The following is a 110,884-nucleotide window of genomic DNA, read 5'->3' as shown; positions in this document are numbered from 1 at the left end:
GTCAGCTTTAGGGTGGTCGCATGAACGATCGCATGGTGTGGATCGACTGCGAGATGACCGGCCTCTCGCTGTCCGACGACGCTCTCATCGAGGTGGCCGCCCTCGTCACCGACTCCGAGCTGAACGTACTCGGCGAAGGGGTGGACATCGTCATCCGTCCGCCGGACGCGGCGCTGGAGACGATGCCGGAGGTGGTGCGTCAGATGCACACCTCGTCCGGGCTGCTGGACGAGCTGGCCGGCGGCACCACGCTGGCCGACGCCGAGGAGCAGGTCCTCGCGTACGTCCGCGAGCACGTGAAGGAGCCCGGCAAGGCCCCGCTGTGCGGCAACTCCGTCGGCACGGACCGGGGCTTCCTGCTGCGGGACATGCCGACCCTGGAGGACTACCTCCACTACCGGATCGTGGACGTCTCCAGCGTCAAGGAGCTGGCCCGGCGCTGGTACCCGCGGGCCTACTTCAACAGCCCGGAGAAGAACGGCAACCACCGGGCCCTCGCCGACATCCGCGAGTCGATCGCCGAACTGCGCTACTACCGCGAGGCCATCTTCGTCCCCCAGCCCGGCCCGGACTCCGACACGGCGCGGACCATCGCGGCCCGGCACGTCCTGCCCGCCCAGTAGACCCCCCGGGGTCCGCTCGGAGGCTCGCCCGGAAAACGGGTGCGCGAGCACCCCTTCGGACCCTGTAGACTTCTTCTCGGCCGGTCGGGGAAACGACCAAGTGAACCACCGGTCATGGTGGGTGTAGCTCAGCTGGTAGAGCACCTGGTTGTGGTCCAGGATGCCGCGGGTTCGAGTCCCGTCACTCACCCTGGGTGATCAGCCGGTGACTCCGTCGCGAGACGGGTCACCGGCTGATTCGTTTTCCGGCGCCGCCCCGGCCCCCGGCCGGAGCGGCCTCTCCCCTTATACGGGCCCCTCGTACGGGCTCATGTGGGGGACGTCACGAGGACGCCCGCGCCACCAGTTCCGTCGGCAGCACCGCGTGCCGCCGCTCCAGACCGCGGGTCGCGGCCGGCCGCCGGTCGGCGATCTCCGAGAGCAGCAGGTCGATCATCGCCCGGCCCATCTCCTCGATGGGCTGGCGGACGCTGGTCAGCGGCGGGTCCATGTGCCGGGCGATGGCCGAGTCGTCGTAGCCGACCAGCGCCACGTCGTCGGGGATGCGGCGGCCCGCCTCGCGCAGCACCTGCCGGGCGCCCGCCGCCGTCACGTCCGAGCCGGCGAAGACCGCGTCCACGTCCGGGTACCGCTCCAGCAGCGTGGCCATCGCCCGGCGGCCCCCCTCCTCGGTGAAGTCACCGGGCACGATGAGCCGTTCGTCCGCCGCGTGGCCGGCCTCGCGCAGCGCCTCGCGGTAGCCGTCGACCCGGCGCTGGGCGCCGTAGACGTCGAGGCGGCCGGTGATGTGGGCGATCCGTCTGCGGCCCCGGGAGACCAGGTGCTCCACGGCCGAGCGGGCGCCGCCGAAGTTGTCCGAGTCGACCGAGGTCAGCGTCTCCGCGGCCGAGCGCGGGCCGCTGATCACCGCCGGGATCTCCAGCTGCGCGACCAGGTCGGGGAGCGGGTCGTCGGCGTGCACCGAGACCAGCAGGACCCCGTCCACGCGGTGCGCCGCCAGGTACTGCGCGAGGCGCTCCCGCTCCCGGTCGCTGCCCGCGAAGATCAGCAGCAACTGCATCTCGGTCTCGCCGAGTTCCGCGCCGACACCGCGCAGCATGTCCGAGAAGTACGGTTCCGCGAAGAACCGGGTCTCCGGTTCGGGCACGACCAGCGCGATGGCGTCGGTGCGGTTGGCCGCGAGGGCGCGGGCCGCGGTGTTCGGGACGTAACCGAGTTCGGCGACGGCCGCCTCCACCGCCGCGCGGGTCGCGTCGCTCACCCGCGGCGAGCCGTTGATCACCCGTGAGACCGTGCCCCGGCCGACCCCCGCCCGGGCGGCAACCTCCTCGAGCGTGGGCCGTCCCCCGCCCCGGCCCCGCGCTCCGTGGCCTGCCATGGGCTCCGCCTCCCTTGCACCGACATCCCCGTTGGCTGGAATCTAACAGCCCTGGCCAGACGGTGGACTGCCACCGTGGGCCCCGAGGAGGCCAGTTAACACTCAGATAACCGAACGCACCCCGCCGCGTCCGGTCCCTTGACACCCCGCCCCGAACCGGCGACCCTTCAACACATCACTGGTGGGAGCGCTCCCACAGCACCTGACACATACACATCCCGCACGTTCCCCGCCCGAGCCGCAGCGACAATGAACGGGCCCAATTCCTTGCAGTTGGCCGGGGGGTCGGCACGTCAGGCAACAGGAGGACGCAATGCGCACGAGCATCCGACGGTCTCAGCGACTGATGGCCTTCACGGCTGTCGCCGCGTTGACCACGGGGTTGCTGGCCGGCTGCGCCAACGACTCGGACGACGGCTCGTCGAACAACTCGGATGGCGGCAACGGCAACGGCAAGGGCAACATCACGCTGACCATCGGGACCTTCGGCGTCTTCGGCTACAAGCAGGCCGGCCTCTACGACGAGTACATGAAGCTCCATCCCGACATCAACATCAAGGAGAACGTCACCACCCGGACCGACGTCTACTGGCCGAAGGTGCTCACCCGCCTCCAGGCCGGCTCCGGCACCGACGACATCCAGGCCATCGAGGTCGGCAACATCACCGAGGCCGTCCAGACCCAGGCCGACAAGTTCGTCGACCTCGGCAAGGAGGTCGACAAGTCCCAGTGGCTGGACTGGAAGCTCGCGCAGGCCACCACCAAGGACGGCAAGACGATCGGCCTCGGCACGGACATCGGCCCGATGGCGATCTGCTACCGCAAGGACCTGTTCAAGAAGGCCGGCCTGGAGACGGACCGCACCAAGCTCGCCGAGCAGTGGAAGGGCGACTGGGCCAAGTACGTCGACGTGGGCAAGCAGTACATGAAGAAGGCGCCCAAGGGCACCAAGTTCGTGGACTCGGCCTCCTCGGTCTACAACGCGTCCCTGGGCGGCGCCGACCAGCGCTACTACGACAAGGACGGCAACGTCATCTGGGACAAGTCCTCCGGGGTGAAGTCGTCCTGGGACGTCGCGATGAGCGTGGCGACCAGCAACATGTCGGCGAAGCTCAAGCAGTTCGACAAGCCGTGGGACCAGGGCTTCGCCAACGGCACCTTCGCCACCGTGGCCTGTCCCGCCTGGATGGTCGGCTACATCGAGCAGAAGTCGGGTGACTCCGGCAAGGGCAACTGGGACGTGGCGGCGGCGCCGACCGCGGCCAACTGGGGCGGTTCCTTCATCGGTGTGCCGACCGCGGGCAAGCACCAGAAGGAGGCCATAGCCCTGGCCAAGTGGCTGACCGCGCCCGAACAGCAGGCCAAGGTCTTCGCCAAGCAGGCCAGCTTCCCGTCGACCCCGTCGGCGTACGCGAACCTGAAGCCGGCCTCGGACACCACGGCCTACTTCTCGAACGCGCCGATCACCCAGATCTTCTCCGACTCGGCGAAGACGATCCCGACGCAGTACTTCGGCACCAAGGACCAGCCGATCGGCACCGCGATCACGGACGTCGGCATCCTCCAGGTCGAGCAGAAGGGCAAGTCGCCCGCTCAGGGCTGGGACGCGGCCAAGAACGAGATCAAGGACGTGCTCGGCCAGTGACCAGCTCCAAGCAGGCTCTCGCGCATCCCGCGTCGAGCGCCGAGGCCGCGCCCGGCACCCCGCCGGGCGCGGCCCGGGGCGCTCACGGTGGCGGTGCGCCGGCGGGCGCCGACTCCTGGCGCAGCCGGCTGTACCGCTGGGACATGAAGGCGTCGCCGTACGCGTTCGTCGCCCCCTTCTTCGTCCTTTTCGGTGCCTTCTCCCTGGTCCCGCTGCTCTACACCGCCTGGTACTCGCTGCACAACGTGCAGCTGTCCGCCCTTGACCACCAGACCTGGGCGGGCCTGGACAACTACAAGAACCTGTTCTCCTCGGAGTTCTTCTGGAACGCGCTGGAGAACACCTTCACCATCGGTCTGCTGTCGACGGTGCCGCAGCTGCTGGCCGCCCTCTGGCTGGCGCACCTGCTCAACTACAAGCTGCGCGGCTCGACCATGTGGCGCGTGGTGATGCTGACCCCGTACGCCACCTCGGTGGCGGCGGCCACGCTGGTCTTCACGCTGCTGTACTCGTGGGACGGCGGCATGGTCAACTGGGTGCTGCACTTCTTCGGCGTGGACGCCATCAACTGGCGCGAGTCGGACTGGGGTTCCCAGTTCGCGGTGTCCACCATCGTGATCTGGCGCTGGACCGGCTACAACGCGCTGATCTACCTGGCGGCCATGCAGGCGATCCCGATCGACCTGTACGAGTCGGCGGCGCTCGACGGCGCCAGCCGCTGGCAGCAGTTCCGCCATGTGACGATCCCGCAGCTCAGGCCCACGATCCTGTTCACGGTGGTCGTCTCCACCATCGGCGCGACCCAGCTCTTCGGTGAGGTCCTGCTGTTCGGCGGGGTCAGCGGCTCCAAGGGCGGCTCCGAGCACCAGTACCAGACGCTCGGCCTGTACATGTACGACCAGGGCTGGATCATCGGCAACCTCGGCAAGGCGTCCGCGATCGCCTGGTCGATGTTCCTGATCCTGCTGATCGTCGCCGCGGTCAACCTGCTGCTCACCCGACGGCTGAGGAAGTCCCAATGACCACCAGTGAACTGACCCTGCCGCCGACGGCCGAGGTCAAGCGGGAGCGGCGCCGGGTGATGGGCGCGGGCAAGCAGATGCACGCGGGCCCGCTGACGTACGTGGTGCTGGTCCTCTTCGCGCTGGTCTCGCTGGCCCCGCTGGTGTGGACGGCGGTAGCCGCCTCGCGCACCGACCGCCGGCTGGCCGAGACCCCGCCGCCGCTGTGGTTCGGCGGCAACCTCTTCAAGAACCTCCAGGCCGCCTGGGACCAGGCCGGGCTCGGCACCGCCATGCTCAACTCGCTGATCGTCGCGGGCACGATCACGGTGAGCACGGTGCTGTTCGCCACGCTGGCCGGCTTCGCCTTCGCCAAGCTGCGGTTCCGGTTCTCCGGTCTGCTGCTGCTGCTGACCATCGGCACGATGATGATCCCGCCGCAGCTCGCCGTGGTGCCGCTGTACCTGTGGATGTCGGACTTCGGCTGGTCCAACCAGCTCCAGACGGTGATCCTGCCGAGTCTGGTGACCGCGTTCGGCACGTTCTTCATGCGGCAGTACCTGGTGCAGGCGCTGCCCACCGAGCTGATCGAGGCCGCCCGGATGGACGGGGCGAGCAGCCTGCGGGTCGTGTGGCACGTGGTCTTCCCGGCGGCGCGTCCCGCGATGGCGGTGCTCGGCCTGCTGACGTTCGTGTTCGCCTGGAACGACTTCCTGTGGCCGATCATCGCCCTGAACCAGCAGAACCCCACCGTGCAGGTGGCCCTGAACTCGCTCGGTACCGGCTACGTCCCGGACCAGGCGGTGATCATGGCCGGTGCGCTGCTCGGCACGCTGCCGCTGCTGGTCGCCTTCCTGCTGTTCGGCAAGCAGATCGTGGGCGGGATCATGCAGGGCGCGATCAAGGGCTGACCGCCCTCCTCCCAGGGGCCGGGCCACCGCCGCTCCGGCCCCTCCCCCTCCCCCGCTCTTGTCCTCTTACTTCCGCCGGTCTTCACGACCTCCTTGGGAGCGCTTCCATGCCTGATTCCGTATCCTCTGTGACCTTTCCTCCCGCCTTCCTCTGGGGCGCGGCCACATCCGCGTACCAGATCGAGGGGGCGGTGCGGGAGGACGGCCGCACCCCCTCGATCTGGGACACCTTCAGCCATACGCCCGGCAGGACCATCGGTGGTGACACCGGTGACATCGCTGTCGACCACTACCACCGCTACCGCGACGACGTGGCGCTGATGGCGGACCTGGGCCTGAACGCCTACCGCTTCTCCGTCTCCTGGTCCCGGGTGCAGCCGACCGGCCGGGGCCCGGCGGTCCAGGTGGGCCTGGACTTCTACCGCCGCCTGGTGGACGAGCTGCTCGAACGCGGCATCAAGCCGGCGGTCACCCTCTACCACTGGGACCTTCCGCAGGAGCTGGAGGACGCGGGCGGCTGGCCCGAGCGGGACACCGCCTACCGCTTCGCCGAGTACGCGCGGCTGGTCGGCGAGGCGCTGGGCGACCGGGTGGAGAACTGGATCACCCTGAACGAGCCCTGGTGCAGCGCCTTCCTGGGCTACGGCTCCGGTGTGCACGCCCCCGGCCGCACCGACCCGGCGGCCTCCCTGCGCGCGGCCCACCACCTCAACCTGGCGCACGGTCTGGGCGCGGCCGCGCTGCGCTCGGCGACGCCGGCCCGCAGCCAGATCGCCATCAGCCTGAACTCCAGTGTCGTACGGCCCGTCTCGCAGGACCCGGCCGACCTGGACGCGGCCCGGCGGATCGACGACCTGGCCAACGGGGTCTTCCACGGCCCGCTGCTGCACGGCGCCTACCCCGAGACCCTGTTCGCCTCGACGGCGTCGGTCACCGACTGGTCGTACGTCCTCGACGGCGACCTGCGCACGATCAAGGCGCCGCTGGACGCGCTCGGCCTGAACTACTACACCCCGTCGCTGGTGTCGGCGGGCGCCGGGAAGGCCGAGGGCCCGCGGGCGGACGGTCACGGCGCCAGCGAGCACTCCTCCTGGCCGGCCGCGGAGGACGTGCTCTTCCACCAGACCCCGGGCGAGCGCACGGAGATGGGCTGGACGATCGACCCGACCGGGCTGCACGAGCTGATCATGCGTTACACGCGGGAGGCGCCCGGCCTGCCCCTCTACATCACCGAGAACGGCGCCGCCTACGACGACAAGCCGGACGCGGACGGCCGGGTGCACGACCCGGAGCGCATCGCCTACCTGCACGGCCATCTCGCGGCGGTCCGCCGTGCCATCACCGACGGCGCCGACGTGCGCGGGTACTACCTGTGGTCGCTGATGGACAACTTCGAGTGGGCGTACGGCTACAGCAAGCGGTTCGGCGCGGTCTACGTGGACTACCAGACGCTGGAGCGCACCCCGAAGTCGAGCGCGCGCTGGTACAGCGAGGCGGCGCGGACGGGCGTGCTGCCCGGGGTGGGTACCGCCGTGTGACACCGGTCCCGGCGGCCCGAGGGTGAGGGAACAGGGTGCGGCCCCCCCCCGTGGGTGCCGCACCCTGATGCCGTTCCGCGGTCCGGTTCCGTGACTCGGTTCCGTGCTTCCCGTTACGCGCTTCGGTTCCGCGCGGGTCAGTTGAAGGCGCCGAAGGCCTTCGAGAACGCGAACCTGTCCTGGGCGACGGAGCTGCAGGTCGCGTCGGCGGTGGGCTTGGTGCCGCCGTCGCACTGCTTGTCACGGGTGGCGGACCACATGGAGAGCCCGCCGAGGCCCTTGGACTTGGCGAAGTTCACGAGCTGCGTGGCGTCGTCGACCTTGAAGACCTCGGAGGAGACGTCGTTGACGCCGATCATCGGGGTGACCGCGACCGTCTTCCAGGCGGCGGAGTCGGACAGCGCGAGCACGCTCTTGACCTGGGCCTGGGTGGCGGTCGCCGCCTGCTCGGCGTAGGTGCCCATGTCGCCGTTGTAGGAGGCGCCGTAGTCCATCGCCATGATGTTGACGGTGTTGACCTGCACGCCGTTGGACTTGGCGTTGGACAGGAGGTTCACGCCGTCCTGGGTCAGGCCCTCGGGCATCACCGGGAGGGTGAAGGAGACGTCCAGGCCCGGGTGCTGGGCCTGGAGCTTGGCTATGGCCTGCGCCCGGCGGGTGTTGGCGGCCGTGTTGGGCAGCGCGCCCCCCTCGACGTCGAAGTCGACCTTGGTCAGCTTGAAGGCGTCGACGGCCTTGCCGTACGCCGCCGCCAGCGCGTCCGCGGAGGAGCAGGTGGTGGCCAGCTCCGAGCCGGAGGCGCCGCCGAAGGAGACCCGGACGTCCCCGCCCTTGGCGCGCAGGGCGCCGATCTGCGCGGCCACGCCGTCGCTGGTCAGGTCGGTGACACCGCCCCACTTGGGGGTGCAGCCGCCGCCGTCGGTGACGAAGGCGAGGGTGTAGTTCTTCACGCCGGTCGCGTCGGCCGAGGCCAGCAGGTCGAAGGCCGGGTAGAGGGAGGTGTCGACGTACGGGGCGAAGCCCGCCGAGGCGGTGCTGCCGGTGCCGGTGCCGCCGGTGGGGGTGGGGGTGGCGCTCTGCGTGGGGGTGGGGGTCGTGGTCTTGGTGGGGGTGGGGGTGGCGGTCTTCGTGGGGGTCGCGGACGGCGACTGGGTCTGGGTCGGGCGGCCGCTGGGCTCGGGGGTGGCGCCGCCGTCGGCGGAGCACTGCGTGCCGTCGATCCGGCAGCCCGTCGGGTCGCCGCTGCCGCTGACCACGAAGCCGACGGTGACCGACTTGCCCGGCGCGAGGCCGTCGGTGTCCCACTTCGCGGACTTCACGGTGACGTGCTGACCGCTGACGGCCGAGTCGCCGTTCCACAGTGAGCCGAGCTTGGCGCCGGCCGGGAGGTCGAACTCCAGCGTCCAGGTCTTCTCCGTCTGGCCGCTGTTGTTGGTGACGACGTACTGCGCGGTGTAGCCGGTCGACCAGTCGCTGGTCTTGGTGTAGGCCGCGTTCACACCGGCCGCGTTCGCCGTACCGGTCAGCAGGAGCGCGCCGCCACCGACCACGGCCGCCGCCACCAGGCCGCCGATCGCCTTGTTCCTGCCACTGATCCTGCGCCGGTGGGTGCTCATGCGCGTGCCTGCTTTCGCTGTTCACGGGGGTGGGGTGCGGCAGCACGCTAGCGAGCGGGAATGCGACAAACGGCTTGATAGGGACAGCGGCCGAGGATCTTAGGGTGCGCTTAAGGAAGGGATCGGGGACGGTTAAAGGTCGAGACCACTGGGCGGGATCGCGGGCGCGCCCATGGGGTCAGCGGACCCTCGCCGGGCGCCTGCGCCGGCGCACGCTCCCCCGGTGTCCCCGGCCGGCCGGCTTCCGGCCGTCGAGCTGGAACCAGATCCGCACCTCGGTGCCGCCCAGAACCGAAGAGCCGATGCGGACGTCGCCGCCGGTGGACTCGGCGAGCCGGCGCACGATGTCGAGGCCGAGTCCGGTCGAGCCGGCGCTGCCGGAGCCGCGGCCGCGAGCCATCGCCGCCACCGGGTCGGCTATGCCGCGGCCCGCGTCGGAGACCAGCACGATCACCGCGTCCTCGCCGTTGTGCACGTCGACGGCGAAGGCGGTGCCCTCGGCGGTGTGCCGGAACACGTTGCCGAGCAGCGCGTCGAGGGCGGCGGCCAGGTCGGCGCGGGCCACGGGTATGCGCACCGGCCGCTCCACGCCGGCCACCCGCCACTTGCGGCCCTCGTCCTCGGCGAGCGCGGACCAGAACTCCATGCGTTCGCGCACCACCGCCGCCGCGTCGCACCCGGCGCCGGGGCCGGCCGCCGCGGTCTGCGGTTTGGCCTCCCGGGCCGTGCGGATGATGGTGTCGACCTCCCGTTCCAGCTGGGCGACGGCGGTCCGGGTCTGCTCGGCGGCGGGCCCGGCGCCCAGGGACGCCGCGTTGAGCCGCAGCACGGTCAGCGGGGTGCGCAGCCGGTGCGACAGGTCGGCCGCCAGTTCCCGCTCGTTGGCGAGGAGTTGCACCACCTGGTCGGCCATGGAGTTGAACGCGACCGCCGCGAGCCGCAGTTCGTTCGGCCCGTCCTCCGGCACCCGGGCGCCGAGCCGGCCCTCGCCCAGTTCGTGGGCGCCCTCGACCAGCCGCTGCGCGGGCCGCACCATGCGCACCCCGAGCCGGTCGGCCACCGCGACCGAGCCGATGATCAGGGCGAGTCCGACGGCGGCCAGCACCGCCCAGGCCGTGCCGACGCCGTTGCTCACCTCGGACTCGGGGACGTACACCTCGACGACCGCGATCGCGCCGGAGCCGAGCGCGACCGGCTGCAGCAGCGTGGAGCCGCCGGTGACCGAGCTGGTGGAGGCGCGGCCGAGCTTGCGCACGGCCTCGATGTCCCGCTCGGCGGCGCGCCGCCGGCCGAGGTCGAGCGCGGGCCGGCCGTCGGCGGCGGGCAGGTGCACGGCCAGGCCGGAGTCCGCGCCTGCGGAGGCCACCACCCGCTCCAGCTCGTCCCGTTCGGTGGTGATGGAGAGCGCGGGCGCGACCGCGGCCGCCTCCCGCTCGGCGTTGGAGAAGGCGCGGTCGCGGGCCATCTCCTTGACGACGAGGCCGAGCGGGACGGCGAAGGCGACCACGACCATCGTGGTGACCGCCAGGCACACCTTGACCAGGGCCCATCTCATCTCGGCGGCTCCCCTCCCCCGTCGGTGGGCACGGGCGGTTCGAGCTTCACGCCGACCCCCCGGAGCGTGTGCAGATAGCGCGGCCGGGCGGCCGTCTCGCCGAGCTTCCGGCGCAGCCAGGACAGATGGACGTCGATGGTCTGGTCGTCGCCGTAGGACTGCTGCCAGACCTCGGCGAGCAGTTCCCTGCGCGGGACGACGACACCGGGACGGCCGGCGAGGAAGGCGAGCAGGTCGAACTCGCGGCGCGTCAGGTCGAGCCGCACGCCGTCCAGTTCGGCCTGCCGGCGCAGCGGGTCCACGGTCAGTCCGCCGACACGGATGACGGGCGTGGGCGGAGCCTCGCCGCCGGCCGAGCGGGCCCGGCGCAGCACGGCCGCGATCCGCGCCGAGAGGTGCTCGACGGAGAACGGCTTGGTCAGGTAGTCGTCCGCCCCTGCGTTGAGCAGCCGGACGATCTCCGCCTCGTCGTCCCGCGCGGTGGCGATGATGACCGGCACGTCCGTGATGCCGCGGAGCATCTTCAGCGCCTCGGAGCCGTCCAGGTCGGGCAGTCCGAGGTCCAGGATGACCACGTCGAACCGGAAGTGGGCGGCCTCGCGCAGCGCCTCCAGGGCGGTGCCGACGCTGCGCACGGTGTGCGAGGCGTCGGTCAGATGCCGGATGAGCGCCGAGCGTACGAACTGGTCGTCCTCGACCACGAGCACACTTGCCATGCGCCGCACCGTACGCCATGCGGCGGGGCCGGTCCGGCGCCTGTGGACAACTCGGGTCGCGTGCGAACGGCGGTCCCCCTGAGGCAGTATGGCCCGCGATGCGCAGAGGACTCGTACACGTACTGGCTTGGCTGCTCGCGACGGGCGCGGCGGTCACGCTGTCGTGGTGGGGCGTGCACACGGTGATGGCCGGGACGGCGTACGACCCGCCGCGCGCCCTGCCGATCACGGCGGCCGGTGCGGCCACGCAGCGCTCCGGGCCGCTCCGGTCGCCGTCGGCCCGGCCGGCACCGTCGAGGAGCCCGTCGAGCAGGCCCCCGGCGCCGGCGCCCTCGCGCACCACGGCCCGCTCCGCCGGCCCGTCGCCGTCCGCCGGCGCCACCACCACGTCGGGCCGGATCAAGCCCTACGACACCGACGGCGGCCGGGCCGTCTTCGACCTGGGCCCGGCGAGCGCCACGCTCGTCTCCGCCACCCCCGGGACCGGCTGGTCGATGCAGGTGTGGAAGACGGAGACGTGGATCCGGGTGGAGTTCAGCCGGGGCGCGGACCGGGTGTCGGTGTTCTGCACCTGGCACGACGGGCCGCCGCACGTGGACGTCGGGACGTACTGACCGGTCCCCGGGGCGCGGTCAGCGGAAGACCGAGGGCGGCGGGGCCGGCGAGGCCACGGCCGCCGCGTCCGTCACGGGTGCGGCGCCACCGGTGAAGTCGGTGAGCCGCCTGCCGTGTTCGACCCGGGCCGGGTGCGGGTCGGAGGCGGCGCGGCGGGTGAGTTCGGCCAGCGGGAGCGGGAGGTCGCGGGCGACGAGGACGGCGTTGCCGAAGCGTTTGCCGCGCAGCACGGCCGGGTCCGCGATCAGGGCCAGTTCCGGGAAGCGGGCGGCGGCGGTGGCGATCTGGCCGCGCAGGTGGGCGAGCGGCGGGCCGTCGGCGAGGTTGGCCGCGTAGACGCCGGAGGGCTTCAGGGCCCGGCGGACCTCGTCGAGGAACTCGGTGGAGGTGAGGTGGGCGGGGGTCCGGGCGCCGCTGAAGACGTCGGCGATGACCAGGTCGGCCCAGCCGTCCGGCACCTTGGCCAGTCCGTCGCGGGCGTCGGCCGACCGCACCCGTATCCGCGCGTTCGCATCGAGCGGCAGTGCGCGGCGGACCAGTTGGACGAGGGCGGCGTCCCGCTCGACGACCTGCTGGGTGGAGCGCGGCCGGGTGGCGGCGACGTACCGGGCCAGGGTGAGGGCGCCGCCGCCGAGGTGCACCGCGTGCACCGGCTTGCCGGGCGGGGCGACGAGGTCGATGACGTGACCGAGGCGGCGCTGGTACTCGAAGGACAGGTATCCCGGGTCGTCGAGGTCGACGTGCGACTGGGGCGCCCCGTCGATCAGCAGCGTCCAGGCCCGGGGGCGGTCCGGGTCGGATATGAGCTGCGCCAGCCCGCCGTCGACCGGTTCCACCACGGCCTCGACGGCGGCCGGCCCGCGCCGGGTGTTCCTCGACCTTCCCATCCGTCCATTTTCGCAGCCCGTCCGGGCGGGTGCGTCACCGGCAGTTGTCGGCCGCCTCGATCAGCCGGGCCGCCTCCCCGAGGGCCCGGCGCAGCACCACCGGGTCGGTCGCCAGATCGGCCTCGCCGGGCGGCAGCAGCCAGCCCGAGTCCTCCGCCGCCGCCTCCGGGTGCAGCCGCAGCCCGCGCCCGTTCGTCTCGGTGCAGATGCTGCCCGGCACGTCCCAGCAGGCGGCGGTGCCGGCCGGCACCACGAAGCCGAGGGTGTCGCACCCGCCGTCGTGCAGCACGGGCCCGACCGTCTCCCCCGCCCCGCGGCGCAGGATGTCGACGGCCTCCAGTCCCTGCCGGGCCGGCACCGTCACGAGGTCGCACGCGTCGTTCCGGGCCGTCGGCGACAGCACCGTACCCAACGTCTCCGTAGTACAGGGATCGTTGCTCTGGCTGGTCTCCATGCCGGCCTCCACCACGCCTGTTGCAGTCCACACGCTTCAACGCGTGAGCGCGTCAACGGCTACGGCGCATGTGCGCCGCAAAGGATGGCAGTTCATGGCAGATCGTGGATGAGATATCCGGTTTGTAGCCAAACACTGCGTGGCGGGTCCGACACAGCCGGTACGTTCTTGCTCGCCGGAACCAGGGTGTCACAGGACAACTCAGCCCGAATCCACCCCGGATCCGGCATGGTTCGACGGTTCGCACGAGAGGACCGGCCATGGCGTCGTCAACCGAGACCTCGTCACAGCCCGAACGGCCATCCCGGCCGAACCTCGCCTTCCGGCAGCTGCGCGGCCGGCGCTCACCGGCCGAGTTCGCCGCGCTGGTGCGGCGGGCCGCGCGGGAGATCGGTGAGCGGGTGAGCTGTGACGCACGCTACGTCGGCAGGGTCGAGGCGGGTGAGATCCGTTGCCCCAACTACGCGTACGAGCGGGTGTTCCTGCACATGTTCCCCGGCCGCACGCTCACCGACCTCGGCTTCGCGCCGCGCTCGTCCGTCCGCGGACGCTCGGCGCGCACGGCCGCGGACCCGCCCGGGGCGTTCGGCACCACTGAGACGCGAGGGGCGCACGAGCCGTATGACACGGAGGACCACCGGCACCACCCGCAGGACCCGTACCACCCGCATGACCCTGACGAACCGTACGAACCGTACGAGAACGACCCCCTGAACCACGAGGAGAGCGACGTGCTGCGTCGCGCATTCATGACCGGCGGAGGCGCCACGGTGGCCGCCGCCACGCTGAGCCCGCTGGGGCTCGCCACCGGCGCCGCGGCGGCGGTCCGGCCGGCCCGCCGCGCCGGAAGCTCCGAGGCGACCGCCCTGGAGGAGGCCGTCCGCCGCATCCGGCTGCTCGACGACCGGCACGGCGCCGACGGCCTCTACCGCCGCGCGGCGGCGCCGCTGCGCGCCGCCTACGCGCTGCTGGACGCAGGCGCGACCCGGCTGGCGACCGCCGACCGGCTCCACTCCGGCGCCGGTGAACTCGCCATCTCCGTGGGCTGGCTGGCCCATGACTCCGGCCGCTTCGACGACGCGCGCTCGCACTACGCGGAGGCGCTCGCGACCGCCCGGATGACCGGCGACCCGGGTCTGGAGGCCCACGCCTTCTGCAACACCGCGTTCCTGGCCCGGGACACCGGCCGCCCCCGTGAGGCGGTGCGCGCCGCGCAGGCCGCCCAGCGCGCCGGCCGCCCGCTGGGCTCCGCCCGTCTGATGTCCCTGCTCGCGCTGCGGGAGGCCGGCGGCTGGGCGGGGCTCGCCGACCGCGCGGGCTGCGAACAGGCGCTGGCCCGTGCCCAGGCCCTCTTCGAGCGGGGCCACTCGGACGCCGACCCCGAGTGGATGAGCTTCTACGGAGAGGCCGAGCTGGAGGGTCTGGAGGCGCAGTGCTGGTCGACGCTGGGCGACTGGCGGCGCGCGTCCCGGCACGCCCGCCGCGCGGCCGACCTCCAGGACCCCCACTTCACCCGCAACATCGCCCTCTACACCGCCGAACTCGCCGACGACCTGGCCCGTGAGGGACGCCCCGACGAGGCGGCGCAGGCGGCGCTGCGCGTGCTCGGCCTGCTGGACCAGGTCCAGTCCTCCCGGATCCAGACGATGCTGGCCGGGACGGCACGGGTGCTGCTGCCGCACCGGCGGGCGTCCGGGGTGTCGGAGTTCCTCGACCGGCACGCCTCCCTGCCGAGGACCGGGCGGGCGTAGCGGACCGGGGCGCGGGCGGCCGCGCGCGGCCCGTCAGGCCGCCAGGTGCCCCAGGTCGTTCCAGCTCTCGATCGCCGGCTCCCCGTAGGCCCAGCCGAGCACGGACAGCGAGGTCGGGTTCAGCCGGACGCGGGCCGCGAAGTCCAGCGGCAGGCCGAGCCACCGCGCGCCGATGGACCGCAGGATGTGCCCGTGGGCGAAGACCAGCACGTCACGGTCGGCCGAGCGGGCCCATGCCACGACCTCGTCCGCGCGCGCGGTGACGTCGGCGAGGCTCTCGCCGCCGGGGACGCCGTCCCGCCAGATCAGCCAGCCCGGCCGCACCGCCTGTATCTCGGCCGGTGTCATGCCCTCGTAGGAGCCGTAGTCCCACTCCATGAGCGTGTCCCAGGTCGCGGCACGCTCACCGAACCCGGCCAGTTCGCACGTCTCACGCGCGCGGACCAGCGGACTGGTGCGCACCTCCACCCCGGGCAGCCCCTCGAACGGCGCCCGGTGCAGCCGTTCGCCGAGCAGCTTGGCCCCGCGACGACCCTCCTCCAGGAGCGGTACGTCGGTCCTGCCGGTGTGCTTGCCGGACAGCGACCATTCCGTCTGTCCATGCCGGGCCAGCAGGATGCGCGGTGCCATGGGAGACCTTTCCGGAGCCGGACGCCGGGCGGCGCCGGGGAACTAGAGGCGGGATACCTCCATCATCGCTCACCCCGGACACGGGCAACCCGCCGGGCGGTGTCCGCGTCTTTGAGTGCTGAAGCGGCCGCACGGCCGGGATGTGGACACCGTAAGGTGGCACGGTCGCCCGCCGGGGCGCACAGCAGAAGGGGGAGGGCGATCGGATGGCGCAGACCGAGACACCGGGCACCGAGGTGGCCCCGCGGACCCGGCTGCGCTGGTGGACCGAGCTGCCCCTGATCCTGCTGGTCTACGGCTGCTACACGGCCGGCCGTCTCCTGGCCCGCGGCGACGTCTCCTCCGCCGTCGACCACGGACTGGCGATCCTGCGGTTCGAGAAGGCCCTGCACCTCAACGCCGAGCACCCGCTCAACCGGCTGTTCACGCGCGAGCCGTGGCTCGGCGTGCCGGCGGACTTCTGGTACGCCTCGCTGCACTACGTGGTCACGCCCGCCGTGCTGATCTGGCTGTTCCGGGCCCGGGCCGAGCACTACCGAGCGGCCCGCACCTGGCTGATGACGTCCACGTTCTTCGGCCTGATCGGCTTCACCCTGCTGCCCACCTGCCCGCCGCGGCTGCTGTCGGCCGGGCACGGCTTCGTGGACACGATGGCCCACTACAGCTCGTACGGCTGGTGGGGCGGTGAGGCCAGCGCGCCGCGCGGTATGGGCGGCATGACCAACCAGTACGCGGCGATGCCGAGCCTGCACGTCGGCTGGGCGCTGTGGTGCGGGATCATGCTGTGGCGCTTCGGCGGCACGCGCCTGACCAAGGTGTGCGCCGTGGCCTACCCGCTGCTGACCGCCCTGGTGGTCATGGGCACCGCCAACCACTACTTCCTGGACGCGGTGGCGGGCGTGGCCGTGATGGGCGTGGGCCTGCTGCTCGCGCCGCGCGTGATGCGTGCGGCGGATCTGCTGCGGGCCCGCCTGGTCACCGCGGCCGCACCGGCCCCGGCGGACGCGGGTTCCCCGATTGTCAGTGACGGATGCCAGACTTCCGCGGGTGAGCGAATTCCACGGCAGCGCGAGTCGCGGCTCGCATCCGCGGCCGAACCGGACGCCGTCCCCCGAGACGCGGGGGACGGGACTCCGGCAGCGGCTCGCTGAGCTGCGCGGTCCCGACGTAGCGGCCAAGGCCCTGGACGCGCGTGCCCTCGCGGCGCTCGCCGCCAACCCCGGGTGCCGCAGACGGGCGATCCTGGACGGCGCCGGGGTGGACAAGGCGGCCCTGGCGAGCGCGCTGGGCGCGCCGTCGGGCTTCGGGCAGTCGCAGTTCGCGCTGACCCGGGGCAACGCGTTCGAGGCCAAGGTGAAGGCCGACGGCGGCGCGGAGCTGCTGCGGCTGGTGCACTCCCGCCTCGACCCGGGTGCCGAGCCGCCCGCGGGCGCGGCGGTCCCCGACCTGTCCGCGCCCGGCCCCGAGGGCCGCACGGCCCGGACGGCGCTGGCGCTGCGCGAGGCCGTGCGGGCGGGCGGCTGGACGCTGCTCGACCACCCGATGCTGGCGCTGGACGTGGCGGGCTCGCTCGCGTTCCTGGAGCCGGACGCGGTGGTGGTGCACCCGGACGGCGGCTGGACGGTCGTGGAGATCAAGTCCTTCCCGATGCTCGACGGCTCTGCCGACCCCGCGAAGGTGGGCGCGGCCGCCCGGCAGGCGGCGGTGTACGTGCTGGCCCTCGAGGAGGTCGCGGCCCGTCTCGACCCCGCCCCCGCGGTGCGCCACCGGGTGCTGCTGGTGTGCCCGAAGGACTTCTCCAACCTGCCCACCGCCTCCGCCGTCGACGTGCGCAAGCAGCGTGCGGTCACCGCCCGCCAGTTGGCCCGGCTCACCCGCGTGGAGGAGATCGCCGCCGCCCTGCCCGAGGGCACCTGCTTCGCGCCGGACCGCTCCGCCGAGGAGCTGACGGCGGCCGTCGAGGCGGTCCCGGCGTCGTACGCGCCCGACTGCCTGGCCGCCTGCGAACTGGCCTTCCACTGCCGGGAGCGCTCCCGGCAGGCCGGCGCGGTGACCCCGCTCGGCCGTCCGCTCCGTGCCGAACTGGGCGGACTGGCCACGGTCGAGGACGTGCTCGCCGCGGCCCGCGGCGAGAGCGGCGACCCCGACGACCCGGCGGTGGCGGCCCTGCGCCGGGCGGCCGCCCTGCGCGCGCAGGCCCTGGCGCACGCCCGGGAGGTGGCCCCTTGTCCCTGATCGCCACCCTCGCCCGGCTCGAGGCCGTCAGCACCGGCCGGGCCCAGCCCGCCGCGACCGTCCGCCACCGGCACCTGTCGGGCGGCCCCCTGGTGTTCGTGCCGCTCACCACCGCCGGTGAGGCCGGCGCCCCGCTCGGCGCGCTGGTGGGCACCGACCGGGACGCGCCGCGGCTGCTGGTCGTGCCGCAGCCCCGCGACCGCGACCTGCGGTTCGCGTTCCTCGCCGAACTGGCCGACGTGGTGCTGCCGTACGTCGACTCCTACGCGGGAAACGTCGAGGCGGCCGAGCGCACCGAGACCGATCCGGAGACCGGCAAGCGGGTCAAGGTCGAGGTCGAGCTGTGCGCGGACGCGCCCCAGCTGATCGTGCCGAGCCGCGCGGGCCTGGACTTCGTGCGGCTGCTCGGCCGCTCCATGCGCTTTCGCCGGACGGCCGAGCAGGACCCGGAGGCGCCGCACCCGGCGCCGCCCCATGTGCCGCTGCTCGGCCGCTGGCTGACCCACTACGGCGAGCGGGCCCGGGTGCCGGGCTCCTCCCTGCTGGTGGCCCTCACCGACCTGTTGTCCCGGCACTGGGCGACCGGCCAGTCCGGCCTGGAGGACCAGCACCTGGGCGCGCTGCTCGCCTGGATCGACACCCCGCCGGCGGCGGCCGTCCCCGGGCAGCGGGACCCGGGCGGCGCCGGACGGGGCACCGGGGCCGAGGCGGCCCGCCGGGCCGAGCTCGCGCGGGACGCCGAGGGCCAGCTCCTGTGCCCGCCGGCCGGACCGGCCACCGACCCGGCGTTCGACAACAAGCTCCTGGCCCCGGCCATCGAGCGCTACGACCGTGCCCGCACCGCGCTGGCCTCGGCCGAGGACGCCCTGGAGGCGGACGACCGGCTGGCCGCGCTCACCGACGCCGAGCAGCGGATCCGCGATCTGGTCGCGAGCCGGACGCGGCCCACCTGGGACGCGGTGTGGCGGGGCCTGGACCTGCTGCGGGAGCTGCCGGAGGGCGGGCACGTCGAGGAGCGCTGGACGCGGGACCGCTGGTCGTTCACCGGCCACCGCGACCGGGTGCTGGCGGGCGAGCCTCCGCAGCCGCGCCGCGACGACGCGGTGACGGCGGCGAACAAGCTGGCCACGCGCGAGCGCGAGCAGGCCCGCCTCGAGGCGCAGGAGGCGCTGGACGACCCGCTGGTGATGGCGGAGCGGCGGCTGGCCGGCGAGGCGTTCGCGGGCGAGGTCATCGACGTCGTCATGGCGTACAGCGAGGGGAGGCGGCCCAGCCCGCGCCCGCTGGTGACGGTCCGCACGGACGACCGGCCGCATCTGGCGGAGCGCGCGAAGGTGTACCGCTCGCTGGGCGGCAGACCCCAGGCGGCGGAGTTCGCCGGTCACGCGGGCGATCCGGAGGACGGCCTGCTGGTGCTGCGGATCGTGGACAAGATGGGCCGGGGCAAGGAGCCCGAGGCCGGCTCGGTGCCGGAGAAGGGCGACGCGGTCTGCTTCACGCTCTTCGAGCACGAGCAGCGCGGCGGCGCGAAGCTGCCCGATCCGGAGGAGACGCCGTGGACGCACGGCGGCCCGCCGGGCGAGGCGGTGCCGGAGGCACCCGACCGAGTGACCGGGGAGGACGTCCTGTGACGACGGTCGGATTCGACCCAGCGGAGGCGGCGGCACGCGCCACGGACGCCATCCTCGGCGACACCCTGCACGGCACCGAGCGGGGTGTGGTCGTGGACTCTCCGCCCGGGGCCGGCAAGTCCACGCTGGTGGTCCGCGCGGCGCTGGAGCTGGCCGGTGCGGGCCGGCCGCTGATGGTGGTGGCGCAGACCAACGCCCAGGTCGACGACCTGGTGCTGCGGCTCGCCGACAAGGCGCCCGACCTGCCCGTCGGCCGGCTGCACAGCAGCGACGCGGACGCGTACGACAAGGCGCTGGACGAGCGGCCCGCCGTGCGTACGTCGGCGAAGGCGGCCGATCTGGCCGGCCTGCCGGTGGTGCTGTCCACCGCGGCGAAGTGGGCGCACGTCAAGGTGGACGAACCGTGGCGGCACGCGATCGTCGACGAGGCGTACCAGATGCGCTCGGACTCGCTGCTGGCCGTCGCCGGCCTGTTCGAGCGGGCGCTGTTCGTGGGCGACCCGGGTCAGCTCGACCCGTTCGCGATCGTGGGCAGCGAGCAGTGGGCGGGCCTGTCGTACGACCCCTCGGCCTCCGCCGTCACCACCCTGCTGGCCCACAACCCGCAGCTCCCGCAGCACCGGCTGCCGGTCTCCTGGCGGCTGCCCGCGTCAGCGGCCCCGCTGGTCTCGGACGCCTTCTACCCGTACACCCCGTTCCGCAGCGGCACCGGCCACGGCGACCGCCGGCTGGCCTTCGCCGTGCCCTCCGACGGTTCGGGCCCCGACCGGGTGATCGACGAGGCGGCGGAGTCCGGCTGGGGCCTGCTGGAGCTGCCCGCCCGGCACACCCCGCGCACGGACCCGGAGGCGGTGCGGGCGGTGGCGGCGGTCGTGCGCCGGCTGCTGGACCGGGGCGGCGCGGCGGTCTCCGAGCGCTCGCCGGACCCCGCCCCGCTCACGGCCGACCGCGTCGCGGTGGGCACGGCCCACCGCGACCAGGCGGCGGCGGTCCGGGCGGCCCTGGCCGACCTGGGCGTGTCCGACGTGACGGTCGACACCGCCAACCGCCTCCAGGGACGGGAGTACGACGTCACGGTGGTCCTGCACCCGCTGTCCGGGCGCCCCGACGCCACCGCCTTCCACCTGGAGACCGGCCGGCTGTGCGTCCTGGCCTCGCGCCACCGGCACGCCTGCATCGTGGTCTGCCGCGCGGGGGTGGGCGACCTGCTGGACGACTACCCGTCCACGGAACCGGTCCAGCTCGGCACGCTGGTGAAGTTCCCGGACGGGTGGGAGGCCAACCACGCGGTGCTGGCGCATCTCGCGGAGCACCGGGTCGGCTGGCGGCCCTGACGTCCCCTTGCGCCCGCGCGAGAGAATGGACGGTGGCCCGCCGCGAGGCGGCGCACACGGAACCGTACGAGGAGGAGATGAAGACATGGCGGAGCCCACGCCGCGTCGGCACGAACCGCGGCGACGCCCCGCGCCCCTGCTCTTCGAGCCCGCGGAGGCGGCCGGCGACGCGGAGCACTTCTTCGACCTGGAGTCGATCGACGACCCTCGGGCGCTGCTGACCCGGGCCACGGAGCTGACCCAGGCGTTCCGTGCGGCGGCCGACCGGGCGGTGGAGTTCCAGGCCATCGCCGCGGCCCAGCTCGCCGACCCGCGCCGGTTCGACCGGCTGACCGCGGCGGACATCGCCGAGCGGGCGGAGTGGACCGAGGACTACGCGAAGAAGATGGTGGAGTTCGGCAGGGACCTGATGCGGGGGGTCGACACGGAGGGCCGGACGCCCGTCGATCCGGTCTGACCCTCCCGTCTGGCATATGCCAGGCGGGCAAGATACTCCTCCCTTCTCCCTCCTGTCCCGAATTTCCGCAACACAGGAGAACCGGCCGCTCACTGCCGGTAGATGTAGTCGGCATGAGCAGCACTCCGCACATCACCCGCGCCACCTCCGAAGGGGCCGCCTGGCTCGCCTCGGCAGGAACGTATCCGCGAAGCACGCTCGCCCTGTGGCGGGAGCGCCCGGACGCGCCGCTGGTCCTGCCCTGCGGCACCGCCTTCGACGTGATCAGCGCCCCGGCGGTCTTCGGGCGCCGCATGCTGGACCGGTTGTGGGACGACGGGCCCGGTTCGGGCCCGGTCGCGGTGGTCCGGGGCCGCACGCTCCTGTTCGCCGCCCCCGGCACGGCCCAGCGGCTGCCCTCGCTGATGGCCTGGGAGGAGTGGGGGTCCCAGCGGGCGGACGCGGTGCCGGCCCTGCTCTGCCACGGCACGGGGGACGCGGTGACCGTCCCGGCGCTCGACGGCGGCGAGTCCCCCGGCTCCGGCGGCTGCCGCTGGCTGGTCGCCCCCGACACCCGTCACCCCTGGCTGCCCGGGCCCGAGGTCATGCTGTGGGCGACCGTACGGGCAGCCCGCGCGGCCGTACGGATTTCGATTTTTCCTCCCGCCGACCATGATGCTAAGGTCTACGACGTCAGCAGGCGCCGCTAGCTCAGTTGGTTAGAGCAGCTGACTCTTAATCAGCGGGTCCGGGGTTCGAGTCCCTGGCGGCGCACGATGACGATGGCGAGACGTGTTCGCGGAAGCGCGAACCTGTCTCGCCATCTCTGTTTTTGTGCGGCTTCGCCGCGCTTCGTGGGGGCTTCGCCACCCACACCCCCGTCTATGTGGGGCGGGCCTTCTCTTCTGGAGGGCTCCGGGGGGCGGGCACCCTCTCCCGGGAGGGTCAGCCGGTGAGGGCCGGGGTGATCTTGACCGTCCAGGCTCCTGATGTGGTGCGGTTCTCCACCTCGATCTTCACCCGGCTTCCCGGGACCGTGAAGCTCTCGCCCAGGGCGACCGGGGCGTCGGCCAGCGGCGGGTAGACCGAGTTCTCCCAGCACGCCTCCGTCCGCGGATGCGCGTCGACCACCTGGACCGGGCCGCCTCCGGACTCCGCGCCGCCCTTCACCCGGTACACCAGGACACCCTGCCGGCAGGCCGCACGGTCGTTGCCCGCCGAGCCGCGCGCCTCGAAGGCCAGGGCGCTGTCGGGGCCCGTGCGCACGACCGCCAGCTTGACACCGTGCCCGAGACCGAAGGCCGGGGCGCCGGCCGTGCCCTGCACCGGGACGCCCGGGCCGGCGGCCAGCGGCTCCAGGGTCAGCCGGGTCGGACCCGCCCCGCGCACACACACCACCTGGCGCGGATCCAGCCATCCCAGCTTCCACTTGTGCCAGGCGAACAGATCCGGGGAAAGTCCGAACTGGCTGCCCATCAGGTCCCAGTCGCCGACATAGGTGTCCCAGTCGCCCTTGCCGTCGACCGGGCGGTGATACAGGTCGGGGAGGTCGAAGACATGGCCGGTCTCATGAGCCAGCACCAGACGGTCGGGCGGATGTTTCTCGAACACCGTGACGACCCGCCGTACGTCCGTGTCGTCCACGCGCACAGGGGTGTCGAGGTTGACGACCTTCGTCGCGTCCGAGTCGACACCGGGCGCGTCCGGGTCGGCCACGAAGTAGACGACCGGGTAGCGGGAGAAGTCCACCTCCCGGTCGGCCGCGGCGAAGGCGTCCCGCAGGTAGGCGGCGCGGTCGTCCGCGCCCCAGTCGCGCCTTATGGCGTACGCGGTCGACGGGCGCGGCATGCGCAGCCAGTGCCGCAGCGGATGCGGGCGCAGGGTGAACCTGCCGTAGGAGGCCTGTGCGAAGTAGCGGCTGGTGGCCGGGAAGTGGTCGGCCGCCAGCTCGGCCGGGGTGGTGCGGGGCGTGGCGTCCGGGAACGACAGGAAGATCATGACGGCGTCGAGTATGCCGGCCGGGCGGGTGTAGCCGGCGTTCCAGGTGTCCACACCCTCGGAGTGGTGGGCCTCGGTGCGGTGCAGGGCGCACGGGACCGTCGAGAAGGGCTCGGCGACCGACGGGCCGGTGAGGATCGAGGTCGCGGCGAGCGCCGACATCGTGGTGGCCACGGCGGCGGTGCTGCGCAGCTTGGGCACGGAAGGACCTCCGGATGCGGTTCGCGGGACACCGCATCCAGACTGTGCGACTTCGTTGGCATTCGTCCTGTTTGCCTGAACCAGAAGGGTGAGTGCGCCCGTTTGCGCGCCGGCGTACGTCGGCCATCGACACCCCGAAACACTCACGGAACGTCACAACTGGTCGGGGGGCTGAAGAACCCGTCCAGGTGCGGGCAGAAACGATCTGTCAGAACCTGTGGTCTGTCCGGGACACTGGCGAGTGGCTGGAAGGCCCCGGGGCCAGCCTCTATGATCGGCACACTTTCCGGCACGGACCGAGATCGAGTGCACTGCGGGAGCGAGCGGTGAGCGGAACGTCCGAAGGGCCGACGCCCGCGGCAGACCTCGACCGGTCAGCCGTCACAGACAGTGACCAATACACCTACCATCGTGTCTTCGCGGCCGCCCCGCTCTCCATGGCCGTCGTCGACGGCGAGGGCCTCGTCGTCAGCGCCAACGCCGCTTTCGGCGAGCTCCTCGGCGCCGACCCGGACGCGCTGGCCGGGCGGCCCGCCGCCGACCTGGTGGACCTGGCCTCCGACACCCGGACCTGGCACGCCTACCGCGAGGTGCTGAGCGGCCGCGAGGCCACGCTGCGCTGCACCCGCCGGCTGAAGCACCCCGAGGGGCACTCGGTGTGGGCGCAGATCACGGTCGCCCCGCTGGCGGGCGGTGGCCCCGGCGTCCTGCTGTCGGTCGCCGACGTCAGTGCGCACCGCGAACTCCAGGCGCGGCTGCGGCACTTGCAGATGCACGACCCGGTGACCCGGCTGCCCAACCGCACCCTGTTCTTCGAGCGTCTTTCGGCCGCGCTGGAGGCGGAGTCGTACGAGCAGAGCGGCACCGGCCGGATCGGGCTGTGCTACCTGGACGTGGACGGCTTCAAGGCGGTCAACGACACCCTCGGCCACCGCGTCGGCGACCGGCTGCTCGCGGCCGTCGCCGAGCGGCTGACCCGGGTCGCCGACGAGGCCGGGTACGCGCGCGCCGGCACCCCGCTGGTGGCCCGGCTCGGCGGCGACGAGTTCGCCCTGCTGGTCGAGGACTCCACGGGCACCGAGCAGGTCGCCGACCTCGCCGAGTCCGCGCTGAAGGCGCTGGAGGAACCCTTCGACCTGGCCGGGCAGCGGCTGTCGCTCACCGCCTCCATCGGTGTCGTGGAACGGCACGCGGCCGGCACCACCGCCACCGGCCTGATGCAGGCGGCGGATACGACGCTGTACTGGGCGAAGGCGGACGGCAAGGGCCGCTGGACGCTGTTCGACCCGGAGCGCAACGCGCACCGGATCACCCGTCAGGCGCTCTCCTCCACCCTGCGCCTCGCCATCGAGCGCGGCGAATTCGCCCTGGAGTACCAGCCGTTGGTCGGCATGGAGGACGGACGGCTCAGCGGGGTCGAGGCGTTGGTCCGCTGGAATCATCCTCAGTTCGGCACACTGACGCCGAATCGGTTCATCGGACTGGCCGAGGAGGACGGTTCGATCGTCCAGCTCGGCCGCTGGGCGCTCGCGACCGCCTGCCGGCAGGCCCGCCGCTGGCAGCTCGACCGGCCCGGCGAAGCGCCGATCTTCGTCAGCGTCAACGTCGCCGTGCGCCAGGTCTGGGACTCGGACCTGGTCGCGGACGTGGCCGAGACGCTCGCCGAGACCGGGCTCGCCCCGCATCTGCTCCAGCTGGAGCTGACCGAGTCGGCCGTGATGGGCTCGGCGGGCCGTCCGCTCCAGGCCCTGCAGGCCCTCAGCGACATGGGCGTGCGCATCGCGATCGACGACTTCGGCACCGGCTACTCGAACCTGGCCTATCTGAGCCGGCTGCCGGTGAAGGTCCTGAAGCTCGACGGCTCCTTCGTGCGCGGCTTCCAGTACGAGGAGGCGGCCAAGGGCGTGCCGCCGAACCCGGCCGACGAGGTGATCGTGGAGGCGATGATCCAGCTCGCCCACCGGCTCGGGCTGACGGTGACCGCGGAGTGCGTGGAGACCTCGGCGCAGGCCACGCGGCTGCGCCGGATCGGCTGCGACACCGGGCAGGGCTGGCTGTACTCCCGGCCGGTGCCGCCGGATCGTATCTCCGAGCTGCTGGGCGACCGGACCTACGCGGTGGGCAAGCCGTAGGCGTCGGCGATCAGTTCGTAGGAGCGCAGCCGCTGCTCGCCGCGGTGGGCGTGCGAGGTGAGCATCAGCTCGTCGGCGCCGGTGCGCTCACGCAGGGCGTCGAGGCCGGAGCGCACCTCCTCGGCGGTGCCGTGCACGATGTTGCCGGTCCAGGAGGCCACGAAGTCCTCCTCCATCGGGCTGAACTCGTACTTCTCGGCCTCGTCCGGGTCGGGGAAGAGACCCGGGCGGCCGGTGCGCAGCCGGAGCATGTTCAGCGCGGCGGCCTTCACCTGGCGCCGGGCCTCCCGCTCGTCGTCCATGGCGAGGGCGGAGACGCCGATGAGGGCGTAGGGCGCGTCCAGCACCTCGGAGGGCCGGAAGGTCTGCCGGTACAGGTCGAGGGCCGGGACGGTGTTCTGCGCGGAGAAGTGGTGCGCGAAGGCGAAGGGCAGTCCGAGCAGGCCGGCCAGCCGGGCGCTGAAGCCGGAGGAGCCGAGCAGCCAGACCGGCGGGCGGTGCGGGGACTGGAGCCCGCCGGGGGTGCTGCCCTGCACCGGGCCGGGGATCGCGTGAATGCGCCGGTAGGGGTGCCCGTCGGGGAAGTCGTCGTCGAGGAAGCGGGTGAGTTCGGCGAGCTGCTGCGGGAAGTCGTCGGCGCCCTCGTCGAGGGTGTCGGTGCGGCGCAGCGCGGCGGCCGTGGCGCCGTCGGTGCCGGGCGCCCTTCCGAGGCCGAGGTCGATCCGCCCGGGGGCCATCGCCTCCAGCGTGCCGAACTGCTCGGCGATGACCAGCGGGGCGTGGTTGGGCAGCATGACGCCGCCCGAGCCGAGCCGGATGCGGTCGGTGTGCGCGGCGAGGTGGGCGAGGATCACGGCGGGCGAGGAGGAGGCGACGCCGGGCATGGAGTGGTGCTCGGCCACCCAGTACCGGTGGAAGCCGCGCGACTCGGCGAGCCGGGACAGCGCCACGCTGGTGCGCAGGGCGTCGGTTGCGGTGCTGCCCGCGCCGACGGTCACCAGGTCCAGTACGGAGAGGGGGACGGGGGCGGTCCCGTGCGTCGTGCCCCTGATCTCGTCTGCCGACACGGTAGGTGCCTCCTGTTGTGGCCGTGGACGGTCGTGCGCTGTCGTACGGCCTGCTAACAGGAGGCTGTCTCCGTTTATTCCCGGGGCCGGCTCAGGCCTGGACCAGGGGCTCCCTGGTGAACAGCGTGCCGAGCGTCGGCGCGTTCACCCGCCGGTCGGCGAGCCGCAGCCCCTCCCAGACCGACACCTGGTTCGCGGTGAGCACCGGTTTCGACAGCGACTTCTCCAGCAGGGACAGGTGGGCGGCCGTGTGCAGCGCGGTGTCCGGCAGCAGCACCGCCTCCGCGTCCGGGCCGTCCGCGGACCGGGCCAGCGTCAGCACCTCCTCCTCGCCCCAGGTCCCGACCTCCGCCGCGGTGACGACCCCGGACGAGCGCGTGGCGACCACCTCGACACCGCCCGCCCGCAGGAAGTCCGCGAACAGAGCGGCCACGTCCTCGGGATAGGTCGCGCCCACGGCGACCCGGCGGACGCCCAGCTCCCGGGCCGCGTGCACGAAGGCGAAGGACGTCGAGGAGGCGGGCATCCCGCCCAGCCGGGCCAGGGTCCGCACCTGCTCCTGGGCGCCCTCCCAGCCGTACACGAAGCTGCCGCTGGTGCAGGCCCACACCACCGTGTCGGCCCCGGACAGCCGCAGCCCCTCCATGCCCTCGGCGAGCCGCTCGGCCGAGCCCATCTCGCGCAGCGCGTCCACCCGGTGCGCGTCCTCTCCGATGTCGGTGTGCACCACGTCCAGGCGGATGTCGCTGCCCAGGAGCTGCTCGATGCGCGGATAGTCGTCCTCGCCGGAGTGGCCCGGGTAGAGGAAGCCCAGTGCAGTCATGTCAGCCCTTCTCCGTGTTCCTTCGTTCTCTGCGTGTTCTGCGGGTTCTGCGGGTTCTGCGGGTCTTGCCGGTTCTGCGGGTCGTGCGCTCCTTCCGGCAGTGAGGGCCAGTCACGCGCGGCTTCGTCCAGCAGCGCCTGATAGGGCCCCACGGCTCGGGTACCCAGTCGGCGCAGCGCCGCCCACATCGTGACCTGGTTGGCCGAGAGCACCGGTATGCGAAGCTCCGCCTCCAGTTGGGGGATGACGTCGTACGTCGCCAGGTTGGTGCAGGAGATGAACAGGGCTTCGGCCGAGCCGGGGCGGACCGCGCGCCGGGCCATGGCGACCACCTCTCGGTAGGGAACCCGCCAGATGTGCCGGGTGAGCCCCATGAAGGCGCGGCCGGTGACCCGCACCCCGGCCTCGGCGACGTACTGCTCCAGGGCCCGGGTGACGGACACCGTGTAGGGGGTGACGAGGGCCACCCTGCGCACCCGCAGCTCGGCCAGCGCCTCCAGCAGCGCGCCGGAGGTGGTCACCGAGGGCAGCGCGCCGGCCGCGGTCATCGCCGCGCACATGGCCCGCTCGCCCGCGATCCCGTCGACGAAGCTGCCGGAGGCGCACGCGTAGGCGACGACCTCGGGCGCGACGGCGCTCAGGGCCCGCACCGCCTCGCCGAGCGTCCGGTGCTCGCTGACCAGCCGGGCCAGGTCCAGGCTCACCTCGACCGGCACGAACGGGGTCCGGGTCAGGTGCAGGGACACCTCGTCCGGGACCCAGCGCCACAGCTCGCGGTCTAGGGCGAAGTCGAAGGGGGCCACGACACCGACACCCCGCTGGGGGCGGGGACCGCCGAGGAAGGAGACGTCCATGGCAAGGCACCGGCCTCACGCTGGGAGACGAGGGAAGGGTCGTCGTACGCCCGTGTTGACGAAGGTAGGTTCGGGTGCGAGCGTGGTCAATCCGCGCATGTCAGACGCCCGGAGCCGCCCGCATGACGCCGACCCTGCCCACCCTCCTGGTTTTGGACGCCGACCCGCCGCCCCGCCTCGGGCGCCTCACCGGCCGGGCGCGGATCGAGCACACCGACGCGGCCGGCCTCGCCGAGCGGCTGCCGGCGGCGGACGTGCTGCTGGTGTGGGACTTCGCCTCGCACGCGGTCCGGCGGGCCTGGCCCGGGACGGGCCCGCGGCCGCGCTGGGTGCACACGGCGAGCGCGGGCGTGGACCACCTGATGTGTCCGGAACTCGCCGTCTCCGACACGGTGGTGACCAACGCGCGCGGCATCTTCGACCAGCCGATCGCCGAGTACGTGGCCGCCCTGGTGCTGGCGGTGGCCAAAGACCTGCCGCGCACGCTGGAGCTCCAGCGGGAGCGGACCTGGCGGCACCGGGAGACCCGCAGGGTGGCCGGCACCCGCGCGTGCGTGATCGGCTCGGGGCCGATCGGCCGGGCGATCGCCCGCACCCTGAAGGCGCTGGACGTGACGACGGCGCTGGTCGGGCGGGTGCCGCGGACCGGCATCCACGGACCGGGCGACCTGGACCGGCTGATCTCCCGCGCCGACTGGGTGATCTCCGCCGCGCCGCTGACGGAGCAGACGTACGGCATGTTCGACACCCGCCGGTTCGGCGTGATGCAGCCCTCGGCGGTCTTCGTGAACGTCGGCCGCGGCGGGCTCGTCGACGAGGACGCCCTGGCCGAGGCGCTGCGCCGGCACTGGATCGCGGGTGCGGCCCTCGACGTGTTCGCCGCCGAACCCCTCGGCGAGGAGAGCCCGTTGTGGGGGCTGCCGGGGCTGATCGTCTCCCCGCACATGAGCGGTGACACGGTCGGCTGGCGCGATGAACTGGGCTCCCAGTTCGTGGAGTTGTACGAGCGCTGGGCGGCCGGCCGGCCGCTGCGGAACGTGGTCGACAAGAAACGCGGATACGTGCCCGGTCACTGACACGCCGTCACTGACACCCCGGGAGGGTGTATGCAGCTCACCGAACTGACCGCCGTCCAGCTTCTCGACGGTTACCGCAAGGGCGAGTTCAGCCCGGTGGAGGCGACCGAGCAGGCCCTGCTCCGGGCGCGGCGGATCCAGCCGGAGGTCAACGCGTTCGCGCGGCTCACCGAGGAGGACGCGCTCGCGCGGGCGCGGGAGTCGGCCGAGCGGTGGCGGCGCGGGGAGCCGGCCGGGCTGCTCGACGGTGTGCCGGTGACGGTGAAGGACCTCCTGCTGCTGCGCGGCCACCCGACGCTGCGCGGCTCGAAGACCATCGCCGAGCAGGGGCGCTGGGAGGAGGACGCGCCGTCCGTCGCCCGGCTGCGGGAGCACGGCGCGGTGTTCCTGGGCAAGACCACGACACCCGAGTACGGCTGGAAGGGGGTCACCGACTCCGCGCTGTCCGGGGTGACCCGCAACCCGTACGACCCCTCGCGCACCGCGGGCGGCTCCAGCGGCGGCAGCGCCGCGGCCGTCGCGCTGGGCGCGGGCCCGCTGTCGCTGGGCACGGACGGCGGCGGCAGCATCCGCATCCCGGCCGCGTTCTGCGGGATCTTCGGGCTGAAGCCGACGTACGGCAGGGTGCCGCTGTATCCGGCGAGCGCGTTCGGCACGCTCTCGCACGTCGGCCCGATGACCCGGGACGCGGCCGACGCGGCGCTGCTGCTCGACGTCATCGGCGTACCGGACCCGCGCGACTGGTCGGCGCTGCCCCCGCCGCCTGAGTCGTTCACGGCGGCGCTGGACGAGGGCGTGCACGGGCTGCGGGTCGCCTACTCGCCGACCCTCGGCGGGCAGGTGGCCGTCCGCCCGGGGGTCGCCGCGGCCGTGCGCCGGGCGGTGGCCGGCCTCGCCGACCTCGGCGCGTACGTCGAGGAGGCCGACCCGGACTTCAGCGACCCGGTGGACGCCTTCCACACCCTGTGGTTCAGCGGCGCGGCCCGGCTCACCCAGAGCTTCTCGCCGAACCGGCGGCGGCTGCTCGACCCCGGTCTGCGCGAGATCTGCGCGCAGGGCGCGCGGCTCGGCGCGCTGGACTACCTGGCCGCGGTGGACGTCCGCATGGACCTCGGCCGCCGGATGGGCCGCTTCCACGAGCGCTACGACCTGCTGGTCACGCCCACCCTGCCGGTCACGGCGTTCGAGGCGGGCCGGGAGGTCCCCGTGGGCTCCGGGCTGCGCCGCTGGACCGGGTGGACCCCGTTCACCTACCCGTTCAACATGACGCAGCAGCCGGCGGCGACGGTCCCGGTCGGCGTGGACGACGACGGGCTGCCCGTGGGGCTCCAGGTCGTCGCCGCCCGGCACCGCGACGACCTGGTGCTGCGCGCCTCGCACGCCCTGTACGGGGCGGACCTCACGCTCTCCGGAAGCTGAGCGTCTCCCCCGCAGCCCCGGTGCGCCACAGGTCGTTGCAGGCCTCGGCCATCGCCTCCAGACCGGACACGACCTGGCCCCAGACGATCCCGGGCACCCAGCCCACGTCGCCGTTGAGCAGCAGGTTGTTGCGCTCGTAGAACAGGGCCAGGTCGACCACGGTGGTGCCCGGCCCGACCTCCCGGTCGTAGCCGTAGGCCCGCGTGCCCAGTTCGGCGCCGGCGAAGGAGAAGTAACAGAGATCGCCGGGGATCGGGGTGACCGTCGGGTTCTCCAGTGGGGGTTCGGTGGAGGCCAGGGGCGGGAAGAGGGCGTAGATCTCGTTGCGCGCGTACTTCGCGTGGTACACGTCGCCCCCGAGCGGCAGTGCCTCCCACACTGCCGCGCAGGTCAGGGGCGCGAGGTCGTCCAGCAGTCGTGCCGTGCAGTGCACGTCACGGCTGTCGAGCGAGACGGTGACGAATCGATCGGCCATGGAACCAAGGGTGCATAGGACGGGAGCGCTTGGGTAGCCGCGCCGCCATGGCTCCACCACTTGGGAACGACGTGCACACGATCCGGTCGGAACACAGACACAGCAGGCGCTCGGTGCTCGCCGGTGCCGCGGCGCTCGGCGCCCTGGGCGCGCTGGGCGCCACGGGCTGCGCACGGGTGGCGTCGGCGTCGGACGAGAACGGCGGCGACCTGCTCGACCGGTTGCGCGCACAGGGTGTCGTACGGCTCGGGATAGCCGGCGAGATCCCCTTCGGGTACATCGACAAGGACGGCCGTCTGACCGGTGAGGCGCCGGAGCTGGCGAAGGCGGTCTTCAAGCGGCTCGGGGTGGCCCGGGTGCAGCCGGTGCCGACGGAGTTCGGTTCGCTCATCCCGGGGCTGAACTCCCAGCAGTTCGACGTCGTGGCCGCCGGGATGTACGTCAACGCCGAGCGCTGCGAGCAGGTGATCTTCGCCGATCCGGACTACCAGATGCTGGACGCGTTCATCGTCCGCAAGGGGAACCCGAAGGGGTTGCACTCCTACCGGGACGTCGTGGCGAAGAAGGCGAAGTTCGCCACCGGCACCGGGTACGCGGAGATCCAGTACGCGGTGGAGGCCGGGTACAAGGAGAGCGACATCCTGATCGTCCCCGACCAGGTGGCCGGGCTGAACGCCGTCGAGGCCGGGCGCGTCGACGTCTTCGCCGGTACGGCGCTGACCGTCCGCGAGGTGGTGAAGAAGTCGGGCAAGGCGGAGGCCACCAAGCCGTTCGCCCCGCTGGTCAAGGGCAAACCGCACGTCGACGGCGGGGCGTTCGCGTTCCGGCCCACCGAGACGCGGCTGCGGGACGCCTTCAACGTCGAGCTGCGCAAGCTGAAGAAGAGCGGGGAGCTGTTCCGGATCCTTCGGCCCTTCGGCTTCACCGAGGCCGAGATGACGGACATGACCGCGAAGGAGCTCTGCCGCGGATGACCTCAGGGCTCTGGGACCTGGTACTCAAGGGCGTCTGGACCACCGTCCAACTGCTGGTGTTCAGCGCGCTGCTGGCAGCCGTGGTGTCCTTCGTCGTCGGTGTCGCGCGCACCCACCGGCTGTGGATCGTGCGCTTCCTCGCCGGCTTCTACGCCGAGGTGTTCCGTGGCACCTCGGCACTGGTGGTGATCTTCTGGGTGTTCTTCGTGCTGCCGGTCGCCTTCGGCTGGCAGCTGGTGCCGTTGTGGGCGGGCACGCTGGCGCTCGGGCTGACGTACGGCGCGTACGGCTCGGAGATCGTGCGCGGCGCGCTGAACGCGGTCGACCCGGCGCAGAAGGAGGGCGGCGTCGCGCTCAGCTTCACCCCGGCCCAGCGGCTGCGGTTGATCCTGCTGCCGCAGGCGGTGCCGGAGATGATCCCGCCGTTCTCCAACCTGCTGATCGAGCTGCTCAAGGGCACCGCGCTGGTGTCGGTCATGGGCATGGGCGATCTGACGTTCAGCGCCAACCTGGTGCGGCTGGCCCTGCAGCAGAGCGCGGAGATCTACACGTACGTCCTGCTGATCTACTTCGCGATCGCCTTCGTGCTGACCCGGCTGATGCGCGGTCTGGAGAAGCGGCTGAAGCCCGGGGTCGGCAAGGAACCCGCGCCGCGATCCGCGGCGCATGAGCTGAAGCGGGCCGAGACGACCGGAGTGGGGGGTGGAGTCGCATGAAGTGGGACTGGAACGCCGTGAGCGACTTCATGCCGGACTTCTGGGACGGGCTGCTGGTCACCCTGCAGGTGCTGGCCCTCGGTTCGCTGCTGTCCTTCACCCTGGGCCTGGTGTGGACGCTGCTGATGCGCACGCCCAGCCGGTGGGTGCGCTGGCCGGTCGGGGTGGTCACCGAGTTCGTCCGCAACACCCCGCTGCTGGTGCAGCTGTTCTTCCTCTTCTACGTGCTGCCGGAGTGGGGCCTCACCTTCTCCGCGCTGGCCACCGGGGTCTTCGCGATCGGTCTGCACTACTCGACGTACACGATGCAGGTCTACCGGGCCGGCATCGAGGCCGTCCCGGTCGGCCAGTGGGAGGCGGCGACGGCGCTGAACCTGCCCCGGCGGCGGACCTGGACCGCGGTGATCCTGCCGCAGGCGATCCGCCGGGTGGTGCCCGCCCTCGGCAACTACGTGATCTCCATGCTCAAGGACACGCCGATGCTGATGGTGATCACCGTGCTGGAGATGCTCGGCCACGCCCGGCTCTTCTCCCAGCAGCACTTCCAGTTCACCGAGCCCCTGACCGTGATCGGGGTGGCCTTCATCCTCATCTCCTACCTGGCCTCCCTTCTCCTGCGAGCCCTGGAGCGACGCCTTGTCCGTTGAGACCCGAACCAAGTCGTCGGTCACCGACGCCCCGCCCACCGACGTGATCCGTCTGGAGGGGGTCACCAAGCGCTTCGGGGCGAACACCGTCCTGGACGACCTGAACTTCTCCGTCGCCCCCGGCAAGCACGTGACCCTGATCGGGCCGTCCGGCTCGGGCAAGACCACGATCCTGCGGCTGCTGATGACCCTCACCAAGCCGGACGAGGGCACGATCACCGTCGACGGGGAGCGGCTGTTCCCGGCGCCGGAGAAGCAGGTCCGGGAGGTGCGCAAGAAGATCGGGATGGTGTTCCAGCAGTTCAACCTGTTCCCGAACATGTCGGTGCTGCGGAACATCACCGAGGCGCCGGTGCGGGTCCTCGGCCTGTCCCGGGACGAGGCCGAGGCCCGGGCGCGCGAGCTGCTGGAGCTGGTGGGGCTGGCCGACAAGTGCGACGCCCGGCCCACCCGGCTGTCCGGCGGCCAGCAGCAGCGGGTGGCGATCGCCCGGGCGCTGGCGATGCGGCCCCAGGTGCTGCTGCTGGACGAGGTGACCTCGGCGCTCGACCCGGAGCTGGTCGCGGGAGTGCTGGATCTGCTCAGGGACATCGCCCGCAGCACCGACATCACGATGCTGTGCGTGACCCACGAGATGGGTTTCGCCCGGGACATCTCCGACCAGGTACTGATGTTCGACTCCGGTCGGGTGATCGAGTCGGGTTCGCCGGAGAAGATCTTCAGCGATCCGGAGCGCGACCGAACCCGGGAATTCCTCAGCGCGGTCCTCTGACTACGAGGGGTGAGGGCCGAACAGTCGAGGTCCGGACGCTGGGTGATGACGCTGGCATATGCCAGAGGGTCTGCTGCCCAGTTGGGAGGGGGACGGCGAGTGACACAATCTCGCCAACCCCCTCTCCCCGACCGCCCTTTGCCCGTTATCGTGGTAGCGATCCGCCGACCGGATCTCGCGGCCACAGACAGGCGAGCGCAGGGGGAAACCGTGGCGCTGATGCACGAGCCGACCACCCCGAACCACTCCGCCCAGGACGCCCTGCGCGTCCTGGAGACCGTGGCCCGTCACCCCGCCGGCGTCACCGACACCGAGCTGGGCCGCCGCACCCGTCTGGAACCCGAACGGCTGACCACCCTGTTGCGCATGCTGCGCCGCGAGGGCTACGTCGAGCAGATCGCGGACGGGGCCTACCTCACCGGTGAGACCCTGCGCCGTCTGACCTCGGCGCACGACCGCGAGCGCGCCCTGCGCGAGAAGCTCCAGCACACCCTGGACCGGCTGCGGGACTCCGTCGGCGCGGCCGTCTACATGAGCCGGTACGTGGACGGCGAGGTCAGGGTCACCCAGTACGCCGCCGGGCCCGGCACCCCTGCGGTCAACGAGTGGGTCGACTTCCGCTGCTCCGCGCACGCCACGGCGGTCGGCAAGAGCCTGCTGACCCAGCTCGACCACAACGGGCGGCGCGACCACCTCTCCCGGTACAAGATGGCCCGTCTGACCTCGCGCACCATCACCAGCGACAAGCTGCTGCTCTCCCGGCTCGAGTCCCAGCCGCCGACCGTCCCGGTGCTCGACCTCCAGGAGTACGCGATCGGCACCGTCTGCGCCGCCGTCCCGATCACCGCGGGCTCGTCCGTCGGCTGCCTGGCACTGTCCCTCCCGGTCGAGCACGCCCACCGCCTGCGCCAGGCGGCGGACGCGCTGAACCGGAGCGCGGCGCCGGTGCTCCTCTCGCTCACGCTCTGAGTGGCCGGCGAGTGGTCACGAGCACCCTCGCGGACCAGGTACTATTTTCTTCGTCGCCGGCCGCGAGAAGCGGAAGGCGAGAGTCATGCGCCGCTAGCTCAGTTGGTTAGAGCAGCTGACTCTTAATCAGCGGGTCCGGGGTTCGAGTCCCTGGCGGCGCACGATGTCGAAGGGCTCCTCGCGAAGGCGAGGGGCCCTTCGGCGTCTTCCGTGTCTTCCGTGGTCAACAACCGGTAGACGTCCTCCCCCGGCGGCCGCCACCACACCGGGTCGGCGCACCGGAACCCCTCCCGGCGCAGGACCGCCCGGTGGATCTTGTTCGTCGCGGTCACCGGCATCCGCTCCAGCACCCGCACGAACCGGGGCGCCATCTTCGTCCCGAGGTCGGGCTGGGCCCGCAGGAACTCCGCGAAGCCGGCCGGCTCGAACCGCCCGGCCACCGCCGCCATCACCTGGTCCCCGGTCACCGGGTCCGGCACCCCGTACACGGCGACCGCGTCCGCCCCCTCGTACCGGGCCACGATGTTCTCGATCACCGCGGCGGCCAGGTTCTCCCCGTCGACCCGGATGCGGTCGTCGCCGCGCCCGGCGAAGTACAGGTACCCCCGGGCGTCCCGGTAGAAGAGGTCGCCGGTCCAGTACCCGTCCGCGCGCCGCCGCTCCGCCTCCGCCTCCGGGTTGCGCCAGTACCCCTCGAAGGGGCTGGGCCCCCGGTTCACCAGCTCGCCGATGGCCTCGTCCCCGTTGACCAGCCGCCCGCCGGTGCCGAAGACGGCCGCCGGGCACTCCCGCCCCGTGGCCGGGTCGAGCACCACCAGGCCCGGCCGCGCCGGTCCCACCGCGCCCGCCGGGGTGCCGGGCGCCCACTGGATCGCCGCCCCGCCCTCCGACGAGCCGTACCCCTCCACCAGCCGCACCCCGAACCGCCGCTGGAAGGCCGCCGCGTCGGCCGCCCCGGCCTCCGTGCCGAAGCCCGTGCGCAGCGGATGGTCCCGGTCGTCGGGCCGGGCGGGCGTGGCGAGCAGGTACTGGACGGCCCGCCCGACGTAGGTGAAGTACGTGGCCCGGTGCCGGCGCACGTCCGCGAGGAACCCGGAGGCCGAGAACCGCCGGCGCAGCGCCACCCCGGCCCCGGCGGCCAGCGCGGGCGCCCAGTCGGCGATCACCGCGTTGCCGTGGAACATCGGCATGCAGACGTAGTGCACGTCGTCCGCGCCCACCGCGAACTGCCGCACCAGGGCCTGCCCGGCCGCCGCCAGCCTGCCCTGGGAGCAGATCGCGGCCTTGGGCGCGCCGGTGGAACCCGAGGTGAAGTACAGCAGCAGCCGGTCGGCGGGGGTGGCCCCGGACGGGTCGGGCACCGCTCCCGCGTAGCCGGCGAGGAGGGCGCCGTACTCCTCGCCGTCCGCCACGAGGACCCGTACGCCCGGCAGCTCCAGGTCCGCCAGCAGCGGCAGCCGGGCCCGCTCGGTGACCAGGACCGGGCACTCGGTGTGCAGGATGTCCCGGGCCAGTTCGGCGCCCCGGCGGGTGGGGTTGACGCCGGCGACGGCGGCCCCGGCGAGGGCGGCGGCGCCCAGCCAGAGCGGGAACTCCTCGGTGTTGTCGAGCAACACCCCCAGGTGCGGTGGGGCGCCCGACGGCAGCAGGTCGGCCAGCAGCGCGGCCCGGGCGGCCGCGCCCGCCGCCACCTGGTGGTGGGTGAGCACCCGGTCCTCGCACCACATCCCCGGCCGGTGGTCGCCCCACCGCGCCGCCACCAGCTCGGCGACCGTGCCCGTCGTGGACGTCATGACCGGGCACGGTAACTGACATGGCGTCAGAAGTGGAGGCTCACGGCATCAGTCCGCCGGCCTCCGCGAACATCGCGTGCGCGACGGCCATGAACCCCAGGCAGAAGACGATGATCACGCCGAGGAAGGCCAGCAGGCAGCCCGACTCGGTGGCGAGCCTGCCGCGGGACGGCGGGATCGCGGTGGCCAGCCGGGGCTGCTCCGGGAGGTACCGCACGGTGACGAAGTCGCCCTCCAGGACGGTGGCGGGACCGCCCACCTCCTCGAACCGGACCTGGGAACCCTCACGGGTGGTGTACTCGTAGACGCGGTGCACGCTCGTGTGCACGGACGTGTCCCCGCCGCCCCCGCTGGTCGTGGTGTACATCCGCAGGCAGCGCGCCTCGGCCGTCAGCCCGTGCGCCCACGTGCGGCTGATCCGCCGGGCGCGGTGGACCAGCCGGAACGCGAAGTAGCCGGCACCCGCGATCATGAGGGTGGGCACGAGGTAGAAGAACAGTTCGAACATGAGGTTCCCCCGAGGTCGGTACGCCGCTCCGGAAGACCGGCGTGGCCCGGAATGTATCCGGCGGGGCGCACGGCCGCCCTCAAGGGAACCTCAGTTTCCGAGCTGTGACGCGCCGCTCGGAAGGGTCAGAAGGTGACGTCCGAGCAGGCGTAGAACGCGTTGCCCGTGTCGGCGATCGTCCACACCGCGACGATGACGTGGTGACCGCTCAGGCCGGACGGCAGGGTGCCGCTGTGGCTGAGGGTGGCCGGCGGCCGCTGTCCGTTGTACGGCACCGTCAGGAACGGGGTGAGGTTGATGTCCGAGCGGGACAGTGCGTGGTTCTGGTTCCAGCCCGGCTTGGTGACGTAGTACTTGAAGTCCGTCGTGGCGTGCATGGCCGTGAACTGCCAGCGGAAGGTGTACGACTGGCCGCCGGTCACCCGGGTGGTGGGCCAGGCCGCGCCGGACGGCGTCTTCGGCGAGCTGAGCTGGGCGAACCGGCTGACACCGCCGTTGCAGATCTGGCCGTCGGCGGGACCGGCGGCCGGGAAGCCCTTGGGGCCCTCGACGCTCTGCGGCTCCCACTGGATGTCGCCGCAGTTCGCCACGGTGCCGTTCTGGCAGAGCTTCTGTCTGCTGATGGGGAGGTCGGTGTAGCCGTGCCCGCTGGCGCCGCCGGAGGAGAGCACGAAGGCTCCGGCGGTCGCCAGGCCCAGCACGGCCGCGGACAACTTGGTCTTGGTGCGCATGCTGCCGCTCCTGGAGAACGTGGGGGATGTTCACTGGGCTGTGCGGTGCGGTGCGGTGCCGTCCCCCGCCGCGAACGAGGCGGGGCACTAGGTCTAGACCAAGTTCCAATGTATGGGCGTTAGTTGAGCGTGTCCACAACGCGGACGGGGCGATCCCCGGCGCCCCTCAGGTCGGCTCCCTGCGGCCCGAGCAGAACGCCACCGTCAGGTCCCGCACCAGCACCTTGCGCTCGTAGTCGTCCAGTTCGACGAGCCCGCGCATGGTCAGCCGGGTCACCGTGTCCTCCACCGAGTCCACGACCGAGTTGAGCATGCCGGACCGCTCCCGGGCGTCCAGCGCGGCGATCTGCCGGCGGTGCATCGAGGCGGCGACCTCGGGCGCGTACTCCACCCGGAGCGGACGCACCGAGAACACCTCCAGGCCGATCGGCCCCGCCTCCGCCGCCACCAGCCGGGTCAGCGCCTCACCGGCCGCCGCCACTCCGCCCCGCGGGCCGCCCGGCGGGTCCACCGCCACCCGGGCCAGCGCGGCCTCGACGCATTCCCGCAGATACGTCTCGTGGTCGTCGATGCCGAGCACGGCACGGGCGGTGTCCCGCACCCGCCACACGACCAGCACCACCACTCGCAGCGCCACCCCGTTGCCGTCCGTCGCCGGCATCGCCTCGCTGCGCCAGTGCCGCAGCCGCACGTCGACCCGGTGGCGGGCCACCAGCGGGTTCATCCACAGCAGGCCGGTGCGCCGGACCGTCCCCCGGTAGCGGCCGAACAGCCCGAGCAGCCGGGCCTGCCCGGTCCGTCCCCGGGCGAGCCCGCCGAAGCCGAGCGCGCCGAGCGCCCCCGCTCCCGCGTACGCCGCCCACTGCGCCGGGCCGAGCCCCGCGCCGCCGTACCCCGGCAGGCGCAGCGCGTCCACCGCGAAGGGCGGCAGCACCCCCGCCCACCACGACGTCGCCAGGCACCCGGCGACGCCGCCCACGCCGGCCAGCACCCCGGCGAGACCGGGCAGCACCCGCGCCGGACGCTCCACCAGTCCGGGGTCGACGCATGGGGCCGGCCGGCCGGCGACCGGGGCCGGGCGCCCGAGGCGCGGCTGCTCACCGGTGCCCCGTCTGCGGGCCACCACGGCGGGCTTCAGCGGCACCGACACCGGCTCGGGGTCGTCGCGGAACAACAGGTGGACGGGGATCTCGGTGGTCGCCTCGTTGTGGATCAGCCGGGCCGGACGGATGGCCGTGCCGCCCGCGCAGGCCGCGCCCTCCGGTTGTTCCTCGAACCCGGCCGTGTGTGACGTGGTCGTACTCATGCGTGCTCCAGCCTCCGCGCCAGACGCGTCATGACGGTCAAAGAGAGATGAAGAGAGAGGAGAAGACAGAGGAGAAGAAGAGAAGAAGAGAGGGGAGTGGGGAGAAGGCGACTGGAGGCGCGGCTAGGCGAACAGCCGGCGCCAGGTCTCCGGGCCCGGATAGCCGTCCGCCGCCCCGCCGCGCCAGCCCAGGCTGCGCTGGAACGCCTCGACGGCCCGCCGGTCGGCGTCGCCCCAGCGCGGCCCCGGCCCGGTGGCGTAGAACCTGCCGAACCCTTTCTTCACGAGCTGCTGCCCCAGCCGGGTGACGTAGTCGTTCTCCGCGCCCGGACGGAAGTACGTCCGGCCGGGGAAGCCGGGCACGCCGTGCGAGGCGGGCGAGCCGGGCGTGGTGGTGCTGCCCGGGATGCTCCTGCCCCGGCCGGTGACGAGCAGGTTCCAGGTGCCCGGGCCGGGCCGCCCGTCGGCGTCGGCGCCCGTCCAGCCCTGGGCCCGCTGGAAGGCCTGGGTGGCCCGGCGGTCCGCCTCGCCCCAGACCGGGCCGGGGCCGCTGGTGTAGAAGGAACCGGCGCCCCGTGCCACCAGCATTCGGCCCAGCTCGGTGACGTGCTTGTTGTTCGCGCCGGGGCCGAAGTAGGCGGTGCCCGGGAACGGCGTGGCCGACTTCCCGCCGGCGGCCTGCCCGCCCGCGCTCCCGGTGGTCAGGCCCTTGTACCGGTAGGGCACGTACTTGCTGCCGTTGCTCCAGTACGGGTACGGGGTGGGCCGGCTGCGGGCGTGCGGGGGCGTCTGCTCGTAGACCGTGTACTCGTTGTGCGTGTGGTCCGTCCAGCCGCCGAAGATCACGACATGGGAGCCGGCCTCGGGGTTGTCCGGGTTGTGGAAGAGCAGGATGTCGCCGGGCTGCAGTTCGCCCTTGGTGATCTTCACGCCGAACTGGGCGAGGCTGCCGGTCCACTCGTTGGAGGTCAGCCCCCAGGCCATGGACACGTAGCCGGAGCAGTCCTGACGGTAGCCGTCGGACCAGTACGCGCTCATGCTGTACGGCACCTTCGCGGTCACCCAGACCTTGGCCCGCTTGATGATCTCGTCCCGGGTGGTGGCCGGGGTCGGGGTGGCCGCGGGCTGGGCGGGTTTGCCGGCCGGGCCGTGCAGCGGGGACCGGGCGCCCTGCGGGGTCTGCGGCGTGGCGTCGGACGCGCCGGCGGTGCCGGGCGCGGGTGGGGTGGGGGCGGTGGCGCCGAGGGCGGCGGCCTGCGGGATCGCGCCGAGGGCGGCGGCCGAGGCCGCGGCCACCGTCACGATCCCCCGGGTCGCCGGACGGCCGCCGAAACGGCCGGACGGCGGACGAGCGCTCGTCCGCCGCCCGTGGACGCAGCCGGGGCAGTCGCAGCCGTTCACGGGGTCGACTTCCTCGAACAGCGGAGCGGTCATGCGATCTGCCTCACATACGGGGTGGATGTGTCCGCGGGTGTGCACATTGATCAGTTTCACAACCGGCGTCCGGGCACGCATGTTGACGGTCCGAATGATGTACCGCGCGTGCTCCGGATCGGGGACCCCGGCACGCGTGGTCCGGAGCACCCCTCCAGCTCATGTAGAGTTTTCCCGTCAGCAGGCGCCGCTAGCTCAGTTGGTTAGAGCAGCTGACTCTTAATCAGCGGGTCCGGGGTTCGAGTCCCTGGCGGCGCACGATGACGATGGCGAGCCACGTCCGCGGAACACGCGGTCCTGGCTCGCCATCTCTGTTTCCGCCCGCCGCGCCGCACCCATTGCCTGTTTGGCCGGATACCCTCTGGCCATGGCAGCCCGGGACCTTCAAGAGCGGATCAAGAAGCTCATCGTCGACCGACGGCTGCCCTCGGGCGCCCCGCTGCCGACCGAGCCCGAGCTGATGGAGTTCCTCGGGGCGAGCCGGAACTCGGTGCGGGAGGCCCTGAAGGCGCTGCAGGCGATGGGCATCGTGGAGATCAGGCACGGGTTCGGGACCTACGTCGGCTCGATGTCGTTCGCACCCATGATCGAGGGGCTCGCGTTCCGCACGGTCGCCGGGCACTACCGGGGCGAGGACTCCCTGCTCCAGTTGCTGGAGCTGCGCGAGGCGGTCGAGACGGGACTGGTCTCGCGGCTGGCCGGGCGGCTGCCCGAGGCGGACCTCGTTGAACTGGACGCCCTCGTGAGCCGTATGGAACGGGAGGCCGCCGAGGGGCGCGGCCTCGCCGAGACCGACCGCGCGTTTCACGCCACCCTCTACCGGGGGCTGGACAACGTGCTGCTGAGCGAGGTGCTGGAGGCGTTCTGGGACGCCTTCCACCGCGTCCAGCGGGACCTGGTGGAGGTGCCGCAGGACCCGCGGGTCACCTGCCGCCAGCACCGCGAGATCCTGGACGCCGTCCGGTCCGGCGACTCGGTGCGGGCGGAGGAGGCCATAAGGGACCACTTCGGCAACATCCGTGCCCGCCTCGCCCCCACCGGCACGCCGGGGACCCCCGAGCACCACCCGCGCCACGATGAACGGGTCTGACGGGATCGATGCCGAGGGGAGCATCGTGCAACCGGAAGAGCAAGATCCCATGTCTATAGAGTGTGCAAAGACGTGGTGACCCTGACCCACCACTGATCCGCCCGTGACGGCCGAGGGGACCCCCGGAACGGGCGAGAAGACCGACGAACACGCGGTGACTCGCGTGTGGGGGGAATGACTCATGACGTCGACGCCGACGGGCGCCCGGCAGAGCCACGAACAGCCCGACGACCCGTCCCGGACCACCCAGCTCCGAGCGGTGACGCAGCAGACGGGGCAGCTCCGCCGGATCAGGAAGAGCCTGCCGAGATACGACTACGAGCACTACAGCCGGCTCGCGGGTCCCCTCACCCAGCCCGCCCCGGACAAGCCGTACCAGGTGCAGTACCGGTCGCTCCTCTCGCAGGAGCCGCACCGGATACGGGCCGCCCTCATGCTGGGCGCCGCCCCCGTGCTGTCCCTCGTGCTGCTCTTCTGGCTGCTCCAGCCGGAGCACTGGACCGAACGCGACTACCCCGCCTACGACTTCCTGCCCGCGCTGGACGTCGTCATGCTGGTCGCCATCGGCCTGATCGAGTTCTTCCGCTGCCTGAACGTGCTGTCGAACGCGCACGCCACCCTGGTCGCCCGCGACCCGGTCCCGGTGGTGCCGGAGACCGGCACCCGGGTCGCCTTCCTCACCTCCTTCGTGCCCGGCAAGGAGCCGCTGGAGATGGTGACGAAGACCCTGGAGGCGGCGGTCAGGCTGCGCCACCGCGGCCTGATGCACGTGTGGCTGCTGGACGAGGGCGACGATCCGGCCGTCAAGGAGGTCTGCGCCCGGCTCGGCGTCCACCACTTCTCCCGCAAAGGGGTCGCCAGGTGGAACCAGGCCAAGGGCCCGCACCGCGCCAAGACCAAGCACGGCAACTACAACGCCTGGCTGGAGGCGCACGGCGACGGCTACGACTTCTTCGCCTCCGTCGACACCGACCACGTGCCGCTGCCCAACTACCTGGAGCGGATGCTCGGTTTCTTCCGCGACCCCGACGTCGGCTTCGTCATCGGCCCGCAGGTGTACGGCAATTACGACAACTTCGTCACCAAGGCGGCCGAGTCGCAGCAGTTCCTGTTCCACGCCCTCATCCAGCGGGCCGGCAACCGCTACGGCAGCCCGATGTTCGTCGGCACCTCGAACGCCGTGCGGATCAAGGCACTCAAGCAGATCGGCGGCCTGTACGACTCGATCACCGAGGACATGGCGACCGGGTTCGAGATGCACCGGGCGAAGAACCCGGCCACCGGCCGCAAGTGGAAGTCGGTCTACACCCCCGACGTGCTCGCGGTAGGCGAGGGCCCCGCCGCCTGGACGGACTTCTTCACCCAGCAGATGCGCTGGTCGCGGGGCACCTACGAGACGATCCTCAAGCAGTACTGGAAGGGCTGGTACTCGCTGCCGCCGGCGAAGCTCTTCAACTACACCATGATGATCATCTTCTACCCGATGTCCGCCCTCAACTGGATCCTGGCGGCGCTGAGTTGCGCGCTGTTCCTGGGCCTGGGCGCCTCGGGTGTGAACATCGACCCGACCGTGTGGCTGATGCTGTACGGCAACGCCTCGGCGCTCCAGATCGGCCTGTACATCTGGAACCGGCGGCACAACGTCTCCCCGCACGAGCCGGAGGGCTCCGGCGGTGTGGCCGGCATGGTGATGTCGGCCCTGTCCGCGCCGCTGTACGCGAAGGCGCTGATCGACTCCGTGCTGCGCCGCAAGAGCAAGTTCGTGGTCACGCCGAAGGGCGACTCGGCGAGCCCGGACACCTGGTTCGCCACCTTCCGCTACCACTGGTACTTCATCGGGGTCTTCGGCGCCTCGGTCCTCGCCGGGTTCGTCCTCGGGCACTCCCACCCGGCGATGGTGACGTGGGCCGCGTTCGCCATGCTCATCACGGCCTTCCCCATCTTCGTCTGGCGCCACGAGCTGCGGCAGGCGAGAAAGAAGCCTGGGAACGCGACGGGTCCAGGGGCGCCCGCCGCGCCGGGCGCGCCCGCACCGGCCGCGGCCGAGCCGCAGGACGCGGTGCCCGCGCAGTACGCGGCCCGCGCGCCGCACGCCCCCCGGCAGCGGCCCACCTGGGTCGGCCCGGCCGGGGAGGGCGACCACACCATGCAGGCAGCCCTTGGTGGACTTGGGGGACGTAAGGAATGAAGGACCAGGCCGGCCGCCGCCGTGCTCGCCGACTCGCGATAGGCACGGCGGTGGTAGTCGCGCTGGCCGGGATGAACGGGCCGTGGCTCTACCGCTTCGGCACCGAGCAGTACCACCAGTACAAGATCAACAAGTCTGAGTACAAGGCCGCCAACGGGCACTGGGACATCGTCGAGTTCCCCCCGGAGTACCGCCAGGACACCATCCACGCGGCGCTCCTGCACACCGGCAAGGTGCTGCTCGTCGCGGGCTCGGGCAACAACCAGGACAACTTCGACAAGAAGAAGTTCGACACCCGGATCTGGGACCCGGTCAAGGGCACGATCAAGAAGATCCCCACGCCCAAGGACCTGTTCTGCACCGGCCACACCCAGCTGGCCAACGGCAACCTGCTGATCGCCGGCGGCACCAAGCGGTACGAGAAGCTGAAGGGCGACGTCACCAAGGCCGGCGGCCTGATGATCGTGCACAACGAGAACCCGGACAAGCCGATCACGCTGCCCGCGGGGACCAAGTTCAGCGGCAAGACCAACGGCAGGACCTTCGTCTCCAGGGACCCGGTGCTCGTCCCGCGCGCCAAGAAGGTCTTCGACCCGGCGACCGGCGCGTTCCTGCGCAACGACCCGGGGCTGGGCCGGATCTACGTCGAGGCGCAGCGAAGCGGCGCCGAGTACGAGACCGGCACCCAGGACAACTACCGGATCCAGGGGCTGACCGGCGTCGCCGCCCGCAACACGTACGGCATCGCGCAGAAGCTCGCCCTCGACAAGAAGGACTTCCAGGGCATCCGCGACGCCTTCGAGTTCGACCCGGTCGCCGAGCGGTACATCAAGGTCGACCCGATGAACGAGGCCCGCTGGTACCCGACGCTCACCACCCTGTCGGACGGCAAGGTGCTCAGCGTCTCCGGCCTCGACGACATCGGCCAGCTGGTCCCGGGCAAGAACGAGATCTTCGACCCGAAGACCGGGAAGTGGACCTACACCAGCAAGCTCCGGCAGTTCCCGACCTACCCGGCACTGTTCCTGATGCAGAACGGGAAGATCTTCTACTCGGGGTCCAACGCGGGGTACGGGCCGGACGACGTGGGCCGCGAGCCCGGTGTCTGGGACGTCGTCACCAACGCGTTCACCAAGCTGCCCGGGCTCGACGACCCGAACCTGCTGGAGACGTCCGGGACGGTGCTGCTGCCTCCGGCCCAGGACGAGAGGTTCATGGTGATCGGCGGCGGCGGGGTCGGTGAGTCGAAGCAGTCGAGCAGGAAGACGCGGTTGATCGACCTGAAGGCGAAGGACCCGCGGTTCGTCGACGGACCCGAGCTGGAGAAGGGCACCCGCTACCCGCAGTCCTCGGTCCTGCCCGACGACACCGTGCTGGTGTCCGGCGGCTCGGAGGACTACCGGGGGCGCGGCGACTCCGACATCCTTCAGGCGCGGATGTACCACCCGGACAGCAACAGCTTCACGCGGGTCGCCGATCCGCTGGTGGGCCGCAACTACCACTCCGGGTCGATCCTGCTGCCGGACGGGCGGGTGATGTTCTTCGGGTCCGACTCCCTGTACGCGGACAAGGCGAACACCAGGCCGGGCAAGTTCGAGCAGCGCATCGAGATCTACACCCCGCCGTACCTGTACCGGCAGTCCCGTCCCACGCTCGGCGGTGGTCCGCGGACGATCGCCCGCGGCGCCTCGGGGACGTTCACCTCGAAGCAGGCGGCCGGCATCAAGAAGGTGCGGCTGATCCGGCCCAGCGCGTCGACGCACGTGACGGACGTCGACCAGCGGTCCGTCGCGCTGGACTTCACCACGTCCGGGGACAAGGTCACCGTGAAGGTGCCGAAGAACCGGAATCTGGTGCAGTCGGGGTGGTACATGCTGTTCGTCGACGACGAGCGGGGGACGCCCTCCGAGGCGCAGTGGGTGCGGGTTCCTTGAGCCGGGGCCCAGGGGGCGGGGGCTGCGGCAGTTCGGCGGCTGCGGGAGCGTTGTGGCTGGTCGCGCAGTTCCCCGCGCCCCTTCAGGGGGTTGATCCCTGTGCCAGTTTCAAGGCGTAGGTGGGCCACCAGCTTCCCGCCTTGGGACCGCCCTTGCAGGTGCCGTCGGACTCGCCGGGGCGCTTGACCCACAGATAGGCGTCGACGGCCGGGTCCGCCGTCCGCGTCGTCGGCGTCTCGCCCAGGGCTCGGCCGGGCGGGTTGCACCACCGCTCGGCCGGGTCCCCCTGCGTGTAGGGGCCCTTGCCGTTCCTGCTCGTGTCGACGACGAAGTGCTTGCCGCCGACCTTCGCCGAGAGCTGCTTGCCGTAGGCGATGGAGTCCTTGGTGGAGTAGAAGTTGGCGACGTTGACGGAGAAGCCGTCGGCCTGGTCCGCGCCCGCCCGCCGCAGGGGCTCGAAGATCTGGTCGGGGTGGCCCCAGCCGGTGTTGCCCGCGTCCATGTAGACCTTGGTGCGCTTCAGGGACTTGAGCTTGCCGACGGCGTCCTTGAGCAGGGCGTAGCGCTCCTCGTGGAACTCGTCCGGGGTGCAGCCGTCGACGAGGTGGAGCACGGCGTCGGGTTCGAGGACGACGGTGGCCGGGCGGTCACCGATGCCCCGGGCGACACCGTCGATCCAGGCGCGGTAGGCGTCGCCGTCGGCCGCGCCGCCCTGGGAGTACTGCCCGCAGTCGCGGTGCGGGATGTTGTAGAGGACCAGCAGGGCCGTGCGGTCGGACTTCTGGGCGGCCTCGGTGAAGCCGCGGGCCTCCTGCTCGGGGTTCTCCGGGCCGATCCACTCCCCCACCGGCTGCTCGGCGATCTTCCGGATCTGCTCGGCCTGGGACTTCTTACCCGACTTCTCGTAGGCGGCGACCTGGCGGGCCGCGTTGCCGTCCGGGTTCACCCAGAACGGGTCGGCGGACTTGGGCTGTTGCGTGATCCGGGCACCCGGGTCCTGGTCCCCGCCGCCGGACGAGCACCCGGCGGCCAGCAGTGCCGCCCCCAGCACCAGCGCGGACGCCCGGGACCGTGCCGGAGTCCGGGCACCCCTGGTGTCGTACATGCGATTCCCCCTGGGCGCATCGTTCCGAGTGCCCATCGTGGCACACCGGCACGGCCGGTCACGAGGTCGCACGGGGGCTCACGGACCGGTGCCGGTGAGGTACGCCGAGACCACCACGTTGGCCGTGTAGCTGCGGCTCGTCCGGTCGAAGGTGCCGCCGCAGGTGATCAGGCGGAGTTCGGCGCGGCCCGGCCGGCGGGGGCCGTAGGCCACCCGCGCGTCGAAGTCGTCGCGGGGCAGCACCCGCACGTCGTCGATGGTGAAGTGGGCGACCTTGCCGTCCGCGCGTACCACCCGGACCGTCTCGCCCGGCTTCAGGGTGCTGAGCTTGTAGAAGACGGCGGGCCGGGTCTCGGTGTCGACGTGGCCCACCATCAGCGCCGCCCCCGCCGCGCCGGGCGCGGTCCCGGAGCCGTACCAGCCGACCACTCCCGGCTGGTCGAACGGCGGCGGGTCGACTGCGCCCTCGCGGTCCAGGCCGCGGGCCACGACCGGTGCCTGCACGGCCAGTTCGGGGATGTCCACGCGCAGCGGCGCCGCGGCCCCGAGCGGTCGGGCCGCGGGCGGCAGCGGGAGCGTCCCCGCGGCCCGGTCGAGTCCGGCCACGTCGCCCGTGGTGGGGCCGGACGGGCTCGCGGGCACGGCGGTCACACCGCGGCCCCACAGCCACAGCCCGAACAGCAGCACCGCCCAGGCCAGGCCGGTGACCAGGCGCCCGGTGCCGGAGCCGCGCCCGTGTTCGTCGGACATGTCGGCGGCGCTCAGTCGGTGCCGTGGCTCCGGCGGGCCCTGCGCAGCCCGACGGCGGCCGCGGCGACCCCGGCGAGGGCCAGGCCGGTCACTCCCTGGGCGGTGTCGGGTCCGGACGCGTCGGTGGCGACGGTCGCGAAGTGCGCGGTGCCGCCGCCGCCCGCGTGCACCGGCGCCACGGGCGAGGCGGCCGGGTCCGGGGCGGTGCCCTGCCCGTCGGCCCGCCCGGCGCCTTTGTCCACGACGGTGATGGTGCCGGTCATCACCACGTCGGCGCAGCTGATCCGCACGTCGTAGGCGCCGGGTTCGAGGGCGGTGCGGATGCGGGTCTGGCCCGCCATCGCGCTCTGGCCGCCCTGGCCGGTCAGCCGCGCGTCGGAGACGAAGGCGGGCGAGGCGGCCGTGGCCTGCGCCCCGGTGCAGCCGCGCACCTGCAGCGCCACGTCGTCACCCGGGGCCGGGGAGGACGGGGTCACGGTGACTCCGCGGTCGTTGTCGGCCGCGTGCGCCGCCGGCGTGAGCGCGGCGACGGCCAGGAGTCCGGTACAGAGAGTGAGACGTGCTGAGCCCATCGTGAAAACCTCCAGATAAAGGGAGGCTCCCCCGTACCGCGCGCCTCCGCATCCTCGGGAGGCGCGCGATTACTCCGAACGGGTGGGACGGGGTTTGGAAACCGCAGGTCAGACGAGGTCGACCAGATCGGCGATGGAGTCGACGACCTGGGACGGGCGGAACGGGTAGCGGTCGACCTCGTGGGGCTGGGTGACCCCGGTGAGCACGAGGAACGTGCGCATCCCGGCCTCCAGGCCGGCGAGGACGTCGGTGTCCATGCGGTCGCCGATCATCGCGGAGGTCTCGGAGTGGGCACCGATCGCGTTCAGCCCGGCCCGCATCATCAGCGGGTTCGGCTTGCCGACGAAGTACGGCTTCTTGCCGGTGGCGGCGGTGATCAGGGCGGCGACGGAGCCGGTGGCGGGCAGGTCGCCCTCGTTGGACGGGCCGACGTTGTCGGGGTTGGTGGCGATGAACCGGGCGCCGTCGTTGATCAGGCGGACGGCCTTGGTCAGGGCCTCGAAGGAGTACGTGCGGGTCTCGCCGAGGATCACGAAGTCGGGCTCGTGGTCGGTGAGGATGTAGCCGATGTCGTGCAGCGCGGTGGTCAGGCCCGCCTCGCCGATCACGTAGGCGCTGCCGCCGGGCCGCTGGTCGTCCAGGAACTGGGCGGTGGCCAGGGCGGACGTCCAGATGTTGTCGACCGGCACGTCCAGGCCCATGCGGCGCAGCCGGGCGTGCAGGTCGCGCGCGGTGTAGATGGAGTTGTTGGTGAGCACCAGGAAGGGCCGCCCGGAGTCGCGCAGCTTCTTCAGGAAGGCGTCGGCGCCGGGGATCGGGACACCCTCGTGGATCAGGACACCGTCCATGTCGGTGAGCCACGACTCGATGGGCTTGCGGTCTGCCATGTGCTTGCGTCTCCTGGCGTACGTACGGGCGGGGGAGCCGGAACCACGGCGTACCGACGCCCCCAGCCTAATCAGGCCGGCGTGATTCGTACCCCGTCGATCACCTGCTTCCGCGGCGACAGTCCAGGACCGCCCGGCCGACGCCCGGGTCGTCCCCCGCGAAGGGCGCGGGGAACCGCGCGACCGGCCACGACGGCGCGTGCACGCGCGGACGGCGGGGCGAAGGTACAGGCCGACCCCCGGAGGGCTCAGCTGCCGGTGGCCGACTTCCAGTCCTCCCCGTACGCCGGCCGTACGAACCCGGCGACCGCCCGCAGCGCGGTGGTCTTGCCGGAGCCGGACGGCCCGAGCAGTGCCTTGACCTCGCCCGGCTCGACGGTCAGGTCGAGCGAGTCGAGGACGACGTTCCCGTCGTAGGCAACGGTGACGGAGTAGAAGCGGATGCCCATCTCACCGGTCTCCGGTCGGCGCGGCGGGGCTGAGCAGCGCGGGCAGGCCCGCGACGGAGTCCAGGACGTGGGTGGCGCCGGCGGCACGGAGCGCGTCGTCCCCGTGCGCCCCGGTGCGCACGCCCGCGACCAGGCCCGCGCCCGCCCGGACGCCGCTGAGCACGTCGTACGAGGTGTCCCCGACGACGGCGGCCTGCCGCACGTCCTCGGCCGCCTTCGTCCGGACGAACGCCTCCAGGACCATGTCCGGGTAGGGCCGCCCGCGGCCGCCGGCGTCGGCCGGGCACAGGGTGAGCGGTACGAGGTCGCGCCAGCCGAGGGCGTCGAGGATGGCGTCCTGGGTGACCCGGGCGAAGCCGGTGGTCAGGACGACGGTACGGCCGGCGCCGGCCAGCTCCCCGATGGCCTCACGGGCCCCGGGGACGGGGGCGATCAGGCCGTCGTCGACGAGTTCGCCGTACGCCTTCTCGAAGGTGGCGTTGGCCCGCCGGGCGCGGTCCTCGTCCCCGAACAGGTGCCGGAAGACGGAGATCTTGGACTCGCCCATGGTGGCGCGGACGTAGGAGAGGTGCTCGGCGTGCTCGGCGGAGCCGGGTTCGACGCCGAGTTCGGCGGCGGCCGCGGCGAACGCGCGCTCGACGAGGCCGCCGTCGGCGACGGTGGTGCCGGCCATGTCGAGGACGACGAGGCGGATGTCGGTGGTCGGTGTGGTCATGGGATCGGTCACCAGCCCAGTTCGTTCGCGGTGGTTTCGGCTATCGCGGGCGAGCAGGTCATGCCGCGCCCGCCGGGCCCGGTGACCAGCCACACCCCCTCGCGCACCTGCTGGCGGTGCACGACCCGGCCGGGTTCGGTGCACTGTGCGTACACCCCGGCCCAGCGGTGCCGCACGCGCGGCAGCGGCCGGCCGAGCAGGGACTCGACGACGCCGGTGAGGTGCTCGTAGGGCTCCTCCACGGTGTCGAAGGCGAAGGGGTGTTCGTACTCGTGGGTGTCGCCGATGGTCAGGCCGCCGTCGGCGCGCTGCACCACGAGCAGCTGCATGCGGTGGGCGGCGGCGGTCTCGGCCTGCGGCTGCCGGGCGTTCAGCTCGTCGAGCGCGGGGGAGGCGTAGGCCGGGTAGTAGCGGAAGCTGTCGGCGTCGGCGACCGAGGTGGTCAGGGGTTCGCCGAGCGGGTCGGTCTGCATCATCTGCAGGCGGACGCGGCGCACGGGCAGGTCCGGTCCGGCCAGCTCGCGGACCAGGCCGCCGAGCCAGGCGCCGGTGCACAGGACGACCGCGTCGGCGTGGTGCACGTCCCCGTGGTCGTCGCGGACCGTCGCCGGGCCGGTGACCTCCCGCACCTCGCGGCCCGGCAGGAACGTGTAGTCCGGGTTCTTCAGCAGTTCCTCGCGCAGGGCGAGCTGGGCGGTGCGCGGCTCGACGGCCGCGTCCCGCTCGCAGTACAGGGCGGCGGTGAACTCGCCGCGCAGGGCGGGGTTGAGCGCGCGGGCCTCGCCCGGGGTGAGCAGCTTGTACCCGCGCGCCGCGGCGTCCGGGCGGCCCACGGCGGCCTCGGCCACGGCGAGTTCCAGGGGGCCGCGGACGGGGGTCAGCGAGCCGATGGCCCGGAAGCCCAGCGCCGGGACACGCGCGCCGATCTCCTCCCACCGCTCCCGCGCCCGCAGGGCGGCTTCCAGTTCTGCTCCACCGGCGCGGCCGCTGACCCAGATCTGCCCGAAGTTGCGCAGCGAGGCGCCGCGCGCCTCGGTCTCGCGCTCGATCTGGACGACCCTGTGGCCGCGCTCCAGTGCTTGCCAGGCGTGCATGGTGCCCACCACGCCGGCTCCGACGACTGTCACTCTCACGGCGGCAACGCTCCTCTCGATCAGGCAACCGGAGACATCCGGCTCACTACGAGAGCGTGAACCACCCATCACGTCTGGGCTAGACCCGTTACCCCTTCGTGACCTTACCGTGGGGTGCGGCAGGGGGTGCTCTCAGCGTCCGAGGTGGGTGGTGAAGGAGAACCGGTCACCCCGGTACAGGGACCGGACCCGCTCCAGCGGCCGCCCCCCGGTGTCCCGCGACACACGGTGGATCAGCAGCATCGGCAGCGCGGGCGGGGTGCCGATGAGCAGGGCCTCCCGGGGGGTGGCGAGCACGGTCTCGACGCGCTCGTCGGCGTCGCCGAAGGCGATTCCCTGGGCTTCGAGATAGCCGTAGAACGACGAGTCGGGATCGAAGTCGGCGTCCAGCCGGGGCACGCGCTCGACGGAGACGTACGTGCTCTCCAGGCCGACCCGCTCGTCGTCGGCGAGCAGCACGCGCTCCAGGTGCCAGACGGGCTCGCCCCGGGTGAGCCCGGTCTCGGCGGCGAGGGGCTCGGGGCACGGGAAGCGGTCGAGGGTGACGAGCGTACGGCCGGGGGTACGGCCCTGGCGGCGCACCCCTTCGGTGTAGCTGGCCAGGGAGAGCGGCTGGGCCAGCTTGGGCCCGGCGACGACGGTCCCCCGCCCCTGCCGCCTGAGCCGCCCCTCCAGCACCAGCTCCCGCACGGCCTGCCGCACGGTCTCCCGCGCCACGTCGTACCGCTCGGCGAGGTCCCGCTCGGTGGGGATGACCCCGCCCTCCCCCAGCTCCTCCAGCAGCCCCGCGATGCGCGCCTTGACCGCGTAGTACTTCGGAATACGCCCGTGCTCCGGAATGCCGGAGCGGACGGGGGCGCCGGGGGCCTGGTCGTTCGGGTAGTCCACGGGGGGATCGTCGCAGATGCGGGGAGGACGGGCGGAGGGCGGCCCGGGGCCCAGGGGCGGAGGGGCGCGGGCCCGGATGGCGCCCGGGGCAGCCCGGCGGCCTGGCGCAGCGCGCGCCGTGGGCCAGGGGGGCGGAGGGGCCGCCGGCCCGGATGGCGCCCGGGGCAGCCCGGCGGCCTGGCGCAGCGCGCGTCAGGGGCGCCAGTCCAGGCCCCGACCGGCGGTGGCACGCGCGGCAGCCCCACCGCCGGCCGGCCCAGGGGCAGCGGCCCCGGCGCACGGCCGCCCGGCGGACGGGGCACTCGTGCCCGCGGCCAGGCGGGCGCCCCGCGCGGCTCCCGGCTCCCGGCCGCGGCCCGCGCCTCAGCGGCGGCGACGGGCCAGCAGGAAGGCGCCTCCGCCGACGGCGAGCAGTGCGGTGGTGGCCGCCACTACCCCGCGCGCGAGACCTGGTCCGGTGCGGGCCAGCTCACGGGCCCGCTCTCCGGCCTCCTCGGCCTCCTGGGCGACCGGCAGCGAGGTGCCGTCCGGGTCGGCGCCGCTCGGGGTGGCGGACGCGGCCCCGGTCGGGCTGGCGCTCGTACCGCCCGGGTCCTCGGTGCCGCCCGGGTCCTGCGTCGAGTTCGGCTCCCGCGTGCCGTCCGGCACCCCTGTGCCGTCCGGGGCACCCGGCTCCCGTGTCGCCTCCGGGTCCTCCTCACCCGTACCGGTACCGTCCCGCCCGACACCGAAGCGGTAGGCGTTGGACTCCCCCACCCAGTCGCCGTCATCGCCACGGCGCTGGACGACGGCGGCGTTGGCGGTGATCTCGTCGGCACCGGCGTCGGAGGCCAGGGCGAGCCGGACCTTGACGCTGACCGTCTTGCCGGGCGCCACGGTGAACCCCTCGAAGCCCTCGCCGTCGAGCACACCGACCAGTTCCTGTTCGTCGGTTTCCTCGAAGGTGACGGGCCGGGCGCGGGCGCCGTCGTAGAAGTCCAGCTCGGCCTGGGACGGCTTCAGGGCGCGTTTGTCGTCGGTGAGGACGACGACCGGGTGGATGTCGGCGCAGACCTGGTCGGTGGTGTTGGTCAGGTCGATGTACCAGGTGCCGTAGCCTCCGCCCGCCTCGTAGGACGTGGGCCCGCCGTGGACGCGGGTGGTCAGCGGGAACGCGCGGTCGCCTGGCGCCGCGCAGGAAGGGGCCGAGTCCGCGTACGCGGCCTGCGACGACACCGGGACGAGTGGGGCGGCTGCGGCAAGGCAGAGGGACAGGGACGAGCACAGTCGCATAAACACATGACCATCCCGGCTGACGGCGGGGTACCGCCGCCGCCACTCCGGGCACGCGGACAAGCCCGCCCGATCGGCCGATCGCCCCACCGGCGAGCGACACCCTCAGAGCGCACCCCGCCGCAGCGCCCGCCCCCCGCTCAGGTACCGCACAGCCGCCGGGCGTGCGCGGCCCACATGTCACGCTCGGCTTCGGCGACCGCGAGCGCCTGCCGCTGGGCGGTGTCCGGGTGCCCGCCGCCCGCGATGATCCGCAGCAACCGGTGCCGCATGAGGTCGTACTCGCGCTCAGCCCGCCCGGCGGCGGCCAGCGCCCTGCCGCAGGCGTCCCGCGCAGGAGCGGGCACGACGCCTGCCGCCGATCCGGGCACGACCCCTGCCGTGGAGACGGGCGCACCCTGGGTCACCAGCGCAGGTGCGGCCTGAACCGCCGGGGCAAGCGCGACCAGGGACGCGACCGCCACCGCAACCACCACCGCAACCGCCACCGGACGCAGGTATCTCATGGCAACCTCCGGATCACCGATACGGCGGATGACCGGGGCGGGACAGCGACGGGGACAGGGACAGGACCGCCGGTTCAGGACGTGAGCAGGACCCGCCGGCCGCCGTCGTTCACGTCCAGGCACTCCTGGTACGGATCGGGATCACCACGCCGCTCCCGGCAGGTCCAGGTCGCCCCGTCCGTGTGGACGTCGACGGGCGCGCCGCCCGCGCGCTGCCACACCCGGGTGTAGGCGGCCGCCACCCCCAGCGCCGCGGTACAGGGCACGTCCCGTCCCGCCGACACGCCGAGCCCGGTCACCCGGTCCACTCCGCAGAACCGCACGGCACGCGCGGCCCCGTCCGGAGCGGCCACGGCCGGCACGGCCCCCGAGAGGCCCAGCACGACGGCACCCACCAGTCCCGCTGCGGCATTCACCTTGTTCGAGCGCACTCCGCGACCTCCTCGGAGACGATCACGAGCGCCGACCCCGCTCCAGCCCCGGCGCCCTCCATGGATGACTTCCTCACCGGACCCCGGTCGAACCGTAACAAAGGGCGCACAACCCATCACAGCGCGCATGTCACACCTCCCGGCCCCGCCGCGACAGCCGAAGACTCCCCGCGACAGCAGGGACTTCCCGCCCCAGCAGAACACTGCCCGCTCCAGCCGGAGGCCTCACGCGTCCGACCGCCCGAACAGCGGAGCGAGCAGCAGTTGCGCGGCCCCCTCCGCCACGAGCCGCTCACCGCCGGGAGCCACCCGTACCGGCACCGTCCCGCCCGGCACCCCCTCGCGCCGGGCCCGCGCGTCGAGCACGTCCGCGACGCCACGGACGTAGGCGTCCGGCGCCGCCGCGACGGTGCGCCCGCCGAGCAGCACGAGGTCGATGTCCAGCAGCCCCACCAGGTTCCCGGCGCCGACCCCCAGCACCCGCGCCGCCTCGCCGACCTCGCCACGGCCCACGGCCGACAGGCACAGCACCTCCACACACCCCCGGTTGCCGCACCCGCACGCGGGCCCGTCGAGCTGGAGCACCTGGTGCCCGAACTCCCCGGCCCCGGTCCGCGCACCCCGGTGCACGTGCCCGCCGATGACCAGTCCGGCCCCCAGCCCCGTACCGAGGTGCAGGTACGCGAAGGAGCCGCCCTCACCGGCGACCGAAAGGCCCAGCGCGGCCGCGTTGGTGTCCTTGTCCACCACGACCGGCACCCCCAGCCGCCCGGTCAGCGTGTCCCGCAGGGCGAACCCCTCCCACGCGGGGAACCCGGTGACGCGGTGCAGCACCCCGCGCGCGTGGTCGAGCGGTCCGGGCAGCGCGACGCCGACGCCGAGGAGCGAGCCCGCGGTGGCGAGCCCGTCGCCCCCCAGGACCTCGGCCACCAGTTCCTCCACGACGCCGGCCAGGACGCCCAGCACGGCCTCGGCGCCCGCCCCGAGGTCCAGCGGCCCGCGCCGCTGCCCGACCACGGTCCCGTCGAGGTCCACCAGCACGGCCCGCAACTCGTCCCGGTCCAGGTGCACCCCGACCGCGTGTCCGGCCTCCGGGACCAGGCGCAGCACGGTGCGCGGCTTGCCCCCGGTGGACGCCCGCCGTCCGGCCTCGGCGGCGAACCCCTCGTCCCGCAGCCGTGCGGTGATCTTGCTGACCGCCTGTGGGGTCAGCCCGGTCCGTTCGGCCAGCTCGAGGCGGCTGATGCCCGGGGCCCCCGCCGTCCGCAGCAGGTCCAGCACCAGCGCGGCGTTGTGACTGCGCACCGCGACCAGATTCGCCCCGACCGGCCCACCGCTTCTCGTCCTGTTCACGCCACCCATTCTCCCCACCGCTTGCACTTTGGCAACAGCGTTGCGAAAGTAGGACGCATGACTGGTACCCCCCTCCGCATCGGCCTGATCGGTTACGGCCTGGCCGGCTCCGTCTTCCACGCGCCGCTGATCGCCGCCACCGAGGGCCTCGCCCTGGACACCGTGGTGACCTCGAACCCCGAGCGGCAGGAGCAGGCCCGCGCCGAGTTCCCGGACGTGCACGTCGCCGGCACCCCCGAGGAGCTGTTCGACCGCGCCGACGCGCTGGACCTGGTCGTCATCGCCTCTCCGAACAAGACGCACGTCCCGCTCGCCACCACCGCCCTGAAAGCGGGCCTGCCGGTGGTCGTGGACAAGCCGGTGGCGGGCACGGCTGCGGAGGCGCGCGAGCTGGCCGCGCTGGCCGAGGAGCGCGGCCTGCTCCTGTCGGTCTTCCAGAACCGCCGATGGGACAACGACTTCCTGACCCTGCGCAAGCTGGTGGCGGACGGCGCGCTGGGCGACGTCTGGCGCTTCGAGTCCCGCTTCGAGCGCTGGCGCCCGCGGCCCAAGGGCGGCTGGCGCGAGTCCGGCGACCCGGCGGAGATCGGCGGTCTGCTCTACGACCTCGGCAGCCACGTCGTCGACCAGGCCCTGGTGCTGTTCGGCCCGGTCACCGAGGTGTACGCCGAGGCGGTCGTCCGCCGGGCCGGCGCCGAGACCGACGACGACACCTTCATCGCGCTCACCCACGCGAGCGGCGTCCGCTCCCACCTGTACGTCTCCTCCACCACCGCTCAGCTCGGCCCCCGCTTCCGGGTGCTCGGCTCCCGGGCGGGCTATGTGAAGCACGGCCTCGACCCGCAGGAGGCGGCGCTGCGCGAAGGGCTGCGGCCGGGCCCGGCCTGGGGCGCGGAGCCCGAGGCGCTGTGGGGCAGGATCGGCGCCGGGCAGTCCCCGCTGACCGACGGCGGCGACCCCGTGCCGACCCTCCGCGGCGACTACCCCGCGTACTACGCGGCCGTGGCCGCCGCCCTGGCCGGTGACGGCCCCAACCCGGTGACCGCCCTGGAGGCGGCCTCGGCCCTCGACGTGCTGGAGGCGGCCCGCCGGTCCGCCCACGAGAAGGTGACGGTGACCCTCTGATGCACCACCCGCAGATCACCCCCCGGTTCGCGCCCGAGATCACCCCGAGCGTGGAGGAACTGGAAGAGCAGGAACGCCGGCTGGTCTTCGGCCGGTTCACCCACGACGACGCCTGGGCCCTCGGCTCCCTCCTGGTGGAGCTGGCCCGGGAGCGCCGGGCCCCGGTCGCCGTCGACATCCACCGCGGCGGACAGCAGCTGTTCCACGCCGCCCTGCCCGGCTCCACCCCGGACAACGACGCCTGGATCGGCCGCAAGCGCCGGGTGGTGGAGCGCTACGGCGCCTCCTCCTACCTGGTGGGCGCCCGCTTCCGCGCCAAGGGCACGACCTTCGAGGAGTCCTCCCGGCTGGACCCCGACACCTACGCGGCGCACGGCGGCTGCTTCCCGGTCCGGGTCGAGGACGCGGGCGTCATCGGCACGGTGACGGTCTCCGGGCTTCCCCAGCTCCAGGACCACCGGTTCGTCGTGGAGGCGCTGGAGCGTTTCCTCGGCAAGTAGTGTCGAAAGTGGCGTCCGCCGGATTACCGCGCGGCTCCCTCCGGTTGGCACCGGTGTGCACGACCATCACGGCACCACACCCACCCGGAGGGAAGGGACCCGATGAGCGAGTCGACGGACAGCGCCCGCACCGTCAAGGAGTCGATCGGCCGGTACGGCGTCTGGAACGTGGGCCTCAGGGCGGAGGACCCGGCCCGGCGCGGCGACATCGCCGAGGCCGCCGCGGAACTGGAGCAACTCGGCTACGGGGCCGCCTGGCTGGGCGGCAGCAGCGCACCCCGGCACGCCGCGCCGCTCCTGGAGGCGACGTCCCGGCTCGTCGTCGGCACGAGCATCCAGAGCATCTGGCAGTACGAGGCCGAGGAGAGCGCGGCCGGCTTCGCCGAGCTGGAGTCGGCCCACCCGGGCCGTTTCCTGCTCGGCCTCGGCGTGAGCCACGCCAAGCTGGCGGACCAGTACCGGCGTCCGTACTCCGCCCTGGTCGCCTACCTCGACGCGCTGGACACGGCCGGTGTCCCGGCCGGGCGCCGGGTGCTCGCGGCCCTGGGCCCGAAGACCCTGGAGCTCTCCCGCGACCGGTCGGCGGGCGCGATCCCCTACCTCGTCACCCCCGAGCACACCGCGCGGGCCCGCGAGATCCTGGGCGAGGCCCCGCTGCTGGCACCGGAGTTCGCGGTCGTCCTGGAGACCGACCCGGCCACCGCCCGCGCCCTGGCCCGCGAACACCTCTCGATGTACCTCGCCCTCCCGAACTACACCAACAGCTTCCGCCGCCTCGGCTACACCGAGGACGACCTCTCCGACGGCGGCAGCGACCGCCTGGTGGACGCCCTGTACGCCTGGGGCGACGAAACCCGCATCCACACCCGCCTCAACGCCTTCCACGAGGCGGGCGCGGACCATGTGGCGATCCAGGTGGTGGACGGCGGCTCACGGGAGAGCCTGCCGCGCGAGGCGTGGCGGAGGCTGGCGCCGCTGCTGGACTGAGGAGTGCGGAGGCGCCGGGAGCCGGACGGCCGGCCGGCCGCGATCTCCGCGCGGCAGGCGGCCGTTCAGCGGTCTCCCGGCGCCACGGTGCTGCCGGCGACGCTCCCTGCGCTCCCGGCGGCCGCTGCCGGCGCTCCCCGCGGAGCGCTAGGCGTCCTTCAGTTCCTGCCTCTGCCGGCCGAGGCCTTCGACCTCCAGTTCCACCACGTCGCCGGCCCGCAGGTACGGCTTCGGGTCCGGGTGGCCCATGGCGACCCCGGCGGGCGTGCCGGTGTTGATGACGTCGCCGGGGTAGAGGGTCATGAAGTGGCTGACGTAGCGCACCACTTCACCCACGGGGAAGATCTGCTCCGCGGTCGTCCCGTCCTGTTTCAGCTCGCCGTTGACCCACAGCCGCAGCGGGAGCCGCTGCGGGTCGGGGACCTCGTCGGCCGTCACCAGCCACGGGCCCAGCGGGTTGAACGTCTCGCAGTTCTTCCCCTTGTCCCAGGTACCGCCGCGCTCGATCTGGAACTCCCGCTCGGACACGTCGTGCGCCACCGCGTACCCGGCGACGTGCGCGAGCCCTTCCTCGGCCGACTCCAGGTAGCGGGCCGTACGTCCGATGACGACGGCCAGCTCCACCTCCCAGTCGGTCTTGGTGGACCCGCGCGGCACCAGCACGGTGTCGTTCGGTCCGACGACCGTGTCCGCGGCCTTGAAGAAGATCACGGGCTCGGCGGGCGGCTCGGCCCCGGTCTCCCGCGCGTGGTCGTGGTAGTTGAGCCCGATGCACACGACCTTGCCGATCCGGCCGACCGGGGGCCCGACGCGCAGCCCCGCGGCGTCCAGGGCGGGCAGTTCGCCGGCCTCGGCCGCCGCCCGTACCCGGCCGAGCGCGGCGGCGTCGGCGAGCAGCACCCCGTCGATGTCGTCCACGAGTCCCGACAGGTCCCTGAGCGTTCCGTCGGCGTCGAGCAACGCGGGGCGCTCCGCCCCGGCGGGACCGACTCGCAGCAGCTTCATGGTCACAATCTCCCTCGATCGCGGACGCCCGGCCGATGGGTGCAGCCAACGGAGCGGACTTGGTCGATCCTCCAATCCGGCCGTCCACTCCGCAATACCGTGTTCACGTACTGGACTGCCCTCCCGCTCCCGGCCTGCGGGTCGGCGGTACCGGGCGGCCCGCACCCGCAGTCGGGAAGGGCCTCGCTCCTCAGCGGTACAGGGCGGCCCGCTCCACCGCACTCCATGTGGTGCTGGTGACGACGTACAGTGCCGCCGCGAGCGGCACCACCGCGACGGTGACGAGCGTGAAGAACGACATGAACGGCATGAGCCGGTTGACCGCGCCGAGGCCCGGCACCTGTTCCCCGTCGGTCACCGCGAGCGGGGCCGGGTTCTTCGCCGTCATCAGCCGGGTGCGCCGGTAGTTGAAGGCGGCGACCGCGGCGACGAGGGCGAACAGCGCGAGGTAGACGAGCCCGGCGGTCCCGAACGCCCCGCCGTCGGCGAGGGCGTCGGTCCAGCGTCCGCCGAGCGGCGCGGTGAACAGCCGGTGGGACAGCAGCCCGCCGGCCCCGCCACCCGCCGAGGAGCTGGAGAAGAGGTGGTAGAGGAGGAAGAAGGCGGGCATCTGGAGCAGGCTGGGCAGGCAGCCGGAGAGCGGTGAGACCTTCTCCTCGGCGTGCAGTTCGAGGACCGCCTGCTGGAGCCGCCCGGGGTCCCCGGCGTGCTTCGCGCGCAGCTCGGCGATCCTCGGCTGGAGCGCGGCCCGGGCGCGCTGCCCGCGGGCGGCGGCCCGGGAGAGCGGATGGACGAGGAGCCGTACCAGCGCGGTGAACAGGACGATCGCGGCGGCGGCCGCGGAGGCGTGGAAGAGCGGCTGGAGCAGGTCGGCGAGCTGCTCGACCAGGCGCGCGAAAACGGACATGGGTGGACCCCTTCGTGACGGGTGCGTCGTGCCGGTGTGCGGGGCCCCGCCGGCTCACGGGAGACGGCGGGGCAATGCGGCAGGACGACCCGCGCGGGGTCACGTCTGGCTGGTCACGCTCCGACGATCATGCGGACGAGCATGTCGGGAGGGTCGCGTGTCTGTAGCTGTACCGGCCGGTGCCCTGCGCGCGGGTCGTCGCGAGGGCGTGTCCGGGTGCCCGGGGCCGGCGGCGCCCCGGGGCGTCGGGGTCGCGCTGCGGCAGGAAGGCCGTACGCCGGGCCCGGTCGCGTATCGCCGTACGCACCCGGGTGGGCGGCACGGCGAGTGCGGAGCGGGCGGCGAGCAGGACGCAGGCGGCGAACGCGGAACCGGCGGCGGCGGTCGCGGCGAGCGCGACGGCGGTGGAGAGGCTGCCGGTGTCGAGGAGCGCGGCCTGGAGCAGGAGCAGGCTCACCAGGACCAGCAGCGGGGCGCCGGGACGCGCGACGGCGGAGCGACCGCGGACCATGACCTCCCCCTCCCCTGGACCTTCGTGACCGTTACGCGGGATCGATGTGCAGGGGCTCCAGGAGCCGCTTCGGCTTGAGCAGCGCCCTGCTGACCGGATCCGCCGGATCGGGATCGAGTCCCGGCCCCGGCACCATAACAACGTCCGCGGGGGGCACGACGGTTCCACAGGCAGGACATTCGCCGTACGGACCGAGTTCGGTGCCGCACCGCGCGTGCTGGAAGGCCCGCAGCTGGACCTCCTGGAAGTGCTCGCGGCCCCACAGTCCCAGCGCCCGCAGCGCGGGCCACAGCGCGACCCCGCGCTCGGTGACGACGTACTCGTCCCGCGGCGGCGCCTCCTGGTAGCGCCGCTTCTCCAGGATCCCCTCCTCGGTGAGCGCCTTCAGCCGGGCCGAGAGGACGGCACGCGGGATGCCGAGGTGGACGAGGAAGTCGTTGTAGCGCCGGACGCCGTAGAGCGCGTCCCGGACGACGAGGAGCGTCCACCGCTCCCCGACGACCTCCAGCGCGCGGGCGATCGAGCATTCCTGCGTCGCGTAGTCCTTGCCCAGTGCCATGCCGTCCACTGTAGCCATTCCTGCTCCAAGGGTTCAATCACCGAACCGAGGATGCTACGGTCGGACCATGCCTAAGTTCATTGAAAGAACTCACGTGGAGACGCCCGCCCGGCAGCCGACGGCCCCGCACGAGAGCGCGAGCCGGTCCGCGCCCCGGCACCCCCGCGCCACACTCGCCGTCACCAGCGCGGCCACCGCCGTGACCCTGATGACGTACACCGCTCCCGTGGTCACGCTCCCGGACACCGCGGCCACCCTGCACACCTCGGCGTCCGCCCAGGCCTGGCTGCTGAACGGCACCCCGCTGGGCCTGGCCGCCCTGCTCCTGGTGGCCGGCAGCCTGGCCGACGACTACGGCCGCCGCCGCGTCTTCCTCGCCGGCACCCTCGCCCTCGGCCTCACCACGGCCCTCGGCGGCCTGACGACCTCGACCTTCCCGTTCACCCTCGCCCGCATCGCCCAGGGCGCGGCGAGCGCCGCGATCCTCGCGAGCAGCCTGGGCCTGCTGGTGACGGCCTTCCCGAGCGCGCGCGGCCGGCTGCACGCCACCGGCGTGTGGGGCGCCTTCGTCAGCGCGGGCATCGCGGCGGGCCCGCTGGTCAGCGGGGCGTTCACGTCCTGGCGGGTGGCGTACGGCGCCCTCGGCGCGGCGGCGCTGCTGACGGCGGCCCTCGGCACCCGCGCCCTGTCCGAGTCCCGGGCCCCGCGCGGCGGCCGCCCGGACGTCCTCGGCGCACTGACCTTCGGCACAGCCCTGGTCTCCCTGGTCGCCGCCCTCACCCTCGGCCGCGACGGCTGGCTGCGCGCACCGGTGGGCCTGCTGTTCGCGGCCACGGTGGTCCTGCTCGCCCTGTTCACGGTCGTGGAGCGCCGGTCCCGCACCCCCATGATCGACCTCTCCCTCCTGCGCCGGCCCGGCTTCCTCGCCTCCTCCGCGGGCGGCCTGTTCACGGGCCTGACGGTGATCGGCCTCTTCAGCTACCTCCCGGCCCTGCTCCAGCGGACCGAGCACCTGTCCGCGATGGACACCGCCTGGCTGTTCCTCCTCTGGTCGGGCTTGTCCTTCCTGGTCGCCCTGCAGGCCAAGCGGCTGGCGGGCCGGGTGGCGCCCCGCCGGCAGATGGCGGTGGGCTTCCTGCTGCACGCGGCGGGCGCGCTGACGATGCTGGGCGCGATCGGCGCGGGCTCGTGGACACGGATGCTGCCCGGCCTGGTCCTCGGCGGTGTGGGCAGCGGCCTGCTGAACGCGGCGCTGCCGCTGGTGGCGGTGGAGTCGGTACCGGCCCAGCGGGCCGCGATGGGCTCCGGCGCCCAGCAGACGTTCCGCTACATCGGCTCCTGCGCGGGCGTGGCCCTCACGATCGCCCTCGTCACGTCGTCGGGCGGCGGCCCGGGCCACGGCGCGAACGTGGCGATGACGGTCTCGGCGGTGCTGGCCGTGCTCGGCGCGGCACTGGTGGGACTGCTGCGGGAGCGGGCCTGAGGACGGGTCCGGCCGCTCACCACGACCGCTCACCCCCGGGGCCGCACCGACCTCAGCCTCCCCCACACCGCCATCCGGTACCGCGAGGTGAACTCGGGCGTGCAGGTGGTCAGGGTGATGTAGTAGCCCGGCTCGTCGTACCCGTACCCGGGCCGGACGAGGGAGCGCGGCACGGGCCGTACGACACCCGAGTCGCGGGCGGACGTCCGCGGCAGGATCCGGTCGACGGTGTACGTGTAGACCGCCGCCCTCGTCTCCACCTCCACCGTGTCGCCCCGCCGGAGCCTCGGCAGGTACCGGAAGGGCTCGCCGTGGGTGTTGCGGTGCCCGGCGAGGGCGAAGTTGCCCGCCTGGCCGGGCTGTTGGGTGCCCGGGTAGTGGCCGACGTACCCCTTGTTCAGGACGTCCTGCTTGCTCACCCCCTCGGCGACGGGGACGCGGAGCCCCAGCCGGGGCACGAGGAGAACCGCGTACGCCTGGGAGCGGCGTGGCCACCCGGCGCCGACGACGGACCCGGACGCCCCCCGTCGCCCACCATCACCCACCCCGTTCCCCGCGCCGGCGGACGGCCCGGGACCGGCGGACGCCGAACCCGGGGACGCGCCACGTGAGGGGGCGTCCCCCGAGGGCAGCCCGGCGTCGCCGCCGTTCCCCCACTCCCGCTCCAGGGTCCGCACCTCCCGCGCGGCCCCCTGCCGCGCCTCCCGGTTGGTCCACCACAGTTGGTGCACGACGAGCAGCATGAGCACGGCCCCGACGGTGACCAGCACCTCGCCCGAGCCGAGCAGCCCTCGCCGCCACCTCGCCCGCCTGCGACGGTCCCGGTGCCGTACGACCCGCATCCGCACGCCCACCTCCCACCGCCCGGCCTCCCGAGGAGCCGCCCGCACGATAGGGCGAGCGACCTCAACTCACCAGAGCCGTGCGAACCCTTCAGGTGGACAACTGATGGGGCCCTGCCAGGAAGCCGACGCGGAACCGAACGGGACCCTGCCAGGACCCGTCGGGGACCTGCCGGGGGTCTCGGGGGGGGCCGACGGCCGGGGCGTCCTCCTCCTGTGTCACCGGTCGGCAGTACGGTGTCCCCCATGCGCCCCGACACGCCTGCCGAGAACGTCGACCACACCGCCGAAGCGGCACGCCTGGAGCGAACCGCCGGCCTGTACCCCGAGGACGCGGAGGCCCTGCTCCTACGCGCCGCGGCCCATTTGGAGCTCTCCGGCGACCGCCCCGCCGCGACGACGCTCTACGACCGCCTGCTGTCCTCCTCGGACGGGCTGGAGGACCCGCACCTCGTCCGCGCCCTGAAGGCCTCGAACCTGTGGGAGTACGGCCACGAGGCGGAGGCACGGGCGATCATCGACGGCGTCCGCATGTCGGCGCCGCGCGATGCGGCCCCGTGGGTGATCGTGGCGGAGTCCCTGGAGGCTCACGACGAGCTGGAGGCCGCGGAGGAGACCTTCACCGAGGGAGCGAGCCTGCTCCTGCCGGAGGGCACGGAACCCCCGCGCGTCACCCATCCCCTCCTCTACGGCCGCCACCGCGTCCGCCGCATGCGGGGCCTGCCCCACGACGACTGGGACATGCTGGCGGACACCCTCCACACCTCCCCCGTGCCGCTGGACGAACTCCACGACCCCAAGCGTGTGTGGTCGCTGGGCTCGGACAACCCGGCGGAACTGGCGGCGGAGATCTCCCGCCTCCGCGCGGAGCTCGGCGCCTACCGGGAGGCGCTGTCCCGCCCCTTCCCGGTGGCCGTCCTGCACTGGCCGGCCCCCGAACTGACGGAACTGCTCTCGGCCTACGACGCCCTGACCGCGGAATACCCCTCCCACGAGACGCACCTGGCGACCATAGAGGCCTCCCTCCGCGAACTGGCGGCCTCCGGCACCGCGAACCTGGGCATCGTCACCGGCACGGTCCCGTCCTACGAGGCGTTCGCGGCCTCGGAGGGCTCGAGCCCGTCCGACCCCACCCTCCTGCCCCAGTACGCCACGACTCTGGCAGCCCGGGGCCGCGCGGTGGCGTGGCCGCCGCAGCGGGGCGCCTCGTGCTGGTGCGGCTCGGCCCGGACGTACGACGCCTGTCACGGAACGCGGGAGCCCGTAGCGGGCGTCTGAGAGGCGGGGGTGGGTCGGGCACGCGGGCCGGCCGCCTCCCGGAGCCTCCGGCCGACGGGGGATCCGGCCGACGGGGGATCCGAACCCACCGGAACGAGGAGAGGGCCCGGCCATGCCCCAACCCTGGCCCACCGTGGCCCTCTTCCTCGCCGCGTTCTGGACGCTCGTCGGCGCCCACGGCACCCGTGCCGCCCTGCGCGCCCGCCGGTCCCTGGACCTGCTGGGCGTGCCGGGCGTCCGGACGAGAGGCGAGGTGGCCAACTCGGCCCGCCGTGTCGGCACGTCGTACCACCCACCGCAAATCCGGTACCAGGCCCCACCGCCCGGCCACCCCACCGCGCCCGCCACCCGGACCTACCGCCAGGTCCCCCTGAACCCCGGCTCCCCCAACGCCCTCTACCGCGGCACCCCGGTCGTCCTCCGCTACGACCCGAGCGACCCACGCCGCGCGGTGGTGGTCCGCACGGCGAAGTCCTACTCGCCCACGGCGAATCTGATCTGGTGCGTGTCTTTCATGACGTTCGGTGTCGGACTGGGCGTTTTCTCGCTGCTGTGACCGGACCCCTCGCAAGCCGATTCACAGAACACCGGCGGGGGCCGCCGCGCCCAGAAGGCCAGCCCTCCTCAGCCCCTCTGTCAGTGCCTCCTGTTACAACGGAGGCACGTCGAGAGTGGTGGAGGGGCCTGGTGACGGACGCGGGGGGACAGATGCAACCGGTCGCTGGCGTATACGAGCGGCTGATCACCGAGGATGTGCGCAGGGAGCTCGGGCAGCTCGAAGCCATGGGGTGGAAGGCCATCGATGCGGAGGTAGGCACCGAGTCGGCACCTCACGTGCTTGCCCGCCACATCGGTGAAGTGGTCGCGCGCAGGCTCACCCAGCTCCCGGCCGACCAGCAGGTCACCTACGCCAACCACATCCTGGCCTCCCTGAACGCCGGCACCCTTGAGCAGGGCGATCCGGAACCCACAAGCGCAGTCGCGGAAGGCCCCCGACAGCTGCTCGCGCTCGCCAAGCAGGAAGCGCCGGGGGCGTACGCGATCCGTCCGCTCACCCCGCTTTCCGAGACGTCACTCCTCACGAACTCCCCGGAAGACCTCAGCCTCGGCTCGGAGTTGCGAGCCGAGCTCGCCACGGCGGACCGCATCGACCTGCTCTGCGCGTTCGTGAAGTGGTACGGCATCCGGGTCCTGGAGGACGCCCTGCGCGCCGCCAAGGAGCGAGGCGTACAGATCCGGGTCATCACGACCACGTACATGGGTGCCACCGACCGCCACGCGCTCGACCGCCTCGTCCGCGACTTCGGCGCCACCGTCAAGGTGAACTACGAGATCCGATCGACCCGCCTGCACGCCAAAGCGTGGCTCTTCCGGCGCGAAACGGGCTTCGACACGGCCTACGTCGGCAGCTCGAACCTTTCCAGGGCCGCACTGCTCGATGGCCTGGAGTGGAACGTCCGGCTGTCCTCGATCGCAACGCCCGCGGTGCTGGACAAGTTCGAGGCGACCTTCGAGGCGTACTGGAACGACTCGGCCTTCGAGACCTACGACCCCGACCTGCACGGTGAGCGCCTCGACGGCGCACTGGCCCAGGCAGGCGGCGGCACCTCCGCCAGCGACCTGAAGATCAACCTGTCCGGCCTGGAGGTACGCCCCTTCCCGCACCAGCGGGACATGCTGGAACGGCTCACCGTCGAACGGGAGATCCGCGGACGGCACCGGAACCTGCTGGTCGCGGCGACCGGAACCGGCAAGACCGTGATGGCGGCCCTGGACTACCGAAGCCTGTGCAGGGCGTCGGAGAACAGACGGCCGAGGCTACTGTTCGTGGCCCACCGCAAGGAGATCCTCAAACAGTCGCTCCGCACCTACCGGGAAGTACTGGACGACGCCTCGTTCGGCGAACTGCTGCACGCCGGCACCGAGCCCCGTGCCTGGGACCACGTGTTCGCAAGCGTCCAGTCCCTCCATGTTCCGCGGCTTGAGCAGCTGGCCCACGACCACTTCGACATCATCGTCATCGACGAGTTCCACCACGCCACCGCCACCACGTACCGGCGGGTTATCGACCACTTCGCACCCCGTGAGTTGCTGGGCCTCACCGCCACGCCCGAGCGGATGGATGGACGGAACGTCCAGGACGAGTTCTTCGACGGCCGGATCGCCGCCGAAATGCGACTGTGGGAGGCACTGGAGAACGACCTGCTCTGCCCCTTCCACTACTTCGGCATTCCCGATGGCACAGACCTGACCAACCTCGGCTGGCAGAAAGGTGCCTACACCGACCAGGAGCTGGACAACCTCTACACGGGCAACCACGCCCGCGCCCGGATCGTGGTGAAGCAGATCCGGGACAAGGTCTCCAACCCCGGCGCCATGAAGGCGCTGGGCTTCTGCGTCACCAAGGCGCACGCCCACTTCATGGCGGACTTCTTCCGCCAGGCCGGTTTCCAGGCCATAGCTCTCGACAGCGAGTCTCCCGCTGAGTTGCGCGCCAGGGCGCTGACCGAGCTGCGCGACGGGAAACTCCAAGTGATTTTCTCTGTCGACCTCTTCAACGAGGGGCTGGACATCCCCGACGTGGACACGCTGCTCCTTCTCCGTCCCACCCACAGTGCCACCGTCTTCCTCCAGCAGCTGGGGCGCGGCCTGCGGCGCACCGAGACCAAGCCCGTGCTCACCGTCCTCGACTTCATCGGGCAGCACCGGGCAGAGTTCCGCTTCGAGGAGCAATTCCGCGCCCTCACCAATCTCTCGCGGAACCGACTCGTCGAACACATCGAGCGGGACTTTCCGCTCCTGCCGTCGGGCTGCCAGATCCTTCTGGAGGGCAAGTCCAAAGACCTCGTCCTGAACAACATCCGCACCCAGCTCAGCGCCAACGTCAGGACGTTGGCGAACGAGGTCAGGGCGTACAGCACACCGCGTCTGGCCGACTATCTCCGCGAGAGCCGCCGGGAGATCAAGGAGCTCTACAAGAGCGGGAACTCCTGGACGGCCGTCCTCCGGCGCGCCGGCCTGATCCATGAGGCCCCGGCACCGGGTGAGGCGGCTCTACTCAAGCGAGCGCACGCGTTCCTCCACGTGGACGACCCCGAGCGCGCCACGGCCTACCTCCGGCTCCTCGAAGACGACGCCCCGCCGTACGAGGAACTGCCTGCGGCGGAGCAGTCGTACGCCCGCATGTTGTTCTTCAACCTCTGGGACGACGCGGGTGGGTTCACCGGCTTCCAGGACGGTCTTGAGTCGCTGCGCTCTCAGCGAGTGTTCCGGGATGAGCTGCGCCAAGTGCTGTCCCATGTCATGGAGCAGGCGGACCACGTCCCGATTCCGCTGTCCGGCCGCCTCAGCCAGGTTCCGCTGAGGGTGCACTGTGCTTACAACCGATCCGAGATCCTCGCTGCCCTTGGTGTAGCTCGCTTCAACGGGCAGATGCCTCGATCCTTTGCGCAAGGCGTGCAGTGGGTCGAGGAGCTCCAGACGGACGCCCTGCTCATCACGCTGGAGAAGGACGAGAAGGACTTCTCCCCCACCGTCCGGTACAAGGACTACGCGCTGAGCCCGACGCTGTTCCACTGGGAATCCCAGAACTCGACCGCGGCGGACTCTCGCACCGGATTGCGGTATCGGCAGCACAACGATCGCGACAGCCACGTCCTGCTCTTCATGCGCCGCTACAAGAACACCGACATAGGCAAGTCCCAGCCGTGGATGCTTCTTGGCCCAGCCGCCTTTGCGCGCCACACCGGCAGCAAGCCGATGGCGATCACCTGGCGTCTGAAGCACCAGCTTCCAGCGGACGTCTTTACCTATGCAGCGATCACGGCGAGCTGATACACACCACCATTCGGGGGGTCAGTCCTCCCCCTTCTGCCCCTCGTCGTGATGCCCCTTGCCGGAATGGCCGTGGGGGTTCGGGTGAGGGTGCGGTGGGGTGGCCGTGTTCTGGGGGTGGTGTCGGGCGTGGGAGTTCTTGGGCTTGGGGGTGGTCGGGGGGCTGGGCGTCCGGGCCGGGCGGGCTGAGGAGGTCAGGTTCCTGGATATGGGCTCGGCCTGGGGGGTGGCCGGCTTGGGGGCCGGGGTGGTGGGAGTGCCGCCGGGGGTCTTCGTCTTCGGGGTGGGGCGCGGGTGGTCGGGGGTGGTCGCGGCCGCGTCCGTGTGGTTGGCGTTGGTTCCGCTGGTGCCCGGGGCGACGGCGAGGGTCGTTCCCAGGGCTACGGAGAGCGCGGCCAGGGCGGTGCCCACTGCCAGGCGGCGGTGGCGGTGGCGGCCCGGTGCTTCTGTTCGGTCGTGGGTGCGGAGGGGCAGAACGGCGGCCGCTCGGTGCGTTCGCTCCAGGTCGTTCGTGCCGACGTGCGGCGCAGGTTGGAGCGGGCCGTGGTCCAGCGTGGGGCCTGTCGGCAGCGGCTCGTACGGGTGGCTCCCGGGGGTCAGGGCGGCCAGGGCCTGCGCGCACTCGGCGGCGTCCGGGCGGGACTCGGGGGCCTGGGCCGTCATCGACCGCAGCAGGGCCGCGAGGTCCGAGGGGATCCAGTCGGGGACCTCGGGGGTGCGCAGGAGGCGGGCGACCGCTGCCTCCAGCGGGGTGCCCCGGTACTCCGGTGTTCCCTTCAGGCACTCCAGCAGGACCAGGCCGAGCGCGTAGACGTCGGCGGCCGGGCCGACGCGTCCGCCCTCCACCTGCTCCGGTGCCAGATAGGCGGCCGTGCCCGTCAGCACGTCGGGCGCGGTGTGGCGGGTGGCGTCCGCCAGGAGCGCGATGCCGAAGTCCGCCAGGTGGGGATCTCCGGCCCGGTCCAGCAGGACGTTCGAGGGCTTGACGTCGCGGTGGACTATGTCGGCCCTGTGGACGTAGGCCAGAGCCCCGGCCAGGGAGGCGCCGAGTGCGGCCACGCGCGGCTGGGGCAGCGGTCCGCTCGCCAGGAGGCTGTGCAGGCTGGGCCCGTCGACCAGCTGCATGACCAGGTAGGCCCGGTCGTCGTGGTGGCCGGAGTCGTAGACCGTGACCAGTCCGGGGTGCTGGAGGCGGGCGAGGAGCATGGCCTCCGTGGACAGGTTCTCCTCGGTCTGCGGTCCGGGGCCCGGCCGGAAGACCTTGACCGCCACGGGCCGCCTGAGGCGCGTGTCGAGGCCCTCGTAGACGTCGGCCATGCCGCCCGATCCGATTCTGGCGCCCAACCGGTAGCGACCGGACAGGACGTCAGCGGACCGGAAGTCCGCTCGGACCGGCGCGGGGGCCGGCGGGGCTGCTGATCGGCGGGCCTTCATCTGGTTCTCCGTTGCTGTCACCGCATACCGGACTCGGCCATGGGCCGTGCTGGGAAAGCGGGTACCCGAGGGTCTGTCAGCTATCCGGCCGGGGCGGGGTCCGGGAGAAGTTCAGCCGGCCCGGCCGGTTCAGCCGGCCCGGCCGGTTCAGCCGGTCCGGCCAGTGCGGCCAGTTCAGCCAGTTCAGCCAGTTCAGCCAGTTCAGCCAGTTCAGCCAGTTCAGCCAGGGTGACGCTATGGCGTCGGCACCGTCGACGGCATCGGCGGCGCCAGGTCCGCTCGGCCGAACAGGAGGGCGTAACCGTGCGGGAGTTGGGCCAGTACGCGAGTCGTCAGGGGCTCGTCCAGCTGGTCCGCCAGGACGCCGAGGACCGAGCTGACGTCCCAGCGGGCCGTCGCGGGGGTCGAGCCCTCGATGCGGGACGCCACCGACTCCACGAACTCCCGGGCGGGCAGAGGGTGGACGACCGGGATCTGGGACGCGATCACCCTGCCCGCCTCCGGGGGGAGGGACTGGGCCAGGGCCACGCGTTCGTCTCCGGTCACGTGCGTGCCCAGGGAGGACAGGACGATACGGGTCACCGCCTCGGCCTCCGCGGCCGTCGCGTACTGACCCGCCTCCCGCACCGCCTGCGTCAGTTCCAGCCAGCCGGCCTCCCCGGCCGAGTCGCGGGTGCCGGGACGCGGGGTCGGGGCGGGGATGGTGGATCTGTGCTGCGGGGCTGCCACGGTCATGGCCGGCTCCTCCTCCGGGACGCTTCGTAACTCCGGACGCCCAGTACCCCCGATCATCGCCGCCATGGGACGGGGTTCGGCCAATCTGGCCGCCCGGAAACTTGACAAGGCCGGACTCAGGTTCAGGGACCCCGCTCACCCGCCGGTTAGCCTCGAAGCAGAACGAAGAGGACATCAGGAGCAGGAGGCGCTCATGGCCAGGGTTCCCAGCGCGGTCGTCGCCGCTACCGGGCTCGTCGGTGGTTACGGCGTCGCCCGCTGGACCAGGAAGCGGCAGCTCGGTGGGGCCGTGCTGGCCGTCGCCGGTGCCGCCGCCGCGCAGCAGTGGCGGCAGCAGGCGGGCGGGAAGGCCGCCGGCGCGCTCACCGCCGCCTACGTCGCCGCGTTCGCCGGCTCCCACCCGCTGGCGAAGAAGGTCGGCGCCTGGCCCGCGGTCTTCGGTGTCGCCGGTGCCGTGGCCCTCGCGTCCTGGGCCGTCGCCGACCGGCGCCACCCCTAGCCCGGACCCGATCCGACCGATCCGACACGGCCCACCCCGGCCCTAGTCGCCACGGCCCACCCCCGACCCGCGCCGACCGGATCCGATCGGTTCCCCGCGCGTCCCCCGTGTCACGCCGGGTCAGGCGTCGGCGCCTGGAACGACCGCCGGTACGCCTGCGGGCTGGTCCCGACCACCCGGCGGAAGCGTTCCCGGAAGGCCGTCGGGGAGCCGAAGCCCGCCTGTACGGCGATCCGCTCCACCGGGTACGGCGTCGTCTCCAGCAGGTACTGCGCCCGCCGCACCCGGGCCCGGTGCAGCCACTGGAGCGGTGTCGTGCCCGTCTGTTCGCGGAAACGGCGGTTGAGGGTGCGGTTGCTCATCCGGGCCTGTGCCGCGATCTCGTCCAGGGTGATGTCGCGGTCGCAGTGGGCCTCCAGCCAGGCCAGCAGCGGCTCCAGGGTCGCGCCGGCGGGGGCCGGGGGCAGGTCGTGGACGATGAACTGGGCCTGTCCGCCCTCCCGTTCGAGCGGCATCACGGACATCCTGGCCGCGTGCGCGGCGACCGCCGAACCGTGGTCCTTGCGGATCATGTGCAGGCACATGTCCAGGGCCGCGGCGGCGCCCGCCGAGGTGAGGAACTGGCCGTTGTCGACGTAGAGGACGTTCGGGTCGACGACGATCTCCGGGTACCTCTCCGCCAGCGTCCCGGCCGCCTTCCAGTGGGTCGTCGCCCGCAGGCCGTCCAGCAGGCCGGTGGCCGCGAGGACGAACGCGCCGACGCAGATCGACGCGACGCGCGTGCCGTTCGCCGCCGCCGCGCGCACCGCGTCCACGACGCCCGGCGGCAGCGGGCGGGCCGGGTCCGCCACCCCGGGCAGGACGATGGTGTCCGCCTCCGCCAGCGCCTCGAGCCCGTACGGCGCCCGCACCGCGAAGGCGCCCGCCGCGGCGCTCACCTCCCCGGGCGGGGAGCACACCCTGACCCGGTAGCCGGGGCGGCCGTCCGGCAGCCGGGCCCAGCCGAAGGTGTCGATCGGGACGGACAGGTCGAACGGGATCACCTGGTCCAGCGCCAGGACGGCCACGCAGTGCATGGCAGGAACCTAGCTCTACGACGGGAACGCGCCAAGCGCGGCAGGCCTGCCGGACTGCGGCTTCAACAGGTTCCGGCAGGTCCAGGCATCAGTCGCCCCACGTCGGAGACGCGGCGGGAAGCGCTGGCGGAAATCCGTCGGGTCCTGGCAATCCCGCCACTTCTGTGGTGATCAGCCGCCCGCGTAGCGTCCCCACGTGACCAAGCTCCTCCTCGCCGTCCACGTCCTCGCCGCGATCGTCGCCGTCGGGCCCGTGACCGTCGCCGCCAGCATGTTCCCGCCCGCCGCCCGCCGGGCCATGGCCGCCCCGGACGACGTCCGGGCCGCGGAGACCCTCGGCCTGCTGCACCGGATCTGCCGCGTGTACGCCGTCGTCGGCCTCGTCGTCCCGGTGTTCGGGTTCGCCACCGCGAGCGAGATGGGTGTGCTCGGCAGTGCGTGGCTGATCGTGTCCATCGCGCTCACGGCCCTGGCCGCCCTCGTGCTCGCCGCCTTGGTGCTGCCGGCCCAGACCGTGCTCGTGGAGGGCGGCGGCACGCGCGAGAGGACCGTGCGGCTGGCCATGTTCACCGGAGTGTTCAACCTGCTGTGGGCGGCCGTGACGATCCTGATGATCGTGCGGCCCGGTTCGACCACCGGCGCCTGACCGCCCACCGGACGGCCGCACCCGACCGCCGACCGCCGACCGCCCGACGCTCCCGCCGGACGGCCACCCGCCTACAGCTCCGTCTGGCCCGCGCCCTTCAGCGTGGTCAGGTCGAAGACGTCGCCCATCCGGGCGAAGCCCAGGTCGCTGGGGTGCAGGTGGTCGCCGGAGTCGTAGTCCGGGCGCAGCCGGCGCGGGTCGTACGGGTCCCTCAGCGACCTGTCGAAGTCCACGACGGAGTCGTACACCCCGCCGGCCCTGATCCGCGCGTTGACCTGCTGCCGGACCGCCTCGCGGGCCGGGGTCCAGCCGCGGTGGCCCTCGAAGGGCATGAGGGTGGCGCCGACGACCTTCAGGCCGCGGGCGTGGGCCTGGCGGACCAGGGTGCGCAGCCCCTCGACGATCTTGTCGGGGTCCGCGAGCCGGGGGTTGCGCAGGATGTCGTTGATGCCGAGGTCGATCACGACGACCTTGGCGTTGGTCCGGGACAGCGCGTCCCGGCCGAAGCGCCCCAGACCGCTCTGGTTCTCGGCCGGGCGGCCGAGACCGTCCGCGAGCACCTGGTTGCCGCTGATGCCCTCGTTGACGACGCCGTAACGCGGCAGGTCGTCACCGCTCGCGACGGCCGTGCGCAGCCGTCCGGCCAGCACGTCGGTCCAGCGGCGGTTGGCGCCCACGGTGGACGTTATGCCGTCGGTGATGGAGTCGCCGAAGACGACGACCGTGCCCCTGGCCTCGTTGCTGAGGACGTCAAGGGCCGTCACATACCGCCAGTACGGCGTCCGTTCGGTGTACGGGGTACCGGTCGCGTCCTCGGTGCGGTCGCCCTGGGCGACGTACGACACCTGCTGCGCGTGCGGGTGGTAGGTCACCGGGCCGGACGGCGTCGGCGAGTACGTGGTGACCAGCACGTCCGTGTCGTGCGGGACGGTCAGCCGGACCACGTCGCTGAGCACCTGGCCGCCGGCCGGGATCACGACAGCGCCGGAGCCGTTGAAGGTCAGGCGGCGCATCGTTTCCGCGGCCGCGGCGGCGCTGCCGTCACCCGCCGACAGGGCCACCGAGGCGTGCGAGATCGTCAGCGGCGACTGGCCGTAGAGGTTGGACAGCGTGATGCGGGCACTCGTCCCTGCGGTGCTCGCATGCACGACGTTGCGCACCGACCGGCCGGCCAGCCCGGCGGTCTCGGTGCCCGGCTCGCCGCCCGCGGGCGCCGTCGACCAGGAACCGACCCAGGTACCGGTCGAGGCGGGAGCGACGGAGGAGTCGCGATGCGGACGATCGCCGGCGAAGGAACCGCGGGGGGTGCCGTCGTCGGCGGCCACCGTGATGTAGATGACGGCGGACAGAACCACGACCAGCGCGACGAGCGCGCTCAGGACGGCATAACCATGACGCTTGGTCACGCTTGTGTTGTTCTCCTCGATAGATGGGAGCCCCAGGCTCCGATCCGATGAGTCCATGATGCGTCATGAACCAGGGAGAGCTGACAGGGACCTGCCGCAAACCCCCCGAGGAGACAGACGCCGGGAACTCCTGTTCCGTTCCGGGAGTCGGTCAGGAAGGGACAATTGTGTGCGGGATCACCGAACGGGTGGAGCTGATGGAACACACGGAGACGGAAACACCGGACCGGACCACGTCGTACCGGACCATGACCGCCTTCACCCCCGCCGACGAGGAACGACGGCGCGGGGTACGGCGCATGAAACTGACGGCGACCGGCATGCTGCTGTTCGTGGCCGTCGTCTACGTGCTGGCCACATGGGCCTCGCACCAGGGCGCCGGCGCCTGGACGGACTACGTGGCGGCGGCCGCCGAGGCCGGCATGGTCGGCGCGCTCGCCGACTGGTTCGCGGTCACCGCCCTCTTCCGGCACCCACTCGGCCTGCCCATCCCGCACACCGCGATCATCCCCACCAAGAAGGACCAGCTCGGCATCTCCCTCGGCGAGTTCGTCGGCGAGAACTTCCTCTCCCACGACGTCGTACGCCAGCGGCTGCGCGCCGTCGGCATCGGCAGCCGGCTCGGCGCCTGGCTCGCCGAACCCGACCACGCCGACCGCGTCACCGCCGAACTGGCCACCGCCCTCAGGGGCGCCCTCACCGTCCTGCGCGACTCCGACGTCCAGGCCGTCGTCGGAGAGGCCGTCACCCGGCGCGCCAACGCCCAGGAGATCGCCCCCGGCATCGGCAAGATGCTGGAACGGGTCGTCGCCGACGGCGGCCACAAACGCGTCGTCGACCTCGTCGTCGGCCGCGCCCACGACTGGCTCGTACTGCACCGCACCGACGTCATGGTCGCCGTCGAGGGCGGCGCGCCCGGCTGGACCCCGCGGTTCGTCGACAAGAAGGTCGGCGAACGCGTCTACAAGGAACTGCTGCGCTTCTGCACCGAGATGCGCGACATGCCCTCCCACCCCGCCCGCGGCGCCCTCGACCGCTTCCTCACCGACTTCGCCTCCGACCTCCAGTCCGACACCGACACCCGCGCCCGGGTCGAACGCCTCAAGGGCGAGGTACTGGGCCGCGGCGAGGTCCAGGACCTCATCGCCTCCGCCTGGACCGCCGTCCGCTCCATGATCGTCGCGGCCGCCGAGGACGAACGCAGCGAACTCCGGCTGCGCGTACGGGCCGCCCTGCTGTCCCTCGGCTCCCGCATGGCGAGCGAGCCGAAGGTCCAGGACAAGGTCGACACCTGGGTCGAGGGCGCCGCCGTGCACGTCGTCACCACCTACCGCAAGGAGATCACCTCCCTGATCACCGACACCGTCGCCGGCTGGGACGCCGAGCACACCACCCGCAAGATCGAGGCCCACATCGGCCGCGACCTCCAGTTCATCCGCATCAACGGCACCGTGGTCGGCTCCCTCGCCGGCCTGGCCATCTACGCCCTCTCCCGCGGCCTCGGGGCCTAATCGCACCGGACCAGGGCACCCGACTCCTCGTCCTCGACGAGGAGGGAGCCCATGAGCACAGCAGCCGAAGCGCCGTCACCCGGGAACGGCCGGACCATCACCACCAACATCCCCGCCCGACTCGACCGCCTCCCCTGGTCCCGCTGGCACTGGACCATCGTGATCGGGCTGGGAACGGTGTGGATCCTCGACGGCCTGGAGGTCACGGTCGTCGGCAACATCGCCGGCCGCCTCTCCGAACCCGGCAGCGGCCTCGCCATCTCCTCCGGCCAGATCACCGGCACGGCCGCCGCCCTGTACGTGGCCGGCGCCTGCGTCGGCGCCCTCTTCTGGGGCCGGCTGACCGACCGCTTCGGCCGCAAGAACCTGTTCATGATCACCCTGGCCGTGTACCTCGCGGCCACCGCGCTGACCGCCGTCTCCTTCGCCCCCTGGTGGTTCTTCCTCTTCCGGTTCCTGACCGGGTTCGGCATCGGAGGCGAGTACGCGGCGATCAACTCCGCCATCGACGAACTGATCCCGGCCAAATACCGCGGCCGCGTCGACCTGATCATCAACGGCAGCTTCTGGCTCGGCGCCGTCGGCGGCTCCCTGCTCTCCATCGTCGCCCTCGACACGAACCTGCTGCCCGCGAACCTCGGCTGGCGCCTCACCTTCGCCCTCGGCGCCGTCCTCGCCCTGGTCATCCTCCTCGTACGCCGCCACGTCCCCGAAAGCCCCCGCTGGCTGCTGATCCACGGCAGGGACCGGGAGGCCGAGGAGATCGTCACCGGCATCGAACAGCGCGTCGAGGCCGAGAAGGGCGAACCGCTCGCCACACCCGAGGGCGAGCTGGAGATCCACCAGCGCAAGGACATCAAGTTCCTGGAGATCGCCCGCACCATCTTCGCCGACTACCCCAAGCGGGCCACCCTCGGCTTCTCGCTCTTCATCGGTCAGGCGTTCCTCTACAACGCGATCACCTTCGGCTTCGGCGCAATCCTCACCAAGTTCTTCGACGTGCCCGCCGACCACACCGGCTACTACTTCGCCGTCATCGCCATCGGCAACTTCTGCGGCCCGCTGCTGCTCGGCAAGCTCTTCGACACCGTCGGGCGCCGCGTCATGATCTCCTCGACCTACCTGCTGTCCGGGCTCCTGCTGTTCGGCACCGCCTGGCTCTTCGACCGCGGCTCGCTCAGCGCGGGCACCCTCACCGCCTGCTGGTGCGCGGTCCTCTTCTTCGCCTCCGCGGGCGCCTCCAGCGCCTACCTGACGGTCTCCGAGATCTTCCCGATGGAGACCCGGGCCATGTCCATCGCCTTCTTCTACGCCCTCGGCACCGCCGCCGGCGGCATCAGCGGCCCGCTGCTCTTCGCCGACCTCACCAACACCGGCAAGGTCGGCGACACCGTCCTCGCCTTCCAGATCGGCGCCGCCCTGATGTGCCTGGCCGGACTGGTGGCGGCCGCACTCGCGGTACGGGCCGAAGGCCGCTCCCTGGAGGACATCGCCCGTCCGCTGTCCGCCGCCGCGAACAAGGCGAAGACGGCGACCCGCAACACCCGAGCCACCGGCTCCACCCGCGGCGGCCACCAGGGCCCCACGGCCCCGCCGGCGGTCGGCAGGCCGTGAGCCGCCGGGCCATGGGGGCCGGGCCCACCAGGGATACTGGCCCCCATGACCCGCCTGATCCTCGCCACCCGTAACGCCGGAAAGATCACCGAGCTGAGGGCCATCCTCGCCGAAGCAGGGCTCCCCCACGAGCTGGTCGGCGCCGACGCCTACCCCGACATCCCCGACGTCAAGGAGACCGGCGTCACCTTCGCCGAGAACGCCCTCCTCAAGGCGCACGCGCTGGCCCGGGCCACCGGTCTGCCCGCCGTCGCCGACGACTCCGGCCTCTGCGTCGACGTCCTGGGCGGCGCCCCCGGCATCTTCTCCGCCCGCTGGGCGGGCCGGCACGGCGACGACAAGGCCAACCTGGACCTGCTGCTCGCCCAGCTCTCCGACATCGCGGAGGAGCACCGGGCCGCGCACTTCGCGTGTGCCGCGGCGCTGGCGCTGCCGGACGGTACCGAGCGGGTGGTCGAGGGCCGGCTGCGGGGCGTCCTGCGGCACGCGCCGGCCGGCACGAACGGCTTCGGCTACGACCCCGTGCTCCAGCCGGACGGCGAGACCCGCACGTGTGCGGAGCTGAGCCCGGAGGAGAAGAACGCGATCAGCCACCGCGGCAAGGCGTTCCGGGCGCTGGCGCCGGTGGTGCGGGAGCTGCTGGGCTGAGACCGGAGCCAGGACCGCGCGAGGGGCCGCCCTGGCGGGCGACCCCTCATCTGTGCGGCCGGTGGGACTCGAACCCACACGGGATTTCTCCCACGGGCACCTAAAACCCGCGCGTATCGCCTATTTCGCCACGGCCGCCCCAAAACGGACTATTCACTAACAGGCCGTTTTGCCTCGCCCAGTGTACGGGGCGGCGTCTTTCGCCTGCCGCCGCCTCGGCACCAGGTGCGCGTCACCGCATGGCAGTTGGGGCAGAGCAGCCGGAGGTTGTCCTGGCGGTCGTCGCGCCAGTCGCCGTTGACGTGGTCGATCTCCAGCGTCATCGGCCTGCCCAGCCATTCGGGCCCGAGCCCGCACTCGGCGCACGTCTCCGGCACGCCCACCTCACGCAGCGCACGGCGGAGCAGATGGGCACGTGTCCGGCGGGGGCCTTCGTGCCGGACCAGGATCTCCTCGGGCCGCCTGGTCCGCTCCGTGTGCGTCCTGCCCCGCTGGTGGGCCTGCCCGAGGAAGTGCGCGGTGGACAGTCCCCGCTCGGCGACCCACCGGCGCAGCAGCGCCCGCTGGGTGCCGGTGTCCGGGCGGCCGAGGAGACGCAGCGTCCCGGCGACGGAGACCGACTCGGCGACGGCCAGGCGCAGCTCCTCGTCCCCGGGGCGGACGGGCCCGCGGGCGGCGCGCCCGGAGGCACCGGCCGACCGCTCACGCACGTGCCGCTGCTCGCCGCTCATGCGACCCCACCCCCGGTCGCTTTGCCCCGGCCCCGGTAGCTGTCGGTGACCGAGTGGCAGTTGGGGCAGAGGAAACGCAGGTTCTGGATGCGGTTGTCGCGCCAGTTCCCGTTGACGTGATCGACCTCCAGCGGGAGCGGCCGGCCCCGCCACGCCGGCTCGATCCCGCAGGAGGCGCAACGCTCCAGGACGCCGGTGGACGTCATCGCCCACCTCAGCCGGTCGCTCTGGACGCGCCGGGCCCGACCGGCGGGCTGCTCGACGAGAAGGGCCTCCGGGCTACGGGGCCGCCAGGGCCTTCCGCGCCGGCTCGGCATCCGGAAGTGCGAGGTGTCGATCCCGTACGCCGCGATCCTGCGGCTGATGTGCGTGTGGTGGCCGCCGACGACCTCCAGCCCGAGACGGCGCAGGACCTCACCCATGTTGCTGGAAGCCGCCACCGCCGCTTCGAGCACCTCTCTCGTCCACTTCACCCCCTCCCGCTCGAAGTGCGACACGTCCACCCCGAGCTTCCTCATCCGCTCCCGGACGTACCGCCGCGTCGGGCTCCGGGGGTCCGCTCCCAGTCTTTCCAGGGCCTCCGAGAGCGTCCGCGCACCGCGTGCCGCTTCCTCCAGCCGTTCCCTGGTGTACGTGCCGGCTCCCATCGGTCCCCCTCCGTTCCGGCCGCGCGTTCGCGGCTCGTACGGAGTAACGAATCGTGGGGCGGGCGGTCACGGCCGTGGACGCGGGAACGGCCCGCCGCGGCGGGTGCCGGGGCGGGCCGTCCGGGGGGCGGACCTCAGATGCCGAGGTCCTTGATGATCTTCGCCACGTGGCCGGTGGCCTTGACGTTGTACAGGGCGCGCTCGACCTTGCCCTCCTCGTCCACGACCACCGTGGAGCGGATGACGCCGACGACGGTCTTGCCGTAGAGCTTCTTCTCGCCGAAGGCGCCGTACGCCTCCAGGACCTTCTTGTCCGGGTCGGCCAGCAGCGTGACCTTCAGGGACTCCTTCTCGCGGAACTTCGCGAGCTTCTCGGGCTTGTCGGGGCTGATGCCGAGGACGTCGTAGCCCGCGCCGGCCAGCACCTCCAGGTTGTCCGTGAAGTCGCAGGCCTGCTTGGTGCAGCCGGGAGTGAGGGCGGCGGGGTAGAAGTAGACGATGACCTTGCGGCCCTTGTGGGCGGCAAGGGACACCTCGTTGCCGTCGGCGTCGAGGAGGGTGAAATCGGGGGCCGGGTCGCCGGGCTGGAGTCGCTCGCTCATCGGGCCAGCGTAACCGGGGGGCCTTACGGTGCGGGAAAGCCGGGAACTGACAGACTGTCCAGAACAGCATCAAGGACTTCGGAGGCCGTACGGTGGCGGACACGTCGGACACCAGAACCCCGGCGCAGATCGAGGCGGACATCAAGCGCCGCCGCGAAGTGCTGGCCGAGACGCTCGACGAGATCGGGGTGCGGGTGCATCCGAAGACGATCGTCGGCGATGCCAGGGCCAAGGTGGTCGCCAATATCGACCACACGGTCGGACGGGCATACGTCCAGGTCAACCGCGTCGTGAGTGAGGTGCGCGCGCAGCTCGTGGACGAGGAGGGGGCGCCGCGGCTCGAGCGGGTCGTGCCCGTCGCCCTGGTGGTGGTCGGGGTCGTGGGGCTGCTCGCCCTCGGCACGCGGCGCCGCAAGGGCTGACCGGGTTCGTACGGGCGAGTCACAGGCAGGTAGGTTCGAGGCGTGAGCGCCAACAGAAACAGCAACCCCCAGCACGACAAGCTGCCCATCCGCATGCTGCACGACCGGGTCCTCGTGCGGCAGGAGACCGGCGAGGGCGAGCGGCGGTCGGGCGGCGGCATCCTGATCCCCGCGACCGCGGCGGTCGGGCGCCGGCTGGCCTGGGCCGCGGTCGTCGCGGTCGGCCAGAACGTGCGGACCGTGGAGCCGGGCGACCGGGTCCTGTTCGACCCGGAGGACCGGGCCGAGGTCGAGGTGCGGGGTGTGGCGTACGTGCTGATGCGGGAGCGGGATCTGCACGCGGTGGCCGCGGACCGGTTCGAGGGGGCCGAGGACTCCACGGGCCTGTATCTCTGATCCGAACAAGGGCCGAAGGGGCCGGTGACGGTGGTCACCGGCCCCTTCGGCGTTCCTCGGCGTTCCTTTGCTACGTTCGAAGGAGCCCGACGAGACGCGCCGTACCGGGATGCAGGCAAAGACGACGCACCGCGAGAAGTGGTTTTCCCGTCGTCTTGGAGGTGCGCTGTCGTGGCGTGGGTTCTGCTGGTCGTGGCCGGTCTGCTGGAGGTCGGCTGGTCGATCGGGATGAAGTACACGGACGGTTTCAGCCGGCTCGTGCCCAGTCTGTTCACCGGTGCGGGGATCGTCGCCAGCATGGTGCTGCTGTCGTACGCCGCCAGGTCGCTGCCGATCGGTACCGCCTACGGCGTGTGGGTGGGGATCGGGGCGGCCGGGGCGGCGGTGCTCGGCATGGTGGTGCTCGGTGAGCCGGTCACCGCGGCCCGGATCTTCTTCGTGTGTCTGCTGCTGGTCGCCGTGGTCGGGCTGAAGGTGACCGGCGGTCACTGAGGACGGACGCCCGTCAGCGGCCGGTGGTCGCTGACGGGCGTCGTCCTTCTCCGCGGTCCTTCACGGTCCTCCGCGGTCGCGGTTCTACGGTTGGGGTCCCGTGGTGCCGGTGCCGCCCGGGGCGCCTCCGTCGGCGCCGCCGTCGGTGGTGGTGCCGCCGCCGTTGGTGCCGCCTTGGGTGCCGCCGCCGTCGGTGGTGGTGCCGCCGCCGTTGGTGCCGCCTTGTGTGTCGCCGCCGGTGGTGGTCCCGCCGCCGTCGGTGGTGGTGGTGCCGCCGCCGTCGGTCGTGGTGCCGCCGCCGGTGGTGTCACCGGTGGTGCCGCCGTCGGTCGGGGTGCCGGAGGGTGTGCTGGTGGTGCCGCCGTTGTCCTGGCCGCCGTTGTCGGTGGTGCCCCCGTTGTCCTGGCCGGTGGTGCCGGGCTGGTCGGAGGGGCTCGAGCTCGGGGGCAGGATCACGTCGGCGCCCTGCTGGAGCTCGAGGTCGAACTCGGTGGCCGGCTTGCCCTTGAGGGCGTCGCGCGTGTACTGCGCCCAGATGGCGGTGGGCGGGCCACCACCGTTCATACGGGGCTGGCCGAGGGCGTAGTACAGCGACTTGTGCTTGGCCGTGACCGGGTCCTGGCCCATGACCGAGACGACGGTGGCCAGGTCGGGGGTGTAGCCCGCGAACCAGGCCGCGGTGTCCTCCTCGGCGGTGCCGGTCTTGCCGGCCGCGGGACGGCCGGCCTGCTGGGCGGCTACGGCGGTGCCGTTGTCGACGACGCTCTGGAGGACGGAGGTGGTGGTGTCGGCGGCCTCGCGGGTGACGGCCTGCTCGGTCTCCCGGTCGGGCAGCTTGACGTCCTCGGTGCTGTCCTTGGTGATCTTCTCGACCATGGTGTACGTGCCGTGCCTGCCGTGGTTGGCGAGCGTGGCGTACGACTCCGCCATGTCCAGGACGCTGGCGGTGGCGGTGCCGAGGGCGATGGACGGGTAGGGCTGGAGGTCCTGGGTGCCGGACGGGATGCCGAGGTCGACGGCGGTCTGCTTGACCTTGGCGGGGCCGACGTCGACGGCCATCTGGGCGTAGACCGAGTTGACCGAGAGGTCGGTGGCCTTGCGGACGGTGATGTCGCCGTACGACTTCTGGTCCTCGTTCGCGGGGGCGTAGGGGCCGCCGCTCCAGCCCTGTACGGGGCGCCGGTTGGTGCCGTCGTACGTGGTGTTCGGGGTGATGGGCTGGCCGTCCTGGGTGGTCGAGCTGTTCTGCACCGCCGCGGTGAACACGAAGGGCTTGAAGGTGGAGCCGACCTGGAAGTCACCTCGGGTGGCGCCGTTGGTGTACTGCTTCACGTAGTCGATGCCGCCGTACAGGGCGACGACCTTGCCCGTCTTGGGGTCGACGGAGGCGCCGCCGGCCCGGACGTAGTTGTCGACCTTGTTGTTCTTCTTGTCCAGCTTGGAGATGAGCTGGTCGTTGACGGCCTTGACGAAGGCGTTCTGCTTGGACTTCTGGAAGGTGGTGGTGATGCGGTAGCCGCCGCCCTCCAGCTGTTCCTTGGTGAGGATCTCGTTCTCGGTGAGGTAGTCCTTGACGGCCTCGACGAGGTAGCCGCGCTGGCCGGAGAGGCCGGTGGAGACGGTCTGCTCCTTCGGCATGGGGAACTTCATGCCGGCGCGCTCGGACTTGCTGAGCCAGCCCTTGGTGACCATGCCGTCCAGGACGTAGTTCCAGCGGGCGATGGCGGCGGGCTTGTTCTCGGGGTGGGCGACGACGTCGTACTCGCTGGGCGCGTTGACGAGCGCGGCGAGGTAGGCGGCGCGGGCCGGGTCGAGGTCGGCCGCGTCCTTGCCGTAGTAGGCCTGGGCGGCGGACTGGATGCCGTAGGCGTTGCGGCCGAAGTAGCTGGTGTTGAGGTAGCCCTCGAGGATCTCGTCCTTGGACTTGTTGCGGTCCAGCTTGATCGAGATGAAGAACTCCTTGGCCTTGCGGGTGACCGTCTGTTCCTGGGCCAGGTAGTAGTTCTTCACGTACTGCTGGGTGATGGTCGAGCCGGACTGCTTGCCCTTGCCGGTGGCGGTGTTCCAGCCGGCGCGGAGCATGGCCTTGGGGTCGATGGCGGACTCGGTGTAGAAGTCGCGGTCCTCGGCGGCCAGGATCGCGTGCTGGGCGGGCTTGGAGATCTGGGCGAGGGTGACGTTCTCGCGGTTGATCCGGCCGTCGCGGGCGAGCTGGGAGCCGTCGGCGTACAGGTAGACGTTGCTCTGCTTGGTGGCGAGGGCGTTGGCGGACGGGATCTGCACCATCGAGTAGCCGATGAAGAACAGGCCGATGATCAGCAGCACGCCCATGACGAAGGTGCCGAGCACCATGCGCCAGGTGGGGAAGAGGCGCCGCCATCCGGTCCGCTTGGGCCGCTTCGGCTTCTTGCCCTTGCCGCCGCCGCTGCCCGCGGGGTTCGCGGTGGCGGGGGTGGTGTCGTCTGCGGCGGTGCCGGTACGGGGGGCTCGGGGCCCGGGGGCGGAGGGGTTCGCCGCGGGGGCCTGGGCCGCCCGGGCGGCAGCGCCGGCCTGCCCGGCGGCACCGGCTGCGGCGGCGGCACCGGCGGCGGCACCCGCTGCCGCGCCGGCTCCTGCTCCGGCCGGACGGGCGGCACCGGCCACGCCTGACGCGCCGAACGCCTGGGACGTCCGGGACGTGGGCTTCGAAGGGAACGAGGGTGACGCGGAGGGCGAGGCCGACGGGGTCGACGGCTTGGCCGGCTGCTTCGGCCCGGCCTGATCACCCTGCTGGGGAGCCTTGACCCGACGGAGGATCTGGGTGGTCTCGGGAGCCTGTCCGTCGCCCGCCCCCCGGGCGGCGGCACCGGCCTTGCCGGACCGCCCCGCCGGGGACTTGTCGATCCGCCGCAGCACCTGCGTGCTCTCGGCCGAGTCGGACTTGTCCGCGGACGGGCCGCCCTTGCCGGGGGCCTGAGCGGACCGCCCCTGACCGGGCCGCTGCGGCTTGCCGGGCGTCTGCGCGTCGGCGGCAGCCTCAGCGTCACCGGACGCGTCGCCCTGGCCGGCCGCCTGCGCCCGCCCTGCCGCTGGCCCGGCGGCCACACCGGACGCACCGGCCCGCCGACCGTCAGCGGACCGCTGAGCGTCACCGGACCGACCACTCTGACCGGCGTCGCGCGTCCCGCCGGAGCGCTGGACTTCCCCGGAACGCTGAGCCTCGCCGGGGCGCCGGCCCTCGCCGGGGCCTGCCTTCTCCCCCGGCCCCTGCGGGCTCCCAGGCGTCTGAGACCCACCGGTCCGTGCGTCCCCGCCGGACGGCTGGGAACCACCTTGCCGCGCGTCCTCGCCGGAAGACGGGGTCCCCGCGGACCGCGCAGCCTCGCCGGACCGCCGGGAATCACCGGACCTCGCGGTCTCGCCGGACGGCTGAGCCCCGGCGGACCTCCCCGCCTGCGCGGAGGGCTGGGACCCACCGGCCCCGGCACCCTCCGCGGACTGTCGCTCCGACCCGCCGGCCCGCGCGTCCTCACCGGACGGCCGGGAACCACCGGGCCTCACGGCCCCACCGGACCGCTGCCCCTCGCCGGACTGCTGCGGCACGGCAGCGCCACCGCGGCCACCGGTCCCGACGGTCCCACCGGTCCCGCCGGGCGGCTGCGTCGCGCCTGTGTCACGCGCCTCACCGGACCGCTGGGGCTCCGCCGCCCGCCCGGAGGCGTCGGTCTCACCGGAGGCGCCGGACCGGCGGCCCTCGCCGGGCCGGGTGGGGGCCGTCGGCGCGGCCTGCCCGGTCGTGCGGGGAGCCGGGACGGCGCGGCTCGCCTGGGCCGCGCGGCGTACCTGGTCGAGGCGGCCGGTGCGGGCGGCCGGTACCGACGGGTTGCGGGGCGACCCGCCTTCCGGCGTCGCCCCGGCCGAGCCTGCCGCCCCCTCGGCCGGATCTGCGTTCGCGTCGGTGGAGCCCGTCGGCTCCCCGGGCCCTTCAGCCGGCAGCGGTTCCTCCGGTGCCCCGCCCTTGCCCTGCTGCTGCGGCTGCGGCTCGTCGCTCATCTCGTGCACGGACTCCTGTTTCGCGTCGTACGTTTCCCGTACGCCTCGTACGCCTTCTGCGCCCCCTGTTTGAAGACTCTCGCACCTGGCGTTCCGTTCCCGGATCGCGGCACGCATCCGGGACGAAAATGCGTGGCCGGTCGCCGTGCCTCCGGACTAGGCTCCTGCGCTTCGGTGTCGAGATGTCCAGGGAGGTCGACTGACGTGGGCGCGGGACGGTTGTACGTGGCCGTCGCGGCGGGGGGATTCAGACGGTACGCGACGTATCGGGCCGCCACTGCGGCAGGGGTCTTCACCAATACGGTCTTCGGGCTGATCCTCGTCTACACCTACCTGGCGCTGTGGGACGCGAAACCGCACCTCGGAGGCTACGACCAGGCGCAGGCGGTGACGTTCGTGTGGCTGGGACAGGCGCTGTACGCGACGTTGGCGATCCAGGGCGGCGGCTTCGAGACGGAGTTCATGGAACGCATCCGTACGGGTGAGGTCGCGATCGATCTGTACCGGCCGGCGGACCTGCAAGTGTGGTGGCTGGCGAACGACTTGGGCCGGGCGGTGTTCCAGCTGCTCGGCCGTGGTGTGATCCCGTTCACCTTCGGGGCGCTGGTCTTCCCGACGGCGCTGCCGCACGACGTGGGGACGTGGCTGGCGTTCCTGGTGGCCGTGGCGCTGGCGATGCTGGTCAGCTTCGGGATCCGTTATCTGGTGGCGCTGACCGGGTTCTGGCTGCTGGACGGCACGGGGGCGCTCCAGGCGCTGATGATCACGGGCATCTTCTGTTCGGGGATGACGCTGCCGCTCAACGCGTTCCCGGGGACGCTCGGTGAGGTGGTACGGGTGCTGCCGTGGGCGGCGCAGGTGCAGGTGCCCGCGGATGTGCTGATGGGGCAGGCGGACCCGCTGCCCGCCTTCGCGTTCCAGGCGGTGTGGGCGGTGGTGCTGCTGGCGGCGGGGCGGCTGTTGCAGTCGGCGGCGGCCCGGCGGGTGGTGGTCCAGGGTGGGTGAGCGTGGTGCCGTGGCGGAGGGGCTGCGCGCGTACTGGCTGATCGCCGGGATGTGGATGCGGTCGACGCTGACCTACCGGGCGTCGTTCGCGCTGGCCGTGTGCGGCGGGGTGCTGGTGACCGGGCTCGACTTCGTGTCGATCCTGCTGATGTTCTCGCGGGTCGACGTCCTCGGCGGCTACTCGCTGGCCGAGGTGGCGTTCCTGTACGGGTTGTCGGCGACGTCGTTCGGGATCGCGGACCTGGCGATCGGTTCGGCGGGCCGGCTGGGCACGCGGGTGCGGGACGGCACGCTCGACACCTTGCTGGTGCGGCCCGCGCCGGTGCTGGCACAGGTGGCCGCCGACCGGTTCGCGCTGCGCCGGGTCGCCCGGATCACGCAGGGGGCGCTGGTGCTGGGTTACGCGCTGGTCGCGTCGGACATCGCCTGGACGCCGGTGAAGGTGCTGATGGTGCCGGGGATGCTGGTGTGCGGCGGGTTGATCTTCTCCGCGGTGTTCGTGGTGGGGGCGGCGTTCCAGTTCGTGGCTCAGGACGCCTCCGAGGTGCAGAACGCGTTCACGTACGGCGGTCAGACGCTGTTGCAGTACCCGCCGACCGTGTTCGGCAAGGAGCTGGTGCGGGGGGTGACCTTCATGCTGCCGCTGGCCTTCGTCAACTGGGTGCCGGCCGCCTATGTGCTGGGGCGGCCGTATCCGCTGGGCGGGGTGCCCGAGTGGGCGGCGTTCGCGCCTCCGCTGGTGGCGGTGGCGTGCTGCGCGGCGGCGGGTCTCGCGTGGCGGACGGGCCTTCGGTCGTATCGGAGTACAGGGAGTTAGCGGTGGACGCGTTCATCGAGGTGGACCGGGTCGAGAAGGTCTTCGACGTGCGCAAGAGGACCGGGTTCATGAAGCGGGAGCGGCGGCGGGTGCGGGCGGTGGACTCGATCTCGTTCACCGTGGCGCGCGGCGAGATGGTCGGCTACATCGGCCCGAACGGTGCCGGGAAGTCGACGACGATCAAGATGCTGACGGGCATCCTGACGCCGAGCGCGGGACGGCTGCGGGTGGCGGGGATCGATCCGTCGCGGGAGCGGACGCGGCTGGCGCACCGGATAGGGGTGGTGTTCGGGCAGCGGACGACGCTGTGGTGGGACCTGCCGCTGATCGACTCCTACCGGCTGGCGCACCGCATGTACCGGATCCCGGACGCCCGTTACCGGGAGAACCTCGACCGGTGTGTGGAACTGCTGGAGCTGGGCGCCCTGTTGGACGTGCCGGTGCGGCAGTTGTCGCTGGGGCAGCGGATGCGCGGGGACATCGCGGCGGCGCTGCTGCACGACCCGGAGGTGCTGTACCTGGACGAGCCGACGATCGGTCTGGACGTCGTGTCGAAGGCCAAGGTGCGGGGCTTCCTGAAGGAGCTGAACGCGGGTCTGGGGACGACGGTGCTGCTGACGACGCACGACCTCCAGGACATCGAGCAGTTGTGCTCGCGGGTGATGGTGATCGACCACGGGCGGCTGGTGTACGACGGCGCGCTCGCGGGGCTGCACGAGGCCGGGGAGGGTGAGCGGACGCTGGTGGTGGACCTGGAGCGGGAGCTGCCGCCGGTCGAGGCGCCGTCGTGCCGGGTGGTGCGGGTGGAGGGGCCGCGGCAGTGGCTGGCGTTCCCGGCGGGGCAGTCGGCTGCGCCGTTGGTGGCGTACCTGGCGGCCGAGTATCCGCTGGTGGACCTGTCGGTGCGGGAACCGGACATCGAGGCCGTCATCGCGAAGATGTACGCCGAGAAGGCGGTCTCGTAGGCTTCTGCCATGACCGACGACGCAGTCCCGGATCTTCGCGCATCAGATGCCGATCGTGAGCGGGTCAGCGAGGTCCTACGGGACGCCCTCGCCGACGGACGCCTGGACATGGAAGAGTTCGAGGAGCGTCTGGAGGCGACGTACAAGGCGCGTACGTACGCCGAGCTGACGCCGATCACGCGTGATCTCCCGGCGAGCGGGACGGCGGCGCCGCGGCCGGTGTCGTTCACCAAGGAGCCGGTCGCGGACGGGAGTTGGGCGGGCCGGATCGTCGGTGGTGAGGGGTCGTCGACGAGCGGGGTCGCGGTCCTGTCGGGGTTCCAGCGCAAGGGCCGCTGGACGGTGCCCAGGCGGTTCAGCTGTTTCGCGTTCTGGGGTGGCGGCGAGATCGACCTGCGGGAGGCGGACTTCGCGGACCGCGAGGTCGAGATCAACTGCGTCGCGATCATGGGCGGCGTTCAGGTGATCGTGCCCCCGGGGGTCGAGGTCGTCGTGCGCGGCGTCGGGATCATGGGCGGCTTCGACCACCCGGACGGTGACGGTCGGCCCGAGCCGGGTGCGCCGCGGGTGGTCATCAGCGGGTTCGCCTTCTGGGGCGGGGTCGGTGTGGAGCGCAAGGTCACCCGGGCCGAGCGGCAGCGGCTGAAGGAGACGCGCCGTCAGGAGCGCCTGGAGCGCAAGGAGTCGCGGCACGAGCTGCACCGGGCGCGGCACGAGGAGCGGACGCTGGACCGGGAGCTCGACCGGGAACTGGACCGCGAACTGGACCGGGAGCGACGCCGGCAGGGAGAGCGCTGAGCGCTCCCCCTCGCTGCGTCTGTCCGGCCCTAGGAGGTGCAGACCTTCGTGAGTTCGCCCGCCGCGTCGGTGACGGGGCTGACGTCGGGGGTGTGGTCGCCGTTCTTGATGGCCGTGCGGACGTTCTGCACGGCCTGGTCGAGGTGGTCGACGGCCTTGTTGACGTCGGCGTCGTCGGTCTTGTCGCCGATCTTGCGCAGGTTCTTCTCTATGGAGTCGAGGGAGGCGTCGGCCTGGGTGGGGTCGTTCGCCGCGTTCTCCACGGCCTGCTGGAGGTCGGTGACGCCGTCGGCGATGGAGTCGGCGGTCTGCACGCAGTCCAGGGCCTTGTTCACGGCGTCGCAGCCGGTGGTGAGGCCCATGGTGAGCGCTGCGGTCGCCATGACGGCGGCGACGGCGGTGAGTCGGCCTCGGCGTCGGCTGACGGCCATGGTGGTGTTCCCTCCCCTTGTACGGCTGGCCGGGCGCACGGCGGTGGCCGTGCGCCCGTATCCATAGGGACGCCGGGGAGGGTGCGGGGGTTGCCCTCGCGCACCCGCGGATTTGAGGCGGGCTTTACTCTTCGCGGGTCGCGGCCAGGGCGGCCCGCTGGATCACGGCCAGTTCGGTGCAGCCGCTGACGGCGAGGTCGAGCAGGGCGTTGAGTTCGTCGCGGGCGAAGGGCTCGGCCTCGGCGGTGCCCTGGACCTCGACGAAGCGGCCGTCGCCGGTGCAGACGACGTTCATGTCGGTCTCGGCGCGCACGTCCTCCTCGTAGCAGAGGTCGAGGAGGGGCACCCCGCCGACGATGCCGACGGAGACGGCGCTGACGGTGCCGGTCAGCGGCTGGCGGCCGGCCTTGATCAGCTTCTTGCCCTGGGCCCAGGCGATGGCGTCGGCGAGGGCGACGTAGGCGCCGGTGATGGCGGCGGTGCGGGTGCCGCCGTCGGCCTGGAGGACGTCGCAGTCGAGGACGATGGTGTTCTCGCCGAGCGCCTTGTAGTCGATGACGGCGCGCAGGGAGCGGCCGATGAGGCGGGAGATCTCGTGGGTGCGGCCGCCGATCCTGCCCTTGACGGACTCGCGGTCGCCGCGGGTGTTGGTGGCGCGGGGCAGCATGGCGTACTCCGCGGTGACCCAGCCCTCGCCGCTGCCCTTGCGCCAGCGCGGGACGCCTTCGGTGACCGAGGCGGTGCAGAAGACCTTGGTGTCGCCGAAGGAGACGAGGACGGAGCCCTCGGCGTGCTTGCTCCAGCCGCGTTCGATGGTGACGGGGCGGAGCTGTTCGGGGGTGCGGCCGTCGATTCGAGACATGGCCACGAGCCTATCGGGCGTGACGTGAGGGGCTCCCCCCGCGGCGGGAGGAGCCCCTTACAGGTGAGCCCGGGGGCTCACATCATGTCTTCGATCTCCGCGGCGATGGGGTCGGCGTCGGTGCCGATGACGACCTGGATGGCGGTGCCCATCTTGACGACGCCGTGGGCGCCGGCGGCCTTCAGGGCGGCTTCGTCGACCAGCGAGGGGTCGGACACCTCGGTGCGCAGCCGGGTGATGCAGCCCTCGATCTCCTCGATGTTCTCGATACCGCCGAGACCCGCGACGATCTTCTCAGCCTTGCTGGCCATGTTCTTTCTCCCTGATCCGAACCGCTTTGTCGCAGTAACCCACAGTTGGCCCATCTTCGCGAGCGGTCATGCCGTGCGTGCCCAATGATGGCGATCACGACAGCGGAACCGTCCGGCAACTGGTCTACACCACAGCGGGGACGGTCGCCAAACCATGCCCGAGTCGAGCGCCGGGGAGGACGCCATGAGCGCCGAGAGCGCAGGCAGCGCGGGCAGTACGGCCGGTGCGGCGCGGGAGCGGTGGAACCGGCTGTTCCAGGGGCTGCAGAAGATGGGCCGCAGTCTTCAGTTGCCGATCGCGGTGCTGCCGGCCGCGGGCATCCTCAACCGGCTGGGGCAGCCGGACGTCTTCGGCGACCAGGGCCTGGGCTGGAACGCCGTGTCGAAGGTGATGAAGGGCGCGGGCGGCGCGCTGCTCGACGGCTCCCTCGGTCTGCCGCTGCTGTTCTGCGTGGGCGTCGCCATCGGCATGGCGAAGAAGTCGGACGGCTCGACCGCGCTCGCGGCGGTGGCCGGCTTCCTCGTCTACTACGGCGTGCTGCACGAGTTCCCGCAAGGGTGCCCGGGCGGCTCGAAGGAGCTGCCGGGCATCGGCTGCCAGGTGAGCGTCGGTGCCGGGGCCGGCGCGGTGACGCCGTACACCTTCCAGAATCCCGGGGTCTTCGGCGGCATCGTGCTGGGCCTGCTGGCCGCGTTCTTCTGGGCCCGCTACCACCGCACGCGGCTGGTGGACTGGCTGGGCTTCTTCAACGGGCGGCGGCTGGTGCCGATCATCATGGCGTTCGCCGCCATCGTCTTCGCGGCGCTGTGCCTGTGGGTGTGGCCGCCGGTCGGGGCCGGGCTGGAGAGCTTCAGCGGGTGGCTGCGGGACGCGGGGTCGTGGGGCGCGGGTGTGTTCGGCGTCGCGAACCGGGCGCTGCTGGTGGTGGGTCTGCACCAGTTCCTGAACGTGCCGATCTGGTTCCAGTTCGGGACCTACACGCCGCCGGGCGGGTCGCCGGTGCACGGCGACATCAACATGTTCCTGGCGGGCGACCCGAACGCGGGCCAGTTCACCTCGGGTTTCTTCCCGATCATGATGTTCGCGCTGCCCGCCGCCGCGCTGGCCATGACGCACTGCGCCCGGCCGGCCCGCCGCAAGGAGGTCGGCGGGCTGATGCTGTCGGTGGCGCTGACGTCGTTCGTCACCGGCATCACCGAGCCGCTGGAGTACTCGTTCCTGTTCATCGCCCCGCTGCTGTACGTGGTGCACGCGCTGCTGACCGGGGTGTCGATGGCGGTGACGTGGGGGCTCGGGGTGCACGACGGGTTCAGCTTCTCGGCGGGCCTGATCGACTACGTCATCAACTGGAACCTGGCGACGAAGCCGTGGGCGATCATCCCCATCGGGCTGTGCTTCGCCGTCGTCTACTACGTCGTCTTCCGCTTCGCGATCACGACGTTCGATCTGCGCACCCCGGGCCGCGAGCCCGAGGAGGACGTCGAGGACGTCACCAAGGTCTGAGCCCCGGCCATGGGGTCCCCGCGCACCCCCTCCGACCCGGCACTTTGCGTAGTGCCGCAGTAGCGGATTCAACGGTTCCTTACATGCCCCCCATCGTGCTACAACAGGTCTACACCACTGAGTGGTGTAGACCACCACCCGATGGAGGAACCATGAGCACCGCCACCGAGACGGCGGCCCCCGCAAAGAAGCGGGGATCCGGTCTGCTTCAGGGCCTGCAGAAAGTCGGCCGCAGCCTCCAGCTCCCGATCGCCGTGCTGCCGGCGGCGGGCATCCTGCTGCGACTCGGCCAGGACGACGTGTTCGGCAAGGACGGCCTCGGCTGGAACAAGGTCGCCGCCGTGTTCGCCACCGCCGGTGACGCCGTCTTCAGCAATCTTCCGCTGCTGTTCTGCGTGGGCATCGCCATTGGCTTCGCGAAGAAGGCCGATGGCTCCACGGCGCTGGCGGCGCTGGTCGGTTTCCTCGTCTACAAGAACGTGCTGACCGCGTTCCCGATCACCGAGGCGAAGATAACCAAGGGCGCGGACATCGCCGCGACCTACAACGACCCCAAGGTGCTCGGTGGCATCGTCATGGGTCTGATCTCCGCCGTGGTCTGGCAGCGCTACCACCGCACCAAGCTGCCCGACTGGCTGGGCTTCTTCAACGGCCGCCGCCTGGTCCCGATCCTGATGGCCTTCATCGGCACCGGCATGGGTGTGGTCTTCGGTCTGATCTGGGAGCCCATCGGCAAGGTCATCACCGACTTCGGCGTGTGGATGACGGGCCTCGGTGCCGTCGGTGCCGGCATCTTCGGCGCCATCAACCGCGGACTGCTCCCGGTGGGCATGCACCAGTTCGTCAACACGGTGGCCTGGCAGGAGATCGGCAGCTACAAGGACTCCGCCGGCACCGTCTGGCACGGTGACCTGCCGCGCTTCTTCCACGGTGACCCGACCGCCGGCCAGTTCATGACGGGCTTCTTCCCGATCATGATGTTCGCTCTCCCGGCCGCGGCGCTGGCGATCACCCACTGCGCCCGCCCGGAGCGCCGCAAGGCCGTCGGCGGCATGATGCTCTCGCTCGCGCTGACCTCGTTCGTCACCGGCATCACCGAGCCGATCGAGTTCTCGTTCATGTTCATCGCCCCGCTGCTGTACGCGATCCACGCGGTCCTCACCGCGCTGTCGATGGCCGTCACCTGGGCGCTGGGCGTCCACCACGGCTTCAGCTTCTCGGCCGGTGCGATCGACTACTTCCTCAACTGGGGCCTGGCGACCAAGCCCTGGATGATCATCCCCATCGGTCTGGTGTTCGCCGCGATCTACTACACCGTCTTCCGGTTCGCGATCATCAAGTTCAACATCCCCACCCCGGGACGTGAGCCCGAGGAGGAGGTCGAGGACCTCACGAAGGCGTGAGTCCTGACGGCACGGCACGACGAGGCCCCCGGAGCTGCGGCTCCGGGGGCCTCCGTCCGTGCGCTGCGTGCGACGGCGTCAGATCTCGTACGTACGGCGCGGAGCGGCCAGGTCGACCGGGCCGGTGAAGACCTCGCGTGCGTCCGCCAGGTTGACGGTCGGGTCGGTCCACGGGGGGATGTGGGTCAGGACCAGGTGGCGGGCGCCCGCGCGGGCCGCCGACTCGCCTGCCTCGCGGCCGTTGAGGTGCAGGTCGGGGATGTTTTCCTTGCCGTACGTGAAGGCCGCCTCGCACAGGAACAGGTCCGTGTCGCGGGCCAGCTCGTCCAGCGCCTCGCTGACCCCCGTGTCGCCGGAGTACGTCAGCGACTTCCCGCCGTGCTCGATGCGGATCGCGTAGGCCTCCACGGGGTGGCGGACCCGCTCGGTGTGCACCGTGAACGGGCCGATCTCGAACGTGGACGGCTTGACCGTGTGGAAGTCGAAGACCTCGCTCATGGAGGAGGCGGAGGGGGTGTCCGCGTACGCCGTGGTCAGCCGGTGCTCGGTGCCCTCGGGGCCGTAGACCGGGAGGGGATCGCAGCGGCCGCCCTCGTGGCGGTAGTAGCGCGCGACGAAGTACCCGAGCATGTCGATGCAGTGGTCGGCGTGCAGATGACTCAGGAAGATCGCGTCGAGGTCGTAGAGACCGCAGTGGCGCTGCAGCTCGCCGAGGGCGCCGTTGCCCATGTCGAGGAGCAGCCGGAAGCCGTCGGCCTCGACGAGGTAGCTCGAGCAGGCCGAATCCGCGGACGGGAACGACCCTGAGCAGCCGACGACGGTGAGCTTCATGAAGCAGAAACCTCCGTTGGCGGGAACCGATGGGCGGGAAAAAGGCAGGGAGCAGGCAGGGGGTTGTGCGGTTTGTCGAGCGTAAGGCGCGAAAGGGCGGGTCGCTCCTCTGCCAGGGGCCGTTGTGGGCGAACTCACCTGTGCTGTCACCGGTTCGGCTGGACCGTAGGCGCATGAAGCTTGCAGAGGGCGCGCGCTGCCGGGCGCGCGCCGGTAACGTCGTCCCTATGGACACGTCCTGGTGGCTGGCGCTCGCGGCGGTGGTACTGCTCGCGCTGGTGGCCACGCTCGTCGACGGCTGGGGCCGCGGCCGCAGGCCCGGCCGGCGGCGGCCGCCCGGCCGCCGTCCCTCCGGCCGTCCCGCGGGCCGGGCCGGGGCCCGGACCGCCCGTCCGAACCCCGGTGACATCTGGTGGGCGCAGGTCCCCTACGAGGACCGCCCGGAGGCCAAGGACCGGCCCTGTCTGGTGCTGGCCGTGCGCGGCAACCGGGCCACCGTCGCGAAGATCACCAGCAAGTACCACGACGAGCGCGCGGGCGTGATCCCGCTGCCGCCGGGCGCGGTGGGCGACGCCCACGGCCGGCCGAGCTTCCTGCAGACCGACGAGTTGCGCGAGGTGGCGGTCGCCGACTTCCGCCGCCGGGTGGGCGTGGTCGACCCGGTCCTGTGGGACCAGGTGCGGCACCTCGCCGGCTAGCCGCCGGCGCCTTCACCGTTGAGTTCACCGTCTACTTCACCCGCACGGTGACCGTCCACTCCTGGATGCCCTTGCAGGAGACCTGGCCGGGGGCCGTGGGTTCGGCGCACAGCGGCCGGGAGGACGTCAGCTTCGCGGTGCCGGCGGCCACCGCCTGGTAGGCGGCCGTGGCGTCACCCGGCTGGATGACGAAGCCGGAGTTGATCGCGCGCAGGGCGCTGCCGCTGGTCCGCACCGGCTGCCAGGGCCGGGCCCTGGTGCCGTCCAGGGTGAGCCGCAGCTCGCCGCCCTTGGTCACGCAGACGGTGCGGCCGTTGTCGCCGGCGGTGAGTTCCACGTGCGGGGCGCACGCTCCGCCGGTGGACGGCGCGGATGCCGACGGGGACACCTTGCCGCTGTCTCCGCCTCCTTTGTCCCCGCCGCTCTGGGAGCCGCAGGCCGCGAGGAGCACTGCTGCCGCCGCGATGGCGACGGGCGTCGTGCGACGCATGGGTACCGCCTTTCTGCCGTGGCGGGCCGACCGGCCCCTGACGCAGATGTGACGTACCACGGGCGCTCGCGGATCCCACCCGGCCGCGGACCGGACGGACGCACTCCGCACCGGCGGCCCCGTCAGCCCCTCCAGCCGGTTCCTGCGAACGCGGCGGTCCCGCACGCGGGGCGGTGCCTTCGCGTGCGGGACCTGGGGCGTACGGATCAGCTGGTCGTCAGGGCGGTGTCGTCCACGACGAAGCTGGTCTGGAGGGAGGAGTCCTCCACCCCGCTGAACTTCAGGGTGACCGTCTGACCCGCGAACGAGGACAGGTCGAAGGTCTTCTGCGCGTACCCGGAGGCGGCGTTGACGTTCGAGTACGTCGCCAGGGTGGTCGAGCCGGCGGAGACGGTCAGCTTGTCGTACGCGGTGCTGCCGGTCTCCGCGGTGTCGATGTGCAGGTAGAAGGTGAGCGTGGCCTTGCAGCCGGACGGGACGGTCACCGACTGGGACAGCGTGTCGGTGTGCGAGGAGCCGTAGCCGTCGAGCCAGGCCTTGTAGGAGCCGCCGTGGGCCGCCTCACCGGTGTCGGTGGTGATGACGCCGCTGCTGGAGGTCCAGCCGGTGCTGCCCGACTCGAAGCCGGGGTTGGCCAGCAGCTGCGCCGAGGTGCAGGTGCCGCCGGAGGTGCCGACCGTCCAGGTGAAGGAGGTGGAACCGGAGGCGCCGGTGGAGTCGGTCGCGGTGACCGTGACCTGGTAGGTGCCCGCGGTGGACGCGGTGCCGCTGATCAGGCCGGAGGTGCTGTTGACGGACAGGCCGGTGGGCAGGCCGGAGGCGCTGTAGGTCAGGGCGGCGCCCGCGCTGTCGCTGGCCTTGATCTGCAGGCTGACCGAGCCGCCGGTGGTGGTGGACTGGCTGCCGGGGTTGGTGACCGTCACCGTGTTGCCGGTGCTGGTGGTGCCGGTGAACGCGGTGGTGCCGTTGGGGGTGCCCCAGCCGGTCGGGCCGTCGTAGCCGGTGCGCGCGGTGCAGAAGTACGAGGTGGTGCAGGAGCCGTTGCTGCCGCTGGTCACGTCGTACAGGTTGCCGGTCTGCGCGTACGGGTACTTCGCCGGGTAGTCGCCGGAGGCCGGGGTGCCCGCGAGGGCGTAGACGCCGGCGATGATCGGCGCGGAGGCGCTGGTGCCGCCGTAGACCGCCCAGCCGGAGCCGCCGTAGGTGTCGTAGACCGCCACACCGGTGGCCGGGTCGGCGACGGCGGAGACGTCGGCCTCCATGCGCTTGGAGCAGCCGGTGTCGGTCTGCCAGCTCGGCTTCGGGTCGTACGCCGAGCAGCCGGAGCCGGTGCCCTCGGTGGAGCTGGTGTGCCACACCGACTCGCTCCAGCCGCGGGAGTTGGAGGCGGTGGTGAGCGCGGTGCCGCCGACGGCGGTCACGTACTGGGAGGTCGCCGGGTACTCGGCGCCGTAGGCGGAGTCACCGGAGGAGACGGTGATGGCGACGCCCGGGTGCTTGAAGTACTGGGTGTCCTCGCTGGTCTGGGTGGAGGACTCGTCGCCGCCCCAGCTGTTGGAGACGAACTTGGCGCCGAGGGAGACGGCCTCGTTCTCGGCGATGCCGAGGTCGGTGTCGTTCGCGGAGTTCGCCTCGACCAGGGTGATGTTGCAGTTCGGGCAGACCGCGCTGACCATGTCGAGGTCGAGGGCCTCCTCGCCCGCCCAGCCGGTGTCGTTGGTGGGCAGCGAGGTGGTCGAGCCGGTCTGGCTGACCTGCTTGAAGCAGCCGTTGGCCTTGGTGCAGGCGGACAGGCCGTAGGTGGAGCGGTAAGTGGCCAGGTCCGACTCGGCGTTGGGGTCGTTGTAGGCGTCGACCACGGCCACCGTCAGGCCGCTGCCCCCGCTGGTGGGCAGGTTGTAGGCGCTGTGCAGGTTGGCCGGGGAGAGGCCGGAGGGCGCGGCGGCGGCGAGGGCCGCGGCGAGCCGCTGCTTGATGTCGGTGCGGCGCTGCGCGAAGCAGGACGCGTGCCCCGGTGCGGCGGTGGCGCAGAGGTGGGTCGTGGGGACCTTCTGGCCGGCCTTGCCGGTGGAGTGGAAGATCTGCCGCCGCGGGTCGGTCAGGGCCTTGGCGTTCTGGGTGGCCTTGCCGGTGTGGGGGTGTGCCGCCGTGGTCTGGGCGCCTGCCGTGGGGGCGGCGACGAGTCCGGCGACGGTGAGGGCGAGGGCGGGCAGGGCGATGGAGACGAGTCTTCGCAGACTCCGTCTCCGCCCGCTGGGGCGGGACTCACGCATGGGGTACTGCCTCCATGGGGAAGTGGGGTTTCTCGCAGGGGTCGGGCAGGCCCGTGACGCGCGTAGCGGCGGCGAAACCGCGAGTCATGAGCATGACATTCACAGACGCCCCGCCTGTCGCGCTGAGCGTGACATGACAGGGTGCGCGAGGAACGTAGTCCCGCCCCCGGGGCCACCGGCAGTACCGGAGGGAATTCTTTGCCCCTCCATAGGATGAGGTTGGCCCCCTCATAGGAGGGGGCTGGCACGGGCTTGATGCGGGCCGCTCCCGGTGCCGGGAACGGCCTCGGGCCAGGGCCTCAGGTCCGGAGCCGGCCGTCCCTCAGGCCAGGAGTCGGCCGACCCTCAGGCCCAGAGCTGGCCGTGGAGCGTCTCGATGGCCTCCTCGGTGGTGGCGGCCGTGTAGACGCCGGTGGAGAGGTATTTCCAGCCCCCGTCGGCGACGACGAAGACGATGTCGGCGGACTCCCCCGCCTTCACGGCCTTGCGCCCGACGCCGATCGCCGCGTGCAGGGCGGCGCCGGTGGAGACGCCCGCGAAGATGCCCTCCTGCTGGAGGAGTTCCCGGGTGCGGGTGACCGCGTCGGCGGAGCCGACCGAGAAGCGGGTGGTGAGGACGGAGGCGTCGTACAGCTCGGGCACGAACCCCTCGTCGAGGTTGCGCAGGCCGTAGACCAGGTCGTCGTAGCGCGGTTCGGCGGCGACGATCTTCACGTCCGGCTTGTGCTCGCGCAGGTAGCGGCCGACGCCCATGAGGGTGCCGGTGGTGCCGAGGCCCGCGACGAAGTGAGTGACGGACGGGAGGTCGGCGAGGATCTCCGGACCGGTCGTCGCGTAGTGCGCGCCCGCGTTGTCCGGGTTGCCGTACTGGTAGAGCATCACCCAGTCGGGGTGCTCGGCGGACAGCTCCTTGGCGACGCGCACGGCGGTGTTGGAACCGCCCGCGGCCGGGGAGGAGATGATCTCGGCGCCCCACATGCCGAGCAGGTCCCGGCGCTCCTGAGAGGTGTTCTCGGGCATCACGCACACCATGCGGTAGCCCTTGAGCTTGGCGGCCATCGCCAGGGAGATGCCGGTGTTGCCCGAGGTGGGTTCGAGGATCGTGCACCCCGGGGTCAGGCGGCCGTCCTTCTCCGCCTGCTCGATCATGTGCAGGGCCGGGCGGTCCTTGACCGAGCCGGTCGGGTTGCGGTCCTCCAGCTTGGCCCAGATCCGGACGTCGGCGGACGGCGACAGCCGCGGCAGGCGCACCAGAGGGGTGTTGCCCACCGCGGCCAGCGGGGAGTCGTAGCGCATCGCTGCTCAGCGGCCGATCAGGCCATGCCGCCGGCCACGGCCGGCAGGATCGTCACGGTGTCGCCGTCGGACAGCTTGGTGTCGATGCCGTCGACGAAGCGGACGTCCTCGTCGTTCAGGTACACGTTGACGAAGCGGCGCAGCTGGCCGTTGTCCACGATGCGGGCCTGGATGCCGGTGTGGCGGGTCTCGAGGTCGGCGAACAGGTCGGCGAGGGTCTCCCCGGTGCCTTCGACCGCCTTCTGGCCGCCGGTGTAGGTGCGGAGAATGGTGGGGATGCGGACCTCGATGGCCATGGTTGCGGGCTCCTGTCGGGAAGGTTTCGGCGATTCGGTGTGCGCGCGCCCGGGGGTCTCGCCGGACCTCGGGCACCGGGAGAGCGCCGCGGCAGCGGCCGTACGGCGGTGGGGGAACGTCAACAGATGGCGCTGTTCAGCCTGCACAGGTCGACGTGCAGCCGCGCCACGAGCAGGATGCCCGGCGTCTTCTCGCTCACGTCGTTCAGAACCATGGGCTCATCGTATCGATTCCCGGTCCGGCTTCTGGAATGTGATCCCACATACCGGACCGATCGCAGCCAAGGGCTGAGATCAGTACGCCTCCACGACCTTGACCTCCTCCTCGGTGACCTCGCCGTCGAGGATCCGGAAGGAGCGGAACTGGAAGTCGCCGAGCCCGTCGGTGTCCGCGGTGGAAACGAGCACGTAGTGGGCGCCGGGCTCGTTGGCGTAGGAGATGTCCGTGCGGGAGGGGTAGGCCTCGGTGGCCGTATGGGAGTGGTAGATCACCACCGGCTCCTCGTCGCGGTCGTCCAGTTCCCGGTAGAGCTTGAGCAGATCGCCCGAGTCGAACTCGTAGAAGGTGGGCGACATGGCCGCGTTCAGCATGGGGACGAAGCGCTCGGGGCGGTCCGAGCCGGCCGGGCCCGCGACGACGCCGCACGCCTCGTCGGGGTGGTCCTCGCGGGCGTGGGCGACGATTCTGTCGACGAGTTCCTGGGTGATGGTCAGCATGGTGGCCAGGATAAGCGTGTGGGCCGTCCCGTACCGAGGTGTGGTACGGGACGGCCCACATGCCGGACGTCCTGAGCGGCGGCCTCCGTGGGTGCCACGAGTACCCGCGGCGGCCGGACGTCCTGGGATGGTCTGTGCCGGTGGTCAGCCCACCTTCTCCAGCTCCGGCTCGCGGCGCTCGGTGACCTGCGGGTTGCGGGCCTTCAGGACCGCCCAGCCGACGGCCAGGGCGGCGGCCCAGCCGGCCATCACGTAGAGGCAGATGCGGGACTCGGCGTCGATCGCGATCAGGCCGGTGACGAAGAGCAGGAACACGATGGCGATCCAGCTGCACACCGCGCCGCCCGGCGCCGGGAAGGAGGAGGCCGGCAGCCGGCCCGCGACGACCGCGCGGCGGTAGAGGACGTGGCTGACCAGGATCATGAGCCAGGTCCAGATGCCGGCCGCGGTGGCGACGGAGGTGACGTAGCCGAACGCCTTCTCCGGCACGACGTAGTTGAGGACCACGCCGATCGCCATGAAGGCGACGGAGACGGTGATGCCGAGCGCGGGGGTCTTCGAGGCGGACAGCCGGCTGAAGACGCGCGGCGCCTCGCCGTTGTCGGCCAGGGTGCGCAGCATGCGGCCCGTGGAGTACATGCCGGAGTTGCAGGACGACAGGGCCGCGGTCAGCACCACGAAGTTGACGATGCCCGCGCCGGCCGGGATGCCGATCACCGCGAACGCCTTCACGAAGGGGCTGACGCCCGCCGCGAACTCGGTCCACTTCACCACGCACAGGATGACGGTGAGGGCACCGACGTAGAAGAGCGCGATGCGCCAGGGCAGGGTGTTGATCGCCTTCGGGAGGGTCTTCTCCGGGTCCTCGGACTCGCCGGCGGTGACGCCGACCAGCTCGACCGCGAGGTAGGCGAACATGACGCCCTGCAGGGTCATCAGGGACGAGCCGACGCCCTTGGGGAAGAAGCCGTCGAACTGCCAGAGGTTGGCCACGTGGGCCGTGTCGCCGGCGGCGCTGAAGCCGAAGGTGAGCACGCCGAGGCCGATCACGATCATGCCGATCAGCGCGGTGACCTTGACCATGGAGAACCAGAACTCGATCTCACCGAAGAGCTTCACCGAGATCAGGTTGGCCACGAACAGGACGACCAGGAAGACCAGCGCGGTCACCCACTGGGGGACGGCCGGGAACCAGTAGTGCACGTAGATGGCGGCGGCCGTCAGCTCGGCCATGCCGGTGACCACCCACATGAGCCAGTACGTCCAGCCGGTGAAGTAGCCGAAGAACGGGCCGAGGAACTCCCGGGAGTACTCCGCGAAGGAGCCCGAGACCGGGCGGTAGAGCAGCAGCTCACCGAGCGCCCGCATGATGAAGAAGATGATCACGCCCGCGAGGGCGTACATCAGGATGAGGCTGGGTCCGGCCTTGGCGATGTTCGCCCCGGCCCCCAGGAACAGACCGACGCCGACGGCGCCGCCGATCGCGATCATCTGGACCTGACGGCTGCCGAGCCCGCGCTCGTACCCCTCCTCAGGGGCAGTGGTGACCTTCTTCTCGGAGGTCATGTGTGGTGCGCCTTTCTCCATGCCGACCCGGGCCTTTCGTCGGCCTCGGATCGGGTTTCGATCCCCCCGGATTGATGGAGCTGGGCGGGTTTCGCGAGCCCGCCCGTGCCTGGCCGGCGGTCGCCGGCTCGGTGGCGCACCCGGCCGAACATGGGTGGTGTTCGCCGGGCGGTCGTGAAGATTTATCACGGCCGCAATACTGATCACAGAAGCACGATGTGGCGCACGCCACAGGAAGAACCGGACAAAGAGCGCTCGAATGCGGCAAAACAGGCCGCAACGGTGACGGGATCGTTATCCGGATTTGAGCGTCCTCTGAGCGGACGCGCAAAAGGGGTGATGTCCGTCGTGACTACGACATAAGGGTCGTGACGAGCGTCTCCTGGAGACCGCCGAGCCACAGGTACGCCAGCACCATCGGCTTGCGCGGGTCCTCGTCGGGGAGCCGGTAGAGCAGATCGGTGTCGTCCTCGTCGGTGATCTCCAGCCGGGCACCGATCGCCAGGCGCAGGTCGTTGAGGGCGCCGAGCCAGCACCGGGACTCCGCGGGGGCCAGCTTGAGGATCGCGCCGCCCTCGTCCACCGGCGCGAGCGCGTCCAGGGAGCGGATGACCACGAGGGCGTTCTCCCGTTTGGCGGCCCGCAGGTCGTTCTCGGTGTAGCGGCGGAACTCGGCGGAGTGCGCCCGCCGCTCCTCGGCCTCGGCCGCGGTGCCGGGCGCCTCGGGGTCGACGTAGGCGTCCGGGAAGAGCCGGCGCAGGACAGGGTCGGCGGGCGGCTCGCTCGGGCCCTCGGCGAACAGCTCGGCCAGCGGGTCCTCGGGGGCGTCGCCGCCCGGGCCGGGGCCGATCAGCTCCAGGAGCTGGACGGCCAGCGACCGGATGATGGAGATCTCGACGTCGTCGAGGGCGACGGCCGCGCCGCCACCGGGGATCGGTTCGAAGTGTCCGGGCATCTGACGGGTTCGCTACTTCCGGTCCTGCTGGAGGGTGGCCCACAGACCGTAGCCGTGCATCGCCTGCACGTCGCGTTCCATCTCCTCGCGACTGCCGCTGGAGACGACCGCCCGGCCCTTGTGGTGGACGTCGAGCATGAGCTTGGTGGCCTTGTCCTTCGTGTACCCGAAGTACGACTGGAAGACGTACGTCACGTAGCTCATGAGGTTGACCGGGTCGTTGTGGACGATCGTGACCCAGGGGACGTCGGGCTCAGGTACGGCGAAGACCTCCTCCGCCGACTCGGTGCGTTCGATCTCTACGGGCGCGGGTGACGTCACACAGCCATGCTGCCACGCGGCCGACAAATCGTCACACTGACGAAATGGGGGTAGCATGCTTGCCATGAACACAGCGGACCTTGGGCTGCCGGTGGACGTCCCGTCGACGGCGCTCTTCACGGACCAGTACGAGCTGACGATGCTGCAGGCCGCCCTCAGGAGCGGTACGGCCGAGCGGCGCAGCGTGTTCGAGGTCTTCACCCGGCGGCTGCCGGAGGGGCGCCGTTACGGCGTGGTGGCCGGCACCGGGCGCGTCCTGGACGCGGTGGAGAACTTCCGCTTCGACGAGCCCGTGCTGGCCTTCCTGCACCAGCGGGGCATCGTCGACGACGAGACCCGCGCGTGGCTCGCCGACTACCGCTTCACCGGTGACGTCTGGGGCTACCCGGAGGGCGAGGTGTACTTCCCCGGCTCCCCGATCATGCGGGTCGAGGGCTCCTTCGCCGAGTGCGTGCTGCTGGAGACCGTGATCCTCTCGATCCTCAACCACGACTCGGCGATCGCGGCCGCCGCCTCCCGCATGGCCTCGGCGGCGGGCGACCGCCCGCTGATCGAGATGGGCGCCCGCCGCACCCATGAGCTGGCCGCCGTGGCCGCCTCGCGGGCCGCCTACGTCGGCGGCTTCGCCACCACCTCCGACCTCGCGGCCGGCTTCCGGTACGGCATCCCCACCGTCGGCACCTCCGCGCACGCCTTCACCCTGCTGCACGACCGGGAGCGGGACGCCTTCCAGGCCCAGGTGGACTCCCTGGGCAGGGGGACCACACTGCTGGTGGACACCTACGACGTCGCCGAGGCGGTCCGTACGGCGGTGGAGGTGGCCGGACCCGAGCTGGGCGCGGTGCGCATCGACTCCGGGGACCTGCTGCTGGTGGCCCACCGGGTGCGCCAGCAGCTCGACGAGCTGGGTGCGACCGGCACGAAGATCGTCGTCACCTCCGACCTGGACGAGTACGCCATCGCCTCGCTCGCCGCCGCGCCCGTGGACGCCTACGGTGTCGGCACCCAGCTGGTGACCGGCTCCGGGCACCCGACCTGCTCGATGGTCTACAAGCTGGTCGCCCGCGCCGAGTCCGCCGACCCGGAGGCGCCGCTGGTGCCCGTCGCCAAGAAGTCCAGCGGGGGCAAGTCCTCGGTCGGCGGGCGCAAGTGGGCGGCCCGGCGGCTGGACGAGGACGGGGTGGCCGAGGCCGAGGTCGTCGGCACCGGGCCGGTGCCGGACGCACTGGCCGACCGGCAGCTGCTGGTGCCGCTGGTCAAGGGGGGCGCGGTGGTGGCGCGCGAGCCGCTCGACGCGCCCCGCGAGCGGCACATCGCCGCACGGGCCAATCTGCCGCTGTCGGCGACCCAGCTCTCCCGCGGCGAACCCGTCCTGCCGACGGAGTACGTCCGGGGGCGCGCGGGCAGCTGACGCGCGTCCGCCGTCCGCCCCGCCGACGCCCCCTCCCGCGGAGGCCCGAAAGTCTCTAGGCTCAGTTACTTAACCCACAGTCGAAGGACAGCCAGCATGCGCCGCGCCTTGATCGTCGTAGACGTGCAGAACGACTTCTGCGAGGGGGGCAGCCTCGCGGTGTCCGGCGGTGCCGACGTGGCCGCCGCCATCACCGAGCTGATCGGCCAGACGGGCGGCGCCGGATACCGCCACGTGGTCGCCACCCGTGACCATCACATCGCACCCGGTGGGCACTTCGCGGACAACCCGGACTTCGTCCGCTCCTGGCCCGCGCACTGCGTCGCGGGCACGGAGGGCGTCGGTTTCCACCCGAACTTCGCCCCGGCCGTCGCCTCCGGTTCGGTGGACGCGGTGTTCGACAAGGGCGCGTACTCGGCGGCCTACAGCGGCTTCGAGGGCACCGACGAGAACGGGACGAGCCTGGCCGAGTGGCTGCGCGACCGCCAGATCGACGAGGTCGACGTGGTGGGCATAGCGACGGACCACTGCGTGCGCGCCACGGCCCTGGACGCCGCCCGGGAGGGCTTCCGGACGCAGGTCCTGCTGGACCTGACGGCCGGCGTGGCCCCCGAGACGACCGAGCGGGCCCTGGAGGAGCTGCGCGAGGCCGGGGTGGAGCTCACCGGCAAGCCGGTGGTCAGCGGCTAGGGCCCGGTCCGGACGCCAGGTCCTAGGGCCTGGCCACCGCCGATCCGCGCAGCAGGGCGCGGATCGGGTGCCACAGTTCGGTGGCGAGGACACCGTTGTCCGGCGCGGTGCGCCATATCAGGCCGTCCGGGTGGTGCAGGACCGCCGTGATCTCGTCGGGGGTCGGCGGCGCCGCGTTGCCCCGCAGGTAGACCGCGCGCAGGCCCAGGTTGCGCAGCCGGGTCAGGGCGCGGGCGCGGTTCAGCGCGAGCACCAGGACCCGGACCTTTTCGGTGCCCCCGGCGGGGCCGAGGCCGGGCAGGTTGAGCGCCACCACCACCGAGCCGTTCGGCAGCTTGCAGAAGCCTCCTGCGGCCATGCGGTCACATCCCCGTTCCGGTCGGTGTCAATAAGCGAGTCACAGGACGCACCTAAACACGATCGGCGGCGACCCGCCAGGGGGTCACCGCCGATACGCTTCTGACCTGCGGAGATATCCGCTACTTCACCGCGCGGCCGACTTCGAGCTCGAGGGTCGAGCCGTCCTTGGCCTGCTTGATGATCTTGATGGTGGTGTTGGTGTCAGTGACCTTGACGCCACCGGTCGGGTTCGTCTTGTCGTAGTAGGTGCTGGTGTGGTCGTTGAAGAGTGACACACCCTTCTGCGACTTGATCTTGGTGACCTTGTCCGCCTTGTGCAGCGTGATGCCGTCCGTGGCGTCCAGGCTGAACGGCGAGTCGTAGGCCTGCATGCGGTTGCGCAGCAGCGTGCCGTCGGCCCACTTCAGCGCCTTCGGGTGCGCGTCGATCGGGAGGATCAGACCGGTGCCCGGGTGACCGCTGGTGGCGTTCGTGTTGTTGTCCGCCTGGGAGGTGTCCCACTTCCAGATCAGCAGGCCGTTCTGGTACGGGTAGTGCTCGACCCAGTCCGGACGGCTCGCGAAGCCGAAGTTGTACGGGCCGACCTTGAGGGTCTTGTCGTACGACACGTACTGGCGGTTCTCGGCGAGGTAGTACTGCGCGTAGTCCTTGGTGAAGGACGCGCCGATGCGGGAGAAGCCGTTCGCGGTCCAAGCGGCGTCCGCGGACTCCGCGTTGTCGGAGAAGAGCGCCGTGCCGTCCGCCGTCACCGTGATCTCGTCGGCCGCGAAGCCCTTCAGGGCCACGCCGCCGTCGCTCTGGTAGCGGAAGCGCAGGTCGATCTTCTTGCCCGCGTAGGCGTCGAGCGGGTACGACAGCTTCTTGTAAGCGTCGACCGAACCGGTCAGCGCCGGCTTGTCGGAGCCGTCACGCGGGATGGCCTGGCCGTCCACCGTGCCGTCCAGCGCGGTCCAGTTGGCGCCGCCGTCGGTCGACACCTCGGCGTAGAGGTAGTCGTAGTCCTTCTCGATGTCGTACCAGCCGTCGAGGGTGAGGGCGGCCGACGTCTTGCCGGTGAGGTCCACCGAACGGGTCAGCGTGTTCTTGAGGTTGTCACCGCTGCCGCTCCACCACTGGGCGGAACCCTGCGCCGGGGTGACGATCTCGGTCTTCACGGCCTTCTTCGGCAGCGTGACGACCAGCGCCTGGCGGTACTTGGTGTTGTACTCGGCGACGCCCAGCTTGTGCCAGGAGGAGACACCCGCCTTGGCGGAGTCGTAGTTGAGCCAGCCCAGCTGCAGCTTGTCCCAGGCGTTCATGTCGCCCGGCAGGTCACCGATGGCCTCCTTGCCGGTGCCCAGCCAGGAACCGGAGGACATCAGGGTCCAGAAGCCGGTGGAGTTGTCGCCGCCCGCGGTGTCGTACTCGTCCGGCAGACCGAGGTCGTGGCCGTACTCGTGGGCGTAGACGCCGAGGCCGCCGTTCTCCGGCTGGATGGTGTAGTCGCCGACCCAGACACCGGTGTCGCCGACCTGCGCGCCGCCCAGCTTGTTGTCGGCCGGGCCGGTGGCGCCGGCGTCGGTGCCGAAGGCGTACCAGCGGTGGGCCCAGATCGCGTCGGTGCCCTGGGCGCCGCCGCCGGCGGACTCGTCCTCACCGGCGTGCACGATCTGGAAGTGGTCGACGTAGCCGTCGGGCTCGTTGAAGTTGCCGTCGCCGTCGTAGTCGTAGCGGTCCCACTGGTCGTACTTGGCCAGGTCCGCCTTGATGTCGGCGTCGGACTTGCCGGCCGCCTTCTGCTCGGCGACCCACGCCTTCAGACCGTCGCTGACGACGTTCCACACGCTCGGGCAGTTGGTCTGGCCGCACGCGTTGTTGCCGTAACGGGCCTCGTTGTACGGGACCTTGACCCAGTCGGTGACCTCACCGGAGACCGAGTAGCGGCCCGAGGACTGCTTCTCGTAGTACTTCTTCAGCGACTCGGTCTTCTTGCCGGTGCCGAAGTAGAGGTCCTGGTAGTGCTTCTGGTTGTAGTCCTTCTGCCAGGCCGTCGAGTTGTCCTTCTTGCGGTCCGGCGCGGCGATCTTGTTGTGCCGCGGGCCCGCGGTGCCGCCGAACTTGGGGTCCGTCTGGTCCCCGAACTCCACCAGGATGGTGAAGATCTTGTCGGTCTTCTCGCGGCTCAGCTCGACGTACTTGCTGTCGCCCTTCTTGCTCTTGAGCTGGACGACCTTGGAGCCGTTGCGGTCCTTGGCCTTCACCTTGCCCGATATGAGCTGGTTCAGGGCCTCCTGACGCTGGGCCTTCTGCGTCTTGCTCATCGGGCCGTCGAGGTCATGGCCCTGCTGCTTCACCGGAGCCGGGTCGTGCCGGTTCGCGGCAGCCGACGGGGCGGTGGTGCCGGCCTCCGCGACCGCGAAGGTCGTGAAGGTGGCGGAAGCCGCCGCAAGGGCCACACCGATAGCTGCGGCTCTGAACGTCCAGGTTCTGCTGGTCACTTGATGAGTTCCTCCCCCGCGCCGCGCGCTCGGACAGGGGACCCGATGTTGGTTGGATCCGCGCGCGCACGATCAACGCGTTGTAATCAAGTGACGACATTTGACTAGAGGTTTAGAAGAAAAGACAGACCTTGACTTGAGCAGGACAAGTGCGTTATGCGGAGGCGGCGTTCGCTTTACGAACGTCTCGCGGGTCCCCGACGGGCGCGTGCCGCAGTCCAGTTGGCGGACCGCATGACTCCGTGCGCCCCCTGTGCACCGGCACCGTGGGTTAGGTCACGCTTACCAAGCGTCGGGTTCGGGCATGCACGCGAATAGAGTCAACTGGCACCCTCCCGACATCCAGGCAACCAGCTTCCGAGGACACGATTGCCATGCCTCGTCCGACCGCCGCACAGCTCGCCTACGGTTCCTGCACCGTGATCTTCTCGACGCTCGCCATGCTGCTGCTGTCGCAGACGGGTTCGGGCCTCGGGATCGCCGTCATCGCCCTGGCCGCGCTCGCACTGGGTCTGCTGGTGGCCATGACGGTCCCGCTGCCCCGGACGCAGGCCGCCGAGACCGCGACCCAGGGCGCCCCCGAGCAGGAACGCGTGCCCACGGCGTTCTGACACCTCCGGCCGGCACGTGCGAGAGCGGCGGTTCCGTGACTGCCCCGGAACCGCCGCTCTCGCACCCGCCGGCCGCGCACCCCGCCGGTCCGGTGACCGCCGCCTCGCGGTCACCGGCCGGATGTCAACGGGTGCTGACCACCACCGTCTTGGCCGCCTTGTCGTGCAGCCCCTGCTTGTACGGCCGGTCGAAGAAGCTCCAGCCGCCGCAGATCGCCGTCCAGACGCAGGCGCAGCAGAAGGCGAACGGCAGCCACAGCACCAGGGCCCGGTTGAGCGAGGTCCGGGTGGCCGGGGTGGAGCCGTTGTCCAGGTTGGCCACCCTCATCTTGAGCAGCTTCTTGCCGAGGGTCTGCCCGGTCCTGGCGATCAGGAAGGTGTCGTAGGCGACGTAGCAGACGGCGGCGATGACGGACTGCCCGATGGAGCGGGCCACTTCGCTCCCGGTGCCGTTGACGGTGTACGCACGGACGCCGAACGCCAGGGTGAGCAGCCACACGACGATCCCGACGAGAATCATGTCGATGATGCGCGCGAGGGTCCGCTTGCCGCTGTCGGCGAGCGGCGGCATGCCCGCGAGGGGGTCGGCGGGGTAGCCCTGGCCCCCGGCACCGTAGGGACCACCGCCCCCGTAAGGGCCGCCGCCGTACGGGCCGCCGGGCGGCGGGGGCTGCGCGCCCCCGTAGGGCGGTGGCTGCCAGCCGCCGGGCGGGGGCTCCTGTCCGCCGCCGGGAGGCGGGGGCGGGGCACCCGGGGGTGGCGGCTGACCGCCGGGCGGCGGGGGCTGCCGGTCGCCGTACGGAGCGTCGTACGGCGAGCCCGACCCCTGGTCCGCCGGGGGCCGCTTCCTGAACGGGTCGTCCTCCGGAGGCTGCTCTCCGGAGCCGGGGGGCGGTTCGCTGCTCATGGCCCGAGTGCACCGCGAACCGCCCGTCCCCGCATCCGGCGGGCGGCCGTACGGGGGACGGGCGCGCCCGCTCAGTCGGCGACGAAGGTGTGGGCCGCCTTGTCGTGCCAGCACTGGCGCCAGGGCCGGTCGAACACGCACCACAGCACGCCGACGATCCCGATGCCGAGCAGGCCGGGGACGCTGTAGACCAGCCAGCGGCGCAGGGCGGCGCCGAACCCCGGGGGCTCGTGCGCCTCGATGTCCCGCACCTCGAGACCGCACAGCTTCTTGCCCAGTGTGCGGCCCCACTTGGCGGTGGGAAGCACCTCGTAGAGGACACCGGAGACCAGCAGGACGCCGAGCACGATGGCGAGGGAGGTGCCGGTCGTGCCGTCGATCAGCCAGACGGTGACGGTGCGGCCGGACAGCCTGGCCTCGTCGATCTTCTGCTGGACGTGGTCGACCGCCCGGGTGCCGAGCGGGACCGCCGCGGCGGCGGTGACGGCGCCGACGACCAGGCTGTCGACCAGACGGGCGGCCAGGCGCTTGCCCAGCCCGGCCGGACGGGCCGCGGCCTGCCGGCGGGCGGCCGCCTGGAACACGTCCTCCACGGGCGGCTTCCAGGGCGCCACGGGCTGCTCGTCCGCACCCCCGGCCAGCCGGTGCACCTGCTGCGCCCAGGAGGTCTGGCCACCGCCGGGACCCGCGGTCAGCGGGGTGCCCGGGGCCGGCGCCTGCTGCGGGCCGCCCTGCTGGCCGCCCTGCGGCGGTGCCGTCTGCTGCGGTACCGCGGGGGCCACGGCCGAGGGCGCTGCCTGGGGTGTCTGCGCGGCGGCCCGGGCGGCGGCCGCCTTCCCGGC

At 72.1% G+C, this 110,884-nt stretch carries 106 protein-coding genes, 5 tRNA genes, 2 pseudogenes and 1 riboswitch; of the genes and pseudogenes, 53 read left to right on the top strand and 60 right to left on the bottom strand.

Annotated elements, in window-relative coordinates:
* Positions 1–20 precede the first annotated feature (20 nt).
* On the top strand, positions 21–623 hold the full coding sequence (orn, locus tag PV343_RS21260; RefSeq protein WP_133923843.1) for an oligoribonuclease: 603 nt from the start codon (positions 21–23) through the stop codon (positions 621–623).
* A 117-nt stretch (positions 624–740) separates the two neighbouring features.
* A tRNA-His gene (locus PV343_RS21255) sits at positions 741–813 on the top strand.
* Between the two features lie 132 nt (positions 814–945).
* On the opposite strand, the gene PV343_RS21250 is transcribed toward PV343_RS21255, so the two are convergent.
* Complete coding sequence (locus PV343_RS21250; protein WP_319148539.1) at positions 946–2,001, bottom strand: LacI family DNA-binding transcriptional regulator; 1,056 nt, start codon at positions 1,999–2,001, stop codon at positions 946–948.
* A gap of 313 nt (positions 2,002–2,314) precedes the next feature.
* Here PV343_RS21250 and PV343_RS21245 point away from each other — a divergent pair, with 313 nt between their 5' ends.
* From PV343_RS21245 to PV343_RS21230, 4 genes are all read left to right on the top strand, one after another.
* Complete coding sequence (locus PV343_RS21245) at positions 2,315–3,646, top strand: ABC transporter substrate-binding protein (RefSeq protein WP_319148538.1); 1,332 nt, start codon at positions 2,315–2,317, stop codon at positions 3,644–3,646.
* On the top strand, positions 3,643–4,668 hold the full coding sequence (locus PV343_RS21240; RefSeq protein ID WP_319148537.1) for a carbohydrate ABC transporter permease: 1,026 nt from the start codon (positions 3,643–3,645) through the stop codon (positions 4,666–4,668). Before PV343_RS21245 ends, PV343_RS21240 begins: the two co-directional genes overlap by 4 nt.
* Entirely contained in the window at positions 4,665–5,558 is an 894-nt protein-coding gene (locus PV343_RS21235; protein WP_319148536.1) for a carbohydrate ABC transporter permease, read from the top strand. The genes PV343_RS21240 and PV343_RS21235 overlap by 4 nt, the downstream gene beginning before the upstream one ends.
* A 107-nt stretch (positions 5,559–5,665) precedes the next feature.
* Positions 5,666–7,096, top strand: coding sequence for a GH1 family beta-glucosidase (locus tag PV343_RS21230; protein ID WP_319148535.1), 1,431 nt, complete (start codon positions 5,666–5,668; stop codon positions 7,094–7,096).
* 137 nt (positions 7,097–7,233) lie between these two features.
* On the opposite strand, the gene PV343_RS21225 is transcribed toward PV343_RS21230, so the two are convergent.
* From PV343_RS21225 to PV343_RS21215, 3 genes are all read right to left on the bottom strand, one after another.
* On the bottom strand, positions 7,234–8,712 hold the full coding sequence (locus PV343_RS21225) for a cellulose binding domain-containing protein (RefSeq protein WP_319148534.1): 1,479 nt from the start codon (positions 8,710–8,712) through the stop codon (positions 7,234–7,236).
* 178 nt (positions 8,713–8,890) lie between these two features.
* Positions 8,891–10,267, bottom strand: coding sequence for a sensor histidine kinase (locus tag PV343_RS21220; RefSeq protein WP_319148533.1), 1,377 nt, complete (start codon positions 10,265–10,267; stop codon positions 8,891–8,893).
* Positions 10,264–10,983, bottom strand: a complete 720-nt coding sequence (locus PV343_RS21215) for a response regulator transcription factor (RefSeq protein ID WP_319148532.1) — start codon at positions 10,981–10,983, stop codon at positions 10,264–10,266. The genes PV343_RS21220 and PV343_RS21215 overlap by 4 nt, the downstream gene beginning before the upstream one ends.
* 98 nt (positions 10,984–11,081) lie before the next feature.
* Here PV343_RS21215 and PV343_RS21210 point away from each other — a divergent pair, with 98 nt between their 5' ends.
* A complete protein-coding gene (locus tag PV343_RS21210; RefSeq protein ID WP_319148531.1) occupies positions 11,082–11,597 on the top strand; it encodes a hypothetical protein in 516 nt (171 codons plus the stop codon).
* A gap of 18 nt (positions 11,598–11,615) precedes the next feature.
* On the opposite strand, the gene PV343_RS21205 is transcribed toward PV343_RS21210, so the two are convergent.
* A complete protein-coding gene (locus PV343_RS21205; protein ID WP_319148530.1) occupies positions 11,616–12,485 on the bottom strand; it encodes a spermidine synthase in 870 nt (289 codons plus the stop codon).
* Positions 12,486–12,519: 34 nt separating this feature from the next.
* Positions 12,520–12,939, bottom strand: a complete 420-nt coding sequence (locus tag PV343_RS21200) for a hypothetical protein (RefSeq protein WP_319148529.1) — start codon at positions 12,937–12,939, stop codon at positions 12,520–12,522.
* A gap of 260 nt (positions 12,940–13,199) precedes the next feature.
* Between PV343_RS21200 and PV343_RS21195 the strand changes: the two genes are divergently transcribed.
* On the top strand, positions 13,200–14,690 hold the full coding sequence (locus PV343_RS21195; RefSeq protein WP_319148528.1) for a hypothetical protein: 1,491 nt from the start codon (positions 13,200–13,202) through the stop codon (positions 14,688–14,690).
* Positions 14,691–14,723: 33 nt separating this feature from the next.
* Here the strand turns inward: PV343_RS21195 and PV343_RS21190 are convergent, their stop codons facing one another.
* Entirely contained in the window at positions 14,724–15,320 is a 597-nt protein-coding gene (locus PV343_RS21190; RefSeq protein WP_020940250.1) for a histidine phosphatase family protein, read from the bottom strand.
* Between the two features lie 206 nt (positions 15,321–15,526).
* On the opposite strand from PV343_RS21190, the gene PV343_RS21185 reads away from it, so the two are divergent.
* The 7 genes from PV343_RS21185 to PV343_RS21155 all read left to right on the top strand — a co-directional run bounded on the left by PV343_RS21185 (position 15,527) and on the right by PV343_RS21155 (position 21,730).
* On the top strand, positions 15,527–16,471 hold the full coding sequence (locus PV343_RS21185) for a phosphatase PAP2 family protein (protein WP_319148527.1): 945 nt from the start codon (positions 15,527–15,529) through the stop codon (positions 16,469–16,471).
* Positions 16,368–17,555: a hypothetical protein gene (locus PV343_RS21180; protein ID WP_387954118.1), complete on the top strand. Its 1,188-nt coding sequence runs from the start codon at positions 16,368–16,370 to the stop codon at positions 17,553–17,555. The genes PV343_RS21185 and PV343_RS21180 overlap by 104 nt, the downstream gene beginning before the upstream one ends.
* Positions 17,546–19,186, top strand: coding sequence for a hypothetical protein (locus PV343_RS21175; protein ID WP_319148526.1), 1,641 nt, complete (start codon positions 17,546–17,548; stop codon positions 19,184–19,186). Before PV343_RS21180 ends, PV343_RS21175 begins: the two co-directional genes overlap by 10 nt.
* Positions 19,183–20,520, top strand: coding sequence for an AAA domain-containing protein (locus PV343_RS21170; protein WP_319148525.1), 1,338 nt, complete (start codon positions 19,183–19,185; stop codon positions 20,518–20,520). The genes PV343_RS21175 and PV343_RS21170 overlap by 4 nt, the downstream gene beginning before the upstream one ends.
* Positions 20,521–20,605: 85 nt before the next feature.
* Positions 20,606–20,977, top strand: coding sequence for a hypothetical protein (locus PV343_RS21165; protein ID WP_319148524.1), 372 nt, complete (start codon positions 20,606–20,608; stop codon positions 20,975–20,977).
* Positions 20,978–21,090: 113 nt separating this feature from the next.
* Complete coding sequence (locus PV343_RS21160) at positions 21,091–21,666, top strand: bifunctional DNA primase/polymerase (RefSeq protein ID WP_319148523.1); 576 nt, start codon at positions 21,091–21,093, stop codon at positions 21,664–21,666.
* A tRNA-Lys gene (locus tag PV343_RS21155) sits at positions 21,657–21,730 on the top strand. The genes PV343_RS21160 and PV343_RS21155 overlap by 10 nt, the downstream gene beginning before the upstream one ends.
* Positions 21,731–21,901: 171 nt before the next feature.
* Here the strand turns inward: PV343_RS21155 and PV343_RS21150 are convergent.
* On the bottom strand, positions 21,902–23,116 hold the full coding sequence (locus PV343_RS21150; RefSeq protein WP_319148566.1) for a M6 family metalloprotease domain-containing protein: 1,215 nt from the start codon (positions 23,114–23,116) through the stop codon (positions 21,902–21,904).
* A 365-nt stretch (positions 23,117–23,481) separates the two neighbouring features.
* Between PV343_RS21150 and PV343_RS21145 the strand changes: the two genes are divergently transcribed.
* On the top strand, positions 23,482–25,287 hold the full coding sequence (locus PV343_RS21145; protein WP_319148522.1) for a putative bifunctional diguanylate cyclase/phosphodiesterase: 1,806 nt from the start codon (positions 23,482–23,484) through the stop codon (positions 25,285–25,287).
* Here the strand turns inward: PV343_RS21145 and PV343_RS21140 are convergent.
* The 3 genes from PV343_RS21140 to PV343_RS21130 form a co-directional block, all read right to left on the bottom strand.
* Positions 25,266–26,354 (bottom strand): LLM class flavin-dependent oxidoreductase, encoded by a 1,089-nt coding sequence (locus PV343_RS21140; protein ID WP_319148521.1) that lies wholly within the window; start codon positions 26,352–26,354, stop codon positions 25,266–25,268. The genes PV343_RS21145 and PV343_RS21140 overlap by 22 nt on opposite strands.
* 91 nt (positions 26,355–26,445) lie before the next feature.
* Entirely contained in the window at positions 26,446–27,177 is a 732-nt protein-coding gene (locus tag PV343_RS21135) for a decarboxylase (RefSeq protein WP_319148520.1), read from the bottom strand.
* Entirely contained in the window at positions 27,174–28,031 is an 858-nt protein-coding gene (locus tag PV343_RS21130) for a decarboxylase (RefSeq protein ID WP_319148519.1), read from the bottom strand. The genes PV343_RS21135 and PV343_RS21130 overlap by 4 nt, the downstream gene beginning before the upstream one ends.
* Positions 28,032–28,153: 122 nt before the next feature.
* On the opposite strand from PV343_RS21130, the gene PV343_RS21125 reads away from it, so the two are divergent.
* A complete protein-coding gene (locus tag PV343_RS21125; RefSeq protein WP_319148518.1) occupies positions 28,154–29,107 on the top strand; it encodes a D-2-hydroxyacid dehydrogenase in 954 nt (317 codons plus the stop codon).
* Positions 29,108–29,137: 30 nt separating this feature from the next.
* A complete protein-coding gene (locus PV343_RS21120; RefSeq protein WP_319148517.1) occupies positions 29,138–30,526 on the top strand; it encodes an amidase in 1,389 nt (462 codons plus the stop codon).
* Here the strand turns inward: PV343_RS21120 and PV343_RS21115 are convergent.
* Positions 30,507–31,001 (bottom strand): DUF3830 family protein, encoded by a 495-nt coding sequence (locus PV343_RS21115; RefSeq protein ID WP_319148516.1) that lies wholly within the window; start codon positions 30,999–31,001, stop codon positions 30,507–30,509. The genes PV343_RS21120 and PV343_RS21115 overlap by 20 nt on opposite strands.
* Before the next feature lie 47 nt (positions 31,002–31,048).
* Here PV343_RS21115 and ehuB point away from each other — a divergent pair, with 47 nt between their 5' ends.
* The 6 genes from ehuB (at position 31,049) to PV343_RS21085 (ending at position 35,240) form a co-directional block, all read left to right on the top strand.
* Entirely contained in the window at positions 31,049–31,975 is a 927-nt protein-coding gene (gene ehuB / locus PV343_RS21110) for an ectoine/hydroxyectoine ABC transporter substrate-binding protein EhuB (protein ID WP_319148515.1), read from the top strand.
* Complete coding sequence (ehuC, locus tag PV343_RS21105) at positions 31,972–32,691, top strand: ectoine/hydroxyectoine ABC transporter permease subunit EhuC (protein ID WP_319148514.1); 720 nt, start codon at positions 31,972–31,974, stop codon at positions 32,689–32,691. The genes ehuB and ehuC overlap by 4 nt, the downstream gene beginning before the upstream one ends.
* Entirely contained in the window at positions 32,688–33,338 is a 651-nt protein-coding gene (ehuD, locus tag PV343_RS21100) for an ectoine/hydroxyectoine ABC transporter permease subunit EhuD (RefSeq protein ID WP_317443541.1), read from the top strand. The genes ehuC and ehuD overlap by 4 nt, the downstream gene beginning before the upstream one ends.
* A complete protein-coding gene (gene ehuA / locus PV343_RS21095; RefSeq protein ID WP_319148513.1) occupies positions 33,328–34,110 on the top strand; it encodes an ectoine/hydroxyectoine ABC transporter ATP-binding protein EhuA in 783 nt (260 codons plus the stop codon). The genes ehuD and ehuA overlap by 11 nt, the downstream gene beginning before the upstream one ends.
* 210 nt (positions 34,111–34,320) lie before the next feature.
* Complete coding sequence (locus tag PV343_RS21090; protein ID WP_319148512.1) at positions 34,321–35,079, top strand: IclR family transcriptional regulator; 759 nt, start codon at positions 34,321–34,323, stop codon at positions 35,077–35,079.
* Positions 35,080–35,166: 87 nt separating this feature from the next.
* Positions 35,167–35,240 (top strand) — tRNA-Lys (locus tag PV343_RS21085).
* On the opposite strand, the pseudogene PV343_RS21080 reads toward PV343_RS21085, so the two are convergent.
* The 5 genes and pseudogenes from PV343_RS21080 to PV343_RS21060 all read right to left on the bottom strand — a co-directional run bounded on the left by PV343_RS21080 (position 35,206) and on the right by PV343_RS21060 (position 40,851).
* Positions 35,206–36,872, bottom strand: a pseudogene (locus tag PV343_RS21080) (AMP-binding protein). The gene PV343_RS21085 and the pseudogene PV343_RS21080 sit on opposite strands and share 35 nt — an antisense overlap.
* Positions 36,873–36,912: 40 nt before the next feature.
* Positions 36,913–37,380: a DUF3592 domain-containing protein gene (locus PV343_RS21075; protein ID WP_319148511.1), complete on the bottom strand. Its 468-nt coding sequence runs from the start codon at positions 37,378–37,380 to the stop codon at positions 36,913–36,915.
* Between the two features lie 125 nt (positions 37,381–37,505).
* The gene (locus tag PV343_RS21070) at positions 37,506–38,111 is read right to left on the bottom strand and encodes a lytic polysaccharide monooxygenase (RefSeq protein ID WP_319148510.1); all 606 of its coding nucleotides are present in this window, start codon (positions 38,109–38,111) and stop codon (positions 37,506–37,508) included.
* 166 nt (positions 38,112–38,277) lie between these two features.
* Positions 38,278–39,417, bottom strand: a complete 1,140-nt coding sequence (locus PV343_RS21065) for an SPFH domain-containing protein (RefSeq protein WP_319148509.1) — start codon at positions 39,415–39,417, stop codon at positions 38,278–38,280.
* A gap of 123 nt (positions 39,418–39,540) precedes the next feature.
* Positions 39,541–40,851 (bottom strand): peptidoglycan-binding protein, encoded by a 1,311-nt coding sequence (locus PV343_RS21060; protein ID WP_319148508.1) that lies wholly within the window; start codon positions 40,849–40,851, stop codon positions 39,541–39,543.
* 184 nt (positions 40,852–41,035) lie between these two features.
* Between PV343_RS21060 and PV343_RS21055 the strand changes: the two genes are divergently transcribed.
* From PV343_RS21055 to PV343_RS21040, 4 genes are all read left to right on the top strand, one after another.
* Positions 41,036–41,109: transfer RNA gene (locus tag PV343_RS21055), tRNA-Lys, on the top strand.
* Positions 41,110–41,218: 109 nt separating this feature from the next.
* Complete coding sequence (locus PV343_RS21050) at positions 41,219–41,941, top strand: FadR/GntR family transcriptional regulator (protein ID WP_319148507.1); 723 nt, start codon at positions 41,219–41,221, stop codon at positions 41,939–41,941.
* A 181-nt stretch (positions 41,942–42,122) separates the two neighbouring features.
* On the top strand, positions 42,123–44,129 hold the full coding sequence (locus PV343_RS21045; protein ID WP_319148506.1) for a glycosyltransferase family 2 protein: 2,007 nt from the start codon (positions 42,123–42,125) through the stop codon (positions 44,127–44,129).
* The gene (locus PV343_RS21040; RefSeq protein ID WP_319148505.1) at positions 44,126–46,063 is read left to right on the top strand and encodes a kelch motif-containing protein; all 1,938 of its coding nucleotides are present in this window, start codon (positions 44,126–44,128) and stop codon (positions 46,061–46,063) included. Before PV343_RS21045 ends, PV343_RS21040 begins: the two co-directional genes overlap by 4 nt.
* Before the next feature lie 82 nt (positions 46,064–46,145).
* Here PV343_RS21040 and PV343_RS21035 read toward each other — a convergent pair whose 3' ends face one another.
* From PV343_RS21035 to PV343_RS20980, 12 genes and pseudogenes are all read right to left on the bottom strand, one after another.
* On the bottom strand, positions 46,146–47,168 hold the full coding sequence (locus PV343_RS21035) for a glycoside hydrolase family 6 protein (RefSeq protein ID WP_319148504.1): 1,023 nt from the start codon (positions 47,166–47,168) through the stop codon (positions 46,146–46,148).
* A 78-nt stretch (positions 47,169–47,246) separates the two neighbouring features.
* On the bottom strand, positions 47,247–47,918 hold the full coding sequence (locus PV343_RS21030; protein WP_319148503.1) for a class F sortase: 672 nt from the start codon (positions 47,916–47,918) through the stop codon (positions 47,247–47,249).
* Between the two features lie 11 nt (positions 47,919–47,929).
* Positions 47,930–48,490, bottom strand: coding sequence for a hypothetical protein (locus PV343_RS21025; protein WP_319148502.1), 561 nt, complete (start codon positions 48,488–48,490; stop codon positions 47,930–47,932).
* A 108-nt stretch (positions 48,491–48,598) separates the two neighbouring features.
* The gene (locus PV343_RS21020) at positions 48,599–49,378 is read right to left on the bottom strand and encodes an HAD-IIA family hydrolase (RefSeq protein WP_319148501.1); all 780 of its coding nucleotides are present in this window, start codon (positions 49,376–49,378) and stop codon (positions 48,599–48,601) included.
* 278 nt (positions 49,379–49,656) lie between these two features.
* Positions 49,657–49,827: pseudogene (locus tag PV343_RS21015) on the bottom strand (ATP-binding cassette domain-containing protein); the annotation flags it as partial.
* A gap of 1 nt (position 49,828) precedes the next feature.
* Positions 49,829–50,542: a phosphonatase-like hydrolase gene (locus PV343_RS21010; protein WP_319148500.1), complete on the bottom strand. Its 714-nt coding sequence runs from the start codon at positions 50,540–50,542 to the stop codon at positions 49,829–49,831.
* 8 nt (positions 50,543–50,550) lie between these two features.
* Entirely contained in the window at positions 50,551–51,675 is a 1,125-nt protein-coding gene (locus PV343_RS21005) for a TIGR03364 family FAD-dependent oxidoreductase (RefSeq protein WP_319148498.1), read from the bottom strand.
* Positions 51,676–51,807: 132 nt separating this feature from the next.
* Positions 51,808–52,563 (bottom strand): GntR family transcriptional regulator, encoded by a 756-nt coding sequence (locus PV343_RS21000; RefSeq protein WP_319148497.1) that lies wholly within the window; start codon positions 52,561–52,563, stop codon positions 51,808–51,810.
* A 363-nt stretch (positions 52,564–52,926) separates the two neighbouring features.
* Positions 52,927–53,835 (bottom strand): hypothetical protein, encoded by a 909-nt coding sequence (locus PV343_RS20995; RefSeq protein ID WP_388237521.1) that lies wholly within the window; start codon positions 53,833–53,835, stop codon positions 52,927–52,929.
* Between the two features lie 140 nt (positions 53,836–53,975).
* Complete coding sequence (locus tag PV343_RS20990; RefSeq protein ID WP_319148495.1) at positions 53,976–54,341, bottom strand: hypothetical protein; 366 nt, start codon at positions 54,339–54,341, stop codon at positions 53,976–53,978.
* 74 nt (positions 54,342–54,415) lie between these two features.
* Positions 54,416–54,772, bottom strand: coding sequence for a hypothetical protein (locus PV343_RS20985; protein WP_319148494.1), 357 nt, complete (start codon positions 54,770–54,772; stop codon positions 54,416–54,418).
* 225 nt (positions 54,773–54,997) lie between these two features.
* Positions 54,998–56,134 (bottom strand): ROK family transcriptional regulator, encoded by a 1,137-nt coding sequence (locus tag PV343_RS20980; RefSeq protein WP_319148493.1) that lies wholly within the window; start codon positions 56,132–56,134, stop codon positions 54,998–55,000.
* Positions 56,135–56,182: 48 nt separating this feature from the next.
* Here PV343_RS20980 and PV343_RS20975 point away from each other — a divergent pair, with 48 nt between their 5' ends.
* From PV343_RS20975 to PV343_RS20965, 3 genes are all read left to right on the top strand, one after another.
* Entirely contained in the window at positions 56,183–57,250 is a 1,068-nt protein-coding gene (locus PV343_RS20975; RefSeq protein ID WP_319148492.1) for a Gfo/Idh/MocA family oxidoreductase, read from the top strand.
* Positions 57,250–57,750 (top strand): heme-degrading domain-containing protein, encoded by a 501-nt coding sequence (locus PV343_RS20970; RefSeq protein ID WP_319148491.1) that lies wholly within the window; start codon positions 57,250–57,252, stop codon positions 57,748–57,750. Before PV343_RS20975 ends, PV343_RS20970 begins: the two co-directional genes overlap by 1 nt.
* Before the next feature lie 102 nt (positions 57,751–57,852).
* Entirely contained in the window at positions 57,853–58,737 is an 885-nt protein-coding gene (locus tag PV343_RS20965; RefSeq protein ID WP_319148490.1) for an LLM class F420-dependent oxidoreductase, read from the top strand.
* A 147-nt stretch (positions 58,738–58,884) separates the two neighbouring features.
* Here PV343_RS20965 and PV343_RS20960 read toward each other — a convergent pair whose 3' ends face one another.
* The 4 genes from PV343_RS20960 to PV343_RS20945 all read right to left on the bottom strand — a co-directional run bounded on the left by PV343_RS20960 (position 58,885) and on the right by PV343_RS20945 (position 61,719).
* The gene (locus tag PV343_RS20960; RefSeq protein WP_319148489.1) at positions 58,885–59,742 is read right to left on the bottom strand and encodes a fumarylacetoacetate hydrolase family protein; all 858 of its coding nucleotides are present in this window, start codon (positions 59,740–59,742) and stop codon (positions 58,885–58,887) included.
* Positions 59,743–59,932: 190 nt separating this feature from the next.
* A complete protein-coding gene (locus PV343_RS20955) occupies positions 59,933–60,649 on the bottom strand; it encodes a YidC/Oxa1 family membrane protein insertase (RefSeq protein WP_319148488.1) in 717 nt (238 codons plus the stop codon).
* 127 nt (positions 60,650–60,776) lie between these two features.
* On the bottom strand, positions 60,777–61,160 hold the full coding sequence (locus PV343_RS20950; protein WP_319148487.1) for a DUF6412 domain-containing protein: 384 nt from the start codon (positions 61,158–61,160) through the stop codon (positions 60,777–60,779).
* 31 nt (positions 61,161–61,191) lie between these two features.
* Positions 61,192–61,719 (bottom strand): helix-turn-helix domain-containing protein, encoded by a 528-nt coding sequence (locus PV343_RS20945; RefSeq protein WP_317447858.1) that lies wholly within the window; start codon positions 61,717–61,719, stop codon positions 61,192–61,194.
* A gap of 67 nt (positions 61,720–61,786) precedes the next feature.
* On the opposite strand from PV343_RS20945, the gene PV343_RS20940 reads away from it, so the two are divergent.
* Complete coding sequence (locus tag PV343_RS20940; RefSeq protein ID WP_319148485.1) at positions 61,787–63,202, top strand: MFS transporter; 1,416 nt, start codon at positions 61,787–61,789, stop codon at positions 63,200–63,202.
* Positions 63,203–63,231: 29 nt separating this feature from the next.
* Here the strand turns inward: PV343_RS20940 and PV343_RS20935 are convergent, their stop codons facing one another.
* Entirely contained in the window at positions 63,232–64,044 is an 813-nt protein-coding gene (locus PV343_RS20935) for a class E sortase (RefSeq protein ID WP_388237559.1), read from the bottom strand.
* Between the two features lie 246 nt (positions 64,045–64,290).
* Between PV343_RS20935 and PV343_RS20930 the strand changes: the two genes are divergently transcribed.
* From PV343_RS20930 to PV343_RS20920, 3 genes are all read left to right on the top strand, one after another.
* Positions 64,291–65,322 carry an SEC-C domain-containing protein gene (locus tag PV343_RS20930; protein WP_319148483.1) on the top strand — a complete coding sequence of 344 codons (1,032 nt, stop codon included), beginning with the start codon at positions 64,291–64,293 and terminating at the stop codon, positions 65,320–65,322.
* 112 nt (positions 65,323–65,434) lie between these two features.
* The gene (locus PV343_RS20925; RefSeq protein ID WP_319148482.1) at positions 65,435–65,878 is read left to right on the top strand and encodes a DUF3592 domain-containing protein; all 444 of its coding nucleotides are present in this window, start codon (positions 65,435–65,437) and stop codon (positions 65,876–65,878) included.
* Positions 65,879–66,030: 152 nt separating this feature from the next.
* Entirely contained in the window at positions 66,031–69,156 is a 3,126-nt protein-coding gene (locus tag PV343_RS20920; RefSeq protein ID WP_319148565.1) for a DUF3427 domain-containing protein, read from the top strand.
* Between the two features lie 21 nt (positions 69,157–69,177).
* Here the strand turns inward: PV343_RS20920 and PV343_RS20915 are convergent, their stop codons facing one another.
* Both PV343_RS20915 and PV343_RS20910 read right to left on the bottom strand, forming a co-directional pair.
* The gene (locus PV343_RS20915; protein WP_388237501.1) at positions 69,178–70,473 is read right to left on the bottom strand and encodes a serine/threonine-protein kinase; all 1,296 of its coding nucleotides are present in this window, start codon (positions 70,471–70,473) and stop codon (positions 69,178–69,180) included.
* Between the two features lie 351 nt (positions 70,474–70,824).
* Positions 70,825–71,325 (bottom strand): DUF2267 domain-containing protein, encoded by a 501-nt coding sequence (locus PV343_RS20910; protein ID WP_319148480.1) that lies wholly within the window; start codon positions 71,323–71,325, stop codon positions 70,825–70,827.
* Positions 71,326–71,518: 193 nt separating this feature from the next.
* Between PV343_RS20910 and PV343_RS20905 the strand changes: the two genes are divergently transcribed.
* The gene (locus PV343_RS20905; protein WP_319148479.1) at positions 71,519–71,824 is read left to right on the top strand and encodes a hypothetical protein; all 306 of its coding nucleotides are present in this window, start codon (positions 71,519–71,521) and stop codon (positions 71,822–71,824) included.
* A gap of 110 nt (positions 71,825–71,934) precedes the next feature.
* On the opposite strand, the gene PV343_RS20900 is transcribed toward PV343_RS20905, so the two are convergent.
* Positions 71,935–72,900 carry a GlxA family transcriptional regulator gene (locus tag PV343_RS20900; protein ID WP_319148478.1) on the bottom strand — a complete coding sequence of 322 codons (966 nt, stop codon included), beginning with the start codon at positions 72,898–72,900 and terminating at the stop codon, positions 71,935–71,937.
* A 196-nt stretch (positions 72,901–73,096) separates the two neighbouring features.
* Here PV343_RS20900 and PV343_RS20895 point away from each other — a divergent pair, with 196 nt between their 5' ends.
* Entirely contained in the window at positions 73,097–73,546 is a 450-nt protein-coding gene (locus PV343_RS20895) for a hypothetical protein (RefSeq protein ID WP_319148477.1), read from the top strand.
* A gap of 71 nt (positions 73,547–73,617) precedes the next feature.
* On the opposite strand, the gene PV343_RS20890 is transcribed toward PV343_RS20895, so the two are convergent.
* Entirely contained in the window at positions 73,618–74,952 is a 1,335-nt protein-coding gene (locus tag PV343_RS20890) for an SGNH/GDSL hydrolase family protein (protein WP_319148476.1), read from the bottom strand.
* Positions 74,953–75,149: 197 nt separating this feature from the next.
* Here PV343_RS20890 and PV343_RS20885 point away from each other — a divergent pair, with 197 nt between their 5' ends.
* The 3 genes from PV343_RS20885 to rdgB are packed head-to-tail and all read left to right on the top strand — an operon-like array spanning position 75,150 to position 78,725.
* Complete coding sequence (locus PV343_RS20885; protein ID WP_319148475.1) at positions 75,150–76,463, top strand: DUF445 domain-containing protein; 1,314 nt, start codon at positions 75,150–75,152, stop codon at positions 76,461–76,463.
* A gap of 51 nt (positions 76,464–76,514) precedes the next feature.
* A complete protein-coding gene (locus PV343_RS20880; protein ID WP_319148474.1) occupies positions 76,515–78,077 on the top strand; it encodes an MFS transporter in 1,563 nt (520 codons plus the stop codon).
* Positions 78,078–78,122: 45 nt separating this feature from the next.
* Complete coding sequence (gene rdgB / locus PV343_RS20875) at positions 78,123–78,725, top strand: RdgB/HAM1 family non-canonical purine NTP pyrophosphatase (RefSeq protein ID WP_319148473.1); 603 nt, start codon at positions 78,123–78,125, stop codon at positions 78,723–78,725.
* Between the two features lie 53 nt (positions 78,726–78,778).
* Here rdgB and PV343_RS20870 read toward each other — a convergent pair.
* From PV343_RS20870 to bcp, 4 genes are all read right to left on the bottom strand, one after another.
* Positions 78,779–78,863 (bottom strand) — tRNA-Leu (locus tag PV343_RS20870).
* 11 nt (positions 78,864–78,874) lie between these two features.
* Positions 78,875–79,456 (bottom strand): HNH endonuclease, encoded by a 582-nt coding sequence (locus tag PV343_RS20865; protein ID WP_319148472.1) that lies wholly within the window; start codon positions 79,454–79,456, stop codon positions 78,875–78,877.
* Complete coding sequence (locus PV343_RS20860; RefSeq protein ID WP_319148471.1) at positions 79,453–80,103, bottom strand: HNH endonuclease signature motif containing protein; 651 nt, start codon at positions 80,101–80,103, stop codon at positions 79,453–79,455. The genes PV343_RS20865 and PV343_RS20860 overlap by 4 nt, the downstream gene beginning before the upstream one ends.
* A 134-nt stretch (positions 80,104–80,237) precedes the next feature.
* Entirely contained in the window at positions 80,238–80,705 is a 468-nt protein-coding gene (gene bcp, locus PV343_RS20855) for a thioredoxin-dependent thiol peroxidase (RefSeq protein WP_133923769.1), read from the bottom strand.
* Positions 80,706–80,797: 92 nt separating this feature from the next.
* Between bcp and PV343_RS20850 the strand changes: the two genes are divergently transcribed.
* The 3 genes from PV343_RS20850 (at position 80,798) to PV343_RS20840 (ending at position 82,015) form a co-directional block, all read left to right on the top strand.
* Positions 80,798–81,127 carry a DUF3618 domain-containing protein gene (locus PV343_RS20850; RefSeq protein ID WP_319148470.1) on the top strand — a complete coding sequence of 110 codons (330 nt, stop codon included), beginning with the start codon at positions 80,798–80,800 and terminating at the stop codon, positions 81,125–81,127.
* A 93-nt stretch (positions 81,128–81,220) separates the two neighbouring features.
* Complete coding sequence (locus tag PV343_RS20845) at positions 81,221–81,523, top strand: GroES family chaperonin (protein WP_020940315.1); 303 nt, start codon at positions 81,221–81,223, stop codon at positions 81,521–81,523.
* Positions 81,524–81,582: 59 nt separating this feature from the next.
* Positions 81,583–81,654: riboswitch (guanidine-III (ykkC-III) riboswitch) on the top strand.
* A gap of 40 nt (positions 81,655–81,694) precedes the next feature.
* Complete coding sequence (locus tag PV343_RS20840; RefSeq protein WP_020940316.1) at positions 81,695–82,015, top strand: DMT family transporter; 321 nt, start codon at positions 81,695–81,697, stop codon at positions 82,013–82,015.
* 84 nt (positions 82,016–82,099) lie between these two features.
* On the opposite strand, the gene PV343_RS20835 is transcribed toward PV343_RS20840, so the two are convergent.
* Positions 82,100–85,099, bottom strand: a complete 3,000-nt coding sequence (locus tag PV343_RS20835; protein ID WP_319148469.1) for a transglycosylase domain-containing protein — start codon at positions 85,097–85,099, stop codon at positions 82,100–82,102.
* Between the two features lie 1,152 nt (positions 85,100–86,251).
* Here PV343_RS20835 and PV343_RS20830 point away from each other — a divergent pair.
* From PV343_RS20830 to PV343_RS20815, 4 genes are read left to right on the top strand one after another with little or no spacing between them, the layout of a single operon-like run.
* Positions 86,252–87,052 carry an ABC transporter permease gene (locus PV343_RS20830; protein WP_319148468.1) on the top strand — a complete coding sequence of 267 codons (801 nt, stop codon included), beginning with the start codon at positions 86,252–86,254 and terminating at the stop codon, positions 87,050–87,052.
* Between the two features lie 49 nt (positions 87,053–87,101).
* Complete coding sequence (locus PV343_RS20825; RefSeq protein WP_387954253.1) at positions 87,102–87,869, top strand: ABC transporter permease; 768 nt, start codon at positions 87,102–87,104, stop codon at positions 87,867–87,869.
* A 2-nt stretch (positions 87,870–87,871) separates the two neighbouring features.
* Positions 87,872–88,834: an ATP-binding cassette domain-containing protein gene (locus tag PV343_RS20820; protein WP_319148466.1), complete on the top strand. Its 963-nt coding sequence runs from the start codon at positions 87,872–87,874 to the stop codon at positions 88,832–88,834.
* Between the two features lie 9 nt (positions 88,835–88,843).
* Entirely contained in the window at positions 88,844–89,632 is a 789-nt protein-coding gene (locus tag PV343_RS20815; protein WP_319148464.1) for a DUF1707 domain-containing protein, read from the top strand.
* A gap of 29 nt (positions 89,633–89,661) precedes the next feature.
* Here PV343_RS20815 and PV343_RS20810 read toward each other — a convergent pair whose 3' ends face one another.
* From PV343_RS20810 to PV343_RS20800, 3 genes are all read right to left on the bottom strand, one after another.
* On the bottom strand, positions 89,662–90,063 hold the full coding sequence (locus tag PV343_RS20810; protein WP_319148463.1) for a hypothetical protein: 402 nt from the start codon (positions 90,061–90,063) through the stop codon (positions 89,662–89,664).
* A 124-nt stretch (positions 90,064–90,187) separates the two neighbouring features.
* On the bottom strand, positions 90,188–90,925 hold the full coding sequence (gene rph / locus PV343_RS20805; protein WP_319148462.1) for a ribonuclease PH: 738 nt from the start codon (positions 90,923–90,925) through the stop codon (positions 90,188–90,190).
* A gap of 77 nt (positions 90,926–91,002) precedes the next feature.
* A complete protein-coding gene (locus PV343_RS20800) occupies positions 91,003–91,236 on the bottom strand; it encodes a glucose PTS transporter subunit EIIB (protein ID WP_020940324.1) in 234 nt (77 codons plus the stop codon).
* Between the two features lie 184 nt (positions 91,237–91,420).
* Between PV343_RS20800 and PV343_RS20795 the strand changes: the two genes are divergently transcribed.
* Together PV343_RS20795 and PV343_RS20790 are read left to right on the top strand one after the other, a co-directional pair.
* Complete coding sequence (locus PV343_RS20795; RefSeq protein WP_319148461.1) at positions 91,421–92,740, top strand: PTS transporter subunit EIIC; 1,320 nt, start codon at positions 91,421–91,423, stop codon at positions 92,738–92,740.
* A 152-nt stretch (positions 92,741–92,892) separates the two neighbouring features.
* On the top strand, positions 92,893–94,143 hold the full coding sequence (locus tag PV343_RS20790) for a PTS transporter subunit EIIC (RefSeq protein ID WP_319148460.1): 1,251 nt from the start codon (positions 92,893–92,895) through the stop codon (positions 94,141–94,143).
* A gap of 78 nt (positions 94,144–94,221) precedes the next feature.
* Here PV343_RS20790 and PV343_RS20785 read toward each other — a convergent pair whose 3' ends face one another.
* Complete coding sequence (locus PV343_RS20785; RefSeq protein ID WP_319148459.1) at positions 94,222–94,974, bottom strand: MBL fold metallo-hydrolase; 753 nt, start codon at positions 94,972–94,974, stop codon at positions 94,222–94,224.
* A gap of 227 nt (positions 94,975–95,201) precedes the next feature.
* On the opposite strand from PV343_RS20785, the gene PV343_RS20780 reads away from it, so the two are divergent.
* On the top strand, positions 95,202–95,672 hold the full coding sequence (locus tag PV343_RS20780; protein WP_319148564.1) for a type II toxin-antitoxin system PemK/MazF family toxin: 471 nt from the start codon (positions 95,202–95,204) through the stop codon (positions 95,670–95,672).
* Positions 95,673–95,703: 31 nt separating this feature from the next.
* Here the strand turns inward: PV343_RS20780 and PV343_RS20775 are convergent, their stop codons facing one another.
* From PV343_RS20775 to clpS, 9 genes are all read right to left on the bottom strand, one after another.
* Positions 95,704–96,162, bottom strand: a complete 459-nt coding sequence (locus PV343_RS20775) for a hypothetical protein (RefSeq protein WP_319148458.1) — start codon at positions 96,160–96,162, stop codon at positions 95,704–95,706.
* 206 nt (positions 96,163–96,368) lie between these two features.
* Positions 96,369–98,435, bottom strand: a complete 2,067-nt coding sequence (locus tag PV343_RS20770) for a putative Ig domain-containing protein (protein WP_319148457.1) — start codon at positions 98,433–98,435, stop codon at positions 96,369–96,371.
* A 345-nt stretch (positions 98,436–98,780) separates the two neighbouring features.
* Entirely contained in the window at positions 98,781–99,731 is a 951-nt protein-coding gene (locus tag PV343_RS20765; RefSeq protein ID WP_317443599.1) for a cysteine synthase, read from the bottom strand.
* Positions 99,732–99,748: 17 nt separating this feature from the next.
* Positions 99,749–100,027 carry a MoaD/ThiS family protein gene (locus PV343_RS20760; RefSeq protein ID WP_020940332.1) on the bottom strand — a complete coding sequence of 93 codons (279 nt, stop codon included), beginning with the start codon at positions 100,025–100,027 and terminating at the stop codon, positions 99,749–99,751.
* A gap of 119 nt (positions 100,028–100,146) precedes the next feature.
* Positions 100,147–100,242 carry a putative leader peptide gene (locus PV343_RS20755; protein ID WP_020940333.1) on the bottom strand — a complete coding sequence of 32 codons (96 nt, stop codon included), beginning with the start codon at positions 100,240–100,242 and terminating at the stop codon, positions 100,147–100,149.
* A 79-nt stretch (positions 100,243–100,321) separates the two neighbouring features.
* Positions 100,322–100,744, bottom strand: a complete 423-nt coding sequence (locus PV343_RS20750) for a M67 family metallopeptidase (RefSeq protein ID WP_319148456.1) — start codon at positions 100,742–100,744, stop codon at positions 100,322–100,324.
* Positions 100,745–100,888: 144 nt separating this feature from the next.
* Entirely contained in the window at positions 100,889–102,310 is a 1,422-nt protein-coding gene (locus PV343_RS20745; RefSeq protein ID WP_319148455.1) for an amino acid permease, read from the bottom strand.
* A 352-nt stretch (positions 102,311–102,662) separates the two neighbouring features.
* The gene (locus tag PV343_RS20740) at positions 102,663–103,265 is read right to left on the bottom strand and encodes a DUF2017 domain-containing protein (RefSeq protein ID WP_319148454.1); all 603 of its coding nucleotides are present in this window, start codon (positions 103,263–103,265) and stop codon (positions 102,663–102,665) included.
* A 12-nt stretch (positions 103,266–103,277) separates the two neighbouring features.
* Positions 103,278–103,643, bottom strand: a complete 366-nt coding sequence (gene clpS / locus PV343_RS20735; RefSeq protein WP_319148563.1) for an ATP-dependent Clp protease adapter ClpS — start codon at positions 103,641–103,643, stop codon at positions 103,278–103,280.
* 7 nt (positions 103,644–103,650) lie between these two features.
* Between clpS and PV343_RS20730 the strand changes: the two genes are divergently transcribed.
* Both PV343_RS20730 and PV343_RS20725 read left to right on the top strand, forming a co-directional pair.
* Positions 103,651–104,997 carry a nicotinate phosphoribosyltransferase gene (locus tag PV343_RS20730; protein WP_319148453.1) on the top strand — a complete coding sequence of 449 codons (1,347 nt, stop codon included), beginning with the start codon at positions 103,651–103,653 and terminating at the stop codon, positions 104,995–104,997.
* A 96-nt stretch (positions 104,998–105,093) separates the two neighbouring features.
* Positions 105,094–105,687, top strand: a complete 594-nt coding sequence (locus PV343_RS20725) for a nicotinamidase (RefSeq protein WP_319148452.1) — start codon at positions 105,094–105,096, stop codon at positions 105,685–105,687.
* Positions 105,688–105,709: 22 nt separating this feature from the next.
* Here PV343_RS20725 and PV343_RS20720 read toward each other — a convergent pair whose 3' ends face one another.
* Entirely contained in the window at positions 105,710–106,045 is a 336-nt protein-coding gene (locus PV343_RS20720; RefSeq protein ID WP_319148451.1) for a hypothetical protein, read from the bottom strand.
* A gap of 121 nt (positions 106,046–106,166) precedes the next feature.
* Positions 106,167–108,524, bottom strand: a complete 2,358-nt coding sequence (locus tag PV343_RS20715; RefSeq protein WP_319148450.1) for an immune inhibitor A domain-containing protein — start codon at positions 108,522–108,524, stop codon at positions 106,167–106,169.
* Between the two features lie 374 nt (positions 108,525–108,898).
* On the opposite strand from PV343_RS20715, the gene PV343_RS20710 reads away from it, so the two are divergent.
* The gene (locus tag PV343_RS20710; protein ID WP_319148449.1) at positions 108,899–109,135 is read left to right on the top strand and encodes a hypothetical protein; all 237 of its coding nucleotides are present in this window, start codon (positions 108,899–108,901) and stop codon (positions 109,133–109,135) included.
* Positions 109,136–109,259: 124 nt separating this feature from the next.
* On the opposite strand, the gene PV343_RS20705 is transcribed toward PV343_RS20710, so the two are convergent.
* A complete protein-coding gene (locus PV343_RS20705) occupies positions 109,260–110,042 on the bottom strand; it encodes an RDD family protein (RefSeq protein WP_319148448.1) in 783 nt (260 codons plus the stop codon).
* Between the two features lie 71 nt (positions 110,043–110,113).
* Positions 110,114–110,884 (bottom strand): RDD family protein (locus PV343_RS20700; RefSeq protein WP_319148447.1); only part of this gene is annotated, 771 nt, incomplete at its 5' end.

Origin of the sequence: Streptomyces sp. WI03-4A (genome assembly GCF_033792105.1) — a bacterium.
GTDB lineage: Bacteria > Actinomycetota > Actinomycetes > Streptomycetales > Streptomycetaceae > Streptomyces > Streptomyces collinus_A.
Note: the sequence above shows the minus strand (reverse complement) of the source record. Positions and strands in the feature narration are given on the sequence as shown.

Excerpts from the sequence above, each read along its gene's own strand:
- rph (WP_319148462.1), bottom strand. The coding sequence starts at position 90,925 with ATGTCTCGAATCGACGGCCGCACCCCCGAACAGCTCCGCCCCGTCACC.
- PV343_RS20710 (WP_319148449.1), top strand. The coding sequence starts at position 108,899 with ATGCCTCGTCCGACCGCCGCACAGCTCGCCTACGGTTCCTGCACCGTG.
- PV343_RS20825 (WP_387954253.1), top strand. The coding sequence starts at position 87,102 with ATGTGGATGCGGTCGACGCTGACCTACCGGGCGTCGTTCGCGCTGGCC.
- PV343_RS21245 (WP_319148538.1), top strand. The coding sequence starts at position 2,315 with ATGCGCACGAGCATCCGACGGTCTCAGCGACTGATGGCCTTCACGGCT.
- ehuC (WP_319148514.1), top strand. The coding sequence starts at position 31,972 with ATGACCTCAGGGCTCTGGGACCTGGTACTCAAGGGCGTCTGGACCACC.
- PV343_RS21225 (WP_319148534.1), bottom strand. The coding sequence starts at position 8,712 with ATGAGCACCCACCGGCGCAGGATCAGTGGCAGGAACAAGGCGATCGGC.
- PV343_RS20965 (WP_319148490.1), top strand. The coding sequence starts at position 57,853 with ATGAGCGAGTCGACGGACAGCGCCCGCACCGTCAAGGAGTCGATCGGC.
- PV343_RS21165 (WP_319148524.1), top strand. The coding sequence starts at position 20,606 with ATGGCGGAGCCCACGCCGCGTCGGCACGAACCGCGGCGACGCCCCGCG.
- PV343_RS20970 (WP_319148491.1), top strand. The coding sequence starts at position 57,250 with ATGCACCACCCGCAGATCACCCCCCGGTTCGCGCCCGAGATCACCCCG.
- PV343_RS20990 (WP_319148495.1), bottom strand. The coding sequence starts at position 54,341 with ATGAGATACCTGCGTCCGGTGGCGGTTGCGGTGGTGGTTGCGGTGGCG.
- PV343_RS20800 (WP_020940324.1), bottom strand. The coding sequence starts at position 91,236 with ATGGCCAGCAAGGCTGAGAAGATCGTCGCGGGTCTCGGCGGTATCGAG.
- PV343_RS20765 (WP_317443599.1), bottom strand. The coding sequence starts at position 99,731 with ATGCGCTACGACTCCCCGCTGGCCGCGGTGGGCAACACCCCTCTGGTG.
- PV343_RS20785 (WP_319148459.1), bottom strand. The coding sequence starts at position 94,974 with ATGAAGCTCACCGTCGTCGGCTGCTCAGGGTCGTTCCCGTCCGCGGAT.
- bcp (WP_133923769.1), bottom strand. The coding sequence starts at position 80,705 with ATGAGCGAGCGACTCCAGCCCGGCGACCCGGCCCCCGATTTCACCCTC.
- PV343_RS20790 (WP_319148460.1), top strand. The coding sequence starts at position 92,893 with ATGAGCACCGCCACCGAGACGGCGGCCCCCGCAAAGAAGCGGGGATCC.
- PV343_RS21035 (WP_319148504.1), bottom strand. The coding sequence starts at position 47,168 with ATGTACGACACCAGGGGTGCCCGGACTCCGGCACGGTCCCGGGCGTCC.
- PV343_RS21160 (WP_319148523.1), top strand. The coding sequence starts at position 21,091 with ATGAGCAGCACTCCGCACATCACCCGCGCCACCTCCGAAGGGGCCGCC.
- PV343_RS21065 (WP_319148509.1), bottom strand. The coding sequence starts at position 39,417 with ATGAGTACGACCACGTCACACACGGCCGGGTTCGAGGAACAACCGGAG.
- PV343_RS21190 (WP_020940250.1), bottom strand. The coding sequence starts at position 15,320 with ATGGCACCGCGCATCCTGCTGGCCCGGCATGGACAGACGGAATGGTCG.
- PV343_RS20810 (WP_319148463.1), bottom strand. The coding sequence starts at position 90,063 with ATGGCCGTCAGCCGACGCCGAGGCCGACTCACCGCCGTCGCCGCCGTC.
- PV343_RS20995 (WP_388237521.1), bottom strand. The coding sequence starts at position 53,835 with ATGCGACTGTGCTCGTCCCTGTCCCTCTGCCTTGCCGCAGCCGCCCCA.
- orn (WP_133923843.1), top strand. The coding sequence starts at position 21 with ATGAACGATCGCATGGTGTGGATCGACTGCGAGATGACCGGCCTCTCG.
- PV343_RS21215 (WP_319148532.1), bottom strand. The coding sequence starts at position 10,983 with ATGGCAAGTGTGCTCGTGGTCGAGGACGACCAGTTCGTACGCTCGGCG.
- PV343_RS20845 (WP_020940315.1), top strand. The coding sequence starts at position 81,221 with ATGCTGCACGACCGGGTCCTCGTGCGGCAGGAGACCGGCGAGGGCGAG.
- clpS (WP_319148563.1), bottom strand. The coding sequence starts at position 103,643 with ATGCTACCCCCATTTCGTCAGTGTGACGATTTGTCGGCCGCGTGGCAG.
- PV343_RS20775 (WP_319148458.1), bottom strand. The coding sequence starts at position 96,162 with ATGCGTCGCACGACGCCCGTCGCCATCGCGGCGGCAGCAGTGCTCCTC.
- PV343_RS21115 (WP_319148516.1), bottom strand. The coding sequence starts at position 31,001 with ATGGCCGATCGATTCGTCACCGTCTCGCTCGACAGCCGTGACGTGCAC.
- PV343_RS20865 (WP_319148472.1), bottom strand. The coding sequence starts at position 79,456 with ATGAGCGGCGAGCAGCGGCACGTGCGTGAGCGGTCGGCCGGTGCCTCC.
- PV343_RS20950 (WP_319148487.1), bottom strand. The coding sequence starts at position 61,160 with ATGGTCCGCGGTCGCTCCGCCGTCGCGCGTCCCGGCGCCCCGCTGCTG.
- PV343_RS20730 (WP_319148453.1), top strand. The coding sequence starts at position 103,651 with ATGAACACAGCGGACCTTGGGCTGCCGGTGGACGTCCCGTCGACGGCG.
- PV343_RS21010 (WP_319148500.1), bottom strand. The coding sequence starts at position 50,542 with ATGACCACACCGACCACCGACATCCGCCTCGTCGTCCTCGACATGGCC.
- PV343_RS20860 (WP_319148471.1), bottom strand. The coding sequence starts at position 80,103 with ATGGGAGCCGGCACGTACACCAGGGAACGGCTGGAGGAAGCGGCACGC.
- PV343_RS20945 (WP_317447858.1), bottom strand. The coding sequence starts at position 61,719 with ATGGCACTGGGCAAGGACTACGCGACGCAGGAATGCTCGATCGCCCGC.
- PV343_RS20910 (WP_319148480.1), bottom strand. The coding sequence starts at position 71,325 with ATGACCGTGGCAGCCCCGCAGCACAGATCCACCATCCCCGCCCCGACC.
- PV343_RS21125 (WP_319148518.1), top strand. The coding sequence starts at position 28,154 with ATGACGCCGACCCTGCCCACCCTCCTGGTTTTGGACGCCGACCCGCCG.
- PV343_RS20930 (WP_319148483.1), top strand. The coding sequence starts at position 64,291 with ATGCGCCCCGACACGCCTGCCGAGAACGTCGACCACACCGCCGAAGCG.
- PV343_RS20885 (WP_319148475.1), top strand. The coding sequence starts at position 75,150 with ATGGAACACACGGAGACGGAAACACCGGACCGGACCACGTCGTACCGG.
- PV343_RS21020 (WP_319148501.1), bottom strand. The coding sequence starts at position 49,378 with ATGGCAGACCGCAAGCCCATCGAGTCGTGGCTCACCGACATGGACGGT.
- PV343_RS20770 (WP_319148457.1), bottom strand. The coding sequence starts at position 98,435 with ATGCGTGAGTCCCGCCCCAGCGGGCGGAGACGGAGTCTGCGAAGACTC.
- PV343_RS20725 (WP_319148452.1), top strand. The coding sequence starts at position 105,094 with ATGCGCCGCGCCTTGATCGTCGTAGACGTGCAGAACGACTTCTGCGAG.
- PV343_RS20705 (WP_319148448.1), bottom strand. The coding sequence starts at position 110,042 with ATGAGCAGCGAACCGCCCCCCGGCTCCGGAGAGCAGCCTCCGGAGGAC.
- PV343_RS21135 (WP_319148520.1), bottom strand. The coding sequence starts at position 27,177 with ATGACTGCACTGGGCTTCCTCTACCCGGGCCACTCCGGCGAGGACGAC.
- PV343_RS21195 (WP_319148528.1), top strand. The coding sequence starts at position 13,200 with ATGGCGTCGTCAACCGAGACCTCGTCACAGCCCGAACGGCCATCCCGG.
- PV343_RS20880 (WP_319148474.1), top strand. The coding sequence starts at position 76,515 with ATGAGCACAGCAGCCGAAGCGCCGTCACCCGGGAACGGCCGGACCATC.
- PV343_RS20935 (WP_388237559.1), bottom strand. The coding sequence starts at position 64,044 with ATGCGGGTCGTACGGCACCGGGACCGTCGCAGGCGGGCGAGGTGGCGG.
- PV343_RS21060 (WP_319148508.1), bottom strand. The coding sequence starts at position 40,851 with ATGACCGCTCCGCTGTTCGAGGAAGTCGACCCCGTGAACGGCTGCGAC.
- PV343_RS21150 (WP_319148566.1), bottom strand. The coding sequence starts at position 23,116 with ATGTCGGCGCTCGCCGCGACCTCGATCCTCACCGGCCCGTCGGTCGCC.
- rdgB (WP_319148473.1), top strand. The coding sequence starts at position 78,123 with ATGACCCGCCTGATCCTCGCCACCCGTAACGCCGGAAAGATCACCGAG.
- PV343_RS21200 (WP_319148529.1), bottom strand. The coding sequence starts at position 12,939 with ATGGAGACCAGCCAGAGCAACGATCCCTGTACTACGGAGACGTTGGGT.
- PV343_RS20750 (WP_319148456.1), bottom strand. The coding sequence starts at position 100,744 with ATGCTGACCATCACCCAGGAACTCGTCGACAGAATCGTCGCCCACGCC.
- PV343_RS21045 (WP_319148506.1), top strand. The coding sequence starts at position 42,123 with ATGACGTCGACGCCGACGGGCGCCCGGCAGAGCCACGAACAGCCCGAC.
- PV343_RS21250 (WP_319148539.1), bottom strand. The coding sequence starts at position 2,001 with ATGGCAGGCCACGGAGCGCGGGGCCGGGGCGGGGGACGGCCCACGCTC.
- PV343_RS21185 (WP_319148527.1), top strand. The coding sequence starts at position 15,527 with ATGGCGCAGACCGAGACACCGGGCACCGAGGTGGCCCCGCGGACCCGG.
- PV343_RS20780 (WP_319148564.1), top strand. The coding sequence starts at position 95,202 with ATGGACACGTCCTGGTGGCTGGCGCTCGCGGCGGTGGTACTGCTCGCG.
- PV343_RS21130 (WP_319148519.1), bottom strand. The coding sequence starts at position 28,031 with ATGGACGTCTCCTTCCTCGGCGGTCCCCGCCCCCAGCGGGGTGTCGGT.
- PV343_RS21030 (WP_319148503.1), bottom strand. The coding sequence starts at position 47,918 with ATGTCCGACGAACACGGGCGCGGCTCCGGCACCGGGCGCCTGGTCACC.
- PV343_RS21120 (WP_319148517.1), top strand. The coding sequence starts at position 29,138 with ATGCAGCTCACCGAACTGACCGCCGTCCAGCTTCTCGACGGTTACCGC.
- PV343_RS21025 (WP_319148502.1), bottom strand. The coding sequence starts at position 48,490 with ATGGGCTCAGCACGTCTCACTCTCTGTACCGGACTCCTGGCCGTCGCC.
- PV343_RS20720 (WP_319148451.1), bottom strand. The coding sequence starts at position 106,045 with ATGGCCGCAGGAGGCTTCTGCAAGCTGCCGAACGGCTCGGTGGTGGTG.
- PV343_RS20980 (WP_319148493.1), bottom strand. The coding sequence starts at position 56,134 with ATGGGTGGCGTGAACAGGACGAGAAGCGGTGGGCCGGTCGGGGCGAAT.
- PV343_RS21050 (WP_319148507.1), top strand. The coding sequence starts at position 41,219 with ATGGCAGCCCGGGACCTTCAAGAGCGGATCAAGAAGCTCATCGTCGAC.
- PV343_RS20925 (WP_319148482.1), top strand. The coding sequence starts at position 65,435 with ATGCCCCAACCCTGGCCCACCGTGGCCCTCTTCCTCGCCGCGTTCTGG.
- PV343_RS20745 (WP_319148455.1), bottom strand. The coding sequence starts at position 102,310 with ATGACCTCCGAGAAGAAGGTCACCACTGCCCCTGAGGAGGGGTACGAG.
- PV343_RS21040 (WP_319148505.1), top strand. The coding sequence starts at position 44,126 with ATGAAGGACCAGGCCGGCCGCCGCCGTGCTCGCCGACTCGCGATAGGC.
- PV343_RS20915 (WP_388237501.1), bottom strand. The coding sequence starts at position 70,473 with ATGGCCGACGTCTACGAGGGCCTCGACACGCGCCTCAGGCGGCCCGTG.
- PV343_RS21235 (WP_319148536.1), top strand. The coding sequence starts at position 4,665 with ATGACCACCAGTGAACTGACCCTGCCGCCGACGGCCGAGGTCAAGCGG.
- PV343_RS21220 (WP_319148533.1), bottom strand. The coding sequence starts at position 10,267 with ATGAGATGGGCCCTGGTCAAGGTGTGCCTGGCGGTCACCACGATGGTC.
- PV343_RS20900 (WP_319148478.1), bottom strand. The coding sequence starts at position 72,900 with ATGCACTGCGTGGCCGTCCTGGCGCTGGACCAGGTGATCCCGTTCGAC.
- PV343_RS21210 (WP_319148531.1), top strand. The coding sequence starts at position 11,082 with ATGCGCAGAGGACTCGTACACGTACTGGCTTGGCTGCTCGCGACGGGC.
- PV343_RS20955 (WP_319148488.1), bottom strand. The coding sequence starts at position 60,649 with ATGTCCGTTTTCGCGCGCCTGGTCGAGCAGCTCGCCGACCTGCTCCAG.
- PV343_RS20760 (WP_020940332.1), bottom strand. The coding sequence starts at position 100,027 with ATGGCCATCGAGGTCCGCATCCCCACCATTCTCCGCACCTACACCGGC.
- PV343_RS21205 (WP_319148530.1), bottom strand. The coding sequence starts at position 12,485 with ATGGGAAGGTCGAGGAACACCCGGCGCGGGCCGGCCGCCGTCGAGGCC.
- PV343_RS20905 (WP_319148479.1), top strand. The coding sequence starts at position 71,519 with ATGGCCAGGGTTCCCAGCGCGGTCGTCGCCGCTACCGGGCTCGTCGGT.
- PV343_RS20920 (WP_319148565.1), top strand. The coding sequence starts at position 66,031 with ATGCAACCGGTCGCTGGCGTATACGAGCGGCTGATCACCGAGGATGTG.
- PV343_RS20960 (WP_319148489.1), bottom strand. The coding sequence starts at position 59,742 with ATGAAGCTGCTGCGAGTCGGTCCCGCCGGGGCGGAGCGCCCCGCGTTG.
- ehuD (WP_317443541.1), top strand. The coding sequence starts at position 32,688 with ATGAAGTGGGACTGGAACGCCGTGAGCGACTTCATGCCGGACTTCTGG.
- PV343_RS21230 (WP_319148535.1), top strand. The coding sequence starts at position 5,666 with ATGCCTGATTCCGTATCCTCTGTGACCTTTCCTCCCGCCTTCCTCTGG.
- ehuB (WP_319148515.1), top strand. The coding sequence starts at position 31,049 with ATGGCTCCACCACTTGGGAACGACGTGCACACGATCCGGTCGGAACAC.
- PV343_RS20940 (WP_319148485.1), top strand. The coding sequence starts at position 61,787 with ATGCCTAAGTTCATTGAAAGAACTCACGTGGAGACGCCCGCCCGGCAG.
- PV343_RS20755 (WP_020940333.1), bottom strand. The coding sequence starts at position 100,242 with ATGGTTCTGAACGACGTGAGCGAGAAGACGCCGGGCATCCTGCTCGTG.
- PV343_RS20975 (WP_319148492.1), top strand. The coding sequence starts at position 56,183 with ATGACTGGTACCCCCCTCCGCATCGGCCTGATCGGTTACGGCCTGGCC.
- PV343_RS20815 (WP_319148464.1), top strand. The coding sequence starts at position 88,844 with ATGACCGACGACGCAGTCCCGGATCTTCGCGCATCAGATGCCGATCGT.
- PV343_RS20740 (WP_319148454.1), bottom strand. The coding sequence starts at position 103,265 with ATGCCCGGACACTTCGAACCGATCCCCGGTGGCGGCGCGGCCGTCGCC.
- PV343_RS21070 (WP_319148510.1), bottom strand. The coding sequence starts at position 38,111 with ATGCGCACCAAGACCAAGTTGTCCGCGGCCGTGCTGGGCCTGGCGACC.
- PV343_RS21075 (WP_319148511.1), bottom strand. The coding sequence starts at position 37,380 with ATGTTCGAACTGTTCTTCTACCTCGTGCCCACCCTCATGATCGCGGGT.
- PV343_RS20795 (WP_319148461.1), top strand. The coding sequence starts at position 91,421 with ATGAGCGCCGAGAGCGCAGGCAGCGCGGGCAGTACGGCCGGTGCGGCG.